Source organism: Sphingomonas gilva, assembly GCF_003515075.1.
GTDB lineage: Bacteria > Pseudomonadota > Alphaproteobacteria > Sphingomonadales > Sphingomonadaceae > Sphingomonas > Sphingomonas gilva.
Genome location: NZ_QWLV01000008.1, coordinates 61,691 through 161,748 on the forward strand (window position 1 = coordinate 61,691; position 100,058 = coordinate 161,748).

The 100,058-nt window shown below is 65.9% G+C and carries 80 protein-coding genes and 1 tRNA gene (1 of these 81 cut by a window edge); 37 read left to right on the forward strand and 44 right to left on the reverse strand.

The window, feature by feature from the left end; genetic code table 11:
• A protein-coding gene (locus tag D1610_RS14605) for an ArnT family glycosyltransferase (protein WP_245942276.1) crosses the window boundary here: on the forward strand, positions 1 to 1,443 show its 3' portion. The gene continues 15 nt to the left of window position 1, outside the view; 1,443 of the gene's 1,458 nt are visible here — the last part of the coding sequence; its start codon lies off the left edge, out of view; its stop codon occupies positions 1,441 to 1,443.
• 114 nt (positions 1,444 to 1,557) lie between these two features.
• Here D1610_RS14605 and D1610_RS14610 read toward each other — a convergent pair whose 3' ends face one another.
• On the reverse strand, positions 1,558 to 1,737 hold the full coding sequence (locus D1610_RS14610) for a hypothetical protein (RefSeq protein WP_147414348.1): 180 nt from the start codon (positions 1,735 to 1,737) through the stop codon (positions 1,558 to 1,560).
• Positions 1,738 to 1,799: 62 nt separating this feature from the next.
• Here D1610_RS14610 and D1610_RS14615 point away from each other — a divergent pair, with 62 nt between their 5' ends.
• Positions 1,800 to 2,606, forward strand: a complete 807-nt coding sequence (locus D1610_RS14615) for a class I SAM-dependent methyltransferase (protein ID WP_118864936.1) — start codon at positions 1,800 to 1,802, stop codon at positions 2,604 to 2,606.
• 98 nt (positions 2,607 to 2,704) lie between these two features.
• Here the strand turns inward: D1610_RS14615 and phaR are convergent, their stop codons facing one another.
• Positions 2,705 to 3,259, reverse strand: a complete 555-nt coding sequence (gene phaR / locus D1610_RS14620) for a polyhydroxyalkanoate synthesis repressor PhaR (RefSeq protein ID WP_118864937.1) — start codon at positions 3,257 to 3,259, stop codon at positions 2,705 to 2,707.
• An 18-nt stretch (positions 3,260 to 3,277) separates the two neighbouring features.
• On the opposite strand from phaR, the gene D1610_RS14625 reads away from it, so the two are divergent.
• Positions 3,278 to 4,345 (forward strand): alpha/beta hydrolase, encoded by a 1,068-nt coding sequence (locus D1610_RS14625; RefSeq protein ID WP_118864938.1) that lies wholly within the window; start codon positions 3,278 to 3,280, stop codon positions 4,343 to 4,345.
• A gap of 29 nt (positions 4,346 to 4,374) precedes the next feature.
• Complete coding sequence (locus D1610_RS14630; protein WP_118864939.1) at positions 4,375 to 5,556, forward strand: acetyl-CoA C-acetyltransferase; 1,182 nt, start codon at positions 4,375 to 4,377, stop codon at positions 5,554 to 5,556.
• Position 5,557: 1 nt separating this feature from the next.
• Here D1610_RS14630 and alr read toward each other — a convergent pair whose 3' ends face one another.
• From alr to D1610_RS14645, 3 genes are all read right to left on the reverse strand, one after another.
• Positions 5,558 to 6,592: an alanine racemase gene (alr, locus tag D1610_RS14635; protein ID WP_118864940.1), complete on the reverse strand. Its 1,035-nt coding sequence runs from the start codon at positions 6,590 to 6,592 to the stop codon at positions 5,558 to 5,560.
• An 11-nt stretch (positions 6,593 to 6,603) separates the two neighbouring features.
• Positions 6,604 to 8,217 carry an MFS transporter gene (locus D1610_RS14640; protein WP_118864941.1) on the reverse strand — a complete coding sequence of 538 codons (1,614 nt, stop codon included), beginning with the start codon at positions 8,215 to 8,217 and terminating at the stop codon, positions 6,604 to 6,606.
• A gap of 258 nt (positions 8,218 to 8,475) precedes the next feature.
• Entirely contained in the window at positions 8,476 to 10,206 is a 1,731-nt protein-coding gene (locus D1610_RS14645) for a class I adenylate-forming enzyme family protein (RefSeq protein WP_245942278.1), read from the reverse strand.
• Positions 10,207 to 10,370: 164 nt separating this feature from the next.
• Between D1610_RS14645 and D1610_RS14650 the strand changes: the two genes are divergently transcribed.
• The 6 genes from D1610_RS14650 (at position 10,371) to D1610_RS14675 (ending at position 18,393) form a co-directional block, all read left to right on the forward strand.
• Complete coding sequence (locus D1610_RS14650) at positions 10,371 to 11,597, forward strand: serine hydrolase domain-containing protein (RefSeq protein ID WP_118864943.1); 1,227 nt, start codon at positions 10,371 to 10,373, stop codon at positions 11,595 to 11,597.
• 12 nt (positions 11,598 to 11,609) lie between these two features.
• Entirely contained in the window at positions 11,610 to 13,634 is a 2,025-nt protein-coding gene (locus tag D1610_RS14655) for a 3-hydroxyacyl-CoA dehydrogenase NAD-binding domain-containing protein (RefSeq protein ID WP_118864944.1), read from the forward strand.
• A gap of 111 nt (positions 13,635 to 13,745) precedes the next feature.
• Entirely contained in the window at positions 13,746 to 15,062 is a 1,317-nt protein-coding gene (locus D1610_RS14660) for an amidase family protein (protein WP_245942280.1), read from the forward strand.
• 3 nt (positions 15,063 to 15,065) lie between these two features.
• On the forward strand, positions 15,066 to 16,250 hold the full coding sequence (locus D1610_RS14665) for an acyl-CoA dehydrogenase family protein (RefSeq protein ID WP_118864946.1): 1,185 nt from the start codon (positions 15,066 to 15,068) through the stop codon (positions 16,248 to 16,250).
• A gap of 105 nt (positions 16,251 to 16,355) precedes the next feature.
• Positions 16,356 to 17,492 carry an acyl-CoA dehydrogenase family protein gene (locus D1610_RS14670; RefSeq protein WP_118864947.1) on the forward strand — a complete coding sequence of 379 codons (1,137 nt, stop codon included), beginning with the start codon at positions 16,356 to 16,358 and terminating at the stop codon, positions 17,490 to 17,492.
• A gap of 7 nt (positions 17,493 to 17,499) precedes the next feature.
• A complete protein-coding gene (locus tag D1610_RS14675; RefSeq protein ID WP_118864948.1) occupies positions 17,500 to 18,393 on the forward strand; it encodes an acyl-CoA thioesterase in 894 nt (297 codons plus the stop codon).
• Between the two features lie 246 nt (positions 18,394 to 18,639).
• Here the strand turns inward: D1610_RS14675 and D1610_RS14680 are convergent, their stop codons facing one another.
• The 4 genes from D1610_RS14680 to D1610_RS14695 all read right to left on the reverse strand — a co-directional run bounded on the left by D1610_RS14680 (position 18,640) and on the right by D1610_RS14695 (position 23,042).
• A complete protein-coding gene (locus tag D1610_RS14680) occupies positions 18,640 to 19,404 on the reverse strand; it encodes an SDR family oxidoreductase (RefSeq protein WP_118864949.1) in 765 nt (254 codons plus the stop codon).
• 102 nt (positions 19,405 to 19,506) lie between these two features.
• Positions 19,507 to 20,568 (reverse strand): phosphotransferase family protein, encoded by a 1,062-nt coding sequence (locus D1610_RS14685; RefSeq protein WP_118864950.1) that lies wholly within the window; start codon positions 20,566 to 20,568, stop codon positions 19,507 to 19,509.
• A complete protein-coding gene (locus D1610_RS14690; RefSeq protein ID WP_118864951.1) occupies positions 20,565 to 21,647 on the reverse strand; it encodes a Zn-dependent alcohol dehydrogenase in 1,083 nt (360 codons plus the stop codon). Before D1610_RS14690 ends, D1610_RS14685 begins: the two co-directional genes overlap by 4 nt.
• A 117-nt stretch (positions 21,648 to 21,764) precedes the next feature.
• A complete protein-coding gene (locus D1610_RS14695) occupies positions 21,765 to 23,042 on the reverse strand; it encodes an acyl-CoA dehydrogenase family protein (protein WP_118864952.1) in 1,278 nt (425 codons plus the stop codon).
• 162 nt (positions 23,043 to 23,204) lie between these two features.
• On the opposite strand from D1610_RS14695, the gene D1610_RS14700 reads away from it, so the two are divergent.
• Positions 23,205 to 24,449 carry a TetR/AcrR family transcriptional regulator gene (locus D1610_RS14700; protein ID WP_118864953.1) on the forward strand — a complete coding sequence of 415 codons (1,245 nt, stop codon included), beginning with the start codon at positions 23,205 to 23,207 and terminating at the stop codon, positions 24,447 to 24,449.
• A 138-nt stretch (positions 24,450 to 24,587) separates the two neighbouring features.
• On the opposite strand, the gene D1610_RS14705 is transcribed toward D1610_RS14700, so the two are convergent.
• Positions 24,588 to 25,904, reverse strand: coding sequence for a spinster family MFS transporter (locus D1610_RS14705; RefSeq protein WP_118864954.1), 1,317 nt, complete (start codon positions 25,902 to 25,904; stop codon positions 24,588 to 24,590).
• Positions 25,905 to 25,998: 94 nt separating this feature from the next.
• Positions 25,999 to 29,100: a TonB-dependent receptor plug domain-containing protein gene (locus tag D1610_RS14710; RefSeq protein ID WP_118864955.1), complete on the reverse strand. Its 3,102-nt coding sequence runs from the start codon at positions 29,098 to 29,100 to the stop codon at positions 25,999 to 26,001.
• A 303-nt stretch (positions 29,101 to 29,403) separates the two neighbouring features.
• On the opposite strand from D1610_RS14710, the gene D1610_RS14715 reads away from it, so the two are divergent.
• From D1610_RS14715 to D1610_RS14760, 10 genes are all read left to right on the forward strand, one after another.
• Positions 29,404 to 29,823: a hypothetical protein gene (locus D1610_RS14715; RefSeq protein WP_147414349.1), complete on the forward strand. Its 420-nt coding sequence runs from the start codon at positions 29,404 to 29,406 to the stop codon at positions 29,821 to 29,823.
• Positions 29,824 to 29,881: 58 nt separating this feature from the next.
• Positions 29,882 to 31,012: a non-hydrolyzing UDP-N-acetylglucosamine 2-epimerase gene (gene wecB, locus D1610_RS14720; protein ID WP_118865018.1), complete on the forward strand. Its 1,131-nt coding sequence runs from the start codon at positions 29,882 to 29,884 to the stop codon at positions 31,010 to 31,012.
• On the forward strand, positions 30,996 to 32,294 hold the full coding sequence (gene wecC, locus D1610_RS14725) for a UDP-N-acetyl-D-mannosamine dehydrogenase (RefSeq protein ID WP_118864957.1): 1,299 nt from the start codon (positions 30,996 to 30,998) through the stop codon (positions 32,292 to 32,294). The genes wecB and wecC overlap by 17 nt, the downstream gene beginning before the upstream one ends.
• 303 nt (positions 32,295 to 32,597) lie before the next feature.
• Complete coding sequence (locus tag D1610_RS14730; RefSeq protein WP_245942282.1) at positions 32,598 to 33,305, forward strand: metallophosphoesterase family protein; 708 nt, start codon at positions 32,598 to 32,600, stop codon at positions 33,303 to 33,305.
• 66 nt (positions 33,306 to 33,371) lie between these two features.
• Entirely contained in the window at positions 33,372 to 34,649 is a 1,278-nt protein-coding gene (locus D1610_RS14735; protein ID WP_118864959.1) for a nucleotide sugar dehydrogenase, read from the forward strand.
• Between the two features lie 2 nt (positions 34,650 to 34,651).
• Complete coding sequence (locus tag D1610_RS14740; RefSeq protein WP_118864960.1) at positions 34,652 to 35,656, forward strand: GDP-mannose 4,6-dehydratase; 1,005 nt, start codon at positions 34,652 to 34,654, stop codon at positions 35,654 to 35,656.
• A 145-nt stretch (positions 35,657 to 35,801) separates the two neighbouring features.
• A complete protein-coding gene (locus D1610_RS14745) occupies positions 35,802 to 36,470 on the forward strand; it encodes a polysaccharide biosynthesis/export family protein (RefSeq protein ID WP_182466850.1) in 669 nt (222 codons plus the stop codon).
• A 70-nt stretch (positions 36,471 to 36,540) separates the two neighbouring features.
• The gene (locus D1610_RS14750; RefSeq protein WP_118864962.1) at positions 36,541 to 38,730 is read left to right on the forward strand and encodes a GumC family protein; all 2,190 of its coding nucleotides are present in this window, start codon (positions 36,541 to 36,543) and stop codon (positions 38,728 to 38,730) included.
• Between the two features lie 2 nt (positions 38,731 to 38,732).
• Complete coding sequence (locus D1610_RS14755) at positions 38,733 to 39,962, forward strand: tetratricopeptide repeat protein (RefSeq protein WP_222927022.1); 1,230 nt, start codon at positions 38,733 to 38,735, stop codon at positions 39,960 to 39,962.
• A gap of 59 nt (positions 39,963 to 40,021) precedes the next feature.
• Positions 40,022 to 41,392 (forward strand): O-antigen ligase family protein, encoded by a 1,371-nt coding sequence (locus D1610_RS14760; protein ID WP_118864964.1) that lies wholly within the window; start codon positions 40,022 to 40,024, stop codon positions 41,390 to 41,392.
• 188 nt (positions 41,393 to 41,580) lie between these two features.
• Here the strand turns inward: D1610_RS14760 and D1610_RS14765 are convergent, their stop codons facing one another.
• From D1610_RS14765 to D1610_RS14775, 3 genes are all read right to left on the reverse strand, one after another.
• Positions 41,581 to 42,036 (reverse strand): hypothetical protein, encoded by a 456-nt coding sequence (locus D1610_RS14765; RefSeq protein ID WP_147414351.1) that lies wholly within the window; start codon positions 42,034 to 42,036, stop codon positions 41,581 to 41,583.
• Positions 42,037 to 42,203: 167 nt separating this feature from the next.
• The gene (locus D1610_RS14770; RefSeq protein ID WP_118864966.1) at positions 42,204 to 43,481 is read right to left on the reverse strand and encodes a sugar transferase; all 1,278 of its coding nucleotides are present in this window, start codon (positions 43,479 to 43,481) and stop codon (positions 42,204 to 42,206) included.
• A gap of 80 nt (positions 43,482 to 43,561) precedes the next feature.
• Positions 43,562 to 44,701, reverse strand: coding sequence for a glycosyltransferase family 4 protein (locus D1610_RS14775; protein WP_118865019.1), 1,140 nt, complete (start codon positions 44,699 to 44,701; stop codon positions 43,562 to 43,564).
• A gap of 40 nt (positions 44,702 to 44,741) precedes the next feature.
• Here D1610_RS14775 and D1610_RS14780 point away from each other — a divergent pair, with 40 nt between their 5' ends.
• Positions 44,742 to 45,818 (forward strand): EpsG family protein, encoded by a 1,077-nt coding sequence (locus tag D1610_RS14780; RefSeq protein WP_118864967.1) that lies wholly within the window; start codon positions 44,742 to 44,744, stop codon positions 45,816 to 45,818.
• On the opposite strand, the gene D1610_RS14785 is transcribed toward D1610_RS14780, so the two are convergent.
• Genes D1610_RS14785 through D1610_RS14795 form a run of 3 tightly spaced genes read right to left on the reverse strand, consistent with a single transcriptional unit; the run spans position 45,785 to position 48,468 of the window.
• A complete protein-coding gene (locus D1610_RS14785; RefSeq protein ID WP_118864968.1) occupies positions 45,785 to 46,585 on the reverse strand; it encodes a hypothetical protein in 801 nt (266 codons plus the stop codon). The two genes, D1610_RS14780 and D1610_RS14785, sit on opposite strands and share 34 nt — an antisense overlap.
• Positions 46,572 to 47,246, reverse strand: coding sequence for an HAD family hydrolase (locus D1610_RS14790; RefSeq protein WP_222927023.1), 675 nt, complete (start codon positions 47,244 to 47,246; stop codon positions 46,572 to 46,574). Before D1610_RS14790 ends, D1610_RS14785 begins: the two co-directional genes overlap by 14 nt.
• Positions 47,233 to 48,468, reverse strand: a complete 1,236-nt coding sequence (locus D1610_RS14795) for a glycosyltransferase (protein WP_182466852.1) — start codon at positions 48,466 to 48,468, stop codon at positions 47,233 to 47,235. Before D1610_RS14795 ends, D1610_RS14790 begins: the two co-directional genes overlap by 14 nt.
• A gap of 110 nt (positions 48,469 to 48,578) precedes the next feature.
• Here D1610_RS14795 and D1610_RS14800 point away from each other — a divergent pair, with 110 nt between their 5' ends.
• Both D1610_RS14800 and D1610_RS14805 read left to right on the forward strand, forming a co-directional pair.
• Positions 48,579 to 49,256: a sulfotransferase family protein gene (locus D1610_RS14800; protein ID WP_281268985.1), complete on the forward strand. Its 678-nt coding sequence runs from the start codon at positions 48,579 to 48,581 to the stop codon at positions 49,254 to 49,256.
• Positions 49,256 to 49,636 carry a hypothetical protein gene (locus tag D1610_RS14805; RefSeq protein ID WP_118864972.1) on the forward strand — a complete coding sequence of 127 codons (381 nt, stop codon included), beginning with the start codon at positions 49,256 to 49,258 and terminating at the stop codon, positions 49,634 to 49,636. The genes D1610_RS14800 and D1610_RS14805 overlap by 1 nt, the downstream gene beginning before the upstream one ends.
• On the opposite strand, the gene rfbD is transcribed toward D1610_RS14805, so the two are convergent.
• The 19 genes from rfbD to D1610_RS14900 form a co-directional block, all read right to left on the reverse strand.
• Positions 49,560 to 50,441, reverse strand: a complete 882-nt coding sequence (rfbD, locus tag D1610_RS14810; protein WP_118864973.1) for a dTDP-4-dehydrorhamnose reductase — start codon at positions 50,439 to 50,441, stop codon at positions 49,560 to 49,562. The genes D1610_RS14805 and rfbD overlap by 77 nt on opposite strands.
• Positions 50,441 to 51,505 carry a dTDP-glucose 4,6-dehydratase gene (rfbB, locus tag D1610_RS14815; RefSeq protein WP_222927025.1) on the reverse strand — a complete coding sequence of 355 codons (1,065 nt, stop codon included), beginning with the start codon at positions 51,503 to 51,505 and terminating at the stop codon, positions 50,441 to 50,443. The genes rfbD and rfbB overlap by 1 nt, the downstream gene beginning before the upstream one ends.
• Positions 51,502 to 52,071, reverse strand: a complete 570-nt coding sequence (gene rfbC, locus D1610_RS14820; RefSeq protein WP_118864974.1) for a dTDP-4-dehydrorhamnose 3,5-epimerase — start codon at positions 52,069 to 52,071, stop codon at positions 51,502 to 51,504. The genes rfbB and rfbC overlap by 4 nt, the downstream gene beginning before the upstream one ends.
• A complete protein-coding gene (gene rfbA / locus D1610_RS14825; RefSeq protein WP_118864975.1) occupies positions 52,068 to 52,943 on the reverse strand; it encodes a glucose-1-phosphate thymidylyltransferase RfbA in 876 nt (291 codons plus the stop codon). The genes rfbC and rfbA overlap by 4 nt, the downstream gene beginning before the upstream one ends.
• Complete coding sequence (locus D1610_RS14830; protein WP_118864976.1) at positions 52,943 to 54,097, reverse strand: glycosyltransferase; 1,155 nt, start codon at positions 54,095 to 54,097, stop codon at positions 52,943 to 52,945. The genes rfbA and D1610_RS14830 overlap by 1 nt, the downstream gene beginning before the upstream one ends.
• Complete coding sequence (locus D1610_RS17445) at positions 54,094 to 55,125, reverse strand: glycosyltransferase family 61 protein (protein ID WP_118864977.1); 1,032 nt, start codon at positions 55,123 to 55,125, stop codon at positions 54,094 to 54,096. The genes D1610_RS14830 and D1610_RS17445 overlap by 4 nt, the downstream gene beginning before the upstream one ends.
• Positions 55,126 to 55,135: 10 nt before the next feature.
• Positions 55,136 to 56,101 (reverse strand): glycosyltransferase, encoded by a 966-nt coding sequence (locus tag D1610_RS17450; RefSeq protein ID WP_118864978.1) that lies wholly within the window; start codon positions 56,099 to 56,101, stop codon positions 55,136 to 55,138.
• 11 nt (positions 56,102 to 56,112) lie between these two features.
• On the reverse strand, positions 56,113 to 56,838 hold the full coding sequence (locus tag D1610_RS14845) for a methyltransferase domain-containing protein (RefSeq protein WP_222927026.1): 726 nt from the start codon (positions 56,836 to 56,838) through the stop codon (positions 56,113 to 56,115).
• A 38-nt stretch (positions 56,839 to 56,876) separates the two neighbouring features.
• The gene (locus D1610_RS14850; RefSeq protein WP_118864980.1) at positions 56,877 to 57,668 is read right to left on the reverse strand and encodes a class I SAM-dependent methyltransferase; all 792 of its coding nucleotides are present in this window, start codon (positions 57,666 to 57,668) and stop codon (positions 56,877 to 56,879) included.
• 26 nt (positions 57,669 to 57,694) lie between these two features.
• Complete coding sequence (locus D1610_RS14855) at positions 57,695 to 59,173, reverse strand: flippase (RefSeq protein ID WP_118864981.1); 1,479 nt, start codon at positions 59,171 to 59,173, stop codon at positions 57,695 to 57,697.
• 63 nt (positions 59,174 to 59,236) lie between these two features.
• Positions 59,237 to 60,037 carry a 3'(2'),5'-bisphosphate nucleotidase CysQ gene (gene cysQ, locus D1610_RS14860; protein ID WP_245942290.1) on the reverse strand — a complete coding sequence of 267 codons (801 nt, stop codon included), beginning with the start codon at positions 60,035 to 60,037 and terminating at the stop codon, positions 59,237 to 59,239.
• Entirely contained in the window at positions 60,034 to 61,953 is a 1,920-nt protein-coding gene (gene cysN / locus D1610_RS14865) for a sulfate adenylyltransferase subunit CysN (protein ID WP_118864983.1), read from the reverse strand. Before cysN ends, cysQ begins: the two co-directional genes overlap by 4 nt.
• 199 nt (positions 61,954 to 62,152) lie before the next feature.
• On the reverse strand, positions 62,153 to 63,049 hold the full coding sequence (gene cysD / locus D1610_RS14870) for a sulfate adenylyltransferase subunit CysD (RefSeq protein WP_118864984.1): 897 nt from the start codon (positions 63,047 to 63,049) through the stop codon (positions 62,153 to 62,155).
• A 125-nt stretch (positions 63,050 to 63,174) separates the two neighbouring features.
• Positions 63,175 to 64,083, reverse strand: coding sequence for an FkbM family methyltransferase (locus D1610_RS14875; RefSeq protein WP_118864985.1), 909 nt, complete (start codon positions 64,081 to 64,083; stop codon positions 63,175 to 63,177).
• A gap of 66 nt (positions 64,084 to 64,149) precedes the next feature.
• Positions 64,150 to 65,547, reverse strand: coding sequence for a glycoside hydrolase family protein (locus D1610_RS14880; RefSeq protein WP_147414352.1), 1,398 nt, complete (start codon positions 65,545 to 65,547; stop codon positions 64,150 to 64,152).
• Positions 65,548 to 65,579: 32 nt separating this feature from the next.
• Positions 65,580 to 66,446: an ROK family protein gene (locus D1610_RS14885; protein WP_118864987.1), complete on the reverse strand. Its 867-nt coding sequence runs from the start codon at positions 66,444 to 66,446 to the stop codon at positions 65,580 to 65,582.
• Positions 66,439 to 66,552 (reverse strand): DUF2474 domain-containing protein, encoded by a 114-nt coding sequence (locus D1610_RS14890; protein WP_118864988.1) that lies wholly within the window; start codon positions 66,550 to 66,552, stop codon positions 66,439 to 66,441. The genes D1610_RS14885 and D1610_RS14890 overlap by 8 nt, the downstream gene beginning before the upstream one ends.
• A complete protein-coding gene (cydB, locus tag D1610_RS14895) occupies positions 66,549 to 67,562 on the reverse strand; it encodes a cytochrome d ubiquinol oxidase subunit II (protein ID WP_118864989.1) in 1,014 nt (337 codons plus the stop codon). The genes D1610_RS14890 and cydB overlap by 4 nt, the downstream gene beginning before the upstream one ends.
• Positions 67,562 to 68,989, reverse strand: coding sequence for a cytochrome ubiquinol oxidase subunit I (locus D1610_RS14900; protein ID WP_118864990.1), 1,428 nt, complete (start codon positions 68,987 to 68,989; stop codon positions 67,562 to 67,564). The genes cydB and D1610_RS14900 overlap by 1 nt, the downstream gene beginning before the upstream one ends.
• Positions 68,990 to 69,161: 172 nt before the next feature.
• Here D1610_RS14900 and D1610_RS14905 point away from each other — a divergent pair, with 172 nt between their 5' ends.
• From D1610_RS14905 to D1610_RS14930, 7 genes are all read left to right on the forward strand, one after another.
• Complete coding sequence (locus D1610_RS14905; protein WP_118864991.1) at positions 69,162 to 71,531, forward strand: TonB-dependent receptor; 2,370 nt, start codon at positions 69,162 to 69,164, stop codon at positions 71,529 to 71,531.
• Positions 71,532 to 71,835: 304 nt separating this feature from the next.
• Positions 71,836 to 75,051 (forward strand): TonB-dependent receptor, encoded by a 3,216-nt coding sequence (locus D1610_RS14910; protein ID WP_118864992.1) that lies wholly within the window; start codon positions 71,836 to 71,838, stop codon positions 75,049 to 75,051.
• Between the two features lie 103 nt (positions 75,052 to 75,154).
• Entirely contained in the window at positions 75,155 to 76,663 is a 1,509-nt protein-coding gene (locus tag D1610_RS17290; RefSeq protein ID WP_222927027.1) for a tryptophan halogenase family protein, read from the forward strand.
• Entirely contained in the window at positions 76,660 to 78,180 is a 1,521-nt protein-coding gene (locus D1610_RS14915; protein ID WP_222927028.1) for a tryptophan halogenase family protein, read from the forward strand. The genes D1610_RS17290 and D1610_RS14915 overlap by 4 nt, the downstream gene beginning before the upstream one ends.
• A 55-nt stretch (positions 78,181 to 78,235) precedes the next feature.
• Positions 78,236 to 79,294, forward strand: coding sequence for a LacI family DNA-binding transcriptional regulator (locus D1610_RS14920; protein ID WP_118864993.1), 1,059 nt, complete (start codon positions 78,236 to 78,238; stop codon positions 79,292 to 79,294).
• Entirely contained in the window at positions 79,284 to 80,471 is a 1,188-nt protein-coding gene (locus D1610_RS14925) for an MFS transporter (protein WP_182466855.1), read from the forward strand. The genes D1610_RS14920 and D1610_RS14925 overlap by 11 nt, the downstream gene beginning before the upstream one ends.
• A gap of 151 nt (positions 80,472 to 80,622) precedes the next feature.
• Positions 80,623 to 83,073, forward strand: a complete 2,451-nt coding sequence (locus tag D1610_RS14930) for a glycoside hydrolase family 3 protein (protein WP_118864995.1) — start codon at positions 80,623 to 80,625, stop codon at positions 83,071 to 83,073.
• Between the two features lie 277 nt (positions 83,074 to 83,350).
• On the opposite strand, the gene D1610_RS14935 is transcribed toward D1610_RS14930, so the two are convergent.
• The gene (locus D1610_RS14935; protein ID WP_118864996.1) at positions 83,351 to 83,740 is read right to left on the reverse strand and encodes a TlpA family protein disulfide reductase; all 390 of its coding nucleotides are present in this window, start codon (positions 83,738 to 83,740) and stop codon (positions 83,351 to 83,353) included.
• Between the two features lie 88 nt (positions 83,741 to 83,828).
• Here D1610_RS14935 and D1610_RS14940 point away from each other — a divergent pair, with 88 nt between their 5' ends.
• From D1610_RS14940 to D1610_RS14955, 5 genes are all read left to right on the forward strand, one after another.
• Positions 83,829 to 85,781, forward strand: coding sequence for an energy transducer TonB (locus D1610_RS14940; RefSeq protein WP_118864997.1), 1,953 nt, complete (start codon positions 83,829 to 83,831; stop codon positions 85,779 to 85,781).
• Between the two features lie 428 nt (positions 85,782 to 86,209).
• Positions 86,210 to 89,869, forward strand: a complete 3,660-nt coding sequence (locus D1610_RS14945; protein WP_245942292.1) for a TonB-dependent receptor — start codon at positions 86,210 to 86,212, stop codon at positions 89,867 to 89,869.
• A gap of 79 nt (positions 89,870 to 89,948) precedes the next feature.
• The gene (locus D1610_RS14950) at positions 89,949 to 90,395 is read left to right on the forward strand and encodes a DUF6491 family protein (protein ID WP_147414354.1); all 447 of its coding nucleotides are present in this window, start codon (positions 89,949 to 89,951) and stop codon (positions 90,393 to 90,395) included.
• Positions 90,392 to 91,174, forward strand: coding sequence for a hypothetical protein (locus tag D1610_RS17175; protein WP_182466856.1), 783 nt, complete (start codon positions 90,392 to 90,394; stop codon positions 91,172 to 91,174). The genes D1610_RS14950 and D1610_RS17175 overlap by 4 nt, the downstream gene beginning before the upstream one ends.
• Positions 91,174 to 92,115 carry an aldo/keto reductase gene (locus D1610_RS14955; RefSeq protein ID WP_182466857.1) on the forward strand — a complete coding sequence of 314 codons (942 nt, stop codon included), beginning with the start codon at positions 91,174 to 91,176 and terminating at the stop codon, positions 92,113 to 92,115. The genes D1610_RS17175 and D1610_RS14955 overlap by 1 nt, the downstream gene beginning before the upstream one ends.
• A gap of 7 nt (positions 92,116 to 92,122) precedes the next feature.
• On the opposite strand, the gene D1610_RS14960 is transcribed toward D1610_RS14955, so the two are convergent.
• Positions 92,123 to 92,197 (reverse strand) — tRNA-Gln (locus tag D1610_RS14960).
• A 47-nt stretch (positions 92,198 to 92,244) separates the two neighbouring features.
• Positions 92,245 to 93,342, reverse strand: a complete 1,098-nt coding sequence (locus D1610_RS14965; protein WP_118865001.1) for a branched-chain amino acid aminotransferase — start codon at positions 93,340 to 93,342, stop codon at positions 92,245 to 92,247.
• A gap of 71 nt (positions 93,343 to 93,413) precedes the next feature.
• Here D1610_RS14965 and D1610_RS14970 point away from each other — a divergent pair, with 71 nt between their 5' ends.
• Positions 93,414 to 93,902: a MarR family winged helix-turn-helix transcriptional regulator gene (locus D1610_RS14970; protein WP_118865022.1), complete on the forward strand. Its 489-nt coding sequence runs from the start codon at positions 93,414 to 93,416 to the stop codon at positions 93,900 to 93,902.
• 315 nt (positions 93,903 to 94,217) lie between these two features.
• On the opposite strand, the gene proC is transcribed toward D1610_RS14970, so the two are convergent.
• From proC to D1610_RS14995, 5 genes are all read right to left on the reverse strand, one after another.
• Entirely contained in the window at positions 94,218 to 95,036 is an 819-nt protein-coding gene (proC, locus tag D1610_RS14975) for a pyrroline-5-carboxylate reductase (protein ID WP_281268984.1), read from the reverse strand.
• Entirely contained in the window at positions 95,033 to 95,539 is a 507-nt protein-coding gene (locus D1610_RS14980; RefSeq protein WP_118865003.1) for a type III secretion system chaperone family protein, read from the reverse strand. The genes proC and D1610_RS14980 overlap by 4 nt, the downstream gene beginning before the upstream one ends.
• Before the next feature lie 377 nt (positions 95,540 to 95,916).
• A complete protein-coding gene (locus D1610_RS14985; protein ID WP_118865004.1) occupies positions 95,917 to 96,183 on the reverse strand; it encodes an accessory factor UbiK family protein in 267 nt (88 codons plus the stop codon).
• A gap of 20 nt (positions 96,184 to 96,203) precedes the next feature.
• Positions 96,204 to 96,725, reverse strand: coding sequence for a TspO/MBR family protein (locus D1610_RS14990; protein ID WP_118865005.1), 522 nt, complete (start codon positions 96,723 to 96,725; stop codon positions 96,204 to 96,206).
• 45 nt (positions 96,726 to 96,770) lie between these two features.
• Positions 96,771 to 99,911: an efflux RND transporter permease subunit gene (locus tag D1610_RS14995; protein WP_118865006.1), complete on the reverse strand. Its 3,141-nt coding sequence runs from the start codon at positions 99,909 to 99,911 to the stop codon at positions 96,771 to 96,773.
• Positions 99,912 to 100,058: the final 147 nt, after the last annotated feature.

Below are 100,058 nucleotides of genomic sequence, written 5' to 3' on the forward strand. Positions count from 1 at the left end.
TGGCAGGATCGGCGCGTCCAGGCGCTGATCCTGCTGCTCTCAGCCATCATCCTGCGTTCGCCCGACTTCGGCAATCCGATCGTCGAGGTGGACGAGCAATTCTATGTGCTGATCGGCGACCGGATGGTGACCGAGGGCGCGATCCCCTTCGTCGACATCTGGGACAGGAAGCCGATCGGCACCTTCCTGATATTCGCTTTCGCCCGCCTGTTCGGCGACGGCTTCCTGCCCTATCAGCTGGTCGCGACATTGTTCGCCTGGGGCACCGCGATCGGCGTGCTGGTCGCCGCGCGGCAGCTGGGCGCGAAAGCGGCGACGGCGCTGTTCGCGGGGGTGATCTACCTCGCCTGGATCGAGATTTTCGGCGGGCGCGGCGGGCAGGCCGGCGTGTTCATGAACCTGTTCGTGACCTGGGGCGCGGTGCTGACGCTGCGGCTGCCGGCGCTGGCCGAGGCCGGGCGGGTGCGCGCGATCCTGTGGAACGGCGTCGCCGCCTGCCTGCTCGCCGGCATCGCCATCCAGATCAAATACACCCCGGCGGTGGAGGGCGCGTTCTTCGGCCTCGCCCATCTGTGGTTCCTGCGCAAGGCCGCCGGCGGCTGGCCGTCGATCATCGCGGCGGGGGCAATCTGGGCGCTGGCGGGATTGGCGCCGACCATCGCGGTGATCGCCGTCTATACCGCGATGGGCCATTATGAGGCGTTCATGTACGCCAATTTCTGGTCGATCGGCGGGCGCGGCAGCTATCCGCAGGCGACCGTCGTCAGCAAGTTCTTCGGCATCGTCGCCAAGACATCGCCCTTGTGGGTGGCGGCGGCGTTCGCGCTCAGGCGGTTCGACGATCCCAGGCGGGCTCTCCTGATCGGCTGGATCGTCGCGGCGTTCATCGCCTTCCTCTCGATCGGCACCTTCATCCTGAGCTATGCGCTGTCGCTGATCGCGCCGTTCCTGATCGCCGCCGTGCCGCTGCTCGACCGGCGGCCGCGCGCCGCGCTGCTGGTGTTCCTGTTCGCGGCGATCCTGTGGGTGCGCGACAGCTGGTTCTATTACGATGACGAGGCGCAGGTGCGCGAGGTCGCCGCGCTGATGAAGGCCAATAGCGGCGACGAATGCCCCTATGTGTTCGAGGGCGACACGATTCTCTACCATCTGGCCGACAGCTGCCTGCCGGGGACCTATCCCTTCCCTTCGCACCTGTGGCTGTCGACCGAAACGCACGCGATCGGCGTCGACCAGGCGGACGAGGTGCGGCGCATCCTGGCGACCCGGCCGCCGGTGATCGTCATCACCACCCAGAAGAAGGATGTGTGGGCGCCCGAGGTGCTCGGCATCATCCGCCGCGAGCTTGCCGCCAACTACCGCCCGATCCGCCGCGTGCCGCGCGAGGATTTCCAGCTGGTCGTGTATCTGCGCAACGACCGGGAGCCCGTTGGCATGCGGTGATCCCCTCCCGTTCTGGCTGAGCTTGCCAAAGCCCTGTCCTTCCCTTTTTCGGAGCGCCCAGAAGAACTACGGTCCTTCGACAAGCTCAGGACGAACGGGACAGGCGGTGTCGACCTAGCGCACGTTGAGCGCGATCGCCGCGAGCATCAGCGCGGCGAGCAGCGCGAGCACCTGGATCAGCGGCCAGGGCAGCATCGCCACCCGATCGGGATTGCGGCGGCGGCGGTTGCGCCAATCGGCAAAGCCCGCGAAGGCGACGACCGCCAGCGCGACGCCCGCCCAGCTCCACAGCATGACTTGCATCCGTAACCCTCGCCCCGCACAGTCGGTGCGAGCCAGATAAGGATCACGACGCCATGCGCCAGCCCCTCTTCGCCGCCTTCACCGCCCTCGCTCTGTTTGCCGCCCCCGCCTCCGCGCAAAACGCCGCGCCCGCAGCCGATCCGGCGATTGCGCAGGCGGTGGCCGCGCCGACCCGGACCGCGGCGAACATCGCGCGCGACCGCTATCGCCATCCGGCCGAGACGCTCGCCTTTTACGGCGTGAAGCCCGGCCAGACGGTGGTCGAGCTCTGGCCGGGCGGGGGCTGGTACACCGAGATCCTGGCGCCGCTGGTGAAGGACGGCACGCTCTACGCCGCCGCGCCGTGGGAGCGCGGGCTGAACGGCGTGAAGACGCTGCAGGCGGCGAATCCGGCGGTCTACGGCAAGATCAAGCTCGTCGCCTTTCCCGCGACCGAGGGCGCGCCGGCGGTGCCGGACGGCAGCGCGGACGTGGTGCTGACCTTCCGCAACGTCCACAACTGGCGCTTCGGTGGCGTGGACGCGGCGCAAAGCAATTTCGATGCGGTGTTCAAGATGCTCAAGCCCGGCGGCACCTTCGGCGTGGTCGACCACCGCCTGCCCGAGGGCATGGACTCGGCGCTGGAGGAGGACAGCGGCTACATGAAGGAAAGCTCGATCATCGCCTTCGCCGAAAAGGCCGGCTTCCGCCTGGTCGGCCGGAGCGAGATCAACGCCAACCCCAAGGACACGCACGACCATCCCGAAGGCGTCTGGACGCTGCCGCCGAGCTATCGGTTGAAGGATGTCGACCGGGCGAAATACCAAGCGGTCGGCGAAAGCGACCGGATGACGCTCAAGTTCGAGAAGCCGCGGGGGTGACTCGTCGCCCCTGCCAAGGCAGGGGCCGCTGGGTTTGTGGCACTTCAAGGTTCGGTATGCCGACTGCGGCCCCTGCCTTCGCAGGGGCGACGGTGAGCTCACCCCTTCAGCTTGTCGATCTTGCCCTGGAGCTCGGCGAGCTGGGCCTTGAGCGCGTCGATCTCGTCGTTCTTGCGCTGGACCTCGGTTTCGGGCGCGGCGGCGGGCTTGGCGCCGGGCTTGAACGCGGCGGCGGCGACCTCGAACATCTCCATGTTGCGCTTGGCGATCTCGGCGAAGGGCGAGTTGGCGAAGGCGCCCTCGACCGCCGACTTGAACTGCGCCTGGTTGCGGCGGAAGGTCTCCATCGAGGCTTCGAGATAGCCGGGCACCATCGCCTGCATCGAATCGCCATACATCGCGATCAGCTGGCGGAGGAAATTGACGGGCAGCATCGTCTGGCCCCGGCTCTCCTCCTCCATGATGATCTGGGTGAGGACATTGTGGGTGATGTCCTCGTCGGTCTTGGCGTCCACCACCTTGAACTCGCGGCCCTTGCGCGTCATCTCGGCCAAGTGGTCCAGGGTGATGTAGGATGAACTCTCGGTGTTATAGAGGCGGCGATTGGCGTATTTCTTGATGATGACCACGCCGTCTTCCGATTGCTTCTTCATGCCCGCCGACCCCGTTCGATGCCAATGACCGGTGCTAGCGCCTTTGATGCCGCACCGCAACACGGCCCGCGCCCGCTGCCGTTGTTCCTGCAGCATGTGCGCGAACAGACCGCAGCATCGCCCGAGCGCGAAGCGAAGGCGATGGCGGGCTTGCGGCGCTATCAGGCGGCGGACCGCGGCCTGCCGCGGGATGCGATGCCCGAGGCGGCGCGGACTGGGCGCGCGTGCCTGCGCGACTATGGCGGCGGCGGTCCGCCGCTTGTCGTCGTCCCCTCGCTGATCAACCCGCCCTTCGTGCTCGATCTTGCTGCGCACAATTCGCTGATGCGATGGCTGGCGACGCGTGGCGTACGGCCGCTGCTGGTCGATTGGGGGACGCCCCGACCGGACGAGCGCGGGCGCGACGTCGCGGCGCATGTCGAGGAGCTGCTGCTGCCGCTGATCGATGCGCTGGGCGAGCGGCCGCTGCTGGCGGGATATTGCCTGGGCGGGACGATGGCGCTGGCGGCCGCCGCGATCCGCCCGCCCCGCGCGCTGGCGCTGATCGCGGCGCCGTGGCGCTTCTCCGGCTTTCCCGATGCGGCGCGCGCCGAGATCGCGGCGCTATGGGCGGAAGCAGAGCCGATGTGCCGCACGCTGGGGCTGGTGCCGATGGAGGTGCTGCAATCGGGCTTCTGGAAGCTCGATCCGGCGCGGACGGTGGCCAAGTACGAGGCCTTCGCCGATCTGCCCGAGGACAGCGCCGAGGCCGCCGCCTTCGTCGCGCTGGAGGATTGGGCCAATGCCGGGGCGCCGCTGACCTATGCCGCGGGGGCGGAGATGTTCCGTCTGTTCGCCGAGGACGCGACCGGACGCGGCGCCTGGCGCGTCGGCGATGCGGCGGTCGATCCGCACGCCCTCTCCTGCCCCGTCGCGGACTTCGTGTCGCTGACCGACCGCATCGTCCCCGCGGCCAGCGCGACCGGGCTGCCCGGCCGGCGCGAGCTCACATCCGGGCATGTCGGCATGATCGTCGGCAGTCGTGCGAGGGCCCAGCTTTGGGAACCGCTGGCGGACTTTCTTTGCGCTGCAGCAACGCCTAGATAGCCGCCAACCGATCTTGCAGGAGACCAGCCATGACCGCCCCCACCGATGTCGTCATCACCGCCGCCAAGCGCACCCCGGTCGGCAGCTTCCTCGGCGCGTTCGCCACCACCCCGGCGCACGAGCTGGGTCGCGTCGCGATCGAGGCGGCGCTGGCGCAGGCGGGCGTCAAGGGCGAGGAGGTCGACGAGGTGATCCTGGGCCAGGTGCTCACCGCAGCGCAGGGCCAGAACCCCGCGCGCCAGGCGTCGATGGCGGCGGGCGTACCCAAGGAGGTGCCCGCCTGGGGCGTCAACCAGGTGTGCGGTTCGGGCCTTCGCGCAGTCGCGCTGGCGGCGCAGGCGGTGCAGACGGGCGACGCCGCGATCGTCGTCGCGGGCGGGCAGGAGTCGATGTCGCTCTCGCCGCACGCGCAGACGCTGCGGCCCGGCACCAAGATGGGCGGGCTCGAGCTGGTCGACACGATGATCAAGGACGGGCTGACCGACGTGTTCAACGGCTACCACATGGGGATCACCGCCGAGAACCTGGCCGAGCAATATCAGGTGACGCGCGGAGAGCAGGACGATTTCGCCGTCGCTTCGCAGAACAAGGCGGAAAAGGCCCGCGCCGATGGCCGTTTCAAGGACGAGATCGCACCGGTGACGGTCAAGGGCCGCAAGGGCGACACGGTGGTCGAAGATGACGAATATATCCGCGCCGGCGTGACGGTGGACAGCGTCTCCGGCGTGCGGCCCGCGTTCAAGAAGGACGGCACCGTCACCGCCGCCAACGCAAGCGGCCTCAACGACGGCGCGGCGGCGATCGTGGTGATGAGCCGGGCGGAGGCGGAAAAGCGCGGCAGCCCGGTGCTGGCGACGATCAAGAGCTGGGCCTCGGCCGGGGTCGATCCCTCGATCATGGGCATCGGGCCGGTGCCGGCGTCGAAGAAGGCGCTGGAGAAGGCCGGCTGGAGCGTCGGCGATCTCGATCTGATCGAGGCCAACGAAGCCTTCGCCGCGCAGGCGCTGTCGGTCGGCAAAGAGCTTGGCTTCGATCCGGAGAAGGTCAACGTCAACGGCGGCGCGATCGCCATCGGCCACCCGATCGGCGCATCGGGGGCGCGCGTGCTGACCACGCTGATCTACGAGATGCAGAAGCGCGACGCGAAGAGGGGCCTGGCGACGCTGTGCATCGGCGGCGGCATGGGCATCGCCATGTGCCTGGAGCGGTAAGTCAGACCCAGTAGCGCTTGAAGCGGTTGCCCAGGCCGGTGAGCAGCTCGTACTGCGACAGGCCGGTCTGGGCGGACGCGGTCGGCAGGTCGTAGTCGATCGCCAGCCAATCGCCCTCGGCCACTTCGGGCGCGGCGGAGACGTCGAGCGAGACGAGATCCATCGACACGCGGCCGATCACCGGGAACAGCCCGCCCGATGACGAGCCCTGGTTGGAAAAGCCCCGGCTATAGCCGTCGGCATAGCCCAGGTTGACGATCGCCACCTCGGTATCGGCCTTGGCGGTCCAGATCGCGTTGTAGCCGACCGATTCGCCGGCATGGACAAGGCGACGCTGAAGCACCTCGACCTCAGGCTGGACGACGGGACGGATATGTCCCGCCATCTCCGGCCGCGGAACGCCGCCGTACAGCGCAAGTCCGGGGCGGACGAGATCGAAGGCATAGGCTTCGCCCAGCATGATCCCGGCCGAATTGGCGAGGCTCATCCGCTTGGCCTTGGTGCGCCCGGCAAGCCCGGCGAAATAGGCGCGCTGGCGGGCGTTCATCGGACTGTCTTCGTCGGCGCAGGCGAGATGGCTCATCAGCGTGTCGATCTCTAGATTGTCGAGCAGGCCGGCGACGACATCCTCCACCGACACGCCGAGCCGGTTCATGCCGGTATCGACCATCACGTCGCACGCCCCGCCCTTGGCGCGCAGCCAGCGCTTGACCTGTTCGGGCGTGCTGAGCACGGGCCGCGCGCGCAGCGTGTGCGCCAGCGCCATGTCGTCCTCTCGCACGCCGTGGAGCACGGAGACGGGCAGCCCGCCAAGCACCTCAAGCTCCATCGCCTCCGCCCAGGTAGCGACGAAGAAATCGCGGCAGCCGGCATTGGCGAGCGCCATCATCGCCTCGACCGCGCCGAGGCCATAGCCGTTGGACTTGATCGCGGCGCCGCACGCGGCGAGCGGATTGCGGCTGGCGAGCCAGCGCCAGTTGCGGCCCAGCGCTTCGCCGTCGAGCCGCAGACGAAGGGGCGAGGAAGCAGGTGTCATCGCGTGGGCGGTTAACGCGCGCCCGGTTCGGCGTCGAGCGGTTTGACCGCCGCCCACCGCGTTTCGGGCAGGCCCCAGAGCGTCACCGCCAGCGCCATCGCCACCACCGCGAAGGTGTACCACAGGCCCGAATAGGGATCGCCGGTGCGCGCGATGATGTACTGGCTGATGACCGGCAGGAACCCGCCGAAATAGCCGGTGCCGATATGATAGGGGATCGACATCGAGCTGTAGCGGATACGCGGCGGAAACAGCTCGGAGAGCAGCGCGGCGACGGGGCCGTAGGTCAGCCCCGAAAGCGCGGCGAGGCCGAGAATGCCGATCAGGATGAGGACGACCGACCCGCCAGTGGGGGTGACGCGGTCGAGATCGTAGCCCGCTGCGGCGAGCGCCGCGTCGAGCGCGGCCGGGCTGGTGTCCGCCTGCGCCACGCCGCCGATGGTGACGCCGGTCCGCGGCGAGGTCGCCTTGGTATAGCTGACCCCCTTCTTCGAGAAATAGTCGAGCAGCCGGCCGCAATCGTCCTTCTGCGCCTTGGCGAAGGGATCGTAGCTGCACGCGGGGCCGGAGACGATGATGGGCGCGCGCTCGGCGGCGGCCGCCAGCCCCGGATTCGCCGCGCCGCCGATCAGGTGGAACAGCGGGAACAACAACAGCAATGTCAGCGCATAGCCGATCACGATCGGTTTCTTGCGGCCGATCCTGTCCGATAGCCAGCCGAACAGGACGAACCAGAAGAGTCCCGAGGCGGCGCCGATCGCGACGAGCGTCTGCGCGACCTCCGCCTCCACGCGCATCGCATTCTGGAGGAAATAGAGCACCTGGAACAGCGCGGTGTACCAGATCACCGTCAGCCCCGCTGCGATGCCGAACAGCGCGACCAACAGCCGCTTGCCGTTGCCCGGATAGGTGAAGGTCTCCTTGAGCGGATTGCGGGCGAGTTGCCCTTGCGCCTTGATCGCCTTGAACACCGGGCTTTCAGAGAGCTTCAATCGCATCCACAGCGACACCGCGAGCAGCAGCAGCGAGAAGATGAAGGGAATGCGCCAGCCCCAGGCGTCCCACGCCGTCTCGCCGACGATCCAGCGCGTGCCCAGCACGACGATGAGGCTGAGGATGAAGCCGCCGGCGACGCTCGCCTGGATGAAGCTCGTGTAATAGCCTCGCTTTCCGTCGGGCGCATGCTCGGCGACGTAGATGGCCGCTCCGCCATATTCACCGCCCAGCGCGAGCCCCTGCAGCACGCGCAACAGGAGCAGGATGATCGGCGCGGCGATGCCGATCGACGCGGCGGACGGAACGAAGCCCACCGCGGCGGTGGCGAGGCCCATCAGCGTGATGGTGACGAGGAAGGTGTATTTGCGTCCCAGCCGGTCGCCGAGATAGCCGAACAGCACCGCGCCGAGCGGCCGGACGCCGAAGCCGACGGCGAAGCCCGCGAGCGCGAGCAGCAGCTGGATGACCTCGCTGTCGGCCGGGAAGAACACCCGCCCGATGATCGCCGCGAGCGTGCCGTAGATGAAGAAATCATACCATTCGAACACCGTGCCGACCGCGGACGCGGCGATGACCAGGCGGATTTCCTTCTTCGACGGCGCGTGCGCCTCCACGGCGGCTGTTGCCATCCGCTCCCCCTCCCCCAACTCCTGGGGAATGGTGTAGCCGAACCGCACGGGGCGGCAAGCTGTGATAGGCTCTGAAAAAAAGGTGGGCGGACAGCCTTCGATTGGGCGAGAGGTTACCGAACGACACCAGCTCTGTCGCCCCCGCGAAGGCAGGGGCCCATACGCAGCATCCACATGCGCTGCGTTCCTTTGCAAGCGCCGATGGGCTCCTGCCTTCGCAGGGGCGACAGATGAATCATACGAATTGGAGGACGGTCGTCAGACCAGCTCGGCCTCGAACATCTTCTTGACCTCGGGCTTCAGGATCTTGCCGTTGGCGTTGCGCGGCAGCGTTTCGGCCGAGAACAGGATCTTCACCGGCACCTTGAAGGCGGCGAGATGCTGGCGGACCAGCGTCTGCAGCTCGGCCTCGGTGGCTTGCGCGCCGGGCGCGAGATGGACCACCGCCGCCGGCTCCTCGCCCAGCGTCTTGTGCGGCAGGCCGATCAGCGCGGCGTCGGTGACGGCGGGATGCTCGTAGAGGATGTTCTCCACCTCGACGCAGTAGATGTTCTCGCCGCCGCGGATGATCATGTCCTTGGCGCGGTCGACAATGTAGCAGAAGCCTTCCTCGTCCAGCCGCGCGAGATCGCCGGTGCGGACCCAGCCGTCGACGAAGGTCTCGGCCGTCTCTTCGGGCTTGTTCCAATAGCATTTGACGATCTGCGGGCCCCGCGCCCACAGTTCGCCGACCGCGCCGACGGGGAGTTCCTCCCGGCCATCGACATCCATGATCTTGAGATCCGACACCGGCACCGCGGGGCCGCAGCTGTCGGGCCGGTTGAGATAATCCTCGGCGGCATGGGTGGTGACGGTCGCGGTGGTCTCGGTCATGCCCCAGCCGTTGGTCGGCATCGCCTTGAAATCGCCGACGATCTTGCGGACCAGCTCGGGCGCGGAGGGCGCGCCGCCATAGCCGACCGCCTCCAGGCTCGACAGATCGTATTTCTCGCGATCGGGATGTTCGAGCATCTGCCAGGCGATGGTCGGCACGCCTCCAGTGGTGTTCACCCGCTCGCGCTCGATGATCTCGAAGGCGCGGATCACGTCCCATTTGCGCATGTAGATGCTGGTGTGCCCCGCCGCCATCGCGCCCATCAGCCCGGCGGAGAGCGCGGTCGCATGGAACAGCGGGATCACGGTGAGCCCCACCTTCTGCACGGGATCGGGGATCGGCTCGCCGCGGCGGAGCAGCGTGCGCGCCGCGACATAGGCGCTGGAGAAGATGTTGGTCATGAAGTTGCGGTGCGTGCCTAGCGCCCCCTTGGGCTTGCCGGTGGTGCCGCTGGTGTAGAGGATCGTCGCATCGTCCTCGGGCGCGATCGCTACCTGGGGCAGTCCGCGATCGGCGGGCAAATCGAGCCATGCCGAGGTCGGCCCAATGATGTTTTCGAGTTCCTCGACGCCATCGGGCGCGCCGCCCACACAGCGGCTGGCGATGACGCGCGCGAGATCGGGCAAGTCGCCGCGATGGGGTTCGATGCGGTCATAGCGCTCGCAATCGCAGATCAGCACCTTGGCGCCCGAATCGGCGAGGCCGTAGGCGAGCTCCTCGCCCGTCCACCAGGCGTTGAGCGGCACCGCGATCGCACCGGTCACCACCGTCGCGAAGAAGGACACCGGCCATTCGGGCAGGTTGCGCATAGCGATGGCGACGCGGTCGCCCTTCTGGACGCCCCCTGCGATCAGATCTGCCGCCAGCGCAGCGATCGCGCGGTACTGCGCCTCGTAACTGGTGCGCTCATCCTCGTAGATCGTCGCCAGCCGCGCGCCGTGCATGCGAGAGAGCATCACCAGCGCGGTCATATTGGGCGGCGCGTTCTTCCAGGTGCGGGTCGGGATGCCGCGGATGTCCACGGTCTCCATCTCGAAGCGGGCGCCGGGCGCGCACAATATGTCCTGTATCTGCGTCAGGCTGGCGGCGGGCCATGCGGGGGCGGTCCCGGACATCGGCGATCTCTCCATGTGTTTTTCGGTTCTCGAATTATGGGTTTGGAAGAAACTCGGGCCTGGTTCAAGATCATTCTTGATTCAGATGCGGCCTGCACGGCATAAGCGGGCGCGAAAAGGACGGGCGGGAATCCGCCGCCTAGAATGAACGGTATGGAGGGTGCGTGAAGCTGGCCAAGCCCGAAGCGTTGGGATTCGACGCCGCGCGGCTGGCGCGGATCGATGCGTTCCTCGACGAGCGCTATATCCGGGCGGGCCGGTTCAAGGGGCTGCAGTTCCTCCTCGCGCGCGAGGGCGAGCCGTTCCACTTCACCTCGATGGGGTCGCGCGGAGAGGATGGTCGTCCGGTCGAGGCGAACACGCTGTTCCGCATCGCCAGCATGACCAAGCCGGTCACCTCGATCGCGTTCATGATGCTGGTCGAGGAAGGCAGGGTCGCACTGGACGATCCGGTGCACCGCGTGCTGCCCGAGTTCAAAGGTGTCGGCGTTTACAACGGCGGCGGCGGGGGCGTGCCGTTCGTCACCCGCCCCACCGAGCAGCCGATGCGGATGATCGACCTGCTGCGCCACACCTCGGGCCTCACCTACGGCTTCCAGAATCGCAGCAACATCGACCTCGCCCACCGCGAGGGCAGACTTGAGGCGTGGCACGGCAATCTCGATCTCGACGGCTTCGTCGCCGCGCTCGGCAAGCTGCCGCTCGAATTCTCGCCCGGCGAGGCATGGAACTATTCGGTCTCGACCGACGTGCTCGGCGCGGTCGTTCAGCGCGTATCGGGCATGAGCCTGGACGCCTTCTTCGCCGAACGCATCTTCCAGCCGCTGGGCATGGTCGACACCTTCTTCCACGTCCCCGCCGACAAGCTCGACCGGCTGGGCGACGCCTATGCCTTCACGCCCGACGATCCACTGAAGCTGGTCGACAAGGCCGGCGGGCGGAGCGCCTGGTCGCGGGCGCCGACGCTGGTTTCGGGCGGCGGCGGGCTGGTGTCGACCAGTGCCGATTATCACCGCTTCTGCACCATGCTGCTCAATCGCGGCGAGCTGGACGGCGCGCGCATCGTCAGCCGCAAGACGATCGAGCTGATGACGATGAATCACCTCCCGGGGAACGGCGACCTGGCGGGCATGTCGCGCTCGCTGTTCAGCGAGGCGGTGCTCGCCGGCACCGGCTTCGGCCTTGGCTTCGCAGTCAACATGGATGTCGCCAAGGGCATGGTGCCCGGCTCGGTCGGCGAATTCTACTGGGGTGGGATGTACTCGACAGCTTTCTTCGTCGATCCGCTCGAACGCATCACCATGGTGTTCATGACCCAGCTGATGCCGTCCAGCACCTATCCGGTGCGGCGCGAGCTCAAGACCCTGATCTATTCGGCGCTTGCCGACTAACTGGAGAAACCAATGTCCGTGATCACCACCGAGCGCCAGGGCGATATATTCGTCATCACCTCGAACAACCCGCCGGTCAACGCGCTGGGCGCGGCGGTTCGGCAGGGGCTGGACGCGGCGATGGACGAGCTGGCGGGCGACGAGAGCCTGAAGGCGGCGGTGATCAGATGCGAGGGCCGCACCTTCTTCGCCGGCGCCGACATCACCGAGTTCGGAAAAGCCCCGGTCGGCCCCGACCTGCGCCAGGTGATCGACAAGATCGAGGCGAGCGACAAGCCGGTGGTCGCGGCGATCCATGGCACCGCGCTTGGCGGTGGATGCGAGGTGGCGCTCGGCTGTCACTATCGCATCGCCATCCCCTCGGCGGTGATCGGCACGCCCGAGGTGAAGCTGGGGCTGCTGCCCGGCGCGGGCGGCACGCAGCGCATCCCGCGCCTGGCGGGCGTCGCACTCGCATTGCAGATGAACGCGATCGGCGACCCCATCCCCGCCGCCAAGGCCAAGGAAGCCGGGCTGATCGACCGCCTCGCCACCGAAGGACAGCTCGCCGAGGACGCCATCGCCTTCGCGCGCGAAATCGCCTATGCCCGCCCCTTGCCCCGCGCCAGCGAGAAGCAGGCCAAGCCCGACCCGCAGGCGATCGAGGATTTCAAGGCGAAAAACGCCCGTCGCTTCAAGGGCTTCGATGCTCCCGCCGCGAACATCGCCTGCGTGGAGGCGGCGACGCGGCTTCCGTTCGAGGAAGGCATGGCGTTCGAGCGGCAGGAATTCATGAAGCTGATGATGGGCGTTCAGTCCGCGGCGCAGCGCCACATCTTCTTCGCCGAGCGAAAGGCCGCGAAGATCGACGACGTGCCCGAAGACACGAAATTGCGCGAGATCAGGAAGGTCGGCGTGATCGGCGCGGGCACGATGGGCGGCGGCATTTCGATGAATTTCCTGTCGGCGGGCATCCCGGTGACCATCGTCGAGATGCAGCAGGACGCGCTCGATCGCGGCACCGGCGTGATGCGCAAGAATTACGAGGGATCGGCGGCCAAGGGCCGGATCAAGCCCGAGGCGGTGGAGAAGGCGATGGGGCTGCTGACCCCGACGCTCAGCCTCGACGATCTGGCCGATTGCGACCTGATCATCGAGGCTGTGTACGAGAATATGGAGGTGAAGAAGGAGCTGTTCGGCAAGCTCGACGCCATCGCCAAGCCCGGCGCGATTCTCGCCAGCAACACCAGCTATCTCAATATCGACGAGATCGCATCGGCCACCAGCCGGCCCGGGGATGTGGTCGGCATGCACTTCTTCTCGCCCGCCAACGTCATGAAGCTCCTGGAGGTCGTCCGCGGCGCGAAGACCGCCAAGGATGTGCTTGCCACCGTCATGGCGATCGGCAAGCGCATCAAGAAGGTCCCCGTCGTCTCCGGCGTCTGCCCCGGCTTCATCGGCAACCGCATGCTCAGCCAGCGCCAGCAGGCGGCGAACGCGATGCTGATGCAGGGCGCGACGCCGCAGCAGATCGACAAGGTCCACACCGATTTCGGCATGCCGATGGGCCCGTTCCAGATGAGCGACCTGGCGGGCGTCGATATCGGCTGGCACCGCGACGAAAGCCGCATCGAAAGCATCCGCGACGCGCTGTGCGCCGAGGGCCGCTGGGGCCAGAAGAAGCAGGCGGGCTTCTACGACTATGACGAGAACCGCCGCCCCTCGCCCTCCCCGCGCGTCGCCGAGATCATTGAAGAGTTCCGCGCCAAATCGGGCAACGACAAGCGCGACACCTCGGACGAGGAGATCGTCGAGCGCACGCTCTATCCGATGGTCAACGAGGGCGCGAAGATCCTGGCCGAGGGCATGGCGCAGCGCGCCAGCGACATCGATGTGGTGTGGATCTACGGCTATGGCTGGCCGGTCTATCGCGGCGGGCCGATGTTCTGGGCCAATACCGAGGGACTCGCCAAGATCGTCGCCGGGCTGGAGAAGCACGGCTACGAGGTCGCTCCGCTGCTGAAGGAGAAGGCGGAGAAGGGCGAACGGTTCGCGTGATGGCGAGGCTCCATTCCGTCGCCCCCGTGCAGGCGGGGGCCTCAATCGGCAAGCACGTTGGTGCGTATGCCACAAACCCAGAGGCCCCTGCCTCCGCAGGGGCGACGGCGCGTGTCTGAACGCTCCGCCATCCAGACCGCCGCCGCGATCGCCGCGGGCGAGACCAGCGCCCGCGCCGAGGCCGAAGCCGCGATCGCGCGGATCGAGGCGGGCGACGGTGCGATCAACGCCGTCGTCGTCCGCGATTTCGATCGCGCGCTCGCCGCCGCCGATGCCGCCGACAAGGCCATAGCCGCGGGCGAACGCCGCCCGCTGCTGGGCGTGCCGATGACGGTCAAGGAAAGCTTTGACGTCGCCGGGCTGCCGACGACGTGGGGGTTCGAACAGTTCAGGACCTTCGTTCCCCAAGCCGACGCCGTTGCCATCAAGCGGCTGAAGGCGGCTGGCGCGGTGATCCTGGGCAAGACCAACGTGCCTCCTGCGCTTGCCGATCTGCAGGCGGACAATCCGGTCTATGGCCGGACCAGCAACCCGCACAATCATGGGCGCGTCGCGGGCGGCTCCTCGGGCGGATCGGCGGCGTCGCTCGCCGCCGGGTTCGTGCCGCTCGAGCTGGGCTCCGACATCGGCGGCTCGATCCGCGTGCCCGCCGCGTTTAACGGCGTGTGGGGACACAAGCCGACCTATGCCATGCTGTCGTCCGAAGGCCATCATTTCCCCGGCACCGACGGCGCGCGCGCCGCGCTGGCGGTGATCGGGCCGATGGCGCGCGATGCCGACGATCTCGCGCTGGCGCTCGACATTCTCGCCAATCATCCGCTGCGGCAGGCTGCGGTGCGGCCGGCGTCGACCTATCGCATCCTGGTGATGGCGGAGCATCCTTCCGCCAAGGTCCAGATGCCGATCGCCGCCGCGCTGGACGATCTCGCCGACAAGTTGGCCGATGCGGGGGTCGCAATCGACCGCCAGAGCGACCTGCTGCCCGATCTCGAAGCCCAGCACCGCCATTATATGAAGATGCTCAACATCGCGATCTCGCGTGGCGCGCCGCCCGAGGGACAGCCGCCGACGACCCTGGTCGAGTGGTTCGGCCTGCAGGATGATCAGGCGCGCAACCGCCGCCAATGGCACGCGCTGTTCGCCGATTATGACGCGGTGATCGCGCCGGCGCTGGGCGTCACCGCATTCCCGCATGACACGACTCCGCTTCCCAGGCGCGAGTTGGTGATCGACGGCGAGACGACGCCGTTCGGCGCGCAGTTCGCCTTCCCGGGCCTCGCCACCTTCCCGATGCTGCCCGCGACGAGCGTGCCGATCGGCGCAGATCCTGACGGGATGCCGATCGGCGTGCAGGTGATCGCGAACAGCTTCGCCGACCATGAGGCGATCGCCGTCGCGCGCATGGCGCATCAATTGATGAGGAACTGAGCCATGACCGATCTCACACAATTCCGTGCCGAAACGCGCGCATGGCTGGAGGAGAACGTCCCCCGGTCGATGCGCGAGCCGGTCAAGAGCGACGCCGACGTCAATTGGGGCGGCCGCAATGCGGACTATTCGAACAACCCCGACCAGAAGCTCTACATGGACCGCATGGCGGCGCGTGGCTGGACCGTGCCCGACTGGCCCAAGGCCTATGGCGGCGGCGGGCACAGCCCTGAGGAAACCAAGATCATCCGCGAGGAGATGGCGCGGATCAAGGCGCGCAATCCCTTGAACAGCTTCGGCATCTCGATGCTCGGCCCAGCGCTGCTCAAATACGGCACCGAGGAGCAGAAGCTGGAGCATCTGAACAGGATCGCGCGCGGCGAGATCCGCTGGTGCCAAGGCTATTCGGAGCCCAACGCCGGCTCAGACCTCGCCGCGCTCGCCACGTCGGCGGAGGATGCGGGCGACCATTTCATCGTCAACGGGCAGAAGGTGTGGACCAGCTACGCCGACAAGGCCGACTGGATCTTCTGCCTGGTGCGCACCGACAAGACGACCAAGCAGGGCGGCATCAGCTTCGTGCTGTTCGACATGGAGACGCCCGGCGTCTCGACCAAGCCGATCCTGCTGATCAGCGGCTATTCGCCCTTTTGCGAGACCTTCTTCGACGATGTGAAGGTGCCCAAGGCGAATCTCGTCGGCGAACTCAACAAGGGCTGGGACGTCGCCAAATATCTGCTGGGACATGAGCGCGAGATGATCTCCGGCATGGGCCTCGCCTCGACCGGTCGTAATCCGCTGATCGACGGCGCGATCGCCACGATCGGGTTGGATCATGACGGCCGTCTCGCCGATCCGGTGCTGCGCGCGCAGATCGCCTTGTTCGAGGTGCGCGCGCGCGCCTTCGGCATGATGTCCGAGCGCTTCATCGATGAGCTGAAGCACGGCCGCGCGCATCCCGCCCAGCCGAGCATGATGAAATATTACGGGACCGAGCTGAACAAGGCGCGCCACGAGCTGATGATGGCGGCGGGCGGATCGGACGCGCTCGAATGGGAGAGCGAAGCCTCTTCCGGCGGCGCCCTCCCCCGCGCCTGGCTCAGGACCAAGGCCAATTCGATCGAAGGCGGCACCAGCGAGGTGCAGCTCAACATCATCGCCAAGCGAATACTGGAGTTGCCTTCTTAGATCAGGTCGCCCCCGCGCAGGCGGGGGCCTCAGGCGGCGAGGACGCCGTCTGATGTGCCACAAACCCAGCGGCCCCCGCCTCCGCGGGGGCGACGGAGTGTTCAAATGCCGCTTTTCCTCAACGACGAACAGACGATGCTGCGCGATACCGCGAAGGACTTCGTCGCCGAGCATGCGCCCGCCGGCCATATGCGGTCCCTGCGCGACGCGAACGACGCCACCGGCTTCAGCCGCGATCTGTGGAGGCAATTCGCCGAGATGGGCTTCAACGGCATCCTGATCGGCGAGGATGACGGCGGCCTCGGCCTAGGCCATGTCGAGGCGGGCGTGGTGCTGGAGGAGATCGGGCGCAACCTCTCCCCCTCCCCCTTCCTCGCCACCGCGATCGGCGCGGTCGAGGCGCTGAAGGCGGGTTCCGCCGATCAGCGCGCCGAGTGGTTTCCCAAGATCGTCTCGGGCGAAGCGGTCGCCGCGCTCGCGATCGACGAAGGCGCCAAGCACCGCCCCGCCGCGACCGCGATGAAGGCGGAGCGATCGGGCAACGGCTTCCGCCTCACCGGCAAGAAGAGCTTCGTCGCGCACGGCCATGTCGCCGACCTGCTGATCGTCGCCGCGCGCACCGCGGGGGCGGCGGGCGAGACCGACGGCATCACCCTGTTCGCCGTGCCGAAGGATGCCGCCAACCTTTCCGCCACGCCCGAACGCCTGACCGATGCGAGCATCGCCGCGCGGATGACGTTCGATGGCGTGGAGGTCGATGCCGATGCGGTGATCGGCGAGGTGGATGGCGGCTGGGCCGCGCTGAGCCGTATGCTCAACGCCACCCGCGCGGGCGCTTCGGCGGAGATGCTCGGCGTCGGTGCGGGGGCGATGGACATGACCGTTTCCTACCTCAAGGAGCGCAAGCAGTTCGGCGTGCCGATCGGCAGCTTCCAGGCGCTCCAGCACCGCGCCGCGCATCTCTATTCGGAGATGGAGGTCGCGCGCGCCGCGGTGCTGAAGGCGCAGCAATTGCTCGACGCCGACGATGCGGCGGCCGAGGAGGCGGTGCATGTGGCCAAGGCGATGACCGGCCTCGCCACCATGCTCGCCGTGCAGGAGGGCGTGCAGATGCACGGCGGCATCGGCATGACCGACGAGTACGACATCGGCTTCTACATGAAGCGCCAGCGCGTGCTGGCCGAGCTGTTCGGCGATGCGAACTTCCACGCCGATGCGCTCGCCCGCGCGAAAGGCTACTGAGCGCGGCATGGCCGATTCGAACCCCCGCCCGCGCAAGACTCCCGAAGAACTGACGGCGATGCTCGTCACGCTGCTCGATGTCGAGGAGATCGACACCGATCTGTACCGCGGCGCGCGCCAGCCGGGCGGCGTCGGCCGCGTGTTCGGCGGTCAGGTGATCGCGCAGGCGTTGCAGGCGGCGCAGCGATCGGCCGAGGGCAAGCCGGCGCATTCGCTCCACGCCTATTTCATGCGGCCGGGCGACGAGCAGCGGCCGATCGTCTACCGCGTCGTGCGCGATTTCGAGGGCAAGAGCTTCGCCACGCGCCGGGTGATCGCGACGCAGGGCGGACAGCCGATCCTCAACATGGCGGCCTCGTTCCAGATCGAGGAGGACGGTTTGGCGCATCAGGACGCGATGCCCGAGGTGCCCGCGCCCGAAGAGCTCAAGTCCGACGCCGAGCTGCGCACCGAGATCGCGAACGAGGTGCCCGAGAAGTTCCAGCGCTTCTTTCGCGACCGGCAGAGCCCGATCGATATCCGCCCGATATCAGCGCGCAACTGGTTCAAGCCGGTCAAGGGGCCGCCCGCGCAGGCGAGCTGGTTCCGCTCCACCGCGCCGCTGCCCGACGATCCGGCGCTGCACCGCGCGGTGCTGAGCTACGCCTCCGACATGTCGCTACTCGGCACCTGCACGCTGCCGCACGGCGTCAACTGGCTGACGCATAACCTGCAGACCGCGAGCCTGGACCATGCCGTCTGGCTGCACGAGCCGTTCCGCGCCGACGACTGGCTGCTCTACGTCACCGACAGCCCCTGGGCGGGCCATGCGCGCGGGTTCAATCGCGGCAAGATCTACAGCCGCGACGGGCGGCTGGTGGCGAGCTGCGCGCAGGAAGGATTGATCCGGCTGCGCGAATAATTCGCCGGTATCCAGATACCCGAAAGTCACGAAAGTCACACTACGCACGCGTCGCACGCGCGCCCGGGGATCGGCGAGCAGGGCGATATCGGCCCGATACAATCTTCCGCATTCACGAGAGCGCGGCGAGCTCGAATCGATGACGCGGTCCATGGCACTTCACCTACATTCCAATTTCTCTACTGTTCTTTCTAACCTATTTGGCACATATAGGCAAGCAAAAAGTTTCACGTCTTATCGGCTGCCTCAAATCGTCACGCCGCCGTCGATCACCATCGCCTGGCCGGTCATGAACGCGGAGGCCGGGCTGGCGAGATAGACCACCGCGCCGGCGATCTCGTGCGGCTGGCCGATGCGGCGCAAGGGGGTGGTGCGGTTGGTCGCCTTTTCGCGCTCGGGATCCTCCCACAGCGCGCGGGCGAAGTCGGTCTTGATCAGGCCGGGAGCGATGCAGTTCACCCGCACATTGTCCGGCCCGTATTCGACCGCATAGTTGCGCGCGAGCTGGAAGTCGGCCGCCTTGGAGACGTTGTAGGCGCCGATCAGCGGCGATCCGCGCAGGCCGCCGATCGACGAGATGATGATGATCGACCCGTCCCCGTGCGCGCGCATCTCGGGCGCGACCAGCTGGATCAGCCAGTGGTTGGAGAGAATGTTGTTGTCGAGGATCTTGCGGAACTGTTCATCGGCGATGTCCGCAAGCGGGCCATAATAGGGGTTCGACGCGGCGTTGCCGACAAGGATGTCGATCCGGCCAAACGCGCGGCGGGTCTCGTCGACCAGGTGCTGCAGCGCCGCCTTGTCCGAGATGTTGGCGGCGACGGCGATCGCCCGCTCCTCGCCATGCTTTTCATTGATCGCGGCAGCGACGGGATCGCAGGCGTCCTGCTTGCGGCTGGAGATCACCACCCTTGCGCCGTGATCGGCGAGCGCCTCTGCCGAGGCCTTGCCGATGCCGCGCGAGGAGCCGGTGACGATGGCGACCTTTCCGGTCAGATCGAACAGGTTCATTTCCATCTCCGTCGCCCCTGCGCAGGCAGGGGCCTCTGAGTTTGTGGCACATCAGACGGGCCTTATGCCGCTTGAGGCCCCTGCCTGCGCAGGCGCGACGGGCTATTCCGCCCCCGCCTTCTTCGCGAAATCCCAGCTTGCCGCCGCCAGCCGGTAGACGCCGGCGGCCGATTTCTCCGCCTGCGCGGACGACGCCGTGCCGTCGACGATGCGCTTCTTGATGCCCTGGACGATGCCGGTCAGGCGGAACAGATTGTAGCTGAAATACCAGTTGAGATCGGGCACGCCGTCGCGGCCCGTGGCCGCGCAATAGCGATCGACCATCTCCTCCATGGTCGGGATGCCCGTCTCCGGCCCGGTCCTGCCCATCACCCCCGAACGGCCTTCGGGCTGGGTCACCCAGCTCATCAGGAAATAGCTGAAATCGGCGAGCGGATCGCCGAGCGTCGACAGTTCCCAATCAAGCACCGCGAGCACGTGCGGCTCCTCGGCATGGAAGATCATGTTGTCGATGCGGTAGTCGCCATGAACGATCGAGATGCGCGTCTGTTCGGGGACGGTCGCGGGAAGGAACTCGATCAACCGCTCGACCTCGGGCATGTGCTCGGTCTCGGACATGCGGTACTGCTTGGTCCAGCGGGCGACCTGGCGTTCGAAATAGTTGCCGGGCTTGCCGTAGTCCTGAAGGCCGGCGGCGACGTGATCGGTGGTGTGCAGCGCCGCCAGCGTGTCGCACATCGCGGCGTAGATGCCGGTGCGCTCGGCGGGCGCATAGTCGGGCAGCGTGCCGTCCCACAGATTGCGCCCGTCGGCGAAGCCCATGACGTAGAATTCGGCGCCGATCACCTCCGGATCGGTGCACAGGCCGTAGGGTCTCGCGACCGGAAAGCCGGTGGGGTGAAGCCCGGCGATGACGCGATACTCGCGATCGACCGCATGCGCCGAGGGCAGCAGCTTGCCGAAGGGCTTGCGGCGGAGAACATAGCGGGCGCCATCCGCGGCATCGATCAGATAGGTCGGGTTGGACTGGCCGCCGGCGAACTTGCGGTAGCTGAGCGGACCGGCGAAGCCATCGACATTCGCCTCCATCCAGGCGGCGAGCGCGCCTTCATCGAGCCGGTCCTTGTCCTGGACCTCGACCGTCTGGGGCGCCTCGTCGGTCATTCGAACACCACCACGGAGCGGGTGGCGTCGCCCTTGCGCAGCTCGTCGAAGGCGTGGTTGATCCGGTCGAGCCCGATCCGCTCGGCGATGATGCTGTCGAGATCGAGCAGGCCGCGCAGATAGAAATCGACCAGCCGCGGGATATCGACCGGGAAGCGGTTGCCGCCCATGAGGCCGCCCTGCAACCTCTTGTTGGCGAGCAGATCGAGCGCGGAGAGGCCGACCTTTTCGGCGAGCGGCATCATGCCGAGGATGGTGGCGGTGCCGCCGCGGCGCAGCACCTTGACCGCGGTGGCGGCGGACTGCGGGCGGCCGACCGCCTCGATCGCGTGGTGGACGCCGCCCCTGGTGATCTCGACCACCTCGTCGGCGGCGGTCTCGCTCATCGCATCGATGCTGTGCGTCGCGCCGAGCTTTTCGGCGAGAGCGCGCTTCTCCGGCACCGGATCGATCGCGATGATCTTGCCCGCGCCGGCGATCTTCGCCGCGTTGACCGCGGCCAGGCCGATGCCGCCGCAGCCGACCACCGCCACCGTCTCGCCCGGTTCCAGGTCGCAGCAGTTGAACACCGCCCCTGCCCCCGTCGTCACCGCGCAGCCGATCAGCGCGGCGCGGTCGGTCGGCATGTCGGGATCGATGGCGACGCAGGCGTGCTCGTGGACCAGCATCTGCTCGGCATAGGCGGAGAGGTTGAGCATCTGCGCCACGGCCGTGTCGCCGAGCATCAGCCGCGGCGGCTCGCCCTTGCCACGCCGCGTCGACGGATTGACGCACAGCACCATGCGGCCGGTGACGCAGAATTCGCAATGCCCGCAGAACACGCTCAGGCAGGTGACGACGGTGTCGCCGGGCTTGACCGTGGTGACGTCGCTGCCGACCGCCTCGACCACGCCCGCCGCCTCGTGCCCCGGGATGGTCGGCATCGCGTGCGGATAGGCGCCGTCGACGAAGTGGAGATCGGAGCGGCACACGCCCACCGCGGCGGTGCGGATCAGCACCTCGCGCGGGCCCGGCTTGCTGACCGTCACCTCCTCGATCGACAGAGGCTGCTTCGCCTCGAACAGGACTGCTGCTTTCATTCGTCATTCCATTTAATCGTCGCCCCTGCGAAGGCAGGGGCCTCAGCCGGCATGGGCGGTGGTCGGTGTGCCACAAACCCGGAGGCCCCTGCCTTCGCAGGGGCGACGATGCCCATCCTACCGCCGCACCGCCGCCTTCGCCGTCACCGCCTCGGGCAGCTCCGCATATTTGCCGAACTCGTTCCTCGCGATGGCGCGGTTGTGGACCTCGTCCGGGCCATCGGCGAAGCGCAGCGTGCGCAAGCTCGCCCAGGCCGAGGCCAGCGGGAAATCGCCCGAGACGCCGCCGCCGCCGTGCGCCTGGATCGCATCGTCGAGGATCTGCAGCGCCATGTTCGGCGCCGCGACCTTGATCATCGCGATCTCCAGCTGCGCGGCCTTGTTGCCCGCCTTGTCCATCATGTCGGCGGCCTTGAGGCACAGCAGGCGCGTCATCTCGATATCGATGCGCGCGCGGGCGATGCGCTGTTCCCAGATCGAATGATCGGCGATGCGCTTGCCGAAGGCGACGCGGGTCAGCAGGCGCTTGGCCATCAGCTCGATACCCATCTCCGCAACGCCGATGGTGCGCATGCAGTGATGGATGCGGCCCGGCCCCAGGCGGCCCTGGGCGATCTCGAACCCACGGCCTTCGCCCAGCACGAGATTCTCGACCGGCACGCGCACATCGGTGAGCGTGACCTCGCCGTGGCCGTGCGGCGCGTGATCATACCCGTAAACCGAAAGCATCCGTTCGATCTTCACGCCGGGCGTATCGAGCGGCACCAGGATCTGGCTCTGCTGCGAATGGCGCGAGCCCTCGGGATTGGTCTTGCCCATGACGATCGCCACCGCGCAGCGCGGATCGCCCACGCCCGACGACCACCATTTGCGGCCGTTGATGACATAGTGATCGCCGTCGCGGACCATCGACGTCTGGATGTTGGTCGCGTCCGACGAGGCGACCGCCGGCTCGGTCATGAGGAAAGCCGAGCGGATCTCGCCGTTCATCAGCGGGCGCAGCCATTGCTCCTTCTGCTCGCGCGTGCCGTAGCGGTGGAGCACCTCCATATTGCCGGTGTCGGGCGCGGAGCAGTTGAACACCTCGGGCGCCCAGCCGGCGCGGCCCATCGCCTCGGCGCACAGCGCATATTCGAGGTTGGTGAGCTGGGTGCCTTCGAACTCGAAGCTGTCGTCCACATGTTGCTGGCCGGAATGCGGCGGCATGAAGAAGTTCCACAAGCCGGCGGCCTTGGCCTTGGGCTTCAGCTCCTCGATGACGGGCAGCACCTTCCACCGATCGCCTTCATGATGCTGGTCGCGATACTCCTGGTTGCGGGGGGTGATTTCGCGATCGATGAAGTCCTGCACGCGGTCCCGGAAATATGTCTCGCGCTCGCTCAGCGTGAAATCCATCGTCGCTCTCCCATATAACTGTTCTCGTCCCGCCTAGACCATACCGGTTTTTCGGTAAAGCCCGATTGCTGGCGTCGATGCTCGCGAGCGACGCGGCAAAGCGCGCTTCACCGGCGTGCAAAAAAGGCTGGCCCGGCGGACCGACTCTGCTAGGCTTCGGCGATGCAGGACGCGATCCTAAACGGGACCGACGCCAGGGGGGAAACCGATCGTTACCGCGCCAAGCGCGAAATGATCGTCGCTGCGGCTTCGGAAGTGATGAACGAGCAATCGGCGAAGGGCCTCACCTTCGCCGACGTGGCGCGGCGCGTGGGGCTGAACACCACCAGCATCACCTATTATTTCAAGCGCAAGGACGATCTCGCCTCAGCCTGTTTCGACCGCACGCTCGACCGGTTCGAGGAAGTGCTGGACGCGGCGATGGCGCTGCCCGCGCCGCCCGAGCGGGTCGATCATTTCCTCGGCGCGCATTTCGACCGGCTGGAGCGGCAGGCCCAGGGGCAGGAGGGCGAGCTCGCCGGCCTCTCCGACCTGCGCGCGATGGACGAGCCGACGCGCGGCCGGCTGATGGCGCGGTGGCGCCAGGTGTTCCGCAAGACGCGCGAGCTGTTCGGCCAGGGCGACTGCCGGGCGACCAAGGACCTGCAATCGGCGCGCGCGCATGTGCTGCTGGAGAATGTGCTCTGGCTCAACGCGTGGATCCGCCGCTACGAGATCGACCAATATGGCCGCGTGCGCGAACGGCTGATGCAGGTGCTGCGCCACGGCATCGCGGTGCCTGGCGCGGCGTGGAAGCCCGATATCTGGCCGGTGGGCGAGCCCGCCGCGACGAGCGAGCCGAGCCGCACCAGCTTTCTCCTCGCCGCCACGCGCCTGATCAACGAGCTGGGCTATCGCGGCGCATCGGTGCAGCGCATCGCCTCCGAATTGAACGTCACCAAGGGCAGCTTCTATCACCATCTCGACGCAAAGGACGATCTCGTCATCGAATGCTTCAAGCGCAGCTTCGAGACGATTTCGGAGACGCAGCGCCATGCCGACGCCAGCGGCGGCGACGAATGGCACCGGATCAGCTCGACCATCGCGACCCTGCTCGATTTCCAGTTCTCCGAGCGCGGGCCATTGCTGCGCACATCGGCGCTCGCCGCGCTGCCGCCGCGCGTGCGTTACCAGATGATCGAGCGGTCGAACGGCATCGCCCGGCGCTTCGCCGGCATGCTATCAGACGGCATATCCGAAGGTTCGATCCGCCCGATCGACCCCCTGATCGCGGCGCAGGCGATCATGGCGTCACAGAACGCCGCATTCGATCTCAGGAAGTGGGCGGCGTCGATGGAGCCTGAGCTGGCGATCCGGCTCTACGCCTCGACCATCTGCTACGGGTTGTTCGACGACGGAGTCATCTAGGGTTTATCCCGTCCAGGTGAATTGTCGCCCCTGCGCAGGCGGGGCCATCCGCCCATCCACGGGTGCTGCCGACCAAGGCGCGTCGGGATGGGCCCTGCCTCCGCAGGCGACAAAAGGAGTGAGTCAGACGTATCGGGCTCAGCCCGCCGCCTGCTGCCTGCGCTTGAGCAGCGCGCCCGCGCGCCAATAGTGGAACAGCGCCCAAGGCGTCAGCGCGGCGAAGGTCACCATCGCCCAGCGCAGCGATTCCTCGCCGAACTGCGGACGCAGCAGATCGCTGATAACGCCGATCAGCGTCGGCCCCAGCCCCAGCCCGATCAGGTTGATGACGAGGAGCGTGATCGCCGCCCACAGCGCGCGCATCCGCAAGGGCGCAAGCCCCTGGATCAGCGCGAAAGTGGGGCCGAGATAGGTGCTGACGAGCAGGATCGAGAGCCAGTAGAGCGGGATCGCCATCCACGGATCGGATGAGAGGTAGAACAGGAAGGATAGCGGCAGGCCGATCGATTTCAGGCCGAACACCATCCAGCTCTGCGCGTGCAGGCCGTGCCGCACGGCGAGCCTGTTCGCCAGCCAGCCGCCGGCGACACCCGATATCGTGCCCATCACGCCGCCGATCGGCGCGACGATCCAGGCGATATCGGTGATGCCCATGCCGAGCGAACGCTGCAGGAAACTCGGCCCGAAATGGGCGTGGCCATAGCCGATCATCGAGGTGATGGTGACGCCCATGACCAGGTGGAAGGCGGGGCCGCTCGCGAACATCGCGCGGAAGCCCTCCGAAAGCGGCGGGATGGCGCCCTTCTTCTCGCCCTCGGCGACGATCTGCGCGTCGGACAGTCCGCGCCGCGGCTCCACGACGAACAGCTTGACGACCACCGCCAGCGCGATGCCGGGCAATCCGACGGTGAACATCGCCGCGCGCCAGCCGTAGAAGGCGGCGACGGTGCCGCCGATGAGCGTGCCGAGCGCGGCGCCGAGCACGACGCCGAGCGAGTAGATGCCCATCGCCCCCGCGCGCTTCTCCGGCGGGTAGAGATCGGCGATGATCGAGTGGCTGGGCGGGCTCGAGCCGGCTTCGCCCACGCCGACGCCGATCCGCGCCAGCAGCAGCTGCACGAAATTCTGCGCAAGCCCGCACACCGCCGTCATCGCGCTCCACAAGGCGAGAGCGATGGCGATGATGTTGACGCGGTTGCCCCTGTCGGCGAGCCGGGCGACAGGGATGCCCAGCGTCGCGTAGAACAGCGCGAAGGCGAGCCCGCCGATCAACCCCAGCTGCGTATCGCTGAGATGGAGGTCGGCGCGGATCAGCTCCTGCAGGATCGCGAGGATCTGCCGGTCCATATAGCTGAAGAAATAGGCCGTGGTGAGCAGCGCCAGCGTCCACCCGCGACGCTTCATCGCCAATGTGTCGGCGATTTCCTGGGGAACGTGCGGTGCGGCGCTGGACATCGACTACTCCTAATTTGTGCCGACGAAAACGGCCCGCCGCGCGCCCTTCCCCAAAGGCGCCCGGCGGGCCGAAGTCGTTTACAGGGTCACGCGATCAGAAATTCTGCGAGACCGAGATTTTCGCGGTGAAGCCCAAGGGGTTCGCCGTGAAGGGATCGTAATTCTGGTCGAGCCGCGCGAAGGGCGGATCCTCGTCGAGGATGTTGAGCGCGGAGAGCGCGACCGAGGTGCCGGTGGGCAGCGCGATCCGATAGGTGAAGTCGAGCGTGTTGAAGCCGTCGATCTCCTTGCCTTCGGTCACTGAATCGCCGGCAAGCGAGCCGGTGTTCGGGCCGAAGATGGAGGCGCCGCGCTGATCGGTGTAATCTGCCATGAAGTTATAGGCGAGACGCAGCGAATGGATGCCGAATTCCCCGCTTGCGAACACCTGCCCCTTCCACTCGGGTAGCGGATAGGCGGTGGTCTGGTAGTTGAGCTGCCCGACCGCATCGAACGCCGGCTGCACGACGACGCCCTCAACCACGACATCGGCGACCTTGTATTCGAACACATAGGTGCCGTTGGCTCCCAGGGTGATCTCGGTGTCCTCGCCAAGCTCGAACTGGAACTGCGCCTGCGCGTCGATGCCGGAGGTGCGAATGTTGTTGTTGTTGACGTATTGCGTCTCCAGCCGCTGCACGTTGGCGATGCCGCAAACGTTGTTGGAGAAAGTGAAGCGTTCCTCCAGAAGCTCGAAGCCATCCTCGCCGCAATTGTCGCTGCCGCTAGCGCCGAACAGCGCGTTGACTATGCCTTGCACCGGCTCCGCCTCGATCGGCCCGTCGATATCATATCGCCAGTAATCGATGGTGCCAGAGAACGGTCCGGCATTGAGAATGATGCCCGCCGAATAATTGGTCGAGGACTCGGGCGTCAGTTCCGGATTGCCGAGCACATCGACTGCGCGGAAGGACGTGCCGATGATCTGCAACGAAACGATGCTGCCATTGGTCGCCGCGATCGGCGGCCCGCGGAAGGTCGTGCCCGCGCCCGCGCGCAACGCCAGCCAGTCGGTCAGCTGAAAGCGGATGCGTCCCTGCGGATCGAAGGTCGACCCGATCAGACCGCCATAGTCTTCGTAGCGCGCCGAAAGCTGCAGGTTGATCGCATCGGTGATCGGCGCCTGGATTTCGACGAACGCCGCCTTGATATCCTGGCTCAGCTGGCGCGCGTTGTTGGTACCCAAGAACCCGAGCGCTCCCGTCTGCTGCGGACAAACCGCGTTGGGATCGAGCACCGAACCCGGGCAGGGATTCACGGCAAGATTATTGTTGTTGCCGTAAGCAGTCGAGAAATATTCCTTGCGATACTGGCCGCCGATAGCGAAGCCGACCTGACCGCCCGGCAACTCGATACCCGTCTGTCCCGAGAGGACGAGATCACCGACGAACAGCTCTGTTTCGGTTGTCGTCTGCGAATCGACGAAGAAATAATCGAAGACTTCCTTGGAGTTGATAAGACCTGCGCCCGGCGTCAGGCTGAAGGCGGCCGGATTGCGCGTCCCGGCATAGTTGGGATTGGTGTCGCCAGTAACGGGATTGACCTGCACCGCCGTCGAGAAGGGGTTGAAGAACAGACAACCATTTTGCCCGGCAAGAGCGGCGAGTTGAGCCTGGGTGAGACCGGCGCGCGACGCCGCGCTTTCGTACGGACAGCTGAACCCGCCGAAGCCGGCAAGCGCGTTTTGCAGACGGTCGCCAAATGTGTCCGTGCCTTCGATGTAGCGTTCGTAGAAATGATAGGTGAAGCCGGCATCCAAGGTGAGATTGTCGCCCAGCCGCTGTTCGAGGCCGGCGGTGAACCGAATGGAATCGGACGTACGTGGGCTCCACGCCGAACCGCGATCATTGTCCTCATCGCGGAAGGCCGGATTACCGCCCAGCAGGGCCGGGCGGAAAAGCACAGGAAAGGCAAGTGCCGGCGCAAGCGGAACCCCGCCCGCGGTCAGGCAGCCTGCGGCCGCTCCATAGGTCGCGCAATAATCGCGGAGCGACGGCGCATAGGTGGGAATCCCGAACACGCCCGCGCCGGCAGCCTGCGCCGGGGTTAGCACGCCGCTGGCCGGCACAGTGGTCAGAGGCGACGCCGCATATCCCGAGGGCGACAATGTCGGAAGATAAGTCGGCGAGGTCGTGATGCGCGAGCTCGAGAAACCATATAGCGCGCTTAGATTAAGCGTGGTCGATTCGCCGATGTCGATCTCGGTTTCGAGATAGGCCTGCAACCGCTCCTCTGGCTCGACCAGATTGCCGAACAGTCCGTACTGGTTGAAGCATCGATCGGTGGTCGATCCGGTGACGCTGCGGAAGCCGCCAAGATCCTCGCAACCGAGATCGCGAACGAAGTTGAGGCCGCCGACGGTCGCGTCGAAATCGAAGTTCCCCGGATTGCCGCCGCCGGTCCAGCCGCCCTGCGGGTTCACCTCATAAGGCTGGATGACGAAATCGCGGTCGGTGGTGCGCAGTTCGGACCGGCGCTGATAGCCGAACGAGGCGAGCATGCGGAAGCCGTCGCCATTGTGGCCATAGGCGATGCTGCCGCCGTAATCGCCGTCCGAGCCCTCGATATAGCGATAGTCGCCCGAGACGGTGAAGCCGTTCTGGCGCTCGCGGGTGATGAAGTTGACCACGCCGGCGATCGCGTCCGAGCCGTAGGTCGCGGCGGCGCCGTCTTTCAGGATTTCGACGCGGCCGATCGCCGCCTGGGGAATGAGGTTGACGTCGACCACGGGCACGCCGGTGCCGGCCGGCACCAGCCGCTTGCCGTTCAGCAGGACGAGGGTGCGCCCCGGCCCGAGGCCGCGCAGGTTGACCGAGGCGACGCCTTCGGAACCCTGCGCGCGGCTGTCGAACTGGTTGGCGTCGCCGATGACGCCGTTCGAGACGGGCAAATTCTTGATCAGATCGAGCGCGGTGGGGCTGCCCTGCTTGGCCAGGTCCTCAGCGGAGATCACCTCGACCGGCAGCGCCGCATCCTCGGGCGTGCCGCGAATCAGCGAGCCGGTCACGATGATGTTGGGCTCGCCGCCAGGATCGGCGATGGTTTCCTCCTGCGGCAGCGCCGCCGCTTCGGCGCCGACCTGCGCCCAGGCGGGCGTCGCCAGCCCGACCAGCAGCGCGCCCGCTGCGCCGCACGAAAGAAAAGCCGCTTTCCTCATAATGCCTCTCCCACTCCCTCAGAGGGCTCCCGCTCCTTGCTCGGCGGCATACCCGTTCATCTAATAGACGCATGACGCAACGGAAGGTCAAGGGCTCTTTGGGTTTCAACAAGAGACTGGGTTTTCGGTGTGACGATTTTGCTTCACCGCAGGAACCGGCGCGATTCACGGGCGAGGCGACGTCCCATTGCGCTTTCGCCGCGCTTCCGGTGAAGGTGTGGATCAAGAGGCGGCACCCCGCGCCCATGCGCCATACCTCATCTGCCAGCGCCGGACGGCGACCTGTTGCAACGGCGACGAACGGTGTACGATGTTCACGAAGCAGATTATTCCGTTGTCGTCTTCATCGTGGGAAACCACTGTCGAAATCGTCCAATACCTCTGCTGGGCCGGCGGGCTAAATCATTGGCAGCAAATCATTCTGTGGGGGAGATGATGGGGCTTTTGAAACGTTGGCGCGGCCGAAGCCGCAGCGCGAAGGTCGTTTTCGACGTGGCGGCGGATGTGAAGCACGAGGATGCGGCGACCAGGGAAGAAGCGGCCGAGCCGTCGACCTTCGCCGCCGGGCCGCCATCCTACGCCAGCCTGTTGAGCGAATTCACCGACGCCGAGCTCTCCCATGCGCTGGCCGCGAGCGAGCGCGCCGAGGACGGAAATATCACCGAGCTCATCGAACAGGAGCTCGACCGGCGACGCGCGACAGGTCGCCGCGCCATATCGTGACGCGTGATCGGCTGCGCGTTGAGCGCTTCTTAAAGGGTCGGGCCTTAGGGCGGGCATGATGACCCGGCCCATCGTTCTTACCGTGTTCGGCACCCGGCCCGAGGCGATCAAGCTGTTCCCTGTGATCCGCGCCTTGCGCGCCGATCCGCGCATCGACACGCGGATCTGCGTCACCGCGCAGCACCGCGGAATGCTCGACCAGGTTCTCGACATCGCCGGCGTGACGCCCGATATCGACCTCGATCTGATGGAGCCGGGCCAGTCGCTCGATCGGCTCACCGCCCGATTGCTGACCGGCCTTGGCGAGGTGATGGACGCCGTCATGCCGCAGCGCGTCATCGTCCAGGGCGATACCGCGACCGCCATGGTCGGCGCGCTCGCCGCCTATTACCGCCGCGTGCCCACCGCGCACGTCGAGGCGGGGCTGCGCTCGGGCGATATCTGGCAGCCCTTTCCCGAGGAGGTCAACCGCCGTATCGTCGCCCCGATCGCCGACCTGCACTTCGCCCCGACGGAAACGGCCGCGAACGCGCTGCTGCGTGAGAATGTCGATCCGCGCACGATCCATGTGACAGGCAACACGGTGGTCGACGCGCTATTGGCCACGCGGGCGCGGATCGCGGACCAGCCGGGTCTTGCCGCCGGGCTGGACGATCTGCTGGCGCGCTTCGGCGGCAAGCGGATCGTCCTGGTCACCACCCATCGCCGCGAGAATTTCGGCGGCGGAATGGAGAGCATCGCCCGCGCCATCCGGCGGATCGCCGGGCGCGAAGGCCTCGCGGTGATCTTTCCGGTGCATCCCAACCCCAATGTTCGCACTGTGATGGAGCGCGAGCTGGGCGGGCTGGACAATGTGGCGGCGATCGATCCGCTCGATTATCCTCACTTCATCCGCGCGCTGGACGCCTGCGACATCGTGCTGACCGATTCGGGCGGGGTGCAGGAAGAGGCGCCGGCGCTCGGCAAGCCCGTGCTGGTCATGCGCGAGACGACGGAGCGGCCTGAGGGCGTCGCGGCCGGCACCGCGCGCCTGATCGGCGCGGACGAGGACCGCATCGTTACCGAAATCTTCAACCTTCTGGACGACAAGGCGGCCTATCAGGCGATGGCCCGCGCGCACAATCCGTTCGGCGACGGCCATGCCTCGACACGGATTGCGGGGCTTGTCGCGAATGCTTTCGGACTCTGAACTCAAGGTCGTCGTTGTCGGCCTGGGCTATATCGGGCTGCCCACCGCCGCGGTGATCGCAAGGTCCGGCGCGCGGGTGCTGGGGATCGACGTGTCGGCGCGCGTCGTCGACACGGTCAATTCGGGCAAGGTCCATATCGAGGAGGTCGATCTCGACGGGCTGGTGCAGGGCGTGGTCGCGCGCGGCGCGCTCAGGGCGTCGACCGCGATCGAGCCGGCCGACGTGTTCGTCATCGCCGTGCCGACGCCGTTCGGCGACGATCACGCGCCCGATATCAGCCATGTCCTGAACGCGGCCGCGGGCATCGCGCCGGTGTTGAAGGCGGGCGACACCGTTATCCTCGAATCGACCTCGCCGGTCGGCACCACCGAACAGGTGCGCGATCTGATCGCGGCGGCGCGACCCGATCTGAAGGTGCCCGGCCTGACCGGAAACGGTGCGGATATCGCCATCGCCTATTGCCCGGAACGCGTGCTGCCGGGCCGCATCCTGGTCGAGCTGATCGACAATGACCGCGTGATCGGCGGCATCACGCCGCGCTGCGCCCGCAAGGCGCTGGGCTTCTATCGCCGCTTCGTGCGCGGCGCATGCGTCACCACCAATGCCCGCGCGGCGGAGATGACCAAGCTGGTCGAGAACAGCTACCGCGACGTCAACATCGCCTTCGCCAACGAGTTGTCGGTGGTCGCCGACGAGATGGGGCTCGACGTGTGGGAGGTGATCCGCCTGGCCAACCGCCATCCGCGCGTCAATATCCTCTCGCCGGGCCCGGGCGTCGGCGGCCACTGCATCGCCGTCGATCCCTGGTTCATCGTCCACGGCGCGCCCGACCACACCCCGCTGATCCGCACCGCGCGCGAGGTCAACGACGCCAAGGTGGATCACACCATCGCCCGCGCCGAAGCGCTGATCGCCGAAATGCCGGGCGCGCCGGTCGCCTGCCTCGGCCTCGCCTTCAAGGCCAATATCGACGACTTCCGCGAAAGCCCGGCGGTGAAGGTGGCGGCCGCCCTCGCCCGCCGCCATGGCCGCCGTATCCGCATCGTCGAGCCCTATGCCGAGGCGCTGCCGGCGGCGTTCGCCGGAACAGGCGCCGAACTGACCGATATCGACGAGGCGATCGCGACCTGCCCGATCTTCATCGTCCTGGTCGATCACGACCTGTTCAAATCGGTGCCACTGGATGAGCGCGCGGACAAGCTGGTCTACGATACGCGCGGCATCTGGCCGGATCAGCCGGCCGGCGGAGCTACGACAAAGCCGCTGCGCATGACTGGCTGAGGCGTCATTTCGCCGGCACTTGCCGACCATTTACGTTCAACAACAGCTGCCCCTCGAGTTTACGAGCGGGCGATCGGGTGATCGCGCCGATCAGGCCGTTCGGCACGCTCTGGCGCGGATTCGCCTCACGGAGCCGAAACGGACGCCGACCGTTGTACGCCACTGATGGCCACGTCGCTTGCCGCCTCCAGAGCGAGCGACTAGGTGAAGCCCGCAATTTGGTGAGACGGCGTGACAAAGATGTTCAACTTCCTGCGTCCACGGCAGCCGGTTCGGGCTTCGGGACCCGCTATTCCGCCGGGGATGCGGGTCTATGCCATCGGCGATGTGCATGGCCGCCTGGATCTGCTCGACCGTCTGCTCGATGCGATCGCCAACGACGACGCGACGCGCGAGAGCACCGAGGTGCGGCTGATCTTCCTCGGCGACCTGATCGATCGCGGTCCGCAATCCCGCGAGGTCATCGACCGGGTGCTGGCGCTCAAGGACAACGACATCGACGTCGCCGTCCTGCGGGGCAATCATGAGGAAGTGTTCCAGCTGGTGCTGGATGGGGACGAGGAAGCGCTGCGCTTCTTCAATCGCATCGGGGGCCGCGAGACGATCCTGAGCTACGGTATCGACGCGGAGTTCTTCGCCTGCGCGGAACTGCCCGAGTTGCAGGCCGCGCTGATCGAGAACGTGCCGGCCAGACATATCCAGCTGTTGCGCGAATGCGAGGATATGGTCGAGATCGGCGACTATCTGTTCGTCCATGCCGGCATTCGTCCCGGCACCGCGCTCGACCAGCAGAGAACGGCGGATCTGCGCTGGATCCGCGGCGGCTTTCTGGATTTCGAGGGAAGCCATCCGCGCATGATCGTTCACGGCCACACGCCATCCGCCGAGATCGAATGGCGATCGAACCGCATCGGCGTCGATACGGGCGCGTATGAGAGCGGGGTCCTGTCCGCGATCGGCATCGAGGGGGCGGAGCGCTGGGCGCTCAGCACGGCCCTGGAAACCGTCTGAACGCCCGAGCCAACGCATCGCACTTCCATCAACAGGCTGCTGGACGCTCGCAGCGGGGGGAAATCAGTGATAGAGAACAACACGATTGTCGTGGTCGGCCTGGGCTATGTCGGCCTGCCGCTGGCGATTGCCCTGGCGGATCGATTCACCGTGTGGGGTCTGGACGTGGATGCGGAACGCATCGCCGAATTGCAGCGACATCATGACCGGACGCACGAAGTTTCGGCGGATCGGCTGGCCGGAACGAAGCTGTCCTTGACCCAGGACCCCGCCGCCTGTCCGCCAGCCGACATCTATATCGTCACGGTGCCCACGCCGGTCGATGCGGAAAACAAGCCCGATCTGTCGATCGTGCTCGCCGCGACGCGCACCGTGGCGGCGATGCTGGACGGCGCACGCAAGCCCATCGTGGTGTACGAGAGCACGGTCTATCCGGGCGTGACGGAGGAACTGTGCGGGCCCGAGCTCGAACGCGTCAGCGGGCTGGCTTGCGGCGCGGACTTCTTCCTCGGCTATTCGCCCGAGCGCATCAACCCGGGCGACCGCGAACACACCGTCGATCGCATCACGAAGGTCGTGGCGGGGCAGACGGAGGCGGTCGCGGCGCGGCTGGCCGACGTCTACGGGGCGATTACCTCCGGCGGCACGTTCACGGCCAAATCGATCAAGGCGGCCGAGGCGGCCAAGGTCATCGAAAATGCCCAGCGCGACATCAACATCGCCTTCATGAACGAGATCGCGACCATCTTCGCCAAGCTGGACGTTTCGGTCTGGGACGTCCTTTCCGCGGCGAACACCAAGTGGAACTTCCTGCCCTTCCGTCCGGGTCTGGTGGGAGGGCACTGCATCGGCGTCGATCCCTATTATCTGGCGTATCGCGCCGAGGTGCTGGGCCGGGAGCCGCGCGTCATCCTCGCAGGCCGCAGCACGAACGACGACATGGCCGCGTGGGTGGCGGGAGAAATCGACCGCGCAGCGGGCGGAGAGCGGCCAAGGACGCTGGTGCTTGGCTTGACCTTCAAGGAAAACGTGCCGGACCTGCGCAATTCGAAGGTCGCCGACCTCGTCGCCGCCTTGCAGACGCGCGGTCACGATGTGACGGTCGTCGATCCACTGGCGAATGCGGCCGAGGCCAACCATGAATATGGCATCGCCATATCCTCCGAACCGCCGGCCGACCGGCGCTTCAACATCGTCATACTCGCCGTGCCGCACACCCAATATTGCGCCATGGACGAGCAGGCGATCAGAGCTCTTTTGACCGAAGGCGGGCTCTTCGCCGATATTCCCGGCGCTATCGCCCCCCGACTTTCCGATCAGACCATTCGAACCTGGACACTATAGCCATGGCATCCACCATTCTCGTCACCGGCGCGGCCGGCTTCATCGGCATGAGCCTTTCGCGCCGCCTGCTGGATCGTGGCGATCGCGTGATCGGCGTCGACAATCTGAACGACTATTATTCCGTACCCTTGAAGCGCGACCGGCTCGCCGAGCTGCGGCGCATCGGCGGCGATCGGTTCCGTTTCGAGCAGGTCGATTTCAGCGACCACGCGGCGCTCGATTCGGCGCTGGCGGGCTCCGATTTCGACAGGATCGTCCATCTCGGCGCGCAGGCCGGCGTCCGCTATTCGATCGACAATCCCCGCGCCTATGTGCAGTCCAACCTGGTCGGCCATCTCAACCTGCTCGAACTCGCGCGCCAGCGCGGCTCCTCGCATATGGTCTATGCCTCGTCCTCGTCGGTCTATGGCGGCAACACGCAGATGCCCTTTTCGGTCGACGACCGGGTGGATCATCCGCTGTCGCTCTATGCGGCGACGAAGAAGTCCGACGAGTTGATGAGCGAGACCTACGCCCATCTCTATCGCCTGCCGCTGACCGGTCTGCGCTTCTTCACCGTCTATGGGCCGTGGGGCAGGCCCGACATGGCGATGTGGATCTTCACCAAGGCGATCCTCGAAGACCGGCCGATCGCGGTGTACAATTTCGGCGATATGCACCGGGACTTCACCTATATCGACGATATCGTGACGGGCGTGGTCGCGTGCGTCGACAATCCGCCGCCCGATGACGGCCAGGAACATGCGGGCGGCAGCCGCGCGCCTCACCGCATCTACAATATCGGCAATCACCGTTCCGAACGCCTGGGCGACATGATCGACCTGATCGAGGCGGCCTGCGGCAAGCGCGCGATCCGCGATCTGCAGCCCATCCAGCCCGGCGACGTGCCGGCGACGTTCGCCGACATCTCCGCCATCCAGAATGATCTGGGCTTTGAGCCTGCCACCAGCATCGATATCGGCGTGCCCGCGTTCGTCGAATGGTATCGTCGCTACCACCAGGCTTGATTGGCGCGCTGCTTGTCGCCTCATGACCGACACGATATAGACGACCGCCCCGGCCGGCTCCCATGCCGGCATAGTATTTTGCGTTAATTGTTGAGGACACGCCATGCTGCCCCGCCCCCTAGCTGACGGTATCGGCCTGTTTACGATGGCTATTGCGGCGGTTGCGCTCGGCGGCTGCTCCTATAGCGGCAAGCGCGCCGATATCGCCTATGCGCCATCGACCTTCACCGCGCCGGACTCGCAATTCGCCATGGTGGACGAGGATGCCTATCGCATCGGGCCACAGGATATCGTCAAGGTGACGGTGTTCGAGGTGCCCGAGGTCAGCGGAGACTTCGAGGTCAACGCGCTTGGGAAGATCGACATGCCGTTGGTCGGCGGCGTCACCGCGCAGAATCTGACGACGACCGAGCTCGCCGCCGCGCTCGAGAAATCGCTCGGCGCCAAATATTTCCAGAACCCCGATGTCACCGTCGCACTCAAGGAGGTGCGCAGCCAGCGGGTCACGGTGGATGGGTCGATCAACGCGCCGGGGATCTATCCCGTCGCGGGCAACCTGACGCTGCTGCAGGCGGTCGCGATGGCGAAGGGCGTATCGGAAGACGCCAATCCCGAGCGCGTCGTTGTGTTCCGCACCATCGACGGGCGCCGGGCGGCGGCGGCGTTCGATCTTACCGCTATCCGCGAGGGGCTGAGCCCCGATCCGGAAATCTACGGCAACGATATCGTTGTGGTTGCGGGCTCGCGCTCCAAGGCTGCGTTCCGCGACGTTCTCCAATCGCTGCCCGTGTTGTCGATCTTCCGCTTCTTCTAGGATTCGGCGTTGGCCGCAGGCCTGCCGACACGCTAACGTCACTGGCCCCGCTGGCGGGTTTGGAGCTTTGATGAACGATTTGACGCCCAGCCAGCCCGGTTCGCAGATGCTGTCCGTGCCGGCAAATACGCCGCTGGTCCCCGTTCCAGATCGTGGAGCGGGCGCCGACATCGATTATGCCGGGCTCCTGCGCATACTCGCCAAATGGCGCCTGCTGATCCTGGGCGTCACATTGAGCGCGGTGCTGATCGCGATCATCGTGACGTTGCTCACCACCCCGCTCTACCGCGCGACGACGACGATCGAGATCGCCGAGGCGCCGGTCCAGATCGTCGAAATGGGTGCGGTCCAGCAGGGGCAGGTGGCGGGCGAGAGCTTCTTCGAAACCCAGCTCGGGCTGATGCGCAGCGACACGCTGGCGGAACGGACGGCGCGAGCCGTCAACCGCAGCGCCGGCGAGGACTTCGCGCCGCTCACCCCCGGCCAGATTAGCAGCGATCTTTCGGTAGAGCCGCAGGCAGGCAGCCGCCTGGTGGATGTTTCGTTCGTCAGCCCCGATCCGCGCATCGCGGCGACGGTCGCCAATACGCTGACCGACAACTTCGTCGCATCCAATCTTGAACGGCGCTTCGCCTCTACCGCCTATGCGCGTCGATTTCTCGAGAATCGCATCAAGACGGTGAAGGAAAGGCTGGAAGCCTCCGAACGGCAGTTGGTCGCCTATGCGCAGCGTGAAGGCATTGTGAATGTCAACGCAGGCCAGGAGGGCGGCGGGACGTCGCTCACCAATGCCTCGCTAGGCATGCTCAATTCGTCGCTCGCGCAGGCGCAGGCGGATCGGATAGCCGCCGAACAGGAGTTTCGCCAGGCAAGCGGCCGGGCAAGCCAGCGCGTCGTCAGCGACCCGACCGTGCAAGGCCTGCGCACGCAGCGCGCGCAACTGGAGGCGGATTACCAGGAGAAGCTCGGAACGTATAAGCCCGACTATCCGGCGATGGTGCGATTGCGCGAGCGCATTTCAGCGGTCGAAGAGAGCATTCGCAACGCGACGAGGACCGTGTCTGCGGCATCCGTCCAGGATCTCGAAGCCGCCTACCGCGCCGCGTTGGGGCGTGAACAACAGCTTCGAGAACGCGTCCAGAGCCTCAAATCCTCGGAACTCGACCTGCGTGACCGCAGCATCGACTATAACATTCTGCAGCGCGAGGTGGACACCAATCGCACGCTCTATGACGGGTTGTTGCAGCGCTACAAGGAAGTCGGCGTGGCGGGCGGCGTCGGCGATAATCTCATCTCGATCGTCGACAAGGCGAGCGTTCCGACGTCGCCGTTCAAGCCCAATCTGCTCTTGAACCTGCTCATCGCGCTCGCCGCCGGCATCGCCGTCGGCGTCGGCGCCGCCTTCGCAATCGAACTGGTCAGCGACAAGATCGTGACCCCCGACGACGTCGAGCACAAGCTCGGCGTTCCCCTGCTAGGCATCATCCCCGAGGCGGCCAAGGGCGTGAAATTCGGCGACGCGCTGACCGATACCCGGTCCGAGGTGACCGAGGCCTATTCGTCCTTGCGCACCGCGCTTCAATATTCGTCCCCGCACGGCGTGCCCAAGACGCTGCTGATCACCAGCTCGCGTCCGGGTGAGGGCAAGACGTCGACCAGTCTCGCACTGGCGATGAACCTGGCGCGGCTCGGGCTGCGCACCCTTCTCATCGATGCCGATCTGCGCAACCCGTCCTTCTCGCCGCTCGACGCGAGCGCTCCGGGTTTCTCCGATCTGCTGGCGGGCAACGATGACCTCGCCGCGGCGATCCAGCGTCCCAACATCGACAATATGTGGCTGGTGTCGAGCGGCCGGATACCTCCGGCGCCGGCCGAACTGCTGGGCACGCCGCGGCTTGGTGAGCTGATTTCGCGTTTTTCGGCTCTTTATGACGTCGTGGTGATCGATTCTCCGCCGGTCCTCGGCCTGGCCGACACCCCCCTGCTCGCGGCGCAATGCGAGGCGACCGTATTCGTCTGCGAAGCCGGAGGAAACCGGCGCTCCGCGATCATCAACGCCTTGCGTCGATTGCGCGGCACCAACGCCAAGCTGGCCGGCCTTGTGCTGACGCGCTACAAGGCGCGTTATTCGGGCTATGGATATGGCTACGGCTACGGATACGGCTATGGATATGGCTACGGATACGGCCATGAGAGCGGGCGGCCGAGCTCCGAAACCACCGCACGAACCATCCGCATAGGGACCTATACGGACGCATGAGAGTGGCAGCACCGTCCGTGCGGCTCTCGCTCGGGTCACGGCTCCTTGCGGCCCTGGTGATCCTGTTCGCAGTCGGCTGGCTGATCTTCCGCAATGTCGTGATCCAGACGGCTCCGGCGTCGGGATCGCACTGGCTCGCCCGGGTGTCGCCCAACGCGCTCGCCCTGGTGCCCGACGGCGCGTCGATAACGCCCGAGCAACAGGACGCCTTCCGCGCCCGCCTGGCCGCCGCCGCACGCCATGCGCCGCTCGAGGGATCGCCGCTCAGGCTCTCCGCCCAGCGCGATCTCTCGACGAACAACAGAGCCGACGCATTCCGAAAGCTGCTGATCGCGAAAGCCATCGATCCGCGAGACGAGATCGTGCGGCTGAACCTGATGGGAGAGCTCCTCCGGCGCAAGCAGCCGGAAAAGGCGATCGTTGAAGCCGAGGCGGCGATGCGGCTCTCACCGCAGCTCACGCCGCAGCTGGCGCCGCTCCTTCCGGCGATCGCGTCGACGCCCGCGGGCGAAGCTGCGCTTCGCCGGTCGATCGCCAATAATCCCAGCTGGCGTTCATACATCGTCAGGGAGGGCCGCTTCGCCAACGACGCGCCGGGCCTGGTCTTCGCGCTGGTCAACCAGGCATCGCTGCGCGATCCCGTCAAGCAAAGGCTGGCCGAGCAGTCGCGGTTCCTATGGCGGCTCATCAACCAGGGGGACTACGACACCGCGCTGCTCGCCTTCGTCAATCTGCTGCCGGCGAGCGAGGTGAGCCGAACCCAACCAGTTTACGACAGCGAATTCGACGGCAAGCCCGGCCCACCGCCGTTCAACTGGTCACTGAGCCCCGGCCGCGTCGACCGGGCGGTGATCAAGCCGGACAACAATGGCGGCGGCGTGCTGCAGGTTGAATTCTACGACGATCGCAATGCGCAGTTGGCTCTTCAGGTCATGCTTCTACCGCCCGGACGGTATCGGTTGCAGACCATTGCCAGCAGCGGCACGGGCATCGGCGACGGCGGGCTGGCCTGGCAGTTGGTCTGCCACCGTCCGTCGCAGCGAGGCCGGCCGACGTCGCTCGCCAGGCTTTCGCTGGGCGGGCTTTCGAACACGCCGCAAAACCACTCCGCGCAGTTCGAGGTGCCGCAGCAGGATTGCGCCGCGCAGGTGCTGACGCTCGATACGGCACGCTCCACCACGCCCGCCGCTCGACGGGCAACGATCAACTCAGTCACCGTGGAACAGCTGTGATAGCCAGATCTCGACGACGCCATTCCGGCCGGCGCGGACAGCCGCAAGGGCTTCGCCGGATGGGCCTCACCGCGGATCTGCTGCGATCGGGCTGGCTATGGACGACCATGATATATCTGGTCGCCTGCCTTGTCCTTGGCGGTTCGAGCGCGGGCGGCGCGATCGCCAATGCGCTGCTCCAGTTCGGCGGGCTGCTGATCATCGTGTCCGCGCTGGTTCTGCCGCGCCGGTCCGCGCTGCCCGGTGAAGCGCGTATCGGTCTGCTGCTCGGTCTGGCGGCTGTCGCGATAGCGCTGGTGCAGCTGGTGCCGCTTCCGTGGAGCATCTGGACAGGATTCGCCGGCCGCGGGATGATCGCCGACAGCCTGACCGCCTTGGGCGCCGGTCAGCCGGCCATGCCGATCTCGCTCTCGGTCGATCGCACGATAGCCTCGCTCCTGGGCTTCATTCCTCCCTTGGCCATGCTGTCGCTCGGCCTTCGCCTGGATCAGCCCGAACGGCGGCTTGCCCTGCTCGTCCTGATCGCGTGCGTCGCCCTGTCGAGCATTGTCGGCCTGTTGCAGATCACCGGCGCCGCCCAGGCTCTCTATTTCTACGAAACGACCAATTACGGCCGTTCCGTCGGTTTCTTCGCCAACGCCAATCATCAGGCGACATTGCTCGTCATGACGCTTCCGCTGATTGCCGCCAGCATCCCCCCATCCGACGGCAGCAAGCCATGGTGGAGACCATCCAACGCCGTGACGCTCTGGTTGTACGCGGCAACGGCGCTGATGGCGCTGTGCGCTGTCGCGACCCAGTCGCTGGCCGCTTTGGGCCTGGTCGTGGTCGCCGGCGTGGGCTCGGCGATCATTCTCCTGACCGGGCGCGAGCGCGTCGGCGGATCGCGTTCGTCCCTGATCGCCGGATCGCTGGTCCTGTGCGTGGCAATGCTCGGCGCCGGCCTCTATGCCATGCAGCAGTTGGCAGTGAATGCCGAGATCGGCGCAATGCCGGGAACGCGGCTGGATTTCTATCGCAACACGCTCAACGCCATAGGCCATTTCGGCCTGCTCGGATCCGGCCTGGGAACGTTCGTCGACGTCTATCCCGCCTTCCAGCCGGCGACGGAATTCTCCCGGACATATGTCAATCACGCCCATAACGACATCCTGGAGCTCGTTCTCGAAACCGGATTGGCGGGCGCGATCCTTCTGCTTGCCGCCGCCTGGTGGTTCGGCCGCCGCTCCCTCGACGCGTTGCGGACGACCGGCGGTGAGGGCCAGCTGGCGCGCGGCGCCGCCTTGGCCATTGTCGTGGTGCTGCTTCACAGCATGGTCGATTATCCGTTGCGGACCTCGGCCATCGCCGGCATCAGCGGCCTGCTCATCGCGCTTCTCTGCCGTCCAATCGTAAGCGCCTACCGGTCGGCCGACAGCGGCGAAGCATAGTCGCGAATCCGCAGGCTGGCCAACCACCGCGCTGGCCTATCGCTCCGCAGAACAGGAACGCGATGGATGCCGATCCCTCGCTCAAGGGCAAGCCGTTGAGGCGGAGTTGCCTGTTATGAACATAGTCCAGAATAAAAAAGGGGAGCTCGAGGCTCCCCTTTTCAATTCAGCACCTCAGAGGAGGTTGATCACGCACTCACGGGCGCGTCATCAGTCTCGCCATCGACAGCCGCCCAGATGCCCAGGCCGACGGCAACAGCCGCGAGAAACGCGACGACATAGCTGCCGGCCCCGGCGCCACTGCCGTCACCGTCATCGCCCGCGCCAACCTGGCTGAGGTCAGCGCTCGGCGCCAGTGCGGCGCAGCTCGTGCCGGTCAGCGTAACCATCGAGGAGGAACCGAAGGTCCGCGCACACTCGGACGACGAAAGACCAACGGAGGAACCCGCGCGGGTCATCACCTTGTCGCCAACACGAAGGCCGTCGCCAACACGAAGCGGGGCGATCACACCATTCCGTGAAACAAACGCTCCGCCGGAAACGCTTGAGACCGTCATGGCCGAGGACGCCGTCGTGGCCGTAGCGGCAATCGGCATCGCGACCATCGCAACACCCGCCACCACCGTCGACAATCGTGCAAACATAACCCTACTCCTCACTCTGAACCTCGCAGATATCAGACATCGCCCCCACTGCCAACGCCCAAGCCGATTTTTTTGTGCATTGCATCCAAACCCGTGAACGATTGGTTTCGATCGTGGTTCCAGAGCAAACACAAAATGACGGACCTCACTCGCGATTCCTGATTCAGTCATCGCGCGCCAAATCCGCTAAGGATGATTTTAACCGTCCGCAGGGCGATAAGCAAGTCGAGCCAGGCGGAGAAGTTTTTGATATAGTAGAAATCATATTGCAGCTTCACGTCCACGTCCGCCAGCTCTGCGACATGCCCCTGGTTGACCTGTGCCCAGCCGGTGATCCCCGGACGCACGATGTGGCGGTAGACGTAGAACGGCAGTTCCGCTTCGTACCAGCGCGACAGCGGCACAGCCTCGGGCCGCGGGCCTATCCAGCTCATCTCCCCGCGCAGGACATTGAACAGCTGGGGCAGTTCGTCGATCCGGGATTTGCGGAGAAACCGCCCGAGCTTGGTGATCCGGGCGTCGTTGTCGCGCGTGATGGCGGCATCGCGGGACGCCACCTCCCCACCGTTCACCATCGTCCGGAACTTCACCACGCGAAACAGGACGCCGCCATAGCCCGTCCGTTCCTGCCGGAAAAAGATCGGTCCGGGCGAATCGAGGCGTATGGCCAGCGCCACCAGCGCCATCGGCAGCGCCAGGATCGGCAGCAGCACGAGGCAGAGCGCGACATCCGCCAGCCGCTTCAGCTTGTGATAGGCGAGATTGGGCACCAGCGACCCAAAGCTGTTCTCCGATAGATGCTCGATCTGCACGCGCCCGGTCAGCGATTCGCTGATCTGCTTGAAATGATAGACCGGGCGGCCGGACAGCGCGGCGACCGCGAGCATGCGCTCCCACGCAGGATCGAGATCATGGTGAAGGTCGGCCACGATCGCCGAGTGGCGGTCCAGCGGCACCACAGGCTCCGCCATAGGTACGCAATCCACGCCGCTGATGGCCTTGACGTGTTCGACGCGCCCGCCGGGCACCATGTAAAGATGCACCCGCTGCCGACGGAGAAGCAGCACGCCGATCCAGAAAAAGGTGAGAACCGACAGGATGAAGCACGCCGCGATCAGACCGCGGCTGTAGGGCAGGCGCAGCACGAAGAAGGCGAACGCCACTCCACCGAATGAAAGCAGGAAGGCGGGGATCACATATGTCAGCGATTGCGCGCCGGGGAATGAGCCCATCCGGCGCGCAAGATAAATGCCGATCGTGATGCCGATCATCGCGCCGACGATGCTCAGCTTGGCGGGAGCGTCGCGCGCAAAGGATCCCGGATCGAATCCGAACCGCACGAGCGCCGGCAACAAGGCCGCGACGATCCAGCCCACGGCGAGCTGGAACCGCGCCGAACCGAGCACGGACCTCCGGCTGACGGCGCCGGGAATGTCTCGGGCCATATTGTTCACCGTGATATTTACCCCAATTCAACCTCGGTTAGCCGTCATGCCCGCTAGACCGACGCGCCAGAGACTTCAATTCAGCTTTTCAATGCAGAAGCCTTGGCTACGGCGCGCATATAGGCTTCCACGACGAACCGTTCGTCGAACAGACGCTCCACGCGCTCACGCGAGGCGCTTGCCATTCGGGATCGGCCGCCTGCGCCGGCGGACAACATTTCCATGAGCGCGTCGCGCAGCGCGATGGCATCCCGCGCGCGACAAAGAAATCCGTTCACGCCGTCATCGACCACCTCCCGACAGCCCGGAACATCCGTTGCAACCAGGGGCCGCCCCATCGCCGCGCCCTCGAGCAGCGTTCTTGGCAGCCCTTCCCGGTAGGAAGGGAGAACGACGATATCGGCCTCGGCGATAGCCTCTCGCACGTCGGCGACCGGTCCGCGATATTCGACCACGCCTTCCGCCATCCAGGCCCTGAGCATTTCAAGCGGGATTGATGCGGCGTTTTCCGGATCATGATCGCCAACCACCACGAACCGGGCCTGCACGCCGGATTGGCGAAGCATGCGCGCCGCATCCGCGAACTCCACGACGCCCTTGTCGCGCAGCAAGCGCGCGACGAGCAGAAAGACGGGCGCGGCGCCGTCTTGCGCGGGCAACGGGGCAACGCGGAAGCGATCAAGGTCGATGCCCGATCCGGGCAGAAGCGCCGCCTTGGTCGGGCTGACCAGACGCCGCGCGACGAACATCTCGAGATCGTCGGGATTCTGGAAAAATATCGTATGGCTGCGGGCGAGCGCCAATTTGTACAGGGTTCCCGCCACGGCCGCCGCCATGCGCCCGCGCAGGAACATCGTTCCCAAACCAGCGATATTGTTGATCACTGGAATGCCCAGCGACTGCGCCGCCAAACCACCGTAGACGTTGGGTTTGATCGTATAACCGAGCACCGCCACCGGGCGAAGCGCCTTCAGGACACGGCGAAATTTGACCAACAGCCGGATGTCGTGGATTGGCGACAGGCTCCCGCGCTCCATTGGTACGGGCACCAGTTCGCATCCGATTTCCCGAAGCGCGGCAGCGGGATGGTCCGGCGGCGCCATCGCCACCACGCGATATCCTGCGGCAACCAGCGCGCGAACCACGCCGGCGCGAAAGTTGGCCACATTCCACGCCGAGTTGATGCAAATCGCGACGACCGGCTGGGGAACAAGAGACATGCGATTGACGCCTTTCACGGCCTGACCATAGACGGGTTCGATGATTCCCTACTGGACGATTTTCGCATTTGCAGCATTGCTTTCGCTGCGCGACATTTCCCTACCCGTGGCGCTGCGCGGCCGCGCAGCGCATCTCAGCGTGATCGTCATCGCCGTCGCCCTGTTGGTCGGGCTGCGCTATGATGTCGGCGGCGACTGGGGCTCCTATCAGGGCTATCTGTTCCAGATGCGCTATCTCGACTTTTTCGAGATGCTCGAGAAGAAGGATCCCGGCTACCAGCTGCTCAATTATATCGCGAATGCGTTGGGGGCGGGCATATGGTTGGTCAATCTCGCCAGCGCGGCCATTTTTTGTTGGGGCTTGTGGCGCTTTGCTCGTACATTGCCCTCTCCATCCCTCGCCGTCCTCGTTGCGATACCCTATCTCGTTATCGTCGTCGCAATGGGCTATACCCGCCAGGCTGTCGCGATCGGCTTCATCATGGCGGCGTTCGCGGCGCTCCGTTCAAATCGCTTCCTGACAGTCGCGGCGCTGCTCCTGCTTGCTGTGCTGTTCCACCGCACCGCCGTCATCATCGTGCCGATAATCGCCCTGTCGCGCGCCAACAATCGCGGCTTGAGCATCGCCGCCTTCGGATTGCTCGCGGTGGTGCTCTATTATGTCTTTCTCGATGATGCGGTGGATTCGCTCGTCACGAACTATGTGGAGCGCAGCTACGATTCCACAGGCGCGATGATCCGCATCACGATGAACGCGATACCTGCTGCGCTGTTCATCCTCTTCGGTCGACGCTTCCCCCTCGCCCATGAAGACGAATACAAGCTGTGGCGCAACATGGCGTTCGCGGCGCTCGCCTGCGTACCGGCACTGTTTCTGGTCGGCTCGACCACGGTGATCGATCGGCTCGCGCTTTATGTGATCCCGATCCAGTTGTTCGTCCTGTCGTGGTTGCCGCTGGTCTTCGGCCGCAATCTCCAGGATAATCGGCCGATGGTTGCCGCAGTGCTGCTATACTCCGCCGCGATCCAGTTCGTGTGGCTGAACTTCGCCGGACATAGCGATGAATGGGTACCGTACCGCTTCTACCCTCTAGCGGTGGGCAGTCCGTCAGCCTGACCGGTACGCGCGGCGTTCGCCAAGCCGTTTAAGAGATGGATGGCGACGAGATAGGCCATCAACGCCACGGGTACAAAGCTCTCGGTCGCGACCGCAATCACCGACGCGATGGGCAGCAGCGTGGCGCTGACCCGCACATAGTACCAGCGAGCCTTGCGCTCGGGCATGTCGAGCCGTCCTTTCGACGCGAGATAGGTGACGAAGCGGTGATAGGTGAAGGCGATCAGCGCCAGCGCCAGCAGAAGCGGCAGGGTCGACGCCGGGAGAAGAAACAATACAGGTCCAACGAAGCGCATCAGCGACATCTGGATGAACGACACCGCCTTGTAGGCCGAGTTGGCGACCACGTTGTGATAGACGGTCACCACGCCCAACGCCGTATAGAAGGTCCACCAGAGCCAGTCGTCCGTCCACCCCATAAGCCAGCCGATCCCCGCCCATGCCGTCGCCCGGATGATGAGGAAGACGACAAAGTCGATGGCCCCGAAAGACACCTTCAGCCTCCGGCGCGGCGTCTCGTCATGGCGCGTGCCGGCGGTGTCGTTGGCGAGATAGCCGACCTCGTAGAAGGCGACGAAACTGACATAGCCGATCGCGTAGAGCCCGATCGCCGCAAAGGGTTCGTAGCCTCCCAGCATAACGAGCAGAAACCAGCCTGGAATCCAGGCCGACAGCGCGTTGAAGACGAAATCCCGAAAGCCCCCGAGGCGCGTCTGCCAGAGATAGCCGAACGGGACGAAGTGGATGAGCTTCCTAACGATCGACATGGATGAACTCCGCTTCGATTCCCGCATGGGCGGGATGGCGCTTGCCGCGATGGCGCACGATCACCGGCCGATCAGCCAAAGCGAGCAGTTGTGCGTCGGAGGCGTTGTCGCTGATAACCGTCAAGCGCCCTGCACAGCCTTGGCGAACATGTTCCACCAACTCGTGCTTGATACCCGTGAGATCTTGCGCCAAGCGCCCCGTCGCCCTGCCGTCGACGATCTCCAGCCGCGAACTGACATAATCCGTGTTCAACCTCGCAGCGATAGCGCGGACCACCGGATCGATACTGTTCGACACCAGCACGACGCGGTCACCTTGCTGCTGCGCTGCCCGTAGGCACGCATGCGTCTCGGCGATCTGAACGAGCGAGAGTCTCTCTGCGACATATTCCCTCGCCCACATGTCCAGCCGGCTCTCCGGCAGGCCTCGCAGAGTATGAAGCAATACGGCACGACCTAAATCGCGCCGGAGCACCAGGCCCACCACCCGAAGGCCGTAACGCAGTGGAGAAAGACGGCTGAGCGTGGCCGCCGTCGATAGGGCCGCGAAGCGCCGCTCGCTCCGTTCCGCCACATAGGTGACGAAACCGGCGGTGGTGTTTGCGTCATACAGCGTTCCACACACGTCGAAGATCGCGACCGCGCGTTCAGAAGGCATCATGCGCCGTCCCTGGGTCATCATAGATCTGTTGATATGTGCGAGCTGCGACCGGCAGGTCGAGAATGGGTCGCGCACGTGCTCGGAGTGCCATGGGATCGCGCGCGATCAGGCGCTCAAATGCATTGGCGGCCGCATCCAGGCTGTCATCGCTCAAATCGGGAAGGCTATGGCCGCCGGCCACTTCCGCCAATATCTCCTGCGTGTCGCCAACGATCGCATTGGCGTAGGTGGGGACGCCGCAGGCCAGATACTCGCCCATTTTGGTCGGCGATACCGCCAGGCTCGATATGGCGGGAACGTAGAAGCATAGGCCCGCATCCGCCGCTGCGATCAACGGCGGCACGCCGGTACGCTCCGCTTGGGTCGCGCGAATCGCCTCGACCGGCGGCTCCACGCCGCAGCGGCGCGCTTCCTTCACGATATCGTCGATTCCGTACCGTCCCACGAACAGCAATATAGCATCGCCATGTCTTTGCCTTATCCGTTCGAACAGGCGCAGCTTGTCGCCCAACATGTAGATCGAGCCGAGCGAACCGAGATAGAGCAATACAGGTGCGCCGGCAGGGATATTCAGGCGTTCGCGTACCTCTCGGCGCTGATCGGCGGGGCTTGGCCTGAACAGCTCGAAATCGTTGCAGCACGGAATGATCGAAACCGGCGCGCCGTCATAGCCCTGCCACGTGGTCAGCTCCCGGCGTGCCGCCTTGGTAAGCGAAACGATGTGATCCGACGCCTCCAGCAGGCGCGCCTCGTTTCGCTTCCAACGCTGGAAAAGCGGGCCATATATCAGGTGGCCGGCAGGCCAGCGCCCGCCGTCGCGCCGCGAATCAGGCCAGAAACCGCGCATGTCGAACAGCAGCGGAACGCCGGTGCGGCGCTTGAGCTCCAGTCCAACCATCGCGGCCGGATAGCTACGGCAATGGACCATGTCGAAACGCCCGCTGCGCATGGCATCGCGGGCCGCCGCGTGCATGGTGCGATGGTCGAGCGCCTTCGCCAGCAGCGGCGGCCTCGTTCGGAAACGCTGCGGCATCCAGGTCATGCCGTGGCGCGCCATGGTCGCGGCAACCGCGTCCCCAAGCTTGGCTCTTCGATCGTCGCTCTCGAAGCTGATCACGGTGATGCGCATGCCCGCGCGCGCGGATTCGACCAGATAGGGCAGCACCTGAGCTTGGCCGATAAAGTCCGTCAGCCCATTATAGCTTATATAGAGGATGTTCATGGACCACCGGGAACCGTAAGGGAGCGCCATCGCCATAGGGGCGGTGCCGCCGAAACGGAACCAGCGAAATGCCGAGCGAAGCCATCCGATCCTCGAAACTATGGGTGCGGATGCGAGCATTGGAAGAGCATGTGCCGCCGGGAATACGCGGCGCCCTGTTGCGAACGCTCGCCCCCGCGCGCAATCCCTATGAGCCGGTGAACGATCGGTTGCGGATGATCTTCATCCATGTGCCGAAGACGGCAGGATCGAGCATGACCGCGGCGCTCGGCGGCGGCCGGCAACGCAATATTCCGCTGGTCCGCTATGCGGCCTATGACCGCAAGCGTTGCGCGGACTATTTCAAATTCTGCTTCGTCCGAAATCCCTGGGACAGGCTGTTGTCCGCCTATAGCTACCTGCGCAGCCGCATCGGTTTGGGCGGTTCGGATGCGAGTTGGGTCGAAGCCAATATGGCCGATCTTCGCACCTTCGAACAGTTCGTCACCGCGATCGGCCGGGACGACGCCCAGGCGCGGCAGTTGATGTCCTACATGCACTTCATGCCGCAGCATCGCTGGCTGACGCTGGAGCCACATGGCGAACCCTATATAGATTTCGTGGGCCGTTTCGAACGACTCGATCAGGACCTTGCCGCTGTGGCGGACCGCCTCGGTCTCTCCATTCAGCTCGAGCACCGCCGCAAATCGGCGCATCGTCCATATCGTGAAGAATATGACGAACGGATGCGCGGCATCGTCGCGCGCCTTTATTCTCGCGATATCGAACTCTTCGGCTACGATTTTTGATGATCTGGTGGATCGACGCCAAAACCTGGCTGTCCGAAGCCATTGGCCTGGATAAGAACTTCCTCCATGTCTATGCCGGCGTAATCGGTTTGCTGGCGCTTGCCGCCCTGCTCAGGCGGCCGGTTGGTGACGGACGAGCCCTGGCGTTGGTGACGTTGCTGGAAGGCGTCAACGAGGCGATCGATCTTTACGGCAACTGGCTTGACGATCAGCGCCTCTACTGGGACCACAGCTTGGTCGATGCCCTCCACACCCTCGCGCTACCGCTTCTGATCGTCGTCTGCGCGCGCTGGAGCCGGCTGTTCATCTCACCAGGCGCCGTACAATCGGACGCAGCGCCTCCCGCCAGTCCGGCGGACGATAGCCCGTCAGGCGAATGAATGCACCGCTGTCGAGCCGGCTGTTGGCCGGGCGCGCCGCGCGCGTCGGGTAGTCGGCGGTCGCGATCGGCTCGATCGTGGCGGACGGACCGCCCCGCTCGGCGCTGAGCCTCATGATCTCGCGCGCGAAGTCCGCCCAGCTGGCCTCGCCCGAGCCGGCGAGGTTCAGCGTCCGACCGATCGCGATATCGTCGCCGGCGCGCCAGCGATCGATCAGCGCCAGCAGCCCGTCCGCGATTGTGAAGGCCGAGGTCGGCGACCCGGCCTGGTCGGCCACCACGCGCAGCACATCGCGATCGCCCGCAAGGCGCAGCATGGTGCGGACGAAATTGTGGCCGAACGGGCTGTGAACCCAGGCGGTGCGCAGGACGACGTGGTCCGGCGCGGCGGCGCGCACCGCCTCCTCCCCCGCCAGCTTGCTCGCTCCATAGACGCCGATCGGCGCGGTCGGCGCGTCTTCGCGGTAGAAGCCGGCGGCGCGGCCGTCGAACACATAGTCGGTGGACAGGTGGACGATGCGCGCACCGGCCTCGGCCGCCGCCGCGGCGAGCACGCCAGGCGCATGGCCGTTGCAGCGGAACGCCGCTTCCCGATCATCCTCCGCCGCATCGACCGCGGTATAGGCGGCCGCGCCGATCACCACGTCGGGCGTCGCCGCCCGCACGGCTCTGCGAACCGATTCGTCGCTCTGCAGATCGAACGCCGGCCGCGCGGCGAAGGTCAGGCGCAGGTCCGCTCGATCGGCGGCGCGTTCGGCGAGCGCCCGCGCCACCTGCCCTTCGCGCCCGGTCACCAGGACGTGCATCAGCCGGCGCCCAGCCGGTCGCCCGCATAATTGCCCTCGCGGATCGGCCGCCACCAGGCTTCATTGGCGAGATACCAGTCGATCGTCGCGGCAAGCCCGCTCTCGAAGCTGTGCGCCGGCCGCCAGCCGAGCTCTTGCTCCGCCTTGGCCGGATCGATCGCATAGCGGCGATCATGCCCCGGACGATCCGCCACGAAGGTGATCAGCGACCGGCGGGGCGCGCCGATCGCCAGCGGCATGCGCGCGTCGAGCGCATCGCAGATCGCCTCGACCACCTGCAGGTTGGTGCGCTCCTCACGGCCGCCGATATTGTAGCTTTCGCCGACCCGCCCACGCGTCGCGACCAGTTCCAGCGCCGCGGCGTGATCCTCGACGAACAGCCAGTCGCGCACGTTGACGCCGCGGCCATAGACCGGCAGCGGCCGCCCCTCCAGCGCGTTCAGGATGACGAGCGGGATCAGCTTTTCCGGAAAATGGAACGGCCCGTAATTGTTCGAGCAGTTGGAGAGCACCACCGGCAGGCCATAGGTTTCCTGCCATGCCCGCACGAAATGGTCCGACGCCGCCTTCGATGCGGAATAGGGAGATGACGGGCGGTAGGGCGTCTCCTCGGTGAACACGCCCGAATCGAACGGCAGGTCGCCGAACACCTCGTCGGTGGAGATGTGGTGGAAGCGGAAGCCGGATCGCGCCTCGCCCTCCGGCAATGCGCGCCAGTGATCGAGCGCCGCGCCCAGCAGCGTCACCGTGCCGACGACATTGGTGTCGACGAACGCCGCGGGGCCGTCGATCGAACGGTCGACATGGCTTTCGGCGGCGAGGTGCATGATCGTGTCGATCGCTTCCTCCGCCAGGATCGAGCGCATCGCGTCGCCGTCGCGGATGTCGGCGCGAACGAAGCGATAGGCGGGGTCGCCCGCAATCCCGTCCAGCGAGGCGAGATTGCCCGCATAGGTGAGCGCATCGACATTGACGACGCGGTAGCCGCCCCGCGCCACCAGGTGCCGGCACACCGCCGAGCCGATGAATCCGGCCCCGCCGGTGACCATCACGCGTTTCGTCATACTGCCGCCCCATAGCTGAAGGGGGATTCGATCGCGGCCAATCGCGGCGCGGCGCGATCCTTGTCGGACAATGTCCGCTCCGACGCGGCGACCGGCCAGTCGATCGCGAGCGCGGGATCGTCATGCGCAATGCCGCGGTCGTGCTCGGGCGAATAGGGCGCGGTGACCTTGTAGATCACCTCGCAATCGGGCTCGAGCGTGACGAAGCCGTGGGCGAACCCCTTGGGCACCAGTATCTGGTTCCACGCCTCGGCCGAAACGACCAGCCCGACCCATTGGCCGAAGCTTGGCGAGCCTTCGCGGATGTCCACCGCGACATCGTAGATCGAACCGCGCACCACGCGCACCAGCTTGTCCTGCGCGAAGGGCGGCACCTGGAAATGCAGCCCGCGCAGCACGCCGCGCGCCGCGGACATGCTGTGATTGTCCTGCACGAAATCGAGATCGACGCCCGATCCCGCCAGGACCACGCGGTTCCATGTCTCGGAGAAGAATCCGCGCGCATCGCCGTGCCGCGCGGGCACGATCTCCTTGACGCCGGGGATGGCGAGATCGCGGACGATCACCGCCCGCGCTCCGCCACGCGGCGCAGATAATCGGCATAGCCGGTCTTGCCGAGCGCGTCCGCGCGCGCGCGGAGCGCGGCCTGGTCGAGATAGCCGCACTCGAAGCCGATCTCCTCCAGGCACGCGATCTTGAGCGACTGGCGATGCTCGATCGTGCGGACGAAGGACGACGCCTCGTGCAGGCTGTCATGCGTGCCGGTGTCCAGCCAGGCATAGCCGCGCCCCAGCCGCTCGACGCTCAGGTCGCCGCGCTCGAGATAGGCGCGGTTGACGTCGGTGATCTCGAGCTCGCCCCGCGCCGAGGGCCGCACCGCGCGGGCGATCTCCACCACGTCGCCGTCATAGAAATAGAGCCCGGTCACCGCCCAGTCGGACCGCGGCCGCTCGGGCTTTTCCTCGATCGTCTCGGCCCTGCCCGAAGCGGGGTCGAAGCTCACCACGCCGTAGCGCTGCGGGTCATCGACCTGATAGGCGAAGACCGTCGCGCCCGATGCGCGCGCGGCGGCCGCCCGGCACTTCTCCGCCAGCCCGGGGCCGTGAAAGATATTGTCGCCCAGGATCAGCGCCGCCGGGCTGCCGGCCAGGAAGTCCGCGCCGATCAGGAAGGCCTCGGCCAACCCGTTGGGCGCCGCCTGCTCGGCATAGCTGAGCGTGATGCCGAAGGCCGAACCGTCGCCCAGCAGGGCCCGGAACTGCGGCAGATCGCGCGGCGTGGAGATGATCAGCACCTCGCGGATGCCGGCGAGCATCAGCACCGACAGCGGGTAATAGATCATCGGCTTGTCGAAGATCGGCAGCATCTGCTTCGACACCGCCAACGTCGCCGGATACAGCCGCGTGCCGCTGCCGCCGGCAAGGATTATGCCTTTCATCAGATGTCTTCCCCGCTGATTGCCGGTGCCCGTGACCGACCGTGCACCGGCGCGTTGCCGGCGGGCATCAGCAGGCGCAGATAGGCATCCGCCGCCGCTGTGGTGGTAAACTGGGCCGATCGCGCGCGCTGCCGATCGGGATCATGCGGCGCGTCGAGTTGCGCGAGCATCGCGTCGGCCAACGCGTCTGGATCGCCGCACGGCGCCAACCGTCCGAACTTTCCGTGGCCCAGGATGTCGGCCGGGCCGCTGGGGCAATCGGTGCTGACCACACGCAGACCGAATGACAGTGCTTCGACCAGCACGTTGCCAAAACCTTCATAGTCCGAGCTCAGCACGAACATGTCCGCCTCCCGATATGCCGAATGCGGCCGAGCGAAGAAGCCGGGCAGCGCCACCTGCTTCTCGATCCCCAAGCTGCGTACATGTTCCTCCAATGCCGGCCGCTGATCCCCCTCTCCGAGGATCATCAACTGCATCGGCCGCCGACGGCGGGCGATGGCGAAGGCATCGATCAGCAACCTGTGGTTCTTTTGGGATTTCAGACGCCCTACCGAAAGGATCCGGGCGCCCTCTCCCCGTGGCCAGGAAACGGCTTCGCCCCCGTCGTCGTCCCCGAACACCAGGGGATTATGGACGACGGCGAAGCGATCCGCCCTCATTCCCGAAAGATCGGCCAAATCGTCCGCCACCCCCTGCGAGACCGCGATCCGGCCGTCCGCCAAGGGATAGGTCGCGGCCAGGCTGCCCCGCAACATCGCGCGATGTATGGGCCCCCTTCCAGCATAAGCGCTGGACAGGGTATTGTGATCGCTCACGACCATGCGCGAGGGACGTCCGGCCAAGCAATTGGCCAGAATCGCGATCGAGGTGAGCGGCCACATCGCGGCGAGCAGCGCCGTGGGACGTTCCCGCCGCAGATAGGCAGCAAGCGGCCTGATCGCCCCGGTCAGCCGGCGCGCGTCCAGATCGATCGTGCGCGCACCAGGCGAAATCTTGTCGAGCAGCTCGCCGCGCCGTTGCATGAGCACGAAATCGACCGCGCAGCCTCTCGCCAGGAACTCGGCCGCCAATTCGGTGCGAACCCGCTCGACTCCACCGCCTCGCATGTCCGGCAGCAGAATGGCGATACGACAGGCGGGGGCTTCATTCATAGCGCCAGCCGGTCCAGCGCTTGCCGCGTCGCATCGATATCGACCACCAGATCGGCGACCCGCGCCGTCGCTTGGGGATCGACGGGATCGCAGATGATCGCGGCATAACGGTGCCCGACAAGAGGCGCCATGCGCGCATAGCTGGGATTGAGCAGGTTGCTCCGGCGCACGGGGGCGAAATCATGCGGAAAGCGCCGCTTGGCGAATTCCAGCACGGCGCCTCCAGACGGCATCCACAGCATGTTGGTCAAACCCGCCCCATGGATCGATACGAGCGCTTCCGCTGAACCGAACAGACGGACCTGTTCGGCAAAGGGCAGCGTTTCGGCCGACACGGTTTCGAATCCGCGCCGCGACAGCAAGGCGACCAGCGCATCCTCATTGGCGACCTTGCGGGCAAAGGCGTCGCGGCGGGTGACATAGATGCGTCTTCTGGCGGGTGTGGAAACGCCGAACCGCGTCCGCAGATGATCCCGTATCGCGGCAAGATCGGCCGGATCGAACTCGCCCTTGCGCGGCGGAACAGTGACGAAGCGCAAGCGATCGACAATGAAGGTCCCGCCCGCGGGCAAGGGTTCGATCACCGGGAAATTCATTGCCGCCACGGTTTCGCGCTGCACGTCGGAAATCTTCGGGAAATGCGGCAGCAACAGCACGCAATCCGGGTCAGCCGCCCGTGCGCGGATCATCCGCGGTACTGCTTCGGTAATCCAGTGGAAGAAGCCGCGCGACCAGTCCGAATGGGCGATGGTATAGGTCCGCCCTCCAGGCAATCGCCTCGCTGATCGCAAGATGGTTCCGGCGATAGCGCGCAACCGCGCCTCCCGCTGCCGGTGCGCATATGCATGGATCGAGCCCGGAACGAGCATGCCGCGCCGCGCCAGCAAGCCCGACCTCAGGATGCGGACCGGACCGATCTCCCGGGTTTCGAGAGGATGGCATACATAGTCCAGCGGCTCGAATTCATCGAGCACCTCGGCGCCGTTCCACGCAATCAGCGCTTGGCGGATCGATTGGGTATCGGTCATTGTCCGGCGATCAACGCAGCATGTCGCCAAGCGCGCTGCGCATGCCGTGGAAATTGCGATAGCCGCCGGATCGATAGAGATCGAACACCATCGGCAAACGCCGCAGCCGGCCGACCTTCGCCAGCTGCCCGCGACGCTGCAGGCTCGCGGCCTCACACTCGAGCTTCGCGATCGCTCGCTCCCCTGCCTTGGCAAATCCGTGATCCGCGAGCCATTGACACTGCTCGGACAAGCGCTGAGCAACCTCTAGACTCTGCCGTGCACGGCGCTCCCATCGCTCGGCGCCGCTTTGGGTCTGCAGCGCCTTCACCCGGTCGAAGGTACCAATCGGTTTGACTGAACTGGCCAGCCAGTTCGATTCGTTGTTTCCATGTCGCCGGTAAAGCTGCAATGGTTCGTCGACGAACACGCGGGCGCCCAACGGCGTCAGCAATCTGGCGATCCACAGATCGTGGGCCATCGAACTCGAAAGGGGAAGCACTAGCCGAAGGACGTCGCGCCGATGCGCCGTACAGCATCCGGTCGCCATTTTGCTGACGTCATAGCCGAGGCCGCGAATATTGGCGGATTTGCGAGGTCCGCGGACCGAGAGATCGCCGTTGCAGATGATCTGGTCGCATAGAACGCTGAGCGTGCGCGGATTTTCTTCAAACGGCCGCAGCATCCGGCTGATCTTGGTAGGCAGCCAGACGTCGTCCTGATCGGACAGGAACAGGATATCGCCCGTACAGCGGGAAAGCGCCGCGGCGAAATTGTCACGAACTCCCAGCCGTCGGTCGTTGACCTCGATCGATACCTGTATTCCCGATCTTACCGCGAATGCGCTGATGATCGCCAATGTATCGTCGGTCGAACGATCGTCATTGATGACGATCTCGTCCGGTCGCCGATCCTGCACGGCAAAGCTTTCCAGCTGCTCGGCGATAAACGCGCCGCCATTGAAAGTTGCCATGGCGATCGAGACGCGAGCGCCCATCCTTTCGTCCCTCAGCCGCGATAAATACCGAGGACACCGAAGGGCGAGATTCTTCTTCCCACCTTCTGGCGGATGGCCCGCAGTGGCGGAACCTTGGTCCGCGCCACATAGTCTTCGACCGCAGGGCCGTACTTATGGCCTATCGCCTCGAAGCTTCCAAAACCTTCCTTGAATGGCTGAACCACCTGCTGACGACGCCGGGCCGCCGCCTCATCGGTTTGAAGCGGTTTGCGCGCAATCAACATGCTGTCGCGCCACCGCCCGCCCTTCACGCGCAGCGCAACTTCGTCCGTCTCGAAGTAAACTTCGCTTATCTCGAGACCGGCAAGCGCCGCGATGGCGGCCCAACTATCCGGATAGTAGCGATAACAATCGACAGGAAACCGATGAACCTGGCCTCCACCTGGAGCGATGATGCAGGTATATCCTCCCGGCACCAGAACCCGCGCGATTTCGCAAGCCGTAACCCAGAAAAAGGGATTGTGCTCGAATGTCTGACCCGAGATGCAGACGTCGAAACTTGCGTCGGCAATCTCCTCCCATACATAAGGATTGCTCGGCACAATATCAACGTTTTTGCCGGCCTCAAGGTCCAATCCCGTATAAATTTCCCGGTCATCTTCAACAATTGACCGATATGTATCTTGTTCTCTGTAGGATTTCGATCCAACCTCGAGAACTCTAGTCTTACCTTCCAACGTCGGGAACTGGCCCCGATAACTACGGAAGAATGACATCATCTTATCAAAACTAGCCGAGTGCATTATTTTACCTTTCAGCTTCCCGGAGCCCGCAGGCCTCGCTTGAAATGTCCTGTTTCACCTTTGGGCGCACACTTTTCGATCACCGCAACCGCGCTGAAGAACTGGATTGACCCGATCTGCTCGCGAAACAATTCCGATGTCCCGTGACTGTGGAATCTGCCATTGATCTCGTCGACCAGAGTTTTCAGATACTCCACCGCCGTGCCCTTCCGGCGATAACCCCCTTCGTGCATTCCAGGCCAATAGGATGTCTGGAGGTCTTCGATGACATAGACGCCTCCGACGGGCATCAGCGGAAAAAGCGTCTCGAACGATTTGATGACGTGACGGCCGATATGGGAACCATCGTCCAGTACGATATCGACACCGCCCATCTCCTGCACGACGCTTCGTAGAAAATCGGGGTCGTCTTGCGAACCGATCCTCACCTGGTTGGGGCTTTCGACCCGCGTCGCGACACGAGGGTCAATGTCCACGCCGAAGATCGTCGCGTCGCTGCCAAGAACGGTTCGCCAGACTTCGAGCGAGCCGCCTTTGTTGACGCCGATTTCCAGCATCCTTACCGGCTTGCCGATCCAGGGCGCGATGATGCGGTCATAGATCGGCAGGTAGTGCGTCCATTTGTGCGCAATGCGCCCCTTATGATCGTAGAATGCCTGCTCGAAAGGTCCCGGAGATGGGCTGCGAATGGCGCTGACTTGTTCCTCCGAAAGCGTGAACGGTGCGATCGTACCCTTGTCCAACGACATTCCCAGCCGTCGACGAACGCCTCGTTCCAACCTGACCGCCAAATCACGCAACATGTTCAAGAGCTCCTATGGCATCGGCCTCACTGGACACGAGGCGGGCTTCCCTTAGTCGATGGAGTCCGCCGTGCCAGCGCCTTCGCGGCGATCGCTTTGAGATTGTCGGGAGCGTTGCGCCATCCGAACACCATGCCGACCAGCAAGAGAACTGCGAGAATCAGCCAGCGCAGCGGCATCTCATACGGCATCAGCACGCCCACGCCGGTCGCCAGAATAACAAGGATCGCGGTTGTTGCGAGGTGCCGCCAAAGCGGGATCAACTGGCCGTTATATTGCATCAGCACCAGCGGATCGATCGCGGCACGGGCGGACCACGCCAACGCCGCGCCTATTATGCCCAGCTCATTCATTAAAAAATAAAGCGTCGCGAAGTAGAAGGGCAGTTCCACGAGCAGCAACTTGGTCACGATGTCCGGTCGCCCACCGCCTTGCACCCGGGACATCGAAACACGCGCAAACGCGTTGGCCCACCACCCGGCGAGGATGATGTGAGCGATGGGTTCGGCGCGGGCGCCCAGTTCGTCACCAATCCAAATCCGCAGAAACGGCCCGATCATAACAATGCACGCGAGGGTGAACGGCGTCATCAACACCAGGGTGACTTCGATCGCATTGCGCTCGAGAGCATCGCGCCGGTCAGGCGGGATCGACGCAAAGCGCGGGAAGATCGCCGACGACAACGCATCGGGCAACAGCTTGGTACGCGATACGAGGTTGAACGGCACGGTATATAGCGAGACAGCAGCGGCGCCCAGCCACGACCCAATTAGCAAGCGATCGAATGAGGCAGCTAGTGGTGTCAAGATGGTCGTTACAGACATCCAGCCGCCGAACCGCAGTAACTGGCCAGCTCTAGCCCAACTTGGCCGATGAGGTGGACCAAGCGGCACCGCCTTGCGGGTTTGAAGGAACTGAACTGCCGCCGCCGCTATCCGGCAGACCAACGATGCGGCGATCAGCAAATCGAGCCTTGGTGCAATGAAATAGGCCACAGCCAGCGGCAATAGCGCCATCGCGATCGAACTGCTTGAGGACACGATATTCGCCTGCAGGAAGCGCTCGCGCCCCTTCATGGCGCCCATCGAGACGCTGTTCAGCATTCCCACGCCTACTGCGAGCGAAAGCCATGGAATTGCATCGGCAATTTCTGCTTTCACCTCCGGTGAGACTTTATCCAAGGTATCGAAATAGAAATGGGCACCGAGATATAGGGCTATGGTCCCAACAATTCCTGCGACGCAGTTCAGCCAAAGGGCCGTCCAGAAAATATCGCTGCGCTCACTGGCGCTGCCATCTCGAAGCATGGCAATGCGCTGCTGCAGGGATGGCCCCATGCCCAGTTCGAGAAACCCCAGATAGCCGAGCAGCAGCCAGCCGATCGAAAGCACGCCGTATCGCTCCAGGCCGACCACGTGCAAATACGCCGGCACCGTCACGATCGAAACAAACAGGGGCAGGACTTTGCCCACCAAATTGTAGGCCGTATTTTTAGCGATACTCACCCGGCAGGCCTATCGATGCTGTGGCACGGTCCCTACGCGGGGAGATCGGCAGCGTCCAGCCTGCTATAGCCCGTCAGTTGCTCGTCCCACCGCCACGAAGTGCGGATTGTCATACCCCCGCTCGCGCTTGCCATAGGTCAAGGGCAATCCATCGAGCGTGAGCACCTCCCCCCCGGCGGCGCGGAGAACCGCATGACCGGCCGCCGTGTCCCACTCCATCGTCCGGCCAAGCCGGGGATAAAGGTCCGCCTTCCCTTCCGCCACCAGGCAGAATTTGAGCGACGAACCGGCCGATACCAGATCGGAGATGGTGAAACGGGCGAGATAGGCGTCGGTCTCGGGCGTGCGGTGCGAGCGCGAGGCGACCGCGACCAGCCCCGCGGCCGGCGGTTGGCGTGCCGCGATCGGTTGGCGGCGCAGATCGCCATCCCGTTCGGCATCGATCCGTGCGCGCCACGCCCCGGTGCCGATATCGCCCGCCCATAATCTGCCCAGCGCAGGAGCATAAACCACGCCACGCACCGGCACGCCTTCGTCGACAATGGCGATGTTGACCGTGAACTCGTCGCGCCCCGCGACGAACTCGCGCGTACCATCGAGCGGATCGACCAGAACGAAAGTCGATCCGGTTTGCGGAACCCGTCCGGCCGCCGCCTCCTCCTCGGCGATCACCGGCAGGGCCGGATCGAGCGCGCGCAGCCCGGCGAGGATGATCGCCTCGGCCGCCCGATCGGCTTCGGTGACGGGTGACGCATCGGCCTTGGTCGATATCGCGCAGGGGCCGCGGTAAAACGGCATGATCGCCTGGCCCGCGGCGACGGCAAGCCGCACCAGATCGTCCAGCGCGGGAAGCCGGCTCGTCAAATCACCGGGCTCCATGCGTCCAGGACGTTATCCACGATCGCCTCGGCGGCGTCTTCGGGCGACATCCGCGTGGTGTCGATTCGAATGTCCGGCGTCTCGGGCGCCTCATAGGGGCTGTCGATGCCGGTGAAGTTGGCCAGCTTCCCGGCGCGCGCCTTGGCGTAGAGCCCCTTCACGTCGCGCGCTTCCGCCACCTCCAGCGGCGTGTCGATGAAGATCTCGACGAACTCGCCTTCGGGCAGCATCCGCCGCACCATCTCGCGCTCGGCGCGGAACGGGCTGATGAAGGCGGTCAGCACAATCAGCCCGGCGTCGGTCATCAGCTTCGCCACCTCGCCCACGCGGCGGATATTCTCCACCCGGTCGGCATCGGTGAAGCCGAGATCGCGGTTGAGGCCGTGGCGGACATTGTCGCCGTCGAGCAGGAAGCTGTGCCGCCCCAGCGCGTGCAGCTTCTTTTCGACCAGGTTGGCGATGGTCGACTTGCCCGATCCTGAAAGCCCGGTGAACCACAGGAGCCGCGGCCGCTGGTTCTTCTGCCGCGCATGCGCCTCGCGATCGATGTCGATCGCCTGCCAATGGATGTTGTGCGCGCGCCTGAGCGCGAAATGGATCATCCCCGCGCCGACGGTCGCGTTGGTCAGCCGGTCGATCAGGATGAAGCCGCCCAGATCGGCGCTCTCGGCATAGGGCGCGAAGGGGATCGCGCGGTCGGTCGACAGGTTAACCACGCCGATCGCGTTCAGCCCCAGGCACTTGCTCGGCAGGTGCGCCTGGGTGTTGACGTCGATCTCGTATTTGGGCTCGGTGATCGAGGCGGGCACGGTCACGGCGCTGATCTTCATCAGATAGGGCCGGCCCGGGAACATGCTCTCCTCGGCCATCCAGACCAAGGTCGCCTCGAACTGATCGGCGACTTCGAGCGGCATGTCGGCGGCGCAGATCACGTCGCCGCGCGAGCAGTCGATCTCGTCGGCGAGGGTGATCGTGACCGATTGCCCGGCCACCGCCTCGTCCAGATCGCCGCCCATCGTGACGATCCGCTCGATGCTCGAGGTCTTGCCCGACGGCAGCACGCGCACCGCGTCGCCCGGCCGCACCCGCCCGCTCGCAATCAGCCCGGAAAAGCCGCGGAAATCGAGGTTGGGCCGATTGACCCACTGCACCGCCATGCGGAACGGCGCGGCCGCCAGTCGGTCCGCCTCGACCGGCACCTCCTCCAGATGCCCGATCAGCGAAGGCCCGGCATACCAGGGCGTGTTCGCCGAAGCGCCGGTGATATTGTCCCCCGCCACGCCGGAAATCGGAATGGCGGTGAAATCCTCGATGCCGATCGCTTGGGCGAAGCCGCGATAATCGGCGACGATCGCGTCGAACGCGCCTTGATCGTAATCGACCAGGTCCATCTTGTTCACCGCCAGCACGATCTGGCGGATGCCGAGCAGGTGGACCAGCGTCGAATGGCGCCGTGTCTGGGTCAGCACGCCCTTGCGCGCATCGATCAGGATCACGGCGAGGTCGGCGGTCGATGCGCCGGTCACCATGTTGCGGGTGTACTGCTCGTGGCCCGGCGTGTCGGCGACGATGAACTTGCGCTTCTCGGTCGCGAAGAAGCGATAGGCGACGTCGATGGTGATGCCCTGCTCGCGCTCGGCGGCAAGGCCGTCGACCAAGAGCGCGAAGTCGATCTCCCCGCCGCGCGTGCCGACAGCCTTCGAATCGGCGGTGAGGCTGGCGAGCTGGTCCTCGAAGATCATCTTCGAATCGTAGAGCAGCCGGCCGATCAGCGTGGACTTGCCGTCGTCGACCGATCCGCAGGTGATGAAGCGCAGCATCGACTTGGCTTCATGGCCGGCGAGATACGCTTCGATATCCTCGGCGATCAGCGCGTCGGTAGCATAGGCGGGATCGATCATGATGAAGCCCCACCACTAAACATCTCGTCATGCCGGATTTGTTCCGGCATCCATCGCGCCGCAAGCCCGACGCCTTGGGGCGGGATGCAGGTGGCGCCGCTCGCATTCGTGCCATGAGCGCCGCGCCTGTGGAGAAATGGACCCCGGAACAAGTCCGGGGTGACGAAAGAAGAGAAGTGGTTGCGGAGCATCGCGCCCATCAAAAATACCCCTCCTGCTTCTTCTTCTCCATGCTCGCCGCCTGGTCATGGTCGATCGCGCGGCCCTGGCGCTCGCTGGTGGTGGTCAGCAGCATCTCCTGGATCACGTCGGTAAGCGTCGCCGCGTCGCTCTCGACCGCGCCGGTCAGCGGATAGCAGCCGAGCGTGCGGAAGCGGATCGAACGCTCGACGGGAACCTCGCCTTCGCGCAGCGGAAAGCGCTCGTCATCGACCATCAGGATCAGCCCGTCGCGCTCCACCGTCGGCCGCGGCGCGGCGAAATAGAGCGGGACGATCTCGATCCCCTCGCGCCGGATATATTGCCAGATGTCGAGCTCGGTCCAGTTGCTGATCGGGAAGACACGGATGCTCTCGCCCTTGGCCTTGCGCGCATTGTACAGCCGCCACAGCTCGGGCCGCTGGTTCTTGGGGTCCCAGCGGTGGTTGGCGGAGCGGAAGCTGAACACGCGCTCCTTCGCCCGGCTCTTCTCCTCGTCGCGCCGCGCGCCGCCGAACGCCGCGTCGAAGCCGTATTTGTCGAGCGCCTGCTTGAGTCCCTCGGTCTTCCACATGTCGGTGTGGAGGCTGCCGTGATCGAACGGATTGATTCCCTGGCGCTCGGCGTCGGGGTTGCGATGGACGATCAGCTCCATCCCCGCCTCGGCGGCCGCCCGGTCGCGCAGCTCGTACATAGCGCGGAACTTCCATGTCGTATCGACATGCATCAGCGGGAATGGCGGCGGCGAGGGATGGAAGGCCTTCTTCGCCAGGTGGAGCATCACCGCCGAATCCTTGCCGATCGAATAGAGCATCACCGGCTTCCCCGCCTCGGCGGCGACCTCGCGCAGGATGTGGATGCTCTCGGCTTCGAGGCGGTCGAGATGGGTCAGGGACATGAGGTGATGCAATCTAGGTGGGGGAATAGGAATTCTGCAGCGGCGACTTCGCATGCCAATGTGCGATGCCCCTCCATTCGATGCGACCAAAATTTTCTTTTGTGGGGTACGGGATGAGCGCGCCGCTATGCGCTGAGGTCCCGGCGATCACGCACCGCTATCCGGTTGTTGCGGTCGAGCACATCTATGGTGAAACCGCGCTGGATGAGGATATCGCTGATATCGTCTTCCTTGGCTTCGAATATGATCCCTCGGCATTTGTCGATGGTCGCCGCCGCACCTGCCATCGCCAGGCGTTCCGCGCCCTCGAGATCGATCTTCAACAGATTGATCGTCTCGATGCCTGCGGTAGCTTCATCCAACGTCGTCGTCGTCACGTCGATTCGTTCGCCGGCGCCGTCACGATGAGCGATGCTGGCTGAACCGAACAGACGCGTCGGTACAATCGCGCTGACGATTCTTCCCGCAGTATCGGCCAAAGCCCGTTCCACCACCTCGACATTATCGAGATCGTTCAATGCGACGTTCCTGCGCAGGCAGGAGGCGGTAGAAGGAATCATCTCGATGGCCACCACACGACCGCTCTCGCCCACCAAGTGCGCGGCCAACACGGTGAAGACTCCGTTGTTGGCGCCCGCATCTACGAAAACGTCACCTTTCGACAGAGATCGTCTGATGATTTCAAGAACATGTCGTTCCCGCGACGGCAAGATATGGTAAAGATCGTCACTATCCGCTCGTACAAAGAAAACGCCGATCCCCTTGGCCCTTAGCGTTGCGTTCCAGGACAGCATGGGGCGCTTCCAGCCATTGAGTCCGCCCGCACTTGTCAAGGGTGAGGCAGCGATCGAGGCAAGCCAGCGTCCAGCGCTGCCTTTGCCGACCGGCTTCGTTTCAATCGCGACGAAAGCCCATTGCCAAAGGCGTCGAACATAAAGTCTCGGAGCATGAATCACCGTCTTGGCCGGAGCGGGCAAACGGCCGATCAGGCGGCGAACCGGCTTAGGAACAAGCCCTCGTAGACTCAAATCCATGAAGCCCCCTTCGCGTTCCACTTAGCATGCCGCCAAACATTGGCACAATGCGACGTTGCCTTCCATCTATCCGTTACGCTCGAGAATCGTCCCGTTCAGCTCCAAACTTCCCTGTATGATTGAGCGGCCGATGGCGACCGGGCCGGTGATGCGGTTGCGGCCTTGGAAGGTGCCCCGCGTGTGCGCGACCTTGTCGGATCGCTGGGACATGATGCAGTCGCGGTAGATCGGCCCGACGCTCCACGGCAGCACGCCGTCATGCGTGAGCAGGAAGCGGCAGCGGTCGAACAACACGTTCTGCGCACGCGAAAGGTCCGCGATCAGGTTCTTGCGCATCGTGAGCTTGCCCGTTGGCGATAATTTGGGATCGTCACGGAAATCGCAATCGACGAAGCGTGCCGCCTTGGCCGGATCGGGGTCGCCGAACGCGTGCACCAGCGTGCCGACGAACAGACAGGAATCGAAGGCGAAACCGGGCTTGCGCGGCCAGGCGCTCCAGTTGGAGGTGCCGATGAAGCTGCATTTCACAAACCTCACGTCGGCGCTGTCTCCCGAATCGGCGACCATGCCACAGCCGCGATTGTCCGCGAAACGGCAATCCGAAAGCCGAAGGTTGCGGATTTTCTTGCCGCGCTGCGCCTCGATGTCCAGTCCGGCAGCAGGCGCGCTCGCCACCCTGCCGCGCGCCGTCCGGGTGAATGAACAACCCGACAGCTCATAGCCGCGGCCGCCGACGATGCTCATGCCCTGCCGCCCGTTCGCGTCGGCCCGCAAGCCGATCAGGCGGCGGCGCACCCCGGGAGTCGCCCGGTCGACGCCGTCGATGTAGAACCCGTCCTGCGCATGGTGATGCGAATGAACATTGGTCAGCGTTTCGGGTCCGCTGTTGTTTCTTAGGGCCAGGCCTCCAGTCGCGATCTGCCAGCCCTTGTCGCCATATTTTCCGCCGACGACATGGGCGTCCTGATTTCCGTCCAGCTCGATATCATCGATCTCGACCGCCCCGGTGCATTGCTCGACAAGGATCATGTGACGGTAGGGCCGTTGTACCACGCCGCCGTCTTTCCGGCGATTCTGGCCTTGTTTCGGCGTGCCGTCGGCCTGGAACACACCGTAGCGCTGGCCGGCCGCGCAGCGCAGTCGCGCACCGTTTCCACGGATCGTCAGCGGCTTGGCGCACCCCTTGAACACCATCAGTTCGGCGGCCGACAGCCGACCGTCACGGCCGGGTCTCTGGGTGCCGACGATGTAGGTCGTCCTGCGCAGCACGATCGTGCCGCCTCCGTCGGCCGTGACCTTCGCCGATAGCCGCGCGAAGGCTGCGCTGTCGTCCGTGCGGCCATCGCCCTTGGCCCCGAACATTTCCGGCGTCAGCGCCTGGTCGCTCCCTGCCGACAGAGCGCGCGCGCCCACCATTCCGGGCAGCATGGCAGACGCCATCAGCAGATCGCGGCGATGCAACACGTTTTCACTCCGTCACGGCCAAGCCCGCGAAGCTACCCGCGTTCCGCCGCCATCGCCAGCGCCAGCGCGCCGAGCAGACCGGAACGGTCGCCCAATCCCGGCGCGCGGATCAGATCGGCGGGGCTGGCGAAATAGCCGGCCGCCAGGCGGGCGTATTCGCCGCGCACGCGGTCGATCAGCCCCGGCGTCGCCATCACCCCGCCCCCCATCACCACCACCTGCGGAGACAGGACCGCCACGACATTCTGCACCAGCTGCGCCAGATAGTGCGCCTCGATCATGTGCGCCGGATGGTCGGCGGGCAGCTCTGACAGCGATGCGCCGTGGCGGGCGATGATCGACGGCCCGTTGGCCAGCCCTTCGGCGCAATCGCCGTGAAACGGGCAGATGCCTGCGAGGCCGGCGTCGTCGGGATGCCGCGAAACGCGGACATGCCCCATTTCCGGGTGGCGCGCGCCGTGCACCGGCCGGCCGCCGATCGCGGCGCCTCCGCCGATCCCCGTGCCCACCGTCAGATAGACCAGGCTCGCCGCCCCCTGCCCCGAGCCCCAGCGCGCTTCGCCGATCGCGGCGGCGTTGACGTCGGTGTCGAAGCCGACGGGCGCGGCGAAGCCGGAGAGCGCGCCGGCCATGTCCGCGCCGCTCCATCCCGGCTTGGGCGTGTCGGCTATGTGGCCCCAGGCGGGATCGGCGCGGTCGAGGATCACCGGCCCGAAGCTGCCGATGCCGAATGCCGCTATTGTGTGCTCGGCGAACCAGTCGCGCATTCGGCCCAGCGTTTCGGCGGGCGTAGTCGTCGGGATACGCTTGGTCGCGATCACCCGATCGGGCCCGCTCGCGACGCCGAGCACGAACTTGGTGCCGCCCGCCTCGACGCAGCCGTACAGCGCCTCACCCATTCAGCCATGTCCGTATGATCAGGGCGACGATGCCCAGCACCGCGACGCTAGCCGCCCACAGTCCGACGAACCAGCCCAGCCGCCGCCATAGGGGCCGCTCGCTCAATGATAGCCCTCATGCCCGGTCTTGCCGCGGAACACCCAATAGCTGAACGCGGTGTAGGCGAGGATGACGGGGATCATGATCCCCGCGCCGATCAGCATGAACACCTGGCTCTTCTCGGGCGCGGCGGCGTCCCAGATGCTGATGCGGCCGGGCACGATGTCCGGCCAGATCGATATGCCGAGGCCGATCATGCTCAGGAGGAAGAGGTTCAGCGAGAGCAGGAAGGGCAGCCCGTCGCGGCCGCCGCCAATCCCGGTCCAGGCGAAATAGGCGCTGCCGACCACGAGCAGCGGCATCGGCACCGTCGCCAGCAGGCCCGGAAAGACGAACCAGCGCTCATAATATTGTCCCTCTAGGAACGGCGTCGCGGCGCTGACCGCGCCCAGCGCGACGACGGTCGCGGGGACGAGCCATCTGGCGAAGCGGCGGGCGTCGTCGCGCGTGCCGCCGTCGGTCTTCCAGATCAGGAAGGTCGCGCCGAGCAGCGCGTAGCCGGTCATGATCGCGAGGCCGGTGAGCAATGTGAACGGCGTCGCCCAGTCCCACCAGCCGCCGGCATAGGCGCGGCCCTCGACATCGATTCCCTGCAGGAGCGCGCCCAGCGTCACGCCTTGGGCGAAGGCGGCGAGCGCCGATCCGCCGGTGAAGGCGAAATCCCAGAAGGCGCGGTGGCGCGGGTCGCGCCAGCGGAACTCGAACGCCACGCCGCGGAACACCAGGCCCAGCAGCATCGCGATCAGCGGCGCATAGAGCGCCGGCAGGATAACCGCATAGGCAAGCGGAAATGCCGCCATCAACCCCCCACCCCCCAGCACCAGCCAGGTCTCGTTGCCGTCCCACACCGGCGCGATCGCGTTCATCGCAGTGTCGCGCTCTTTGCCGACGCGAAAGAAGGGGAACAGCAGGCCGATGCCGAGATCGAATCCGTCGAGCACCACATAGGCCGCAACCGCGAAGGCGATGACGAACGCCCAGATGACCGTCAGGTCGGCGTTGACCGCGAGGTCCATCACGCGCCTCCCCGGGTGTCGGCGGGATGGCCCTGTGCCGGGCCGGGCGTGATGCCGGCGGTGCGGATCGGCCCGTCCTCCTGTTCGATGACGCCCGCCTCATGGGGATGCGGCGCCTTGGCGGCGAGGCGCAATATGTACCAGGTGCCCGCGCCGAAGACGAAGAAATAGACGATGACGAACGCCATCAGCGACGCGCCTACGGCGGGCGCAGCGAGCGGCGAGGCGCTGTCGGCGGTCAGCAGATGGCCGTAGATGGTGTAGGGCTGGCGCCCCACCTCGGTCGTCACCCAACCCGCCAGCACCGCGATGAAGCCCGACGGCCCCATCAGGATTGCGGCGCGGTGCAGCCAATGCCAGTCGTAGAGTTTCTTGCGGACCCGCGCGAGCAGGCTCCACAGCCCCAGCCCCAGCATCAGGAAGCCGATCCCGACCATGATGCGGAAAGACCAGAAGACGATGGCGACCGGCGGCTCACGATCGTCGGGGATCGTGTCCAGCCCGGCCAGCGGCGCGTTCGGATCGTGCTTCAGGATCAGCGACGACGCCTTGGGAATTTCGATGGCATAATCGACGCGCTTCTCCTCCGGGTTGGGAATGCCTAGCAGGATCAGCGGCGCACCGTCGGGATGGCTGTCATAATGCCCCTCCATCGCCATCACCTTGGCGGGCTGGTGCTCCAGCGTGTTGAGCCCGTGCATGTCGCCGGCGAAGATCTGCACCGGCGCGACCAGCGCCGCCATCCACATCGCCATCGAGAACATCTTGCGGGCATGCGGATTGCCCTTGTCCTTCAGCAGGTGCCACGCGCCGACCGCGCCGACCGCGAGCGCAGTGGTCAGATATGCGGCGATCACGGTGTGGACCAGCCGATAGGGAAAGCTGGGATTGAAGACGATTTGGGTCCAGGGCGCGGCCGGCACGAACTGGCCGTCCGCGTTGATCGCGAAGCCCACCGGCGTGTGCATCCAGCTGTTGACCGAGAGAATCCAGAAGGCCGAGATGAAGGTGCCGATCGCCACCATCAGCGTCGCGGCGAAGTGCAGCCCCTTTCCCACCCGCTGCATCCCGAACAGCATCACCCCCAGGAATCCGGCTTCGAGGAAGAAAGCGGTCAGCACCTCATAGGCCATCAGCGGGCCGATGACGGGCCCCGCCTTGTCGGAGAAGACCGACCAGTTGGTGCCGAACTGATAGGACATGACTATCCCTGAGACGACGCCCATCGCGAAGGCGACGGCGAAGATCTTCAGCCAGTATTTGAACAGGTCGAGGTAGAGCGCCTTGCCGGTCTTCAGCCACAGCGCTTCCAGAACCGCCAGATAGCTCGCCAGCCCGATCGAAAAGGCCGGGAAGATGAAATGGAAGCTCACCGTGAAGGCGAACTGGATACGCGCCAGGATCAGCGCGTCCATCTGGTCGAACATGGTCTTGGGCCTCGCTCGCGCCCGCCATTACACCGCGCATGCGCATGCGGAAAGGGCAATCGCCGCTGCGGCGATTGCGCGCCATGCAATTCGTTTCGAGCAGGCTCGTTCGGCACAGTTCTGATACAATTGCCGGTTAGCGCGGCCTCACAATTGTCTGAGAAAGTCCGCCATGCGTCTTGCCGCCCTGTTCCTGCTGTCCGCGTCCTGGCCCGCGCTTGCGCAAGTGTCGCCGCCCGAGCCGCCCGCGAGCGAGGCGGAGGAGCAGGCGGCCGAAGCCGATGACGAGATGCTGGAAGACGAGCTCGCCGAAGAGATCGTCGTCGTCGGCAGCAGCCGTCCGCGCGGTTCGGTGATCGGCGATATCGAGCCCGAGGTGACGCTCGATGCGCGCGACATCCGCGCCTATGGCGCGAGCAACCTCGCCGAGCTGCTCGAGGAACTATCGCCCCTGACCGGCAGCATCCAGGGCCGCGGCGAGGGATCGCCCGTGGTGCTGCTCGGCGGCCGCCGCATCTCCAGCTTCCGCGAGATCCGCGATCTTCCCCCCGAGGCGGTGGCGCGCGTCGACATCCTGCCCGAGGAGGTTGCGCTCAAATACGGCTATCGGGCCGATCAGAAGGTGGTCAACTTCGTCTTGCGCCGGCGTTTTGAGGCGGTGACGACCGAACTCGAAACGCGCCAGGCGACCGCCGGCGGGCGGCAGCAATATGAGGCCGACGTCAACTATCTGCGCATCGCCCAGGGCAGCCGCCTTTCGATCGACGGCGAATATGAGCGCGCCAATCCGCTGTTCGAGGACGAGCGCGACCTGGTCGAGGCCGATCCCGACCGCACGCTCCAGTCGGCTTCGGACGCGGTCAAGCTCAACGGCAGCTATAACCGCACCATCCTCGGCAACGTCTCGGCGACGCTCAGCGCCGAGCTGGAGGGCGAGGACAGCCGCGCCGCGCTCGGCCGCGCGCTCGACGATTCGCAGCGCCTGCTGCGCGACCGCCGCACGCGCACCGGCAACGTCAACTATGCGCTGAACGGCGATCTCTCCCAATGGCAATGGTCGCTGTCGGGCGGCTACAACCGCGACTGGTCGACCACGCTGACAGATCGCGACATCGACGGCGGCGGCGTCCGCCGGGACCGTTCGGAATCGGTTTCCCAGACCATCGACACCGAAGGCACCGCGAGCGGCGAGCTGTTCGAGCTGCCTGCCGGCGCGGTCGCCACCACGCTGAAGGCCGGTTTCAACCTGCGCGACATCGCCAGCGAATCGACCCGCGGGGAGTTGTTCACCGCGACCGAGCTGTCGCGCGACCAGGCCAACGCCCAGGCCAATGTCGATATTCCGCTGCTCGATGACAGCGGTGTCGGCTCGCTGTCGGCCAACGCCAACGGCATGGTCGAGCAGCTTTCGGACTTCGGCACGCTCACCACGCTGGGCTACGGGCTCAACTGGGAGCCGCTCGACGATGTTCGGCTGATCGCATCGATGACGCACGAGGAAGGCGCGCCGAGCATCCAGCAGCTGGGCAACCCGGTGCTGGTCACCCCCAATGTCCGCGTGCTCGACGTGACCACCGGCCAGACGGTGGACGTGACGCTGGTGGAAGGCGGCAATCCGGGCCTGCTCGCCGACAATCGCCGGGTGATGAAGCTCGGCCTGACCGCGAAGCCGGTACCGGAGACCGACCTCACCTTGCTCGCCAACTATACCGACACACGCATCGACAATCCCACCGCGAGCTTCCCCACGGCCACGCCCGAGATCGAGGCCGCCTTCCCCGACCGGTTCGAGCGCGACGCCGACGGCACGCTGCTGCGCATCGACAGCCGCCCGGTCAATTTCGCGCGCAGCGAGCGGCGCCAGTTCCGCTGGGGCTTCAACTGGTCGGAGACGCTGGAGGCGCCGCCGCCCACCGGTGCGGACGGCCAGCCCCTGACGCCCGAGGAGATCGAGGCGCGACGCGACGCCCGGCGTGACGCGCGGCGCGAACGGCGTGAGGCCGGCGGCGGGCGCGGCGGGCGTCGCGGCTTCGGCGGCGGCGGACGGCAAGGCCGCATCAACCTGGGCATCTTCCACAACTGGCGGCTTGAGGACACCGTGCTGATCCGCCCCGGCGTGCCCGAGCTCGATCTGCTGGGCGGCTCGACGATCGGCGGCCGGGGCGGCGAGCCGCGCCACCAGATCGAGCTGCGCGCCGGCTATAACCGCAACGGCATCGGCGCCCGCCTGAACGTCGACTGGCAGAGCGCGACATCGGTGCTGGCCGATCCGGGCGGCGCCCCTTCCCCCAACGATCTCCGTTTCGGCGCGCTCACCACGGTCAATCTCCGCCTGTGGGCCGATCTCGGCCAGCAGCGCGACCTGGTGCGTTCCGTTCCGTTCTTCCGCGGGTCGCGCGTGTCGCTCGCGGTAGACAATCTGTTCGACAGCCGCATGGACGTGCGGAACGCGAGCGGCGCCACGCCGATCGGCTATCAGCCCGATCTGCTCGATCCCATGGGCCGCTCGATCCGCCTGAGCTTCCGCAAGCTGTTCTTTTAGGAACCGCGGCCCGGCGCACCTGTCCGCAATGCCGACAAAATATGTCTTGAGAACGCTCTCAAAGAATGCTTTATGACAGCCAAGGGACAGCAAAGTCTCACGTCATAGGGAGAGAGACGGAATGAAAAGGCTGGATTTCCGCTGATCGGTCACTGCCACGGGCGCTGACGCGAGTCGCGAATCACACTTCGAACATTGCTGGACAGATCGGCCGCTGGCCGGAGCGAAACGCCGTCGCGCGCTGCGATGGCGGCTGCACATTCGCATCTAACGACTTGAATTGACGATGGGGAGCAAGGGGCACATGACCAACTGGACGCGCAGGGCGATTGCGGGTTTCCTGACGACCACGGCGCTGGCGACGGGCGCGCACGCGCAGACCGAGCCGGCGAGCACGCAGGAGCCGCCGGTCGAGGCCGGCACCGCCCCCGCCACCGATCCGGGCCAGGGTTTCGGCGAGGAGATCATCGTCACCGGCATCCGCGCGTCGCAGGCCAAGTCGATCGACCTCAAGCGCGAGAGCGCCGCGATCGTCGACGCGATCTCGGCCGAGGACATCGGCAAGCTGCCCGACGTCACCATCGTCGATTCGCTGCAGCGCATCTCGGGCGTGCAGATCGTCCGTTCGGCCGGCGAAGGCGCGACGGTCAACATCCGCGGCCTGCCGCAGGTCGTCACCCTGCTCAACGGCGAGCAATATCTCTCGCCGGCCAATCTCGGCACCGCCCAGCCCAACCTCAACGACATTCCGGCGCAGCTGATGAGCGGCGTGGTGGTGTTCAAGTCGCCCGACGTGCGCAACGCGCTCTCCGGCATCTCGGGCACGCTCGACCTGCGCACGCGCCGCCCGTTCGACTTCAAGGACGGGCTGACCGTCTCCGGCCAGGGCGAGTATCAGACCGGCAAATACACCAGCACCGACGATTACCTGGTCAGCGGCCTCGCCAGCTATCGCACCGGCCGCATCGGCATCCTGGCGAGCGCGGCGTACAGCGACATCACGCTCGGCAACAATTACGCGGGCTTCGCCGGCGGCCATTTCCTCAACAACGACTGGGGCGGCAATGGGAACGCCGCCAATCCCGGCGCCGACTGGATCGCGCCGCACGGCTACGAAACCTTTCATCGCGAGGTGGAGCGCAAGCGCTTCGGCGCATCGGGCGCGATCCAGTGGGAGGTCGATGACGGCATCACCCTGACCGCCGAAGGCTTCTACACGCGCTTCATCGAGCATGATCTGCGCGCCGGCATGAACATTTCGAATCGCTGGAACGCGCTCGGCTGGATGAATCCCACGGTCTCCGAGGATTCGGGCGTCGAGATCACGCGGCTCATCAATAACGTGCCGACACAGCAAAGCGTGCTCGACGTCGACGAATATGATCTCGACGCCTGGTGGGTGAACTCGTTCAGCGTCAACCGCTCGATCAAGGCGGAATCGAAGAACTTCAACCTCGAGCTCGAATATGACAAGGGCGGCCCGCTGACCTTCAGCGTGCGCGGCATCTATTCGGACGCCGACTATCTCAACACCAACGGCCAGGTGCAGGGCGATCTCAGCAATTGGCAATACGGGCCCGATCGCCAGTTCACGCTGTTCCGCAACGCGGCGGACCGCACGCGCGGCACCTTCTATCCGGCAGATATCGCGTCCCAATATCCGGCATCCCAATACTCAAACGGCGTCGTCGGCGTGAATGGCGGCCGCTACGTCAATCCGAATCCGCTGGGCTACGGATCGGACCCGCAGCTGCACATCGACATCTCGGGCCGCAACATCGTCTGGAGCGGGTTCGATCGCGTGATCGGCGGCGGCCTTGGCGCCGACTCGACCTTGCGCGACTATATGTCGAACCTCGACAGCTACACGGTCGCCGCCTATTCGTCGGAGGGCAACAACCGCAACAATTCCGATCTCTACGCCGCGCGGTTCGACGGATCGTTCGACTTCGAAAAGGCCGATGGCGCGCTGTTCGGCTTCCTCAATCGGATCGACGCGGGCGGCCGGGCGAGCCGTCGGCGGACCGAGATTCAGAACTACCACCTGTTCTCGAACCTCTACGCCGGCAACGGCGCGTCCGATCCCAATGGCTGCGCGGCGCAGTGGAAGGCGATCGACGTCGTGCTGGACAACACCGCGGGCTGCACCGCGGGGGAGCATGTTCCCAATCCCAATTTCAATCCCGCGTTGCCGGTAAGCGCGAGCAATCCGGAGACGGTCTTCCAAGGCTATACCGCCTGGCGACCGACCAATCTCGGCGCGAACAACAACGTCTATTTCCTGGATGACTTCGGCTCCGTTACCGAAGGATTCCCCGGCATCTGGGTTGCCGATCCGCGTGATTTCAACGATCCGCTGGCGTTCCAGCAGCGCGTATTCGGCAACGCATTCCCGGTGATCATCCCGGGCACGTCCTACAATGTCGATTTCTATGAACAGAGCGGTTACGCGAACGCCGCGCTCGAATTCGGCGCGCTTCAGGTCAACGCCGGCCTGCGCGTCGTCCATACGCTGATCAAGGTCCGGCAGAACCTCACCGGCCCCGTGATCCCCTATGGCGATACCAACAGCGACATCGGCGACACGTTCGACCGCAACGATTATTGGGATTTCCTGCCTGTCATCAACGCGCAGGTCGACCTGACCGACAATCTGAAGGCGCGCGCCGCCTATTCCAAGACCATGATCCCGCTCGACCTTGGCAATTATGGCGGCGGCCTGACCATCTCCACCAGCGATTCTCCGGGCGTCGATCCCGACGACCCCACGACGGCGAACAATGCGCCCGAGGGCGTGCGTCAGGTCACCGGCGCATCGGCGGCCGGCAACCCGCACCTCAACCCCTGGCGATCGACCAACTATGATGTTGCGCTCGAATATTATTGGGGACGTGCGTCGCTGCTCAATGCGGGCGTCTTCCTGCTCGATATCGAAAGCTTCGTGACCACGGATTCAATCAACGACGGCCGCTTCCCCGACGGCGACGGCGTCATCCGCCGCACGGTGCCGTTCAGCCGGCCGATCCAGGGTACGGGCGGTTCGCTGCAGGGCGTCGAGTTGGGCGCCAAGGTGGCATTCGACGACATCATCCCGACCGATGGCATTCTAAGCAATTTCGGGTTCGACGCGAACTACACCTATTCGGACAGCGCCAACGAATCCGCCGCGCCGCAACTCGACGGGAGCAAGTTTCCCTTCCAGGACAACTCGGCGCATCAGTGGAATTTCGCTTTCTGGTATCAGGACAGCAGGCTCCAGGCGCGCGCCGCCTACAACCGGCGCTCTCCACGCCTGACCGGTCAGGTTAACGGCATCGCGATCTATCAGGATACCAGCCAATATGTGGACCTGAACGTCACCTACGCCATTACCGACAACTTCTCGCTCTACGGCAACGCCTCCAACGTCTTCGGCGAGATCGAGAAATACTACTACCAGTTCGACGAGGACTCGCGCCAGTTCGCTTGGCGCAACGAATTCGAGCCTCGCTATTCGGCCGGCGTGCGCTTCAAATTCTGATCCCCTCTGGCCGGCCGCGACCCGGGTCGCGGCCGGCCTTCTTTTTGGGGGAGCGGCGCGAAAGCCTCTTGCCACCACCTATCGATTGCGCGTCCTTGATCTGATGACAGAAGCCTCGCCCCACAGCATCCGTTCGCTCGTCATCGTCGGCGGAGGCACCGCGGGCTGGATGGCGGCGGCGGCGCTGGCGAAGCACTTCCACGGATCCGGCCTCGCCATCACGCTGGTCGAATCGAGCGAGATCGGCACGATCGGCGTCGGCGAGGCGACGATCCCGACCATCCGCCGCTTCTACGCCAAGCTGGGCCTGACAGACGAGGCCGTCATGCGCGAAACCGGCGCGACCGCGAAGCTCGGCATCCTCTTCCAGGATTGGCGCCGCGTCGGTGAAGGCTTCATCCATCCCTTCGGCCTCTATGGCCAGGATCACGGCGATATCGGCTTCCACCATCTCTGGCTGCAGGCGCGCGCGGCGGGCGACGACACGCCGATCTCGGCCTATTCGCTGGGCGCGATGCTGGCCGAGAAGCACCGCATGGCGCTGCCGCAGGTCAATCCGCCCACCCCGCTCGCGACCTTCGATTGGGCGCTTCACCTCGACGCCTCGCTGTTCGCGCAATATCTGCGCCGCTATGCCGAGGCTTCGGGCGTCACCCGCATTGACGCCAAGGTGGCCCAGGTCGAGCCGGGCGAGCGCGGCGCAATCGCCGCGGTCCGCCTCGATGACGGCCGGCGGATCGAGGGCGATTTCTTCATCGACTGCACCGGCTTCCGCTCGCTGCTGCTGGGCGAGGCGCTGGAGGTCGGCTTCGAGGACTGGAGCGAATGGCTGCCCTGCGACGCGGCGATCGCGGTGCAGACCGAGAACGCGCTCGACGATCCCCCGCCCTATACCCGCGCGCACGCCAAATCGGCGGGCTGGCAGTGGCGCATTCCTTTGAGGCACCGCGCCGGCAACGGCATCGTCTATTCGCGCAAGCTGATGAGCGAGGACGAGGCGACGGCGACCTTGCTTTCCGACCTGCCCGGCAAGCCGCTGATCGAACCGCGCGCCATTCCCTTCCGCTCAGGGCGGCGCACGCGCGCCTGGGCGGGCAACTGCGTTGCGCTCGGGCTGGCGGCGGGCTTCCTCGAACCGCTCGAATCGACCAGCATCGCGCTGATCGAGACGGGCATCGAACGGCTGAAGGAGCTGTTCCCCGACCGCCGGCTCAATCCGGCGCTGGCCGAGGAATTCAACGACGCCACCGCGCGCGAGATGGAGCGCGTGCGGGACTTCATCATCCTCCACTACAAGCTCACCCGGCGCGACGACACCGCGTTCTGGCGTCACTGCGCGGCGATGCCCGTGCCCGACACGCTGCGCCGCAAGATCGAGCTGTGGGACGCGCGCGGCGAGTTCATCCGCTATCGCTGGGAGATGTTCCATCCGGCAAGCTGGCTGGCGATGTACACCGGCTTCGACCGCATCCCCGAGGGCGCCAACCGCGCGTTGGACGGGATCGACAGGGCCAAGGTCTCGGCGGCGATGAAGCGGATGCGCGAAAGCGTCGCCAACACCGTCGCCGCCACGCCCAGCCACCGCCAGTTCCTCGAAACGCTCGATCGGTGACCGCGCCCGAACCCCTTCGCAGCATCTGCATCGTCGGCGGCGGCACCGCGGGCTGGGTCGCCGCGGCGATGCTCGCGCATCTTTGCCCGGACCTGGGCGTGGAGCTGGTCGAATCGGACGATATCGGCACGATCGGCGTCGGCGAATCGACCATCCCGCCCTTTCTCGAGCTGATCGCCAAGCTCGGCATCAGCGAGAGCGACTTCATCCGCGAAACGCAGGCGAGCTACAAGCTCGGCATCGAGTTCCGCGACTGGCGGGTGAAGGGCGAGACCTATTTCCATCCCTTCGGCACGATCGGCCCGCAGGCCGGGCTTACCGAGTTCTACCATCTCTGGCTGAGGGCCAAGGGCCACGGGCTTGCGCGCGGGCTGCAGGATTTCGCGCCCGCCGCCGTGATGGCGCGCGAGGGGCGCTTCACCCTGCCCTTCGCCGCGCCGCGCAGCCCGATCGGCGGCGCGGCCTATGCGCTGCATGTCGACGCCAAGCTGGTCGCGCGCTATCTGCGCCGCTTTGCGGAGGCGCGCGGCGTCACGCGCACCGAGGGCATCGTCACCGACGTCGAGGCGCGGCCCGACGGTTTCGTCCGGACGCTGCGGTTGCAGGACGGGCGCGAGGTGTCGGCCGATTTCTTCATCGATTGCACCGGCTTTCGCGGGCTGCTGATCGGCAAGACGCAGGGCGTCGCCTGGCGCGACTGGTCGCGCTGGCTGCTGTGCGACCGCGCGATCGTCGTCCAGACCGCCAATGCCGGTCCGCCCCAGCCTTTCACCCAGGTCAGCGCGCAGGATGCCGGCTGGCGCTGGCGCATTCCCCTCCAGCACCGCACCGGCAACGGCCATGTCTTCTCGACCGCTCACATGAGCGACGACGAGGCGACCGCCACCCTGCTCGCCAAGGTCGAGGGCGAGACCGTCACCGATCCGATGACGGTCCCCTTCCGCACCGGCGTGCGCGAGGCCATCTGGCGGCGCAACGTGCTGTCGATCGGTCTCGCCGCCGGCTTCATCGAGCCGCTCGAATCGACCGCGATCCACCTGATCTATCGCGGCATGGACATGTTCTTCCGCTACATGCCGGCGCAGGACTGCGACGGCCATCTGATCGACGAATACAACCGCCGGATGACCGCGGACTACGAGGAGATCCGCGACTTCATCATCCTCCATTACTGCGTCAGCGAGCGCGACGACACCGCCTTCTGGCGCGCCTGCCGCACAATGGAGCTGCCAGCGGACCTCGTCCGCCGCATCGCCCTGTTCCGCGCCGCCGGCGCCATCCCGGAGACGCTCGACGGGCTGTTCCGCAACGTCAGCTGGCAATCGGTGTTCGACGGAATGGGCGTGATCCCGCGCACCCACCACCCGCTCGCCGACCGGGTCGACATGGCGACCGCCCTGCCCGACCTGGACCGCGCCGCAGACAGCCTCGCGCGCGCCGTCGCGGGGCTGCCCACCCATGCCCGCTTCCTCGCCGATCACTGCGCCGCGCCGCCGCCCGAGGGCTCGCGCGCATGAGCCGCTTGCCGACCGGCCGGCGCTGCTGGCAAGACGACTGACCACAGGGGGTTCGATGCCGCACACGCGCCGACAGGCGGTCACCATCAAGCATGTCGCGGCGGAGGCGGGGGTCTCTCTGCAGACCGTTTCGCGCGTGATCAACAACGAGCCCAATGTGCGCCCGCAGGTGCAGGAGCGAGTCCACGCCGCGGTGGCCAAGCTCGGCTATGTCCCCAGCCTCGCCGCGCGGCGCCTTGGCGGATCGCGCTCCTACCTGATCCTTGCGCTGAACGACCGCGATCGCACCATCGACGGCTGGCGCTCGGGCGAGGGCACCGACTGGGTCGACCAGATGCTCCTGGGCGGCATGCTCAAATGCGCCGAGCACGGCTATCGCATGATCTTCGAGCTGGTCGACACGCACAGCGCGCATGTCGAGCGCGAGATCATGGCCGCGCTCTCCTCGCTCCGGCCCGACGGCGTGATCCTGACCCCGCCGCACGGCGACAACCCGACCATCACCGAGCTGCTCACCCGCCAGCACATCCCCTTCGCCCGCATCGGATCGGTCGGCGACGGCGCCGGCTTCTCGATCTCGATGGACGACGCGCACGCCGCCGAGGTCGCCACCGCACACCTGATCGCGCTCGGCCACCGCCGCGTCGGCTTCATCACCGGCAGCGACGAATATGCGCTGTCGGGCGCGCGGCTCGAAGGCTGGCGGAAGGCGATGCGCGCCGCCGGGCGGGACGATTCGGAAGAGCTGATCGGCCGCGGCGATTTCACCTTCGATTCGGGGATAGCCGCCGCGACCGCCCTCGTCTCGCTCGCCGATCCGGCGACCGCGATCGTCGCCAGCAACGACCAGATGGCGCTCGCCGCGCTGCACGTCGCGGAGGCGCGCGGCCTCGCGGTTCCGCGGGATTTGTCGATCGTCAGCTTCGACAACACCCCCGTCGCGCGCTTCAGCGTTCCGCCCTTGACCGCCATCGCCCAGCCGATCGCGGCGATGACCGCGCGCGCCGCCGAGTTGCTGATCGAGGCAAAGCAGGGCAAGCCTGATCCCGACGCACCCAGCGTACTGCCCTTCGAGCTGGTGGTGCGCGCCTCGACGGGACCATGTGACGGCTGAACCGAACGCGCCGGGCAACCGGCAGAGCACGCGCTTCCTTCTCCTCTACGCGCTCGCCTATGCCGGCGGGTTCGTCGCCTATGTCCCCTTCCTCACCATATTGCTGCCGGTGAAGATGGCGGTGGCGGCGGGCGACCTGAAGGTCGAATGGCTCGCCGCGGCGACGCTGCTCGGCGCGATCGCCGCGAGCATCGCCAACATCGCCTTCGGCTGGGCGAGCGACCTCACCCGATCGCGCCGCCCGTGGATCGCCGCCGGGCTGGCGCTGACCGTCGCCGCCTATGGCCTGATCCATTTCGCCTCGACCCCGGCCATGATCGTCGCGGCGATCGTCGGCTGGCAGATCACGCTCAACCTGATGCTTGCCCCACTCGCCGCGCTCGCGGCCGATCATGTGCCCGATGCGCAGAAGGGCGTGCTCGCCGGCCTCCTGGGCGCGGGCCAGCCGTTCGGATCGGTCGCGGCGATCGTCGTCACGCTGCCGGGCATCGAGGTGGAGGCGGTGCAGTTCGCCGTCATCTGCGCGATGTTCGCCGCGATGGTGCTGCCGCTGTTCGCGCTCCATCCGCGCCCGATCGCGCCGGAGCCGCCCGTCTCCGCCGAGCAGCGCCTGGTCCGCCGCCGCGACCTGACGCTCATCTGGTTCGCCCGCCTGTTCGTCCAGGTCGCCTGCGGCGTGCTGTTCAGCTTCTTCCTCTATTATTTCCAGTCGCTGCCGGGAGAGACGGTGTCGGTCGCGACGGTGGCGCGGACCGGCGGCGTCACCATGCTCGTCGCCATCCCGCTCGCGCTGCTTCTCGGCCGCGCGTCGGACCGGATCGGCGCGCGTCGTCCCTTCCTGATCGGCGCCGCGCTCGCCATGGCGCTGGGGCTCGGCGTGATGGGGGCGACGACCACCGTCCCCGTCGCGATCATGGCCTACGGGCTGTTCGGCTGCGCGTCATCGATCTTCCTGGCGCTGCAGGCGGTCTACACCATGCAGCTGCTGCCGTCCCCCAACCATCGCGGGCGCGATCTCGGACTGTTCAACCTCACCAACACGCTGCCCCAGCTGCTGTCGCCGGTGCTTGCGGTCACGCTGGTGTCGGGCCGCAGCTTCGCCACGCTGATGGGAACGCTCGCGCTTCTGGCGGTCGGGTCGGCCGTTCTGGTCCTGTTGGTGCGAAGCGAACGATGAGCATCCCCACCCCACCCATCATCGACAATGTCGTTGACAGCGTTGTCAGACTCGTGCGAAGCGACCGCTGAAACGGCTTGAATTTCCGGCGGTACGCCGTCACAACCGCTATTGATAACGTTCTCAATGGAACGCAGTTGGGGAGAGATTAATGCATTCGCGCACCAGCCTGTTCGCCCTCATCGTCGCACTGTCGGCCGCCCCTGCGACCGCGCAGCAGGCGAATCCCGCCGCCTGGCCCGCCGCGGAAAGCCCCGCCGCGATCACCGACGCCGCGACCGAGGCGAAGATCGATGCGCTGATCGGGCGAATGACGGTCGAACAGAAGGTCGGCCAGACGGTTCAGGGCGATATCAGCTCGGTGACGCCCGCCGATCTCGCCAGATATCCGCTCGGCTCGATCCTCGCCGGCGGCAATTCGGGGCCCTATGGCAACGAACGCTCGACCGCGCAGGATTGGCACCGGCTGACCGAGGAGTTTCGCGACGCCTCGATGAAGACCGGCCTCGGCATTCCGGTCATCTTCGGCATCGATGCGGTGCACGGCCACAGCAACGTGCCCGGCGCGACGATCTTCCCGCACAATATCGGGCTCGGCGCCGCGCATGATCCCGATCTGATCCGCCGCATCGGCGAGGCGACCGCGGCCGAGGTCGCCGCCACCGGAATCGAATGGACCTTCGCCCCCACCCTAGCGGTGCCGCAGGACGGCCGCTGGGGGCGCGCCTATGAAGGCTATTCGTCCGATCCCGATCTGGTGAGGAGCTATGCCGCGCCGATGACCCTGGGCGTGCAGGGCGAGCTTGTCGCCGGCAAGCCGCTCGCGCCCGGCCACATCGCCGCGACCGCCAAGCATTTCCTCGCCGATGGCGGCACCAAGGACGGCAAGGATCAGGGCGACGCCGAGATCAGCGAGGCCGAGCTCGTCCGCATCCACAATGCCGGCTATCCCGCCTCGATCGAGGCCGGCGCGCTGACCGTGATGGTCTCCTTCTCCAGCTGGAACGGCGTCAAGCATCACGGCAACAAGAGCCTGCTGACCGATGTGCTCAAGGGCCGGATGGGCTTTGCCGGCCTCTCGGTCGGAGACTGGAACGCGCACGGCCAGATTCCCGGCTGCACCACCACCGATTGCCCGCAGGCGATCAATGCCGGGCTGGACATGTACATGGCGCCGGACAGCTGGAAGGGGCTGTTCGAAAGCCTGGTGAAGCAGGTCAAGGCGGGCGAGGTGTCGATGGCGCGGCTCGACGATGCGGTCCGCCGCATCCTGCGCGTCAAGGCGAAGCTGGGCATGCTCGAAGCGCCGCGGCCGGCCGCCCCCGACGGCTTCGAGGTGATCGGCAGCGCCGAGCATCTCGCGCTGGCGCGCGAGGCGGTGGCGAAATCGCTGGTGCTCCTGAAGAACAACGGCTCCGTCCTGCCGATCAAGCCCGGCGCCAAGGTACTCGTCGCCGGGGCGGGCGCGGACAGCTTCGCCAAGCAGGCGGGCGGCTGGACGATCAGCTGGCAGGGCACCGACGTCACGGCCAAGGACATGCCCAATGGGCAGACGATCTACGCCGGCATCGCCCAGGCGGTGAAGGACGCCGGCGGCGCCGCGACGCTCAGCAAGGATGGCGCGTTCACCGCCAAGCCCGATGTCGCGATCGTCGTCTATGGCGAGGATCCCTATGCCGAGTTCCAGGGCGACGTGCCGACGCTCGACTATCAGCCCGTCGCCGCGACCGACCTCGCATTGCTCAAGAAGCTGAAGAGCCAGGGCATCCCCGTCGTCTCGGTCTTCCTCTCCGGCCGCCCGATGTTCACCAATCCGGAGATCAACGCGTCGGACGCCTTCGTCGCCGCCTGGCTGCCCGGCAGCCAGGGCGCGGGCGTCGCGGACGTGCTGGTGGCGCGGAAGGACGGCACGCCCGTACGCGGCTTCACCGGCACGCTCAGCTTTCCCTGGCCGAAGACCGCCGCCGCGCCGGTCACCGATCCGCTATGGCCGCTCGGCTACGGCCTGAAATATGGCGAGGCGAAGCCCGTCGCCCAGCTCTCCGAGGATCCCGGGGTCGATATCGCCGCCGCGCTCAACGTCGATCGCTATTTCGATGACGGCCGCGCGCTTTCGCCCTGGGCCATGTCGATCAGCGACGCCGGCGGCGCCCGCCCCGTCGCCAGCCCGCCGGTGGACAGCCCCGCCGGCGCGATCGCCACGCGCTCGGTCGATCTCGCCGCGCAGGAGGACGCCAAGCAGGTGACCTGGACCGGCAAGGGTTCGGGCACGCTCTCGATCGCGGGCCCCGCCGCCGATCTCAACCGCCAGCTGACCGGCGCCTTCGCGCTCGCGGTCGACTGGCGGATCGACAAGGCGCCCGCGCGTCCCGTGACGATCAGCTTCGGCGATCGGCCGATCGACATCACCGGGCAATTGAAGCCCGGCCAGGTGACGACGACGCAGATCCCGCTGCGCTGCTTCGCCGAGGCGGGGGCGGACATCACGCGGATCGGCACGCCCTTCGCGGTCACCACCGATGGCGCGTTCGCCGCCACCATCGCGCACGTTCGGCTGGAGCCGATCACCGCCGCGGTCAGCTGCCCCGCTCCGGCGAGTTGAGGAGGCAAGCAAAAGCGCAGAATCCGCTTTCCTACATCTAACCATATAGGTTATGATGGGGCATGGTTGCCGATTCGACCCCGGACATTCCGCCGCAGCGCGCCCTCTCGAGCTTTCCGATGCCGGGAGAAGGGTCCGGCAAACACGCGTTTGGGGGGTAAATTTCTCAAATGCGTCAACTTGCGGTTCCGTCGTTGATCGGATTCGCAGGGGAAAAGCGCGCGTTCGGTTTCGATGTCTCAAAACCGTCAACTTGCGGCGCTCTCGGCGGATTCGCCTAGGGTTGCGCCAGGCAGCCCAGTCGCAATGCCCGGGCGCGCTCGGGGACCAGCGATCGGCGCTCGACGCCGCACACCCTGCCCGCGCGATCGATCGCGACGGCGGTGGGCAGGCCCGGCGCGCCGCCCGACAGGCGCCGCATCATCGCCGTCGCCGCCCGCGGTTCTAGGCGGAGCAGCTGATTCTCCGGCACCCGCGCGATCATCGCCTCGGTGCCGCGCCGGGCGTCGATCGGCACGACGATCACCCGCATCGGCGCCGCTTGCCGGCCGATCGAGCCCAGCATGCGCAGTTCGCCATGGCAGGGCGCGCACCAGGAGGCGACGAACAGCAGGATGGCGTTCTTCGGCGGCGGCGTATCGGCAGGCGCTGCGGCCGTCAGCAGCAATGCAGTCGCAATCGTGACGATAAGCCTCTCGACTAGCGGCATTTTGAATGCATAATCGGCTTGGGGAATTGCAGGGGGCGCACAACCAATGATGACATCGATGATCTCGCTCTTGCTTGCCGCTGCGCAGGCTGCGACGCCATCTCCGGCAGCGCCGCAATCGCGCCAGCAGTTATTCGACGATGCGACCAAGGCCGTCAACGACGGGCAGTGCGAAGAGGCGTTGAAGCTGTTCGCCGCGCTCGACGCCAGGCCGGCCAGCAAGCCCAATCCCGCGGTCGAGGCGGTGATCGGCGTCCGCAAGGCGATCTGTCTCGCCCGGCTCGACCGCGGAGAGGAGAGCGAGGCGCTGCTCGCCAAGGCGATCCCGGTCCTGACGCCGCTTGGCCCGCAATATCACGGCGATCTGCGCGATGCGCATTTGCTGCGCGCGAAGTACGAGGTCGCCGGGCTCGACTATGCGTCCGCCCTGCCTCATCTCGAAAAGGCGCTCGCGGTATCGACCGGTTTCGCCCGGTACGAGCCGCTGTCGCTGCTGGCGCGCGTCACCATGTTCGACGAAGGCTCGCAGGCGCTCGCCTACGCCGATGAAGGCCTGGCCCTCGTCCGTCAGCATCTGCCCGACAACAAGAAGTCGATCGCCGCCGCGCACACCACCCGCGCACGCGTCCTCCTCAACCAGGGCCAGCACAAGCAGGCCTATGAGGAACTGCGCAAGGCGCTCAGCCTGCAGGGCGGCCTCGACCTGAAGGTGGGCGTGGCGGACATCATCACGCGGTCGGACCTCGCTCTCGCCGCGCTGCTCGCCGGAGACGAGGACGCCGCGCGCAAATATCTGGCCTATACCGGTGCGGGCCGGACGGAGGAGTCGCCCTTCGGCTCGGCGGTGGCGATGCACACGCCGATGTGCGGCGGCGACGCCGGCCTCAAGCCCGAGGATCGAGCGGTCGTGGAATTCGGCGTGACCGACGATGGCGCGATCAGCCATGCCGGGCCGATCTACGCGACCGGCGGGCGCGAAGCCGCGCTGGAGTTCGCCCGTGCGGTTTCGCAATGGTCGTGGCGGCCCGAACAGGTGGCGAAGATTCCGCTGCTGTTTCGCTATCTCACCCGGGTCGAGCTTCGTTGTTCCACGGTCGGCGAGCGGCCGGGCCTGACCGATACGCTCCAGTCGGACTTCGACCAGTGGCTGAAATCGCGTGGGCTCGCGCCGCTCGATCTGCCCGACAGCCCGGCGCTCGCCTTGCCCGTTGCGCAGGCGGCGCACGATCGTCTGAAGGGCGATCCGGACAATCCCCAGCGCATCGCGCCGCTGATGGCGCTGCTCGACAACCCGTTGGTGGCCGACAAGGACCGGCAGAAATACAGGCAGGAAGCCGAACGGCTGATCATGCGCGCCAGCCCGCCGGCTGGGGTGCGCACGCTGATCGGCATCCGTCGCATCGCGGCCGATGACGTGGACGATTATCGCCGTCATCTGCGTTCGCTTCTCGCCGATCCCGTGATCCAGGCCGACGCGCACGGCGCCGCGACGCTGAGGCTGCTCATCGCCGAGCGGCACTATCGCAAGCCGCCGCCGGACGATGCCGATGCGCTGCTGCAGGCGGTGGTGGGCGATTCGCGCCTGCCGGCGGACGATCCGCTGCGTGTCGCCGCGCTGCTCGAACAATCCTCGCGCGCTGCCGCCGCCGGCCGCATCGAGGACGCCCGCGCCGCCTTCGACGAGACCGGCCTGACCGAGCAACAATGCGAGCTGATCGGCATCCAACCCGCTATGCGGCGAACCGGAGCCAGCTCGAGCGATTTCCCGATGGAGGCGATGCGCTGGGGCTTCGAGGGCTGGGTGCGCACCGAATTCGATATCCTTGCGGACGGGCGCACGACCGCGCAGCGCGCCATCATCGCCTATCCTCCCTTCGTGTTCGAGGAAGCCGCGACCGGCATCATTGAAGATGCACGCTTTCAATCCAGCTATCGCCCTTCCGGCGGCGCAGCGTGCAGCGGCCGGCAGCAGCAGATCGTCTTTCGAATGCCGGGATAGGGCTTCGGCCCGCCTAACATAGACGCCTGAAAAGTCGCTGGCCGACATCTCGGCGGCTTGCCGATGTTCGTTCGGCTGGGATGCCGGCCGGATAGCGTTCGCGACATCATGAAGCGCGGTCCCGCCAACTTCTCCTGAACTTCGATCAGCCGGAACGCGCCCCCTATCGGCGCTGCGGATCCTTGCGCACACCTTCATAACGAACTGAAATATAAGTGATTTACTGCCCATTGTCGCCAATTTGTCAGATTAAACTTGCGTGACAGCCGGGATGTGATATTTCACCTGATGAGAAACAGTCTCACTTTGTGGGAGTTTTAGCAGCCAAGGCTGAAAAGCCGGGAACGTCAGGGCCGGGGGGAACAAAAACAAAAACCCGCTCCGAGTCGCGCCTGGAAAATTGGAGAGGGGGAATAATGGCTAATCGAGTGAACTTGCGTCAGCGCATGGGCGCGACCGCGTCTTGGACGGTTCTGGGTCTCCTGCTGGCGTGCGGCGGACAGGCGATGGCGCAGACCACGCCGGCCAGCGAGCAGACCGCCGCGGCAGACGCCTCGGCGGATATCACCCAGGACGATGAAGACATCGTCGTCGTGGGTTCGCGTGCCAGCCAACAGTCGTCGAACGCCCGGAAAAAGAACGCCCGCACCGCGACCGATTCGATCGTCGCCGACGACATCGGCTCCTTCCCCGACCGGAACGTCAACGAAGCCATTTCGCGTATCCCCGGCGTAGCGCTGGGCCGCAACGAGTTCGGTGAAGGCGAGAGCGTCGCGGTGCGCGGCAACGGGCCGGATCTTACCCGCGTCGAGCTGGACGGGATCGGCGTCCAAAGCACCAACGGCCTCGCCATCAATTCGGACAACGGCCGCAGCGCCGATCTGCGCGAGCTTCCCGCCGAACTGGTGAAGAGCGTCGACGTGGTCAAGGGTTCGACCGCCGACATGACCGAAGGCTCGCTGGGCGGCACCGTTCAGATCAAGACGCGCACCGGGCTCGACTTCAAGAAGCCCTATTTTTCGCTCCGCGCGGGCGCCGGGCAGAACTCGCTCGGACGTGACTGGACGCCGGATTTCAACGGCGTGGCGGCATCGCGCTTCCTGAATGACCGGCTGGGCGTGATCGTCAGCGGCACCTATTCCAAGATCCAGAACAACGGTCACGGCTACGAGAACACGACCAGCAACAATCGCGGCTATGCACGTCTGTTCGACTTCGACCAGTCGCCCGAGAAGACGTTCGAGTACAACATCAATACCATCGGCACCGATGCCGCGGATGTGGCGTACGGGAACAGCACCGCACCGGACGGCACGAGCTTGACGCCGCGCGAATTGGTTACCCTTGCGGCCGGCGCCCAGAGCAAGGCCGAGTGTTTCGAGATTTTCCCGCACAACCCGACCGGCACCAATGCACAGCGGTCGCAGCGTATTCTGGAGCAGCAGAGCTGCCTCAACCAGTGGAACGACTACACGCCATCGCTGATCCGGCATTTCATGAACGCCCAGACCGACGAGCGCTACGCGATCGACGGCCGGCTTGACTATCGTCTCACCGATGACCTGACCGTATTCGCCAAGGGAACGATGGCCAATCGCAAGGTTCACGACCAGAATCGCGGCCGCACCCCGGTCTCGCTGTTCAACCAGAACGTCAACGGCACCTTCGTCACCGACGCCAGCGGCTATCCGCGCGTGCGCTCGGTCTCGCCCAATGCGCCGGCGGGATATTATCTGTTCGATCCGAACTATGGGCTCAACAGCGTCAGCAGCAACGCCACCCTTGGTAATGTGCTGAACGTGGTCCCGAACAGCGTCGTGGTCGACGATGCGCACAACGTGACGCAGATGACGCTGACCAACAATCGCGTGACCATCGATCAGATCGAAAACATCATCGACACCAAGACCAAATATGCGCAGATCGGCGCCGAATATCGTGGCGAGCGTCTCGAGATCGACGCCATGGCCGGGTTGACCACTGCGAGCACCAGCCGCGGCGATATGCGCACATCGCGTTCCTACGCCTATGGCGACGCCACGCTGACGCTGCAGCCCAATGGCCTTTGGGACATCGATCTGCCCGAGAATTACGACGAGACCGATCCCGCGAACTACGTCCAGCTCGCGCAGCCGCCGTGCATCGGCGGGGGAACGCCGCCGTCCTGCATCGGACAGAATGACGTAGCCGCGGGTCCCACCACCGGTGACGGGACACCAGAATATACCGTCGGCCAGATGCCGCTCACCACGCCCAATTTCGGCGTGTCCTATTCGCCTGCGCTAGGCGAGGCCTCGGAACGGATCGCCAAGCTCGACCTGGCCTACAAGACCGACGACATCCTGCCTTTCTTCACGCGCTTCAAGGTCGGCGCGATGTACCGGAAGAACAAGATCGATCGTTGGGGCGGCGGCGGATACACCGCGCAGTCGGCCGTGGGCACCTTCGGCGAGGACGGCTACATTCCCGCCATTGTCGTGCCGACCGCCAATGTGCGCGGACAACTCCGCGCCTGCGAACCCACCGCCGGATCGTCCGCACCCGGCGGGCTTTCATGCAACTATGGCTTCGTTCCGAGCGTGAATCCCATCAACATCCGGTCGGGTGTGGATACGCTGACGCCGCAGGAGCTGCAGGATCTCTTCACCCGCACCCTGGAGGAAAGCGACTCCGAATATTTCGGCGACCTGCCGAACCGGGGGGACCTGCCGCCGGCCTGGCAGGGCATCCGGACGGACGAGTTGTTCGCCGCCCTCGGCGCCTCCCAGTTCATGAATTTCGATTGCTTGAAGACCTGCGTGGGCAGCGACGGCCAGGTGTACGAACAACCCGTCACGCGCGTGCAGGAGACGATCAAGAACGTCTATGCGATGTTCGACTTCGAGCAGGAACTGCCCTGGGGGCTACTGTTCAACGGCAATGTCGGCGTGCGCGGCGTCTTCGTGGACGTGAAGGGGTCCGCCCTGCTGACGCTCAACTCGATCCGGACGAACGAGAACTTCAATCCGGAGGATCCCAACAATCCCGGTGGAATCACCACCTTCACGTTCAGCCAGAATACCACGCTATCGGGCAGCACGAGCGACTGGTTGCCCAGCTTCAACTTCAACCTCTGGGGCTTCAACGAGTCGCTGGTTCTCCGCCTCTACGGCGGCAAGACCGTCGCACGTCCCAACATGAACAGGCTGACCGCAGGCGGAAACTGCACGATCGACGAGCGCGATCTGATCGAGACGGGCGGAGACACCTTCGGCTGCAGCGGACGGGTCGGGAATCCCGGCCTGAAGCCCTTCACCGCGTGGAGCTACAATGCCAGCCTCGAATGGTATCCGAACGCGGACACCCTCTTCTCGGTGGCCTACGGCAAGCTTGACGTGAAGACCGGCAATCCCATTGCCGTGACCAAGACGGCAAGGCCGTTCGAAGGGAGCGATCAGGTCGACCCGGTCACCGGCGAGCCGCTGTCCGACTATGAGTTCGACTATCCGACATGGGAGAACGGCCCGGGCTACAAGCGCGACATCTGGGAGTTCTCCGCCAAGACGGCGTTCACCTTCCTGCCCTGGTTCCTGAAATATACCGGTGCGGACGCCAACTTCTCGATCCTTGGTTCCTCGGTCACCAGCGGCCAGCAAGATCCGCTGACGGGCGATATCATGGCGCCGCCCGATGAATCGAAATACTACACCAATGCTTCGCTCTGGTATGACGATGGCAAGCTCAATCTGCGCCTCGCCTATCAAAAGCGCAGCGCTCGCTTCAGCTGCATCACGCCTTGCGGCGGCAACAACATCGACATCAACTATCCGGGCGAACAGTGGACCAACGTCCGCCTGGTCGGGCCCGGCTACAATCCCGGCGTGCCGCGGTTCAACGACGAGACGACGTTCATCGATGCCAAGGCCTCGTACAACATCACCCGCAACTTCCAGGTCTATGTCGAAGGGCGCAACATGACCCGGGAAGCGCAAACGGTCTCGACCGGCGAGTATGTGCCTTTCGCCGATGGTACGCCCAGGATCATGCGGCTGTCCTATGGCGGGCGGCGGATCATGGGTGGCGTGCGCATCCAGTTCGGAGGCAAATAAGAGGCGGCGGACATGGCGGCCATGCATTGGCCGCCATGTGTATAAGGGGGTCGGAGCAGGCCGCGGCGAAGAGCATCTGATGCTCCAGCGGCGTGCTGCTTCGGCCAACCTTGTTTCCAAGGCGGGAGATACCGTTATGCGTCCGACCTACCTCCTTCCCGCATTGCTGGCCTGCGCCGCCTGCGTGGCGCAGCCGCAGGCCGGTCCCGCATCGCAAGCAGCGCAAGCGTGCTTCTGGCCTTCGCAGGTCAGCGGCTTCAGCGACGCCGGTCCCGATCGCGCGCTGGTCCGCATCGGCACGCGGGAGACCTGGGAGCTGACACTCTCCCCTGGCTGTCCGGACGTCGATTGGGCGATGAAGATCGGCATCAAATCGCGAAGCGGCGAGCGGATCTGTTCCGGCCGGCCGGCCGAATTGCTCGTCCCGAACGCCAGCGGCAGCGGCCTTCGGAGCTGCATGGTAAGCAGCGTTCGCCGGCTGTCGCCCGAGGAAGCGGCAGTCGACGGGCAAACATCGGCGCCGTGAGCGCGGACGTCGCCAACGGACTTGCGCGCACCTCGCTGGCGCTCGGGCCTGAAGCGGCGCGCCGCCTGCTTGATCAATCGTCGCTGGGAGCGGTCGAGATTCCCCGCCCCACGCTCGACGAAATGCCTTATCGCGATTTCGTTCGGGCTCTGCTCCGCAAGCAGGGGTTCAAGCTCGACTTCAATCGGTTGGCGCCGGATGCAGCGCTGGCGATGGTAGCCGACCAACTCCTGGGCCCTGGCGCGTTCGACCGCGAGCGGGCGCTGCTGGCCGAAGACATCGCCACGCTGGCCGATTTTGCCGGAGGATTGGTCGGCGGCAGGCCGTCCATATCGATCCGGACCTACTTCGCGCCGGGCGATCTGGTCTGGCACGTCGACCGGGTGAACGAGCAAACCGCCTTCCGCTTGCTGTGGCCGCTCGGCCGGCCCGCGGGCATGCGGGTGACCCCGACCGAGAACATCGATGAGCCCATCCACCGCGCGTACATGCGTCGCGAGCACCCGCTGCTGTGCAGGCTGGATACGCGCGTCTTGCGCACGGGAGGCCAGGTCGAGGCGCTTTGGGCGCACCGGCCGATGCAGCTCGCCGCGATGGTCTCGGGGCAATTCCCGTTTCTTCTCGACCGGGAGGAGGAATGGGAAATCACGCCCGGCGCCATCAGCATTCACCGCGTGCAGACCGCTGCGCAGCCGGGCACCTATCACCGCTCGTCATGGGCCAACCGCGAATGTCCCGGCTTGCAGGTGGTGATCACGGCCGCGTCGGATTCCAACTGATGCGCTTGCGCCGTCTCGGACGAACCGAACTCAGCGTGTCGGAATGCACCCTCGGCACGTCGGCGCTGAAAGGCCTCGACATGACCGAGGCAAGCAGGAGGCTCGCCCTTGCGTTCGATCACGGGATCAACGCCGTCGAAATGGACGCCGGAGACGGTGTGGCCGCAAGCTTCCTGGCCGAGGTCTTCAGGCGGGAGGGCGTCCGGCAGTCCGTTCATGTCTTCGCGCGCGTCTCCTCGCTGGTCCCTTTCGACCTGCCCTCCCCTCACATCCTGGTGCAGCAAGCCTATCCCGGCCGGCACATCCAGGCCGAAACCGAGGCCTTGCTCGACGCCCTTGGTGTCGAACGGCTTGCGCTTCAGCAACTGCACGCCTGGTGTCCCGAGTGGCTCCGCGAAGGGGACTGGGCCGAGACATTCGAACGCCTGCGCGAAGAAGGGAAGATCGCCGGCCACGGCGTCTCCCTCTTCGATCACGATGTGGATGCCGGCCTCGAGGCCGTGGCCAGCGGCAGGATCGACGCGGTGCAGGTGATGTACAACATCTTCGATCCAGCCGCCGCCACGACACTCCTTCCGCTCTGCCGCAAGCACGATGTCGGGGTGATCGCCCGTTCGCCGCTCTACTACGGCGCGCTCGCTTCTGTGGCCGACAAGCTGCGGCGCCTCGCCCCCGAAGACTGGCGAAGCGGCTATTTCTTCGATGAGCACCGGCGCGAAACGGTCGAACGGGTGCAGAGCCTCGCCCGCGAGATCGCGCCGCAAGGCCGCTCCGTGTCCGATCTGGCGTTGCGCTTCAGCCTGTCACATCCCGCGGTCTCTACCGTTGCGGTGGGGATGCGCACCCGCGCACAGGTCGAGGCGAACATGCAGGCGCTACGTCGGGGCGGTCTTCGCGACGAAGAGCTTCGACAGCTGGCCGGACATGCCTGGCTGTGTTGAGACGGGCTGGCTGGGGCGGCAGGATTCGAACCTGCGAATGGCGGCACCAAAAGCCGCTGCCTTACCACTTGGCGACGCCCCAGCAGGCGTGGCGGCGCTTATAGCCGCCGCAACCCATCTGAAAAGGGGTCAGTCGAGCCTTTCGAGCCAGTTATGCGGATCGGGCAGCTCGCCGCGCTGGATGCCGACGAGCTGGTCGCGCAGCCGTTCGGTCAGCTCGCCGGGGCCGCCATTGCCGATCGAGAAGCGCATGTCCGGCGAGGCGACGCTGCCGATCGGCGTGACCACCGCGGCGGTGCCGCAGGCGAAGGCCTCGCGCAGGCGGCCGCTTTCGGCGTCGGCCTTCCACTGATCGATCGCATAGGGCGCCTCGCGCACGGTCAGTCCCTGCGCGCGCGCGAGCACCAGCAGCGAATCGCGGGTGATGCCGGGCAGGATGGTGCCGCCGAGCGGCGGAGTCTGGATCGATCCGTCGTCGAACACGAAGAAGGTGTTCATGCCGCCCAGCTCCTCGACATAGCGGCGCTCCACCGCGTCGAGGAAGATCACCTGGTCGCAGCCCCGGCGGATCGCCTCGGCCTGCGCGGCGAGGCTCGCCGCATAGTTGCCGCCGCACTTGGCCGCGCCCGTGCCGCCCGGCGCCGCGCGGGTATAGTCCTGCGACACCCAGAGCGAGACGCTGGGCGCGCCGCCCTTGAAATAGGCGCCGACCGACGAGGCGATGACCATGTAGAGATATTCGGCGGCAGGCTTGACCCCCAGGAACACCTCGCTGGCGAACATGAAGGGACGCAGATAGAGCGCGCCGCCCTCGATCTCCGGAATCCAGTCCCGATCGGCGCGGACCATCTGGCGGATCGATTCGAGGAACAGCGCCTCGGGAAGCTCGGCCATCGCCATGCGCCGCGCCGAATCGCGGAAGCGGCGGGCATTCTCGCGCGGGCGGAACAGCGCGGCGCTGCCATCGGCCAGGCGATAGGCCTTCATCCCTTCGAAGATCTCCTGCGCGTAATGCAGCACGGAGGTCGCCGGATCGAGCGTCAGCGGGGCGCGCGCGCCCACCTTCGCATCATGCCAGCCCTTCCCTTCCGCATAGCGGATCGTCACCATATGATCGGTGAACACGCGGCCGAAACCGGGGTTGACCAGCCGCTCCGCCCGCTCGTTCGCCGGCACCGGGGACGCGTTGGGGGTGAATTCGAAGGTCAGCTCAGCGTCGGCGGTCATGCGTCTTCCCAAGGCGAACAGGCACGGATCGGCTTGCCAAGCGGGTAGAGCCGATGGCAGGAAGCGTCAACATGGCTGCCACATTTCCATCGGCCTCGGCCCTCTTCCTGCGCGAGCCCGAAATCCGTCGCGGCGTGGAGCTGCTCTATTTCGGCTACAGCCACCTGACCCGCGCGATCGACGCGGGATTGGCGGAAAAGGGCTTGGGCCGGGCGCATCACCGCGCGCTCTATTTCATCGCCCGCCAGCCGGACCTGACCGTCGGCCAGCTGCTCGGCCTTCTGGCGATCACCAAGCAATCGCTCGGCCGCGTGCTGACCGACCTCGGCAAGCATGGGCTGGTGGAGGCGCGCACCGGCCCCAACGACCGCCGCCAGCGCCTGCTGCGGTTGACGCCCGCCGGCGCGGAACTGGAAGCGGCGCTGTTCGAGGCGCTTCGGGAACGCCTGTCGGCGGCCTATGCCAAGGCCGGGCAGGAAGCGGTCGGCGGCTTCTGGGCGGTGCTGGAGGGCTTGGTGCCGGCGGCGGAGCTGCCGCGGATCGAGGCGCTGCGGCGATAAAGCATCCGGCAAATTCCAACATCCGGCCCTCATCCCGGCGCAGGTCGATGGCCCGCCCAACCTCTCAAACTTGCAACCAAATGGTTGAACGTCTTTCGCGGAAATCCGCCATTTCGCGCATGTGAGCTTCAGTGTCTTCATAGTCTGGCGCGATCTTCGGCCAAGGCGGTCCGGCGCCGCCGATCGCCTTTTTGAGGGGGAATCGCTGGCAGGCGCGGCATGCATGATCGGAACATAACAGAAACACCATGATGTAGGACAGCGGAAATTGCTGTTCGGTCCATCGCCTGCGCGCCGGCCATACGGGGTTCAGGATCAGCTCCTCGTCCGCGCCTCTTCCGCCATCGCGCGGTTGCGGGCGGCGGAGGCGCCCAAGGTCGCGGCCAATAATTCGATCAGCGCATCGTCGCGGTCGAGCATGTTCAGCCCCTCGCGGGTGGAGCCGCCGGGGCTGGCGACGCGGTCGGCGAGCGTTGCGGGGCTTTCGGCCGATCCCGCCGCCATCAGCGCCGATCCCTCGACCGTCGCCAGCGCGAGGCGCTGCGCCTGATCGGCGGGCAGGCCCAGCCGCGCGCCGGCCGTCGCCAGCGCATCGATGAAGCGGAAGACGAAGCCGGGTCCGCAGCCGGAAAGCGCCGTTACGGCATCGAACAACGCCTCCCCACCGATCCATTCGACCAGCCCCAGGGGCGCGACCAGCGCTTCGGCTTCGCTTCGCCGCGCGTCGTCGACGCCATCGGCGTAGAGCGCGGTCACGCCCTTGCCGATCGCCACGGGAAGATTGGGCATGGCGCGCACCACCGCTTCCGCCGGGATCGCCGCCGCAAGCGTCGCCACCTCGACCCCGGCGAGGATCGAGAGCAGCAGGCGCGGCCCGCCTTCGCGCCCGGCGAACATCGCGCGCGCCGCGTCGAGCTGCTGCGGCTTCACCGCCAGCACCAGCGTCTCTGGCCAGCCTTCGGGCGCCGCGGACACATGGCGCACGCCATCGGGAAGATCGGGCGATCCCGGATCGATCACCGTCACCCGATCCGCAGCGATCCCGCTCGCCAGCCAGCCGCGCAGCATCGCGCCGCCCATGTTGCCGGCGCCAACCAGCCAGATGCCGGCGCTGCTGGACGGGCTTGGGCTCACGCCTCCCCGCGCGTCTCGATCAGCGCGGCGGCGAGCGCCTCCTTCGGGCTCTTGCCGCCCCACAGGACGAACTGGAAAACGGGATAGAAACGCTCGCATTCGTCTATCGCGGTCTCGACCAGCATCTCGGTCTGCTCGAGCGACAGCGTCGCGTCCTCACCGCCGTCGATCATCGCCGCGTTGCGATAGAGCAGGATGCCGCTCGAGGACCACAGCTCGAAATGGCCGATCCACAACTGCTCGTTGATCAGCCCGATGGTCTCATAGATCGCCACGCGCTTGTCGTCGGTGACGCGGATGTCGGGAAAGGCGAGGAACTGGAGCGCGCCGTCTTCCCCGCGCCAGACGCCGCGCAGCTCATAGGTGGTCCAGCTGCCCTTGAAGGTGCCGACCACCTCGTCTTCGCCGCGCTCATGCTCCCAGCCATGCGCGGCGAAATAATTCTCGAGCATGTCGATCGGCGCGACGTCATCGCGTTCCAGATCGCTTTCGTCCATTCTCATGCCGTCTGCCTGCGCGTCATATGCCGACCCTGCCCAACGCGGGGCGTGCGCACAAGCCTGCGCTGCGACAAAGCTGTTGGCGGTGTGTCGATGGTGGCGTCGTAGGGATGAAGCCGCTGGGCGGCCGTCCCTCTTCTTCGCGCCTCCGCGTGATCCCCGTTCTCCTGCAAAAAAGGCGACGTTCCCCTCTCAACTCCGGCTAGGTCGCTGCGCTCCCAGCCTCGTATCTCTCCCCTGAAGGGGAGAGAGTTTACGCTGTCTCCCTCTCTCCCCTTCAGGGGAGAGATACGAAGCCTTATGACCCCGGACTTGATCCGGGGGCATTAGGCGCAGTTGAGAGGGGGCCGCGCCTTCCACAATCCGCCAAACCTCGATCGTCAGGCCTTGGGCGCCGCCTTGGGCTTCGCGGCCTTTTCCAGCGCGTCGAGCCGGGCCTTGAGCGCATCGGCCTCGTCGCGTGCGGCGGCGGCCATCGCCTTCACCGCCTCGAACTCCTCACGGCTGACGAAATCGAGCCCGCCGATCCATTCGCGCGCGCGCTGGCGGGTGGCGGCCTCCGCCTCGCGCCCCATGCCGGCGAGCGTGCCGGCCGCGCCGTTCATGAACTTGACGAAATCGTCGAATACCCTGTTTTCGGTCTGCATGGAATGTTCCTTGAAATCTGTCAGAGCAGTATCTTGGTGCGCGCGCTCGCCGGCACAAGGGTTTCGGCGTTGGGATTGAGCCGATCGATGCCGAGCGTCAGCATGCCGGCAAAGCTGATCCATACCATATAGGGCACCATCAGCCACGCCGCCGCCTTGCGCATCCGCGCGAAGACGAAGGTCGCCGCGATCGAGATGGCCAGCATGAAGACGATCAGCCAGAAGGCGGCGGTCACCTGATGCGCGCTGAAGAATAGCGGCGTCCAGGCGAGGTTGAGCACCATCTGCATGACGAACAGCGCGACGCCGACCCCGCGCAGCCGCGCGCCGCGCGCATTGAGGATCATCGCGATGGCGAGGCCGAGCAGGATATAGAGCGTCGTCCAGGCGACCGGGAAGGCCCAGCCGGGCGGAGTCAGCTCCGGCTTGGCGAGCGCCCGATACCAGGCGTTCTCCTCCCCCGATTGCGCGAGCCAGCCGGAAAGGAAGCCGAGGAACAGGATCAAGGGGACGGTGACGGCCGCCCAACGCAGGAACGACATGCGCAACTGCCCCGGTGACGCGATCTCGCCCAAATTCCTGCTCCCCTATTCGGCGGGCTGCGGCGCCGCCCCGCCCGGCCTGTCGTCGCCCTTGCGGCCCTCCAGCTCCTGTTCGAGCTGGCGGGTGACCGCTTCGGGCGAGCCCGTATAGCGCGCCAGCCGCGAATAGAGAATCGGGATCAGGAACAAGGTGATGAGCGTCGCGATCGACACGCCGAAGACGATCACCACGCCGATCGAGGCGCGCGCCGCGCCGCCCGCGCCGCCCGCGATGATCAGCGGCACCGCGCCCATCACGGTGGCGATCGAGGTCATCAGGATCGCGCGCAGGCGCCGGCGGGCGGCGCGCGTGATGGCGGTCAGGATCTCCTGCCCCTCATCGCGCAGCTGGTTGGCGAATTCGACGATGAGGATGCCGTTCTTGGCCGCCAGCCCGACCAGCATGACGATGCCTATCTGGCTGTAGAGGTTGAGCGTTCCGCCGGTGAGCGCGATGCCGATCACACCGCCCGCGACCGCCAGCGGCACGGTGGTGATGATCACCAACGGATGGATGAAGCTTTCGAACTGCGCGGCGAGGACGAGATAGACGACGATGATGGTGAGCGCGAAGACGATCAGGATCGAGCCGCCGGTTTCCCGGAAGGACTGGCTTTCGCCGCGATAGCCGATCGCCGTCACCTCGGGCGACTGGCGCGCCTGGTTTTCGAGGAAGGTGAGCGCCTCGCCCAGCGAATAGCCTTCGGCGAGGCCGCCTTCGAGCGTGATCGCGCGCAGCTTGTTGAAGCGCCCCAGATCGCGCGGACCGGCGACCTGCGTCACGTCGACCAGGCTGGCCAATGGGATCAACGCGTCGCTGCGGCTGCGGACGTAGATCGACTGGAGATCGGCGACGGTCGAGCGCCCTTCCGCCTCCGCCTGCACGATCACGCGATACTCTTCGCCGCGATCGATATAGGTCGAGACGCGGCGCGAGCCGAGAAGGGTTTGGAGTGCCTGGCTCACCTCGTCGACCGACACGCCGAGATCGCCGGCGCGGGTGGTGTTCACCGTGATGTTCAGCTGCGGCTTGGTTTCCTTGTAATCCGAATCGAGGTTGATGATCCCCGGATTGCTGCGCGCCGCGGCGAGGATGCGGTCTCTCGCGGCGACCAGCCCCTCATAGGTCGGCCCGGCGATGACGAAGCCGATCGGCTGGCCGCGCCCGCGCCCGAGCGAGGAACGGACCTGCGCATTGCCGCGCACCGCGGGCTGCTGCTGGAGCAGGCGGTTGATCCGCTGGGCGACATCCTGCGTGCTCTCCTCCCGGTCCTTCCATTCCTTGAGAAAGACGATGAAGGAGCCGGAGTTGAAGTCGTCGCTCGATCCGAAGCCGCCGGGCGTGCGTGAGATGATCGATGCGATCGGCGAATCCTCGCCCTTCAACAGCGGCAGCAGCGATTCCTGCGCGCGCAGCACATAGCGGTCCATCTGGGCGAAGCCGGTGCCCTCGGGCGCGTTGATGTTGGCGGAGAGCACGCCGACATCCTCGGCCGGGACCAGTTCGCTCTGGATCGTCGAGAAGGCGAAGGCGGCGGCGGCGAACAGCGCGCCCGTCGCGACCAGAGCCATCGCCGGCCTGGCGAGCGCGGCATCGAGCCGGCGGCCGTAGGCGCCCTCCAGCCGCTGGAACTTCTCGTCGACCCAGGCGGTGAAGCGCCCGCGCTGCTCGTGCCGGAGCATCTTCGAGCACAGCATGGGCACCAGCGACAGCGCGATGAACCCTGAAAAGGCGATCGCGCCGATCATCGCCACGGCGAGCTCGCGGAACAGCAGCCCCGTCTGCCCGGCGAGGAACATCACCGGCACGAACACCGCGCAGACGACGAGCGTGGTGGAGACCACCGCGAAGGCGACCTGGCGCGTGCCCTGGAAGGCGGCGACGAGCGGCGTCTCACCCTCTTCGATGCGGTGATAGACGTTTTCGAGCACGACGATCGCGTCGTCGACGACGAGGCCGATCGCCAGGACAAGCGCCAGCAGGGTGAGGAGGTTGATCGAGAAGCCGAACAGCCAGAGCACGGCAAAGGCGGAGAGCAGGCAGATCGGCACCGTCACCGCCGGGATCAGCGTCGCCCGCCACGATCCGAGGAACAGAAAGATCACCGCGACCACGAGGATGGCGGCCTCGCCGAGCGTCTCCCATACCTTCTTGATCGATTCGCCGATGAACAGCGAATCGTCGGAGCCGACCTCCATCGTCATGCCCTCCGGCAGGTCCGGCCGGAGATCCTCCATGACCTGCTTGGCCGCCTCGGCGACGGCGAGCGTGTTGGCGCCGGACTGACGGACGACGCCGAGACCCACCGCCTGCCCGCCGTTCAGCCGGAACTGCTGATAGGGATTCTCCGCGCCTTCCTCGACCCGCGCGACATCGCCCAACCGCACGAGATAGCCGTCCGCGCCGCGGCCGACGATCAGCCGGGCGAACTCCTCGGGCGTCTGGAACGGGCGCTGCACGCGCAAGGTCTGGTTCTGCTCGGCCGATTCGAGCCGGCCCGCCGGCAGCTCGACATTCTGCGCGCGCAGCGCCGTCTCGACATCGCCCGGCGTCAGGCGAAAGGCGGCGAGCTTGGTGGGCTGCAGCCAGACGCGCATCGAGGTGCGCGCGTCGCCGCCGACGAACACGCGCGCGACGCCGTCGATCACCGAGAAGCGGTCGACGATGTTGCGATCGACATAATCGGACAGCTGCAGCCGCGACCAGCCGGGGCGCGAGATGACGAAGAACATGATCGGCGACGCGTCCGCATCGACCTTGCGCACCTCGGGCGCCAGCGCCTCCTCGGGCAGATCGTCGACCACGCCGCCGATACGGTCGCGCACGTCGTTGGCGGCAGCGTCGACATCACGCGTGGGCGAGAATTCGATCGAGATGTCGCTTTCACCGTCGCGCGAGCGCGAGGTGATCGTCTGGATGCCCTCGATGCCCGAAAGCTGCTCCTCGAGCGGCTGGGTGATCCGCGCCTCGATCACGCTCGCCGCGGCGCCGGTATAGGCCGTCTCTATCGAGACGATCGGCGGATCGGTATCGGGATATTCGCGCACCGACAGGCTGAAGAAGGCGACCAGGCCGACGATCACCATCAGGATGGCGATCACCGCCGCGAAAACGGGCCGCCGGACCGAGATGTCGGAGATGACCAAAGCTTAGGCTCCAAACTCGGTTAGAACAGGGTCGTGACGGAGCGGATTTTGGCGCCAGGCTAGGAGCAAGGAGGGAGCGATGCCGAAGCATCGTGACCGACGCGCGGCCGGGCCCCCGCAAAGTAATACTTTGCGGGGAGCCCCGAC

Excerpts from the sequence above, each read along its gene's own strand:
- rfbD (WP_118864973.1), bottom strand. The coding sequence starts at position 50,441 with ATGCACGTCCTGGTGACCGGGCGCGAAGGGCAGGTGGCGCGGGCGCTC.
- D1610_RS14730 (WP_245942282.1), top strand. The coding sequence starts at position 32,598 with ATGCGGGTCTATGCCATCGGCGATGTGCATGGCCGCCTGGATCTGCTC.
- D1610_RS14710 (WP_118864955.1), bottom strand. The coding sequence starts at position 29,100 with ATGAGGAAAGCGGCTTTTCTTTCGTGCGGCGCAGCGGGCGCGCTGCTG.
- D1610_RS14700 (WP_118864953.1), top strand. The coding sequence starts at position 23,205 with ATGCAGGACGCGATCCTAAACGGGACCGACGCCAGGGGGGAAACCGAT.
- D1610_RS17290 (WP_222927027.1), top strand. The coding sequence starts at position 75,155 with ATGACAGAAGCCTCGCCCCACAGCATCCGTTCGCTCGTCATCGTCGGC.
- D1610_RS14970 (WP_118865022.1), top strand. The coding sequence starts at position 93,414 with ATGGCTGCCACATTTCCATCGGCCTCGGCCCTCTTCCTGCGCGAGCCC.
- D1610_RS14785 (WP_118864968.1), bottom strand. The coding sequence starts at position 46,585 with ATGTCGATCGTTAGGAAGCTCATCCACTTCGTCCCGTTCGGCTATCTC.
- rfbA (WP_118864975.1), bottom strand. The coding sequence starts at position 52,943 with ATGAAAGGCATAATCCTTGCCGGCGGCAGCGGCACGCGGCTGTATCCG.
- D1610_RS17445 (WP_118864977.1), bottom strand. The coding sequence starts at position 55,125 with ATGACCGATACCCAATCGATCCGCCAAGCGCTGATTGCGTGGAACGGC.
- D1610_RS14685 (WP_118864950.1), bottom strand. The coding sequence starts at position 20,568 with ATGACCGACGAGGCGCCCCAGACGGTCGAGGTCCAGGACAAGGACCGG.
- D1610_RS14630 (WP_118864939.1), top strand. The coding sequence starts at position 4,375 with ATGACCGCCCCCACCGATGTCGTCATCACCGCCGCCAAGCGCACCCCG.
- D1610_RS14775 (WP_118865019.1), bottom strand. The coding sequence starts at position 44,701 with ATGTCTCTTGTTCCCCAGCCGGTCGTCGCGATTTGCATCAACTCGGCG.
- D1610_RS14770 (WP_118864966.1), bottom strand. The coding sequence starts at position 43,481 with ATGGCCCGAGACATTCCCGGCGCCGTCAGCCGGAGGTCCGTGCTCGGT.
- D1610_RS14905 (WP_118864991.1), top strand. The coding sequence starts at position 69,162 with ATGCGTCTTGCCGCCCTGTTCCTGCTGTCCGCGTCCTGGCCCGCGCTT.
- D1610_RS14760 (WP_118864964.1), top strand. The coding sequence starts at position 40,022 with ATGGGCCTCACCGCGGATCTGCTGCGATCGGGCTGGCTATGGACGACC.
- D1610_RS14920 (WP_118864993.1), top strand. The coding sequence starts at position 78,236 with ATGCCGCACACGCGCCGACAGGCGGTCACCATCAAGCATGTCGCGGCG.
- D1610_RS14790 (WP_222927023.1), bottom strand. The coding sequence starts at position 47,246 with ATGATGCCTTCTGAACGCGCGGTCGCGATCTTCGACGTGTGTGGAACG.
- wecB (WP_118865018.1), top strand. The coding sequence starts at position 29,882 with ATGACCCGGCCCATCGTTCTTACCGTGTTCGGCACCCGGCCCGAGGCG.
- D1610_RS14655 (WP_118864944.1), top strand. The coding sequence starts at position 11,610 with ATGTCCGTGATCACCACCGAGCGCCAGGGCGATATATTCGTCATCACC.
- rfbB (WP_222927025.1), bottom strand. The coding sequence starts at position 51,505 with ATGACGAAACGCGTGATGGTCACCGGCGGGGCCGGATTCATCGGCTCG.
- cysD (WP_118864984.1), bottom strand. The coding sequence starts at position 63,049 with ATGTCCCTGACCCATCTCGACCGCCTCGAAGCCGAGAGCATCCACATC.
- D1610_RS14980 (WP_118865003.1), bottom strand. The coding sequence starts at position 95,539 with ATGAGAATGGACGAAAGCGATCTGGAACGCGATGACGTCGCGCCGATC.
- D1610_RS14670 (WP_118864947.1), top strand. The coding sequence starts at position 16,356 with ATGCCGCTTTTCCTCAACGACGAACAGACGATGCTGCGCGATACCGCG.
- D1610_RS14885 (WP_118864987.1), bottom strand. The coding sequence starts at position 66,446 with ATGGGTGAGGCGCTGTACGGCTGCGTCGAGGCGGGCGGCACCAAGTTC.
- D1610_RS14615 (WP_118864936.1), top strand. The coding sequence starts at position 1,800 with ATGCGCCAGCCCCTCTTCGCCGCCTTCACCGCCCTCGCTCTGTTTGCC.
- D1610_RS14695 (WP_118864952.1), bottom strand. The coding sequence starts at position 23,042 with ATGGATTTCACGCTGAGCGAGCGCGAGACATATTTCCGGGACCGCGTG.
- D1610_RS14850 (WP_118864980.1), bottom strand. The coding sequence starts at position 57,668 with ATGTTGCGTGATTTGGCGGTCAGGTTGGAACGAGGCGTTCGTCGACGG.
- D1610_RS14745 (WP_182466850.1), top strand. The coding sequence starts at position 35,802 with ATGGCTATTGCGGCGGTTGCGCTCGGCGGCTGCTCCTATAGCGGCAAG.
- D1610_RS14900 (WP_118864990.1), bottom strand. The coding sequence starts at position 68,989 with ATGTTCGACCAGATGGACGCGCTGATCCTGGCGCGTATCCAGTTCGCC.
- D1610_RS14910 (WP_118864992.1), top strand. The coding sequence starts at position 71,836 with ATGACCAACTGGACGCGCAGGGCGATTGCGGGTTTCCTGACGACCACG.
- D1610_RS14940 (WP_118864997.1), top strand. The coding sequence starts at position 83,829 with ATGATGACATCGATGATCTCGCTCTTGCTTGCCGCTGCGCAGGCTGCG.
- D1610_RS14795 (WP_182466852.1), bottom strand. The coding sequence starts at position 48,468 with ATGAACATCCTCTATATAAGCTATAATGGGCTGACGGACTTTATCGGC.
- D1610_RS14845 (WP_222927026.1), bottom strand. The coding sequence starts at position 56,838 with ATGTCATTCTTCCGTAGTTATCGGGGCCAGTTCCCGACGTTGGAAGGT.
- D1610_RS14665 (WP_118864946.1), top strand. The coding sequence starts at position 15,066 with ATGACCGATCTCACACAATTCCGTGCCGAAACGCGCGCATGGCTGGAG.
- D1610_RS14625 (WP_118864938.1), top strand. The coding sequence starts at position 3,278 with ATGCCAATGACCGGTGCTAGCGCCTTTGATGCCGCACCGCAACACGGC.
- D1610_RS14965 (WP_118865001.1), bottom strand. The coding sequence starts at position 93,342 with ATGACCGCCGACGCTGAGCTGACCTTCGAATTCACCCCCAACGCGTCC.
- D1610_RS14750 (WP_118864962.1), top strand. The coding sequence starts at position 36,541 with ATGAACGATTTGACGCCCAGCCAGCCCGGTTCGCAGATGCTGTCCGTG.
- D1610_RS14610 (WP_147414348.1), bottom strand. The coding sequence starts at position 1,737 with ATGCTGTGGAGCTGGGCGGGCGTCGCGCTGGCGGTCGTCGCCTTCGCG.
- D1610_RS14680 (WP_118864949.1), bottom strand. The coding sequence starts at position 19,404 with ATGAACCTGTTCGATCTGACCGGAAAGGTCGCCATCGTCACCGGCTCC.
- D1610_RS17450 (WP_118864978.1), bottom strand. The coding sequence starts at position 56,101 with ATGGGCGCTCGCGTCTCGATCGCCATGGCAACTTTCAATGGCGGCGCG.
- D1610_RS14800 (WP_281268985.1), top strand. The coding sequence starts at position 48,579 with ATGCGAGCATTGGAAGAGCATGTGCCGCCGGGAATACGCGGCGCCCTG.
- D1610_RS14740 (WP_118864960.1), top strand. The coding sequence starts at position 34,652 with ATGGCATCCACCATTCTCGTCACCGGCGCGGCCGGCTTCATCGGCATG.
- D1610_RS14930 (WP_118864995.1), top strand. The coding sequence starts at position 80,623 with ATGCATTCGCGCACCAGCCTGTTCGCCCTCATCGTCGCACTGTCGGCC.
- D1610_RS14990 (WP_118865005.1), bottom strand. The coding sequence starts at position 96,725 with ATGTCGTTCCTGCGTTGGGCGGCCGTCACCGTCCCCTTGATCCTGTTC.
- cysN (WP_118864983.1), bottom strand. The coding sequence starts at position 61,953 with ATGATCGATCCCGCCTATGCTACCGACGCGCTGATCGCCGAGGATATC.
- D1610_RS14675 (WP_118864948.1), top strand. The coding sequence starts at position 17,500 with ATGGCCGATTCGAACCCCCGCCCGCGCAAGACTCCCGAAGAACTGACG.
- D1610_RS14690 (WP_118864951.1), bottom strand. The coding sequence starts at position 21,647 with ATGAAAGCAGCAGTCCTGTTCGAGGCGAAGCAGCCTCTGTCGATCGAG.
- D1610_RS14765 (WP_147414351.1), bottom strand. The coding sequence starts at position 42,036 with ATGTTTGCACGATTGTCGACGGTGGTGGCGGGTGTTGCGATGGTCGCG.
- D1610_RS14640 (WP_118864941.1), bottom strand. The coding sequence starts at position 8,217 with ATGGCAACAGCCGCCGTGGAGGCGCACGCGCCGTCGAAGAAGGAAATC.
- phaR (WP_118864937.1), bottom strand. The coding sequence starts at position 3,259 with ATGAAGAAGCAATCGGAAGACGGCGTGGTCATCATCAAGAAATACGCC.
- D1610_RS14645 (WP_245942278.1), bottom strand. The coding sequence starts at position 10,206 with ATGTCCGGGACCGCCCCCGCATGGCCCGCCGCCAGCCTGACGCAGATA.
- D1610_RS14985 (WP_118865004.1), bottom strand. The coding sequence starts at position 96,183 with ATGCAGACCGAAAACAGGGTATTCGACGATTTCGTCAAGTTCATGAAC.
- cydB (WP_118864989.1), bottom strand. The coding sequence starts at position 67,562 with ATGGACCTCGCGGTCAACGCCGACCTGACGGTCATCTGGGCGTTCGTC.
- D1610_RS14875 (WP_118864985.1), bottom strand. The coding sequence starts at position 64,083 with ATGGATTTGAGTCTACGAGGGCTTGTTCCTAAGCCGGTTCGCCGCCTG.
- alr (WP_118864940.1), bottom strand. The coding sequence starts at position 6,592 with ATGACACCTGCTTCCTCGCCCCTTCGTCTGCGGCTCGACGGCGAAGCG.
- D1610_RS14780 (WP_118864967.1), top strand. The coding sequence starts at position 44,742 with ATGATTCCCTACTGGACGATTTTCGCATTTGCAGCATTGCTTTCGCTG.
- D1610_RS14805 (WP_118864972.1), top strand. The coding sequence starts at position 49,256 with ATGATCTGGTGGATCGACGCCAAAACCTGGCTGTCCGAAGCCATTGGC.
- D1610_RS14830 (WP_118864976.1), bottom strand. The coding sequence starts at position 54,097 with ATGAATGAAGCCCCCGCCTGTCGTATCGCCATTCTGCTGCCGGACATG.
- wecC (WP_118864957.1), top strand. The coding sequence starts at position 30,996 with ATGCTTTCGGACTCTGAACTCAAGGTCGTCGTTGTCGGCCTGGGCTAT.
- D1610_RS14955 (WP_182466857.1), top strand. The coding sequence starts at position 91,174 with ATGCGCTTGCGCCGTCTCGGACGAACCGAACTCAGCGTGTCGGAATGC.
- D1610_RS14705 (WP_118864954.1), bottom strand. The coding sequence starts at position 25,904 with ATGTCCAGCGCCGCACCGCACGTTCCCCAGGAAATCGCCGACACATTG.
- D1610_RS14950 (WP_147414354.1), top strand. The coding sequence starts at position 89,949 with ATGCTCCAGCGGCGTGCTGCTTCGGCCAACCTTGTTTCCAAGGCGGGA.